Source organism: Parahaliea maris (genome assembly GCF_008064665.1).
GTDB classification, from domain to species: domain Bacteria; phylum Pseudomonadota; class Gammaproteobacteria; order Pseudomonadales; family Halieaceae; genus Parahaliea; species Parahaliea maris.
The window spans coordinates 515,763-631,105 of the sequence record NZ_VRZA01000003.1 but is presented as its reverse complement, the minus strand read 5'-3'; the positions used below and the strand labels follow the sequence as shown (position 1 = coordinate 631,105).

The window sequence follows — 115,343 nt, the reverse complement described above, 5'->3', positions numbered from 1 at the left end:
ACCACTCGGCCTTGCCCTGCAGGAAGTCGGCTTCGACCACGGTGTCCCAGGGCTTGTCCCAGGTGAGGAATTTCTCCGCCTGCTCGGCCCAGAACGCATCGGGCTCGTCGATGGAACGCCGGTACATCTCCCGGTACATCTCGGCGTTGATGTGGGCGTCGCTAAAGCTGGCGGGAACCTTGTGCAGCGGGAACTCAGACATGTTATCGATCCATTATGATTCTCGTCGAACCCACGATGATACTCCTCGGGTCCGACGGGGCAACTCGACCAAAGTCTAATGATGGGGCGACCAAGGTCGCACAGGCGGGATCGGTGAGGGCAGGCAACTGCCGCTTGTGCCCCGGTGCCGGTCTGCCTAACATCGCGCCATGTCCGAGCCAGCAACCAGCGCCCCTCCGCCTCTGCGCAAGATTATCCATATCGATATGGATGCCTTCTTTGCCAGCGTGGAGCAGCGGGACAACCCCGAACTGCGGGGCCGACCGGTGGCGGTGGGCGGCGGCTCCGCCCGCGGCGTTGTCGCCGCCGCGAGTTACGAGGCCAGGGCCTTCGGCGTGCGCTCGGCGATGCCTTCAGTCACCGCCCGCCGGCGCTGCCCGCAGTTGGTGTTCGTCAAGCCCCGGTTCGAGGTCTACAAGGCCGTTTCCCGGCAGATTCATGCCATATTCCGTCGCTATACCGACCTGATCGAGCCCCTTTCCCTGGACGAGGCCTACCTCGACGTCACCGAGGATCGCCGCGGCGTGGGCAGCGCCACGGGCATCGCCCAATTGATCCGCGAACAGATCCGCAGCGAAACCCACCTCACCGCCAGCGCCGGCGTGAGCTACAACAAATTCCTCGCCAAGATCGCCTCGGACCAGAACAAACCCGATGGCATCTGCGTGGTACGCCCGGAACAGGGCGCGGCCTTCGTCGCCGCCCTGCCCGCACGGCGCTTCTACGGGGTCGGCCCCCGCACCGCGGAAAAAATGAGCCGCCTGGGCATCCACACAGGCGCCGACCTGCGCACCTGTGACCTGGACTTCCTGCAACAGCATTTCGGCAAGAGCGCCGACTACCTGTACCGGGCGAGCCGGGGAGAGGACCACCGACCGGTCAAGCCCGACCGGGTGCGCAAGTCGATCGGCGCCGAGCGCACCTACGGCGAGGACCTGCTCACCGAGGAGACGCTGCGGCCGGCCCTGGACGCCATTGCCAGCACCGTCTGGGAGCGGGTGGAAAAACACGGCAGCCGCGGCCGCACGGTCACCCTCAAGGTGAAATTCAATGACTTTCAGCAGATCACCCGCGCCCGCTCTTTAGAACAGCCAGTCGGTGACCGGGACAGCCTGGCCGCCATCGGTCAGGACCTTCTGTCCGGGGAACTGCCGGTGGCGCGGGGCGTCCGCCTGCTGGGACTGACCGTCTCGAGCCTGATCGCGGCAAACACCGTCGCGGATCCGGCCGCCAGCCACGTCGCGGAGCCGGCGCCGCAGCAGGGCAAGCTGCCGTTCTGAACCGGGCGCCCCGGCACCCCGACCCTCGCGCCGGCTGACCCTCGCGCCGGCATGACACCCCCGGCAATCTGGGTTAGCGTGAGCGCTTTGCAAGTTGCAAGGAAGCCCAATGCGCCACCGCCTGTCCGTACTCCCCCTTGTCCTCTCATGCCTGTTGCTGAGTGTCCCGGCCGGCGCCGGCGAGCGCTACGCCAACCCCCACGCCGATGAACCCATTGGCACAGTGCGAGACGTATACAGCGGGACCCTGTTCCCGGACGTACAGGTCAATACCTTCCGCAATATCGACCGCCTGTTTCCCACCCGGGTAGTCGAGGCAGGCACGACCCCCTATCCCCTGCCGCCTGCGGATCACGCGCTGGAAAACTTCCGTTTCGAATCCCGGGGCAGGACCTACGACCTGTACGATTTTCTCTCGCTCAACCGGATCAGCGGCATCCTGGTACTGAAAAATGGCGAAGTCGCCTTTGAGAAATACCTGCTGGGGAATGGGCCGGATACGCGCTGGATGTCGATGTCCGTGGTCAAGTCCATTACCGCGACCCTGGTGGGCGCGGCGATTGCCGACGGCCATATCGACAGCCTTGAAGACCCGCTGACCCGCTATCTGCCCGTATTCAAAGGCAGTGCATACGACGGCGTGACCATCCGCCAGCTGCTGTTGATGGCCTCCGGCGTAGCCTGGAACGAAGCCTATACCAACCCCGACTCGGACCGTCGCGCCATGCTCGAGGCACAGCTGGCGCAGCAACCCGAGGGCACTCTGAAACTGATGGCGCGGCTGCCCAGAGCGGCCGAACCGGGTACCCGCTGGAACTACAGCACCGGGGAAACCCAGGTGGTGGGCGCGCTGGTGGCTGCAGCCACCGGCAAGCCGGTGGCGCAGTACCTGTCGGAGACCATCTGGCAACCCTTCGGCATGGAGACCGACGCCAGCTGGTGGCTGGAATCAGCGGACGGCCTGGAGATCGGCGGCAGCGGCCTGTCTGCCACGCTGCGGGATTACGCCCGCTTCGGCCTGTTCATGCTCGGCGGTGGCAAGGCCGGCGGCAAACAGGTGCTACCCAACGGCTGGGTCGAGGAGGCAACACGGGATCACGACATCCCCGGGAAGCCGGAGCCCTATGGATTCATGTGGTGGCCGCTGGACCGGGGGGCCTACGCCGCCATTGGCATCTTCGGCCAGTTTATCTACGTCAACCCGACGCAGCAGGTGGTCGTGGCCATGTGGAGTGCCCAGCCAAAACCCGAGGGCAAGGACGCGGTGGATGAATACCTGTTCTTCAACGCCCTGAGCGACGCGCTGGAGTAATCCAGCGCGCCATCAGCGCAGGAGGCCTCAGCAGCCGCTGCTTTCCCGTGCCAACTGTACCCGCAAATGGAACAGTGGGGCCTCATCACCAGCGATCATATCCGGCACTGCAGGTTCTCCGTCGGTGGCTTTGAGCACCTGCTGCAGTACCGCACAGGCAGCCGTCGTGCGGCCTGCTTCGGCGTGGCTCGCGGCCAGCTCCAGCCTCCGTTGCAATACTCCCAACCGCGCCTGGGCAGCCGGCCCCCCGGCTGCGCCAATTCCGCCCTCGGCAATCTCGGCGAGCAGCGCCGCTGGCAGGTCGGTAATTGCCGGGGTCGCCAACGCCAGTTCCAGCCCGACCAGCAGCGGATCGTGGTCGGAGTTGCGGGTGGGCGTGGAGGGGTCGAACCAGCTCGCGTCACGGCCGAAGTCGAGGTTGTAATCGAGGGCGTCGGCCTCGTCCGCGTTGATATGCCAGGTGGCTGCGGCGGCCTGACTGGGGGCCAGCGCAGCGCTCAGCAGGATGTAGTCGAGGGTACCGATCTGGCCATCGAACACGTAGGAATAGGCATCACTCGGCTCAACACTGCTGAAGCCGCCGGCTAGCAAGCGCTGCACGGGATCTTCACTGGCGTAGCTGTTGAGATCACCCAGCAGTACGGTGTTGGCAGTATCGATTCCCGTAGGCGCGCTCACCAGCCAGGTCAACAGGGCCCGGGCTGCTGTATCGCGGCGTGCATTCCAGAACCCGGCACCGTCTCCTACGTCGTAGTTCGGGCTGGCTTCATCCTCAAGACTTGAGGGGCCTTTGGACTTGAAGTGGTTCACCACGGCGGTGAAGGTCTGCAGGGTCTCACGGTGCTCGAAGCTGGTCGCCAGGGGCACCCGGTTGGTCGCTTCGCCCTCGAATACCGGGTCGGCTTCGAAATCGTGGGCGCCAAAGCCCGGCAAGGTCGCCGCAACGCTGTCATCCAGCAGGGCGGGCTGTGAGCCCGGCACGATCCGCAGTACCGCGGGCTTGTAGATCAGGGCAGTAGCGATCGCGTCACCACCGACAAAGGATGATCCGGGGTAGACATAGTCGTAAACGCCAGCCCCCAGGCGGGTGTTCAGCGCGCTCACCAACACCTCGATGGCGGTGGAACCGTCATTCACGGTATCGAAAGCGTTCTCGATTTCCACCAACCCCAGCAGGTCGGCGTCCAGGGATGTGATGGCGGCGACCGTCTTGGCCAGCTGGCGCTGGTATTCCTCGGCGGAATCCGCACCGCGAGGGTCGTGCCCCAGTGCGGTGGTGTTGGAGCCGATGTCCAGGGTGGTGAAGAAGTTGAGCACGTTGAGCGAGGCGATGCTGAGGTTACCCGCCACCCCCGGTGCCGCCAGCGGCCGCACACTGGTGCTGACGAAGGTATTGGCGCCATCGCTGTGGGCCCGCACACGCCAGGTAGCGCCGGAAGCCGAGTTGCCTGCCCACTTGTAGTCGAGCACACCCGTCAAGCCGGTGACGGTGTCTCCCATACGCACGGCCGTCGCCTCGTTGTAGGGCGCGAAGCCATCGAGCTGGTCGATGGCCGCGTTCTGTACGCTGAGCCCATCGTCGTAGGTGATGCGCCGCGCACCCAGGTCCTGCTGGAACTGCTGGTACAGTGCGCTATCCGGCGTGTTGAGCTGGGTAAACTGGTAGGGCCGTTCTCCCGCCACCAGCTTGATCTCGTTGAAGCGGTCCAGCTGGTATTGCTCGGTAACCTGGAGAATGCCCGGGAAGCGGACCAGCATCCCCTCGTAGGCTTCCAGGTCGGGCTGGAAGCTTCCGTCCTGGGCGGTACTGGTGGCGGCTGCCGGCAGCGTAATATCGGCCACTGTGACCTGGTCGAGCAGGCCGCTGGCCACGACGACCACCTCGCTGAGGTCCGCCAGCTGGGTCTCGCCAAAATACTGGGTCACGGTGCCCGTTACCTGCACCCGGTCACCGAGACTGACATCCACCCCGAAGCCCGTATCGTAGACGAACAGCCCCTCGGAGGAGGCCGGATCCCCATCTTCATCGGCGCTCTCCTCCTGCAGGAAGAAGCCGCGAAGTTCGCGCCCGCTATCGACGTCACCGTCCTGGAAGTCTCCCACGACGATCGCGTCCACCTGTACCTGCTGCTCTATCAGCGGGCTCACGTCGGTATCGCCGAACCGGTTGCTACCCTGGGTGTCGGGTGTGCCCTGAATCGCCGAGATCAACTGCAGGGGAGCCGGTTCCGGCTCCGGTTCCGACCCGGGCTCGCCACTTGCCCCGGCCACCGGCACCGAGTTCGCTGCAGCCAGGTTATCGCTGAAGTCGTCCAGGGCATTGGGCCCGCTGAACTGCCACTGGCTGATATCAAATGTTGCCGAGGGCCCCAGCGCGCCGTCCCTGGCGGCCCAGCCATCCAGGTATTCCCAGGGCTGACCGCTGCCATCGACATTGATATCGCCAAACAGGTCGACGACCACACCGTTGTGGAACAACTCGATGGCGTCGTCACCATTGATCGACATGGCACCCGACGTGTAATCGGGCGCAAAGCCAAAGAAAGCGGCAAAACCATCCGTCTCCGTCGCCACGTAGAGGTACTCACCGGCGGCAACGCTTACCGCGGGAAAGGTGAACTCCTCGCCGTCCGTGCCGCCACCGTTGTTGGCTGACCCCAGGCCATAGGCGCTGAGATCGGCGATATCGGCCGTCACATACAGCTCCACTCCCTTCGGAATACCGCCCGTCAGCGGTCCGTCGAACACGGCAGTAATGGTCAGCCCGGCTTCGGCACAGGCGGTGGCGCTGAGAATGGCGCCGGCAATCAGCAGTCTCTTCATGATGGTTACACAGTCCCGGTAGCGTTGGCGGAAGTGACTTCTCACAGCCGTGCACCGCCAAAGGCGATACGGCCGGAACGCGTAAGTGGAACAGTTTTGTATGACAAAGTTGTGCCCTGCTTGTGTCTGGTATAAGACGCTTTTCTTACAATGAACTGCTTTTGCCCCAACATCATAAAGCCTGGGGTGGGCATCGAGCACAGAACCGGTGATTTCACGCCCGCCTGCTCGCGAGGCAATTGTCTTTCCTCGTCGCCAGGCCCTTGGTAGCAGGGCCTGTGGGACGGTAAGCTAGACACTGACACCACGATTCGCCCCACCCGGGCGAAGAGGAGACCTGCACGCCCCCATGGCACCACACCGCCTGCCCCCGCTGGCCATTACCCTGGCCCTCACACTGGCCTCCATGCCGGCCAGCGCTACCGACGAAACCACCATTGTGGAGCAGGTCCAGCCCACTCTGCAGGCGGCGAGCACCGCAACCGTGAATGCGGAGACACCGGACAACCCCGGTGCCGAAGAGGAGGAGGCGGAGCCGGTCAGCCGCGCACGCCACGTCAACCTGGACGAGCCCATCAGCAATGCCGAAGCCAGCCAGAGTGCCAGTGAGCCGGAGCCGGAGCCTGAGCCGGCCCCTCCAGCCACCGCACCGGCGGAGCAGCCAGGCCACGAGCCGCCCCCGGCGCAGTCGGACACCAGCGATGAGCAAGCGCCAGCCGGGCCCGCCCCGGCCACTGAAACCAGGGCAGATGCGCCACTGGCAGATGAGCAAAGCGTAACGACCGGGACTGGGGCCGCCGAACCTGCCGGGGAGTCGCAGACGGCTGAGCCCTCCGAGGAAACCGCACCCCCACCCTTCATCCTGCTCGGCAGCGAGGTGCCTGCCGCGACGTCGACCCGGCTGGCCTGGGCTCCGAGCCAGTCCTTTGAAGGCATCTACAGCGCCACCCCCGTTCTGGTAGTCAATGGCGCACAACCCGGTCCAGTGCTGTGCCTGACCGCCGCGGTGCACGGCGACGAACTCAACGGTGTGGAGACCGTGCGCCGGGTCCTTTACAACCTGGACCCGGAAAAGCTGCGCGGCACGGTCGTCGGCGTTCCCATCGTCAACCTGCAGGGCTTCCACCGCGGCTCCCGCTACCTCAGTGACCGCCGCGACCTCAACCGCTACTTTCCCGGCGACCCCGGAGGCAGCTCGGCATCGCGGATCGCCTATTCCTTCTTCCACGAGATCATCCAGCACTGCAGCGCGGTGGTGGACCTGCACACCGGCTCTTTCTATCGCACCAACCTGCCCCAGCTGCGCGGCGACCTGGGTAATCCGAAGGTCGTCAAATTGACCGAGGGCTTTGGCTCCACCGTGGTCCTGCACAGCGACGGCGCCCAAGGCACCCTGCGCCGGGCTGCGGTGGAGGCCGGCATTCCCGCCGTCACCCTGGAGGCGGGGGCGCCGATGGTGCTCAGCGAAGACAACGTGGCCCACAGCGTCAAGGGCGTGCGCACCCTGCTCAACCACCTGGATATGCTGAGCAAATTCCGGCTCTGGGGCGACCCGGAACCGATTTACTACAACTCCACCTGGCAGCGCGCACCGGAGGGCGGAATCGTGTTCAGCAAGGTCCTCCTGGGCCAGACCGTGCGCAAGGGCGATCTGCTGGGCACCGTGACCAACCCGATCACCAATGTGCGCACCGAGATTCGCTCCAGCTACAACGGGCGCATCATCGGCATGGCCCTCAACCAGGTGGTACAACCCGGCTTTGCCACCCACCACATCGGGATCGAGGCGCCGGAAGAGCAGATCAGCCCGCCGGAGGATGTAGAGATCCCTGCGGAAGAGGCTGCTTCCGATCCCGCCCCAGAGCAGGCCGCCGACAGCGTTGCCACTGCACCTGACCCCAACAGCCCTCGATCCCAACCTGCGGCCCTTCCAGATAGCCCTCCGCCCGGGCCGCAGAGTGGAAATGGTGGAACCACCAGCAACGTGCAACCCGCCGCAAACCGCAAAGAGCCCACCACCGAAGAGGACAATCCGCCCCTGCAGAATGCGGAGGACGAGGATTTCGAGGCCAGTCCGCAACCGCTCGACGGCAATGAGGACGACATGGCCGAGGCCACCTGATTCGTCCAGGTAATACCTGACTGTTGCCTGGGGTTTTATAGTCGACTAAAATAGTCGGGTATGAAACCTATGAAATCACAGTCCGCACCCCGGAGTGCGCTCTTGCCATGCGCCTGACGACTCGCGGCCGCTATGCGGTGACATCCATGCTGGACCTGGCGCTGCACCAGGGTGAAGGCCCGATACCCCTGGCCGGCATTTCCGCGCGCCAGGATATCTCCCTGTCCTACCTGGAGCAGCTGTTTTCCCAGCTTCGGCGCGGCGGTCTGGTACGCAGCGTTCGGGGTCCCGGGGGCGGTTACCACCTCGGAAAATCCGCCGGTGAAATCAGCGTCGCGGAGGTCATCGAGGCGGTCAACGAGAGCACCGATGCGACTCGCTGCCAGGGCAAGGGGGACTGCCAGAAGGGCACCACCTGCCTCACCCACCACCTGTGGATGAACCTCAGCGACCAGATACACGAGTTCCTCGAGGGTATTTCTCTCCTGGACCTGGTGGATCGCCAGGAAATACGGGTCATCGCACTGGAGCAGGAGGCCCGCGTAACCCCCTCCGACACCAACGAAGCGGACACTCGCTCCGATTTGCAACAGGCCTAGCCCCCGCCGCGCGGGCTGGCAAGCACACTGACAGGTCACACACTATGTCGCAGCAACAGATCGATCGCGCCATCTCGAAAGAGTATGCCGCGGGTTTCACGACCAATATTGAGTCGGACACCCTGCCCCCCGGCCTCAACGAGGACGTGATCCGCTTTATTTCCCAGCGCAAGGACGAGCCCGAGTGGCTGCTCGAGTGGCGCCTGGAAGCCTACCGGGACTGGCTGGAAATGGAGGAGCCCAGCTGGGCCCACGTCAACTACCCGCCGGTGAAGTTTGACGAGATTTCCTATTTCTCCTCGCCCAAGGATCACAAGGACCGCCCCAAGAGCCTGGACGAGGTCGACCCGGAGCTTATCGCGACCTACAACAAGCTGGGCATTCCCCTGCACGAGCAGGAAGCACTGGCCGGGGTCGCCGTCGACGTGGTGTTCGATTCCGTGTCCGTTACCACCACCTTCCGGGAAAAACTGGCCGAGGCCGGGGTACTGTTCTGCTCCATCTCCGAGGCGGTGAAAGAGTACCCGGACCTGGTGCGCAAGTACCTCGGCAGTGTGGTGCCGCGCAAGGACAACTACTACGCCGCACTCAACAGCGCGGTGTTCAGCGACGGCTCATTCGTGTACATCCCCAAGGGTGTGCGCTGCCCGATGGAGCTGTCCACCTACTTCCGCATCAACGAGCAGAACACCGGCCAGTTCGAGCGCACCCTGATCCTCGCCGACGAGGGCAGCCACGTGAGCTACCTCGAGGGCTGCACCGCGCCGATGCGCGACGAGAACCAGCTGCACGCGGCGGTGGTGGAACTGGTGGCCCTGGACGGCGCCGAGATCAAATACTCCACCGTTCAGAACTGGTACCCCGGCGACGCCGAGGGCAAGGGCGGCATCTATAACTTCGTCACAAAGCGCGGCGTAGCCCACCGGGATGCCAAGATCTCCTGGACCCAGGTCGAAACCGGCTCCGCCATCACCTGGAAGTACCCCAGCTGCATCCTCCGTGGCGATAACAGCGTGGGCGAGTTCTACTCGGTCGCACTGACCAACAATGCCCAGCAGGCCGACACCGGCACCAAAATGATTCACCTGGGCAAGAACACCCGCTCCACCATCATTTCCAAGGGCATCTCCGCCGGCAAGAGCTCCAACGCCTACCGCGGCCTGGTGCGCATGAGCCCGCGGGCCGAGGGTGCGCGCAACTACACCCAGTGCGATTCCCTGCTGATCGGCGACCAGTGCGCCGCCCACACTTTCCCCTATATCGAGAGCCGCAACCCCAGCGCGGTGGTGGAACACGAAGCCACCACCTCCAAGGTCAGCGACGACCAGCTCTACCTGTGTCAGCAGCGGGGCCTGGACGCGGAGAAGGCCGTGTCGATGATCGTGAACGGCTTCTGCAAGGAAGTGTTCCGCGAGCTGCCCATGGAGTTCGCCATGGAAGCGGGCAAATTGCTGGAAGTGAGCCTGGAAGGCTCTGTGGGCTAAGGCCCCTGTCACCGAATACTGAGAGAGAACGACTGATGCTGAAAATCGACAACCTCCACGCCCGCGTGGACGACAAGGACATCCTCAAGGGCCTCAACCTGGAAGTGAAACCCGGTGAAGTGCACGCCATCATGGGCCCGAACGGCTCCGGCAAGAGCACCCTGGGTCACGTGCTGGCCGGCCGCCCCGGCTACCAGGTCACCGCCGGCAGCGCCAGCCTGCTGGGCCAGGATATCCTGGCAATGGAGACTGAAGAACGCGCCCACCTGGGCCTGTTCCTGGCCTACCAGTACCCGGTGGAAATTCCCGGCGTGAGTAACATGGAATTCCTGAAGGCCTCTGTGGACGCCGTGCGCGAAGCCCGCGGCCTGGAGGCGATCAGCAGCGTGGACTTCATGAAAAAGGCGCGCGAGTGCTGCAAGGCCGTGGACCTCGACCAGAGCTTCCTCAAGCGCGGGGTGAACGAGGGTTTCTCCGGTGGTGAGAAGAAGCGCAACGAGCTTATGCAGATGATGCTGCTGGAACCGAAGCTGTGCATCATGGACGAAACCGACTCCGGGCTCGACATCGACGCCCTCCAGGTCGTGGCCAAGGGCGTGAACGCCATGCGCGACGCGGAACGCTCCTTCATCCTGGTAACCCACTACCAGCGCCTGCTCAACTACATCGAACCTGACTACGTGCACGTACTGGCCGGCGGCCGCATCATCAAGTCCGGCGACAAGTCACTGGCCCTGGAGCTGGAAGCGAAAGGCTATGCGTGGCTGGAGGACGCCGCCTGATGAGCGACTTCATGCAACAACCCCTGGCAGCCGCGGCGAAACTGGCGCCGGTGTGGCTGGCGGCGGTGCAGGAGCGTGGCCGGGAACAGTGGCAGGCCACCACCCTGCCAACCCGCAAGACCGAGGCCTGGAAGTACAACAATCTGCAGGCATTGCAGCAGCGCTTCACCGCGGTCGACCGCGAAGCGGCCCCCAGACTCGGCAAGCTCAACTATCCGCAGCTGGCGGGCAGCACCCTGGTGTTTGCCGACGGCCAGTTCCGGGAAGAACTGTCCCGGGTGGAACTGCCCGCAGGCGCCCGCCTGGTGCGTTTCAGCGAAGCCGACGAGGCCGCCGCCGAAACCATCGCCAGCCAGCTGGGCTCTGCCGTCAATACCGCCAACCACCGCTTCGCGGCCCTCAACGACGCCACCATTGCCGACGGTGTATTCCTGCAGATCGATGCCAATACCGTGCTCGACCAGCCCATCCACCTGGTGTGGCTGACCAGTGGCCAGGTCGACGCCCTCAGCGTGAACCAGCGCCTGCTGGTGCAACTGGGCGCCAACAGCCAGGCCAGCGTGGTGGAGAGCTTCGCCAATACCGATACTGGGGGCACCGCCTTCACTAACGGCATTACCGAACTGCTGCTGGGCGATGGCGCGCAACTCAATCACTACCGCCTGCAGCTGGAGCAGGGAGAAGCGGTTCATATTGGCGGTGTGCACGCCGCACTGGCCGCCAATAGCACCCTCAACAGCTTCCACCTGGCCCTGGGCAGCCGTCTCAAGCGCGTCGACCTGGTGGCCGAGCACCGGGGCCAGGGTGCCCACTGTGAACTCAACGGCATCTACCTGCCCCGCGGCGAGGAACAGGTGGACTACCATACCTGCATCGAACACGCGGTACCGCACTGCACCAGCAGCGAGACCTTCCGCGGCATTATCGGCGACGAAGCCACAGCTATTTTCAACGGGCGCATCCACATTCACCCGGATGCCCAGAAAACCCGCGCCGAACTGTCCAACAAGAACCTGCTCACCAGCAACCGCGCCGAGGTCAACACCAAGCCGGAGCTGGAGATCTACGCCGACGACGTGCAGTGCGCCCACGGCGCCACCGTGGCGCAGATGGACCCGGCCAGCCTGCACTACCTGCGCACCCGTGGGGTACCGAAGGATGAGGCAGAAGTCATGCTGAGCTACGGCTTCATCAACGAACTGGTGGACGGCATTCGCTGTGAAGACCTGCGCAACTTCCTGAAACCGATGCTGGCCCGGCGCTTCGCCCGCAATGAGAAGCTCACAAGGCATATTTTGGAAGAAGAAAGCCTGGAGTCCGGCGATGAGTAAGGTCGAGACGATTACCCCGCGTACTTTCGATGCCGCCGCCCTGCGCCGGGACTTTCCCATTCTGCAGCAGGAAGTGAACGGCCACCCGCTGGTCTATCTGGACAACGCGGCCACGACCCAGAAGCCCGAGGCCGTGATCGAGGCGATCGCCCACTACTATCGCCACGACAACGCCAATGTTCACCGCGGCGCCCACGCCCTGTCGGATCGCGCCACCGCTGCCTTCGAACAGGCCAGGGAAACCGTGTCCCGCTTTATCAACAGCCCGGAAGCCTGCCAGGTGATCTGGGTGCGCGGCACCACCGAGGCCATCAACCTGGTGGCCCACAGCTGGGGACGCAGCAACCTTGGGCCCGGTGACAAGGTGCTGGTGTCCTGGCTGGAGCATCACTCGGACATCGTACCCTGGCAGCTGGTGTGCGCCGCCACCGGCGCGGAAGTGGTGCCCATCCCCATCACCCCGGAGGGTGATATCGACATGGCAGCCCTGGACACCCTGCTCGACGAGCGCGTCAAGCTGGTGGCGGTGAACCACGTGTCCAACGCCCTCGGTACGGTCAATCCGGTGCAGGAAATCGCCGCCAAAGCCCACGCCGTCGGCGCCCGCATCCTGGTGGACGGCGCCCAGGCCACGGCCCACTGCCCGGTCGACGTGCAGGCACTGGACTGCGACTTTTACGCCTTTTCCGGCCACAAGCTCTACGGCCCGACCGGCATCGGCGCCCTGTGGGGTCGCCGGGAACTGCTGGACGCCATGCCGCCCTTCCTCGGCGGCGGGGAGATGATAGAAACCGTAAGTTTCGAGGGCACCACCTTCAACACCCTGCCCTTTAAATTCGAGGCGGGCACCCCCAACATTGCCGATGCTATCGGTCTCGCTACAGCCATCGACTACCTTGGCGGCATCGATATGACCGCCGCAGCGGAGCACGAACTGGGCCTGCTGGCACAGTCCCTGGAATTGGCCAAGGGTGTCGAGGGACTGCGTCGCATTGGCGCCCCGAAGGAATCCGTGGGCATCTTCAGCTTTGTGCTGGACGGCGTGCACCCCTCGGACCTCGGCATGCTGCTGGACCAGCAGGGCATCGCGGTGCGCACCGGGCACCACTGCACCCAGCCGCTGATGGCCCACTACCAGGTACCGGGTACCGTGCGCGCTTCCTATGCGCTGTACAACACCGCAGACGATGTCGAGCGCCTGTTTGCCGGAATCCACAAAGCCGTGCGGCTTTTTCGCTAGGAGTTTTACATGTCGGTAGAAAGTTTTGACGTGACCCGCGACGCCATCCACGTATCGGAGGCGGCAGCGATACACCTCAAGAAACAGCTGGAAAAACACGGCGGTCGCGGTGTGCGCATCAGCGTCAAGGAGAGCGGTTGCACCGGCTACATGTACGTGATGGACGAGGTCGAACACAGCGAAACCGGCGACCTGGTGATGAACCTGGATAACGGCCTGGAAGTGTACATCGACCCCGCGTCGTTGCCGGTGCTGCAGGGCACCGAAATTGCCTACGAGAAAGAAGGCATCAACCGCACCATCAAGTTCCACAACCCCAATGTCACTGCCGCCTGTGGCTGCGGTGAAAGCTTCACTGTCAACTGAGGTCTGTCGTCCGATGAGCGCCCAGGAACGCACCATGCTCACCACCCGCCGGGACTGCCCCGGACGGCTGGTTCCCGTCGGCGACCCGGTCACCATACCGGCCCACACCTTCGTCACCCTCACCCAGTCACTGGGCGGCAACTACACGGTGATCTTCAACGGCAATATGGTCCGGGTCGACGGTACCGATGCTGACGCCCTGGGCCTGGAGCCCCTGAAACTGGCCTTCGAGTCCCCGGCCGACGGCAAGATCAGTGAAGCCCAGGTATGGGAAGCGCTGCACACGGTCTACGATCCCGAAGTGCCCGTCGACCTGGTCAACCTCGGCCTGATCTACGAATTGAACATCGACCAGGCCAGCGGCCGGGTTACCATTCACATGACCCTCACCGCGCCCGGTTGTGGCATGGGGCCGGTACTGGTGGGTGACGTGAAATACCGTGTGTCCCAAGTTCCCCACGTGAAGGACGTGGCGGTTGAACTGGTGTTCGACCCACCCTGGAGCCGCGAGATGATGTCCGAGGAAGCCCAGCTCGAGACCGGAATGTTTTGATGAGTGACAACCCCTTCGGCAACAGCATCACCGCAGACGACATCGTCGACACCCTGTCCTTCTTTGACGACTGGGAAGAGCGCTACAAGTACATCATCGACCTGGGCAAGGAATTGCCGCCGATGGCCGAGAATCTGCATACGGAAGAGCGCAAAATCAAAGGCTGCCAGAGCCAGGTATGGATCGACACCCGGCTGGAAGACGGCCGCCTGCAACTCGACGTGGACTCCGACGCGTTTATCGTCAAGGGGCTACTGGGCGTGGTGCTCGCCGCCTACAACAACAAGGCCCCGGCAGAGATACTGTCCTTCGACATCGACGGCTACTTCAATCAGCTGGACCTGCTGAACCACCTCTCCCCGACCCGCGGTAACGGCCTGCGGGCCATGGTGGCGCGGATTCGTGACATCGCCACCGCCGCTGCCTGATCCCGTCCTCGGGCACTACAGCGCAAAGCGGTCCTCTCCGTAATCCGGGCACTCGGGCACCGGCGCCGGATGGTGCAGGCTGACCCGGCTGTCGACCTCCCAGCAGGCATCGAAAATCGAGCAGTAGCAGAAGCGCACCGCACTCTCCGGGTTCGCCACCAATTGCTGTAACTTGCGCGCCAGCGCCGCGTCGTGCGTACTCAAGGCCTCAATCGTCTCACCGGGGCTGACCACCCGGTAGCTGATGTAGTTACGCGACAGGCTGGCCAACTCACCCCCGCCCGCGGCTTCGATCAAACCTTCAAGGTCGGCTATCGGCTCACCGGCGGCCAATAGCTGCAACTGCGCCACCCGTGCCGGCCCCACGCCGACATTGGCAAACTGAAAGGCAAAGCTCGCGCTCTCGGCAGAGTCGTGGTCCTGGATAGAGAATTGCAGGAAGGGCCACACCGACGCCGCGGTCTGCTGCCTGACAGCGGCGGACTCCGTGATGGCTGCATAGAGCGCAATAACACCCACCACGATACCCACCAGGGCCAACACGTTCTGCCACAGGGCCATGCGGACAAAGGAGCGTTCCACCGAGGTCATGCGGCTGGTGTCAATAGGGACGTCGGAATCCGCCTCTGGCGATGAAGGGTCGGCCAAAACAACTCTCCTGGTCTATGCGCGAGAACCACAGTCTACCCCAGCTTGTCCGCACCGGGCCCCGCACATTGACGATAGCTCGGCGCCTCCCTATTATTAATGCGACCTCATTAATAATGAAAACGACCATGGCTACCATGATTGCTGCCCGCATCCACGGACCGGACGATATCCGCCTCGACACCGTTACCACCCCCGAGGTGGGGCCCTGTGACGTGCTCGTCCGCGTCGTAAACTGTGGCATCTGCGGTTCCGACCTGAGCTATGCCCGGCTGGGGGGGCTGCCCGGCGCCCATTCCCCCTTTGCCTTCGGCCATGAATTCTCCGGTGTTATCGAGGCTGTGGGTGAACAGGTTGTCCATCTGCAGGCTGGGGACCGGGTAGTGGTCAATCCGGAGGCCGACGGCAACGGTATCGGTAGCGATGGTCTACGGGGGGCTTTCGCACCGCTGGTGCAGGTCCGTAATGTCACTCCTGACTCGGGTGCCGTTTTCACACTGCCCGAGCAACTGGACTTCGCGACCGGTGCACTGGTGGAACCCTTGTCGGTAGGCATGCATGCCGCCAACCAGGGCCGCATCACAAGCGGTGACAAGGTGGTGGTGCTGGGGGCGGGACCCGTGGGCCTTGCCGCAGCCATCGGCGCCCGCCATCTCGGCGCTCAGAAGGTGTGCGTGATAGACCGCTCGGACCACCGCCTCGAGGTCGCCCGCCAACTGGGGCTGGAGGCACTCAGGGCCAATGACGATCCCTCAGCTCTCGCCCGACACCTCCAGGGCCTTCATGGCACGGTCATCAACGATCCGCGCCTCGGTGAGCAACCGGGTACGGATGTTTACATCGAGGCCACCGGTGCAGGGCCGGTCTTCAGGCAGATCTGCAGTACCGCCCGCAAGGGGGCGCGCATTGTGGTGGTCGGTGTGCACTTCGTGCCCGTGGAACTGGATATGGTCAACCTGTTGATGCGCGAACTACAGATCACCGCAGCCATGGAATACCCGGTGGAGTTCCCGCAGGTGATCGACATGCTGAGTTCGGGCGAAGTCGATGTGCGCCCCCTGGTCAGCCACCATTTTCCACTGTCGCAATTCACCAACGCCTTTGCCCAGGCCCAGCGCCCCGATGAAGCCGTAAAAGTTCTGGTGGACTGCCAGGACTGAATTGAACCCGCCAAGGACTTAGCGATGCGCAATCCAATCTATAAATCCCGCCCTGTAGCTCCCGCTGCGGCCACCTTCGACCAGCGCTGCCGCCGTATCAACGACTTCATCGTGTTGGCGGAGGCCTGCTCCAACGTATACCTGATCGAAACACCTGCAGGGAACATCCTGGTCAACAGCGGCATGGGCTTCGAAGCACCGGTGATTGACCACAACCTCAAGCGGCACAGCCACGGCGACATCAAATACCTGATTACCACCCAGGGCCATGTCGACCACGTAGGCGGGGTACAGTACTTCCGCGACCGCCACCCGGGCCTTGCGTACATCGCCCAGGCCGGCAACAGCGAGCACCAGGCCTACGATGCACGCCTGCAACCCTTCCGGGCCGCCCGCTCAGCCTTTCGCTTCCAGGCCGAGTTTGCCGAGCTGTTCAGGGGTTACGCCGCCGCGGGCTACACCGACATCAACCCCCAGGACCACCCCACTCCGGATCAGGCATTTGAGCAGCGCTTGGCGCTGGAACTCGGCGGACTAAAGCTGGAGCTGATCGCGGTGCCCGGCGCAGAGACCAATGACTCACTCGTCGTCTGGCTACCCGAACAGCGTATTGTCCTCACCGGCAATCTGTTCGGCTGTCCCTTCGGCCACTTTCCCAACCTGGTAACCATCCGGGGTGACCGCTACCGGGATGCGCTGGTTTGCGCAGACTCCGCACAGGTGGTGATGGACCTGGAACCAGAGACCATTCTCTACGGCCACCACGACCCTATCATCGGCTCAGAGGTGATCCTGACCGAACTCACCGCCTACCGCGACGCCATCCTCCATGTCCACGATGCCGTGGTGGAAGGGATGAATGCCGGCAGGCCCCTGCACCAGCTACAGCAGGAAATCACCTTGCCTGCGGCGTGTGAAGTGGGAGAAGGCTACGGCAAGGTGAGCTGGAGCGTGCGCGCCATCTGGGAGCATTACGCCGGCTGGTTCAAGCACGAGTCCACTACCGAGCTGTACAGCGTCCCCGCATCGGAAATCCATACTGACCTGCTCGAACTGGCCGGCAGCACCGCCCTGGTAGCCCGCGCGAGAGAGCGCTTCAACCGCGGCGAACCAGAAGCCGCCCTGCACCTGCTGGACATTGTGCTGGGGGCGGAGCCGGAACACCCCGAAGCGGTAGAACTCTCGATACACATTCACCAGCGCCTGCTCGAAACCGCCCAGGGATTTCGCACTACCGGCAACTTCTGGCTGGAGGGCTGGCTGGAAAATCGCATCAAGCTGTTACAGGGCGGCAGCACGCCGGCACTGGAAAATGTCTGAACAGAAATCGCGGACGACTCAGGCCAACTGGTAACAGGGCCGGTAGTCGCTCTCACACTCACCGAGCTTCATCCGCTGCTCGCGCACCATCATGCGCAGCAACGAGTCCATCGAACGCAGCAGCCCGGGTTCGCCATGCAACCGGTAGGGGCCGTGACGGCGCACCTGCTCGATCCCGAAAGCCTTTACGTTGCCCGCCACCAGCCCGGAGAACGCCCGGCGCAGCTGGCTGGAGAGCTCTGCCGGTGGCAGCCCGGAAGACAGGTTGAGGCCAGCCATGTTCTGGTGGGTGGGTACAAAGGGCACTTGCAGTGACGGATCTATCACCAGGTCCCAATTGTAGTAATAGGCCTGGCCAGACTCGCGGCGCCGGTTGTGCACCTCTGCTATCGACTCCTTCACTGCGCGCCCCACGCCAGCGGCGTCACCAATAATCAGCTGGTAGTAATCCCGCACCCCCTCGCCCAGGCAATCGACCAGGAAGCCGTCCAGTTGCTCGAAATAACCGCGGCAGGTTTCCGGACCGGCGAACACCAGGGGTACCGCGCCGCGATTGTCCTCGTGCATCAGGATGCTCAACAGGTAGAGCACCTCTTCCACGGTACCGACGCCACCCGGGAAAACGATAATGGTGTGGGCGAGACGCACAAAGGCTTCCAACCGCTTTTCGATATCCGGCATGATCACCAGTTCGTTGACGATCGCATTAGGCGACTCTGAAGCAATGATGCCCGGTTCGCTGATACCGATGTAGCGCCCATCCTTGATCTGCTGCTTGGCATGCCCTACCGCCGCTCCTTTCATGGGCCCCTTCATGGCGCCAATGCCACAGCCGGTGACGATGTCCAGGCCACGCAGGCCCAATTCGTAACCCACCTCCTTGGCATAATCGTACTCTTCCCGGGGAATCGAGTGACCGCCCCAGCACACCACCAGCTTGGGGTGGATATCCGGTTGCACGATGCGGGCGTTGCGCAGGATCCGAAACACCATATTGGTGGTGTCGGCCGGGAGCGGCGGCGACTCCTGGGTCGCCAGAATCTTGAAATCGGTATAGACGATATCCCGCAGGGCCGAGAACAGGTGCTCCTGTATCCCCCGAATCATGCGGCCATCGACAAAGGCCTGGGCGGGCGCATTGGCCAGCTCCAGGCGCAGCCCCCTGGGCTGGGGCACCACCCGGATGTCGAAATCGGAATAGTCAGCGTAAATTTCGGCGGCGTCGTCCTTGGCGCTGTCGGTATTGAGAATGGCCAGCGCACAGCTGCGAAACAATTTGTACAACTCTCCCCGGCTGCCGGTAAGCCCCTCGATCTCTGCCCGGGACAGCAGGTTGAGTGACTTCAGGGGGTTGATAACAGCACTGGGGATTTTTTCCATGGGGCACACCCGAATGACAACCGAGGAGCCCTCACTTTAACACCTGAATATGTCGCCGCGCAGTCCATCGAAAACAGTGGAAATACTTTACTCTAACTGCCACAAACAGGTTGTACCGTGCTTCAGGCAGCCGCTCCGGCAGCGGAGTCGGGACCAGGTTGAACCCACAGCTCTGTGGGCCCGCGTACCACTGCCTGGCGGATTTCCACGTTATGCCCCGGCATGAGGCGCATGCCCGGGAAGCGCGAAAACAGCACCTTGAGCGAAGTTTCCAACTCCCGCCTGGCGAGGTGGGAGCCGAGACAGAAATGGACTCCGTGTCCAAACGCAAGGTTCTTGTTTTTTCGATCCGGGTCGAAGGTGCGGGGATTATCGAACACCTCCGGGTCGCTGTTACCGGCGGTAATGCCGAACAGCACCCAATCACCGGCTTTCATGTCCACACCCCCGAAGTGCACCTCCTTGCTGCACATCCTCGGCAACAACGCAGCGGGCGGCTCGATCCGGAGCCCCTCCTGAACGATGCTTTCGCGGTCGGCATCGCTGCCGCGCGCCCGCTCCACCAGCGCCCGATCATTCAGGACGTAGGTCAGCAGGCTGCCGAGGTTTTTATACGTGGTATCCGAGCCGGCGGGAAACAGTAATCGGCAAAATCCGAGGATCTCCTCATTGTCCAGCCGCTTGCCCTCGAACTCGGCGGTCGCCAGTATCGACAGTACATCATCTTCGGGATGGTGCCTGCGCGCGTCAATGATCGGGGCCATGTACTCGCTGAATTCGGCGCGCGCCTTCAACGCCCCTTCCGGATCCCAGGGGAAGTCGATCAGCTTGAGCGCCCACTCCAGGAATTTTGCCTCGTCGTGGGTGGGAATTCCCAGCATTCGGGTAATGATGGAGTACGGATAAGGCCGCGCGTAGGACTGCACCAGATCTACCGATTCCCGCCCCGAAATCCGATCGGCAAAACGATGCGCCTCAGGCTCCAGCAGCGATTCAACCACCGCCCGCACCTGCTTCGGGAAGAAAGGGTTGGAGACCAGCGTGCGGTTGACCCGATGCTCGTTGCCACTCATGGTCTGAATGGTCTTGCCCATCGCCGGTTCGGAGTGAATCCGGTAGGCCACCTCCGCCTGGAAGTGCTCTTCATCGGAAAACGCCTGGCGCAACTCGGCGTTGCGCAGGATCAGCCAGACCGGCTCGCCGTGGTACTTCACCCGGACCACCGGCCCGTGACAGCGCAGACTGTCGAGAACTCGGTGCAGGTCCGGCAGGGCATCGTGGGCAAAGTCAATGTGGGACAGCAATACATCCTCGCCTGTCATAACAGGGCCTCCAGCCATTGAAGTTGGGCGAATTATGCCCGCACACTGCCACCCCCTCAGCTACCATATGGTGGCAATCTGTTGAGCACGGCGGGAGTATAAAATGGGCGTGTCGCTGGTCGATCAGGCACTGCTGGAAGACATTTACGAAGGACCGCTCGAGGAGCTGCCCTGGCAGGGACTGGTCGCTCGCATACGGCAGCGCTTTAACGTGGTGGGGTGCAGTCTCTACCTCAGCCTGCCCGGCCCCGGCGAGTGCGGCCTGGATGTCTCGGATAACGACTGGGATGTGGAGGTGCTACGAGAGCACAACGCCAGGCATTACTACCGCGACAACCCTTTCGACTACAAAGAAATGCAGCCGGGAACCGTCTACCGCTGGACCGACTTCATCAGCCGGGAACAGTTTGTCGAAACACCCTACTACCGCGAGTTCTGCCAACCCGTCGGCTTTGACTTTGCCCTGTGCCTGGGCATCGACGAACCTGGCGGGATGGCAATCTGGCTGTCGGTGGTGCGCAATGAGGCGCAGGGGGACTTCAGCCGGGAAGAAGCGCAGGCCTTTCAGGCACTCTATGCACCCATGCGCCGTGCGCTGCGTCTGCTGGCCCGTATCCAGCACTCCGAAACCGAGCGCCAGGTCTATCAAACCGCGCTGGAACAGATGGCGATCGGCGCGCTGGTGCTCGACACACAGGCCCGCGTCGTCAGCTGCAACGCGACAGCGCAAGCCTTGATCGCAGACTGCGATGAAATCTCGATCATCGGCAACCGCATCAAACTGCAGGATGTGGCACTGCAACAGGTGCTTGCCGGGCATTTCGAGGCGGTAATGGCAAAGGCAGATCCCACGTGTGAAGTGATGGCCATCCCCCGCAACAGTGAACCTGCGCTCGGCTTGCTGATGCGCGGCCTGCGGGGAATATCGACACTGTCCGGCCCACAACAACCTGCCCTGGTCGTTTATCTTTCCGATCCGGCGCGCCACCAGCTGGCGCCCCGCAACCTGGTCGCGCAGCTGTTCGGCCTGACCCCCACCGAGGCAACCCTGGCCACCATGCTGGCGGACGGACTCAGCCTCGCGGAGGCAGCCTCGGCCATGCATGTATCGGAAAACAGTGTGCGCAGCTACTGCAAACGCATCTACTCCAAGACGGGGCTCAGTCGGCAGGGGGAAGTGGTCAAGCTGGTTCTGCAAAGTGTGGCGGGGCTTGCGCGCTCACCAAGTAGTCTGCACTCGCAGGATCCAGCTCCCGCAGGACCGCGCACTGTGGCTCGCAGGTGATGGCGCGTGGGACCTTCTCTTGAAATACCGGGATTTCTAATTTTTGAACTTGTGGTATGCTCGCTGGACAGCGACGAATTCTTCACCTCGCGAAATCGGGTGACCCGCAGTAACAGGAGAAGTAAGCGCGGGGAGCGGAGGGTACTTGAAACCGGTTCACCCGGGCCGCGAGCGGGTCAATGAGGCACAGCTATGCACCAATTAACCGGGCTCGACGCGTCCTTTCTGTATCTGGAAACGCCGAATGCGCCCATGCACATCTCCGGGCTGGCGATTTACGATCAATCAACCTCGCCCGGAGGCAAGGTCCGGTTCAAGGACGTTATCCAGAACTACAGCCAGCGCTTGCAGCCTATCCCCGCGATGACGCGGAAGCTGGTCGAAGTCCCCCTGAACCTCGATCACCCCTACTGGGTGGCCGACGGCTTCTACGATCCCGAATTCCACATTCGTCACATTGCGCTGCCCAAGCCAGGCGACTGGCGCCAGCTGTGTATTCTGATCTCACGCCTGCATGCCCGGCCGCTGGACCGCAACCGGCCCCTGTGGGAGGTGTACGTGATTGAGGGCCTGGACAAGGTCGAAGGCGCACCCAGGAACAGTTTCGCGGTATTTACCAAGACTCACCACGCCGCCATCGACGGCACTTCAGGCATGGAAATCACCGCCGCAATTCACGACCTCTCACCGGACTACAAAGCCTCCCGCGAACCCGCCATCGTTGAGGTGGACCGCCAGCCCAGCAGCCTTGGACTGCTGGTCAAGGCGCAGATCAACGGCGTGAGGAAACCCTTCCGCTTCCTGAGTGTCGCCCGCAACACCGTGCCGGGCTTTGCCCGCGCCTACAACGCGACCCGCCAGGGCAAGTTGCGCACCGCCGGTAAAGTGCCGCGCACGCGCTTTAGTGGCAAGGTGTCGCCGCACCGGATCTTCCAGGCTGTCAGTGTGGACCTGGACGATATCAAGGCGGTCAAGAACGCGCTGCCCGGCGCCACGGTGAACGACGTGGCACTGGCCATTGTCGGGGGGGCCCTGCGCAAATATCTCAGCGCGCACGATGAACTGCCCGCCGACTCACTGGTAGCCATGGCGCCAGTTAACGTACGCTCCGACGATGACAAAACCGGCGGCAATATCATATCGGCCCTCACGGTTGCCCTGCATTCCGATGTAGAGGCGCCTCTGGAGCGGCTCAAGGCGGTGCGCGACAGCACCCGGGACGCCAAGGAACTGGTCAATGCCATTGGTGCCAAGGCCATGACAGACTACAGCCAGTTCATACCGTCCATGCTCACAGCCCAGGCCGCCCGACTGGCCAGCCGCTGGGGCCTGATAAGCCGTATGAAGCCGACCTTCAACTGTGTGGTCACCAATGTGCCGGGGCCCGCAATCCCCCTGTACAGTACGGGCGCCCGAATGATCGCCAACTACGGCACCGGCCCGGTACAGGATGGGCTCGGCCTGTTTCACGTCATCAGCAGCTATTGCGGCCAGTTTGTCGTCTCGGCCACCGCCTGCCGCGACATGATGCCCGACCCGGGGTTCTACAGGGACTGCCTGCAAAGTGCGATCGATGAACTCATAGCCGCCGCCAGACCCGCTCGCCGCAGCAACAAAAAGGGAAAATAAATGCGCCCGCCACACTGGTCTCTTGCACTGAGTGAAGCGCCCCGCGTAATGGTCGAGGCCGCCACACTACGGCTCACCAAACCGCTTTTGAGGCGGGGCCCCAAGGGTGATGGTCACGCCGTCATGGTGCTCCCCGGCTTTATGAGTGACGACCCCTACAATCGCTCCCTGCTCAAGTTCCTCGGCGAACTCGGCTACCGTGCCCACGGCTGGAACCTCGGCCGCAACCTGGGACCGGGCAATATTTCACTTCGGGAGATCGCCGCAGCAGTGCGCCGCCTCGAGCGCCAGAGTGGCGGCAAGGTATCGCTGATAGGGCATAGCCTGGGCGGCATTTACGCCAGGGAAATCGCGCGCGAGAATCCGGGGGTTGTTCGCCAGGTGATAACGCTGGGCTCCCCATTCGGTGCTGGTCGGGACCGGGGCTCCAACGTGCACCACCTGTTCAAGCGACTCAACCCCGGGCGGGAAGCCGACCCCGAGCATCTGGCGAGGCAGGAGAAACTGGCGGTCGCGCCGCCCGTACCGACGACCTCCATCTATACCCGCGGTGACGGTATCGTGAACTGGCGCACAAGCATCCAGAAAAAGGATCACCCGGAAACCCAGAATATCGAGGTACCCGGCAGCCACTGTGGGCTGACGCATAACCCCACCGTGTGGTACCTGATTGCCGACCGCCTGCGGCAGCCAGAGGATCTATGGCAGCCCTTCAACTCCAGGGTGTTTCGCCACCACTGATTCCTGTGCTACGCAATGGCCCCCTCAGGCTTTACGTGACCCTGATCGCCGCGAAGTTGTAGACGCCTGTACGAACAATTTCGGTGCGCGCCCCCTAGTACAGTACATTTCCCGACCGATGTTGGTGCAACGGGAGAGACGGGCGTGACCTGGCAACACCGAATCGTGGCGCTTACTCGTGCGCTGAGATTAAAACGCGCCTGCTCAGTCTCCAGAATCGATTTATGGCGGCCCTTTTGCATGTGAGTTCCCGTGAGCCTGTCGAACCCACAAACTGTGTTACCCGGGTTTCCGTCAAAGGGTGAAGGAATGAAATATCTGATAAAGGCAGCCGAGGTCTGGCAGCCAGACCTGACCGGTCGCGCACTGGTATTGAGTTCTGCGCATTTCGGGAGCAACTATGGCGAGAATTTGCAGGAATTTCAGAAAGCAAGCCAGGCCATGCAGTTTGGCGTCAATGAAGGTCTGCCGGGAATTACCTGGGCCGCGCGCCGCCCCCTGATCTGGACCGACCTCAATTCCGCCCATTTCAAACGCAGGGACCTGGCGGAGAATGCCGGCCTGGAATGCGGCCTGTCGATCCCGGTATTTGCAGGCGAATTCTTACTGGGCGTGGTGGTGCTGTTCTTCGCCGCTGATGACCAGGTTTCCGGGGCCGTGGAGGTGTGGCACAACCACGACTACTACGACAAGGAATTGCGTCTCAATGACGGCTACTACGGCGCCATGGAGAAACTCGCGTTCGTCTCCCAGCGACTGAGCATCATGTACGGGCGCGGCCTGCCCGGCACCGCGTGGCAACAGGCTACCCCCGTCATCATGAACAATCTCGCCGAATCCACGGGTTTTCTACGTGCGCGGAATGCCGCCGAGTACGGCATTTCGACGGGAATTGCCGTGCCGTTTTTCTACACCGACCGGGATGTCCAGGTCGTGGCGCTACTGTCGACCGACGACACTCCCGTGGCCCGCCGATTTGAGGTGTGGCGTCCCGATGAATCGCGCCGCTATCTGTTATTCAGTGAAGGGTATTGCGCAGAGGGGAACGATCTGCAAGCCGAATACCGAGGCATTGCCTTTGATCGCAATGAATCAATCATGGGTGAGGTCTGGCTGAACGGCCGGCCGGTTGCCTGCCCATCGGCAGAGCCGGGCAGCACGGGGGCTGTCTACATTCCTGTCGTCATCAACGGGTTACTGGACGCGGTCGTAAAGTTCGAGTTTTGACTGCGCCGCCGTACCACACATCCGTCACACAGGTGCCGGTAAAGATTCCATCACGTCAGAGCTACCCCGCGTAAACCCCGTTTACTGCAGGGTAAAGCTCACACTGACAGCCACAGCATCCCAGGCATAGTCACTGAGTGAGACATCGGTGACTGTGGCGGTATAGCTGCCCGCAGCAGAGCCGCCCCTTCCTTTCCTGTCAGGTGCCTGTGTCTGCCAGCTGAGTTCGAAGCCACCTGAAGAATCAACCGGATTCGACTCCAGGCTGGCGACGACTGCACTGCCGTCACTGATACTCACACGCACGACCGCCCCAGCAGGTACGGCTTCCCCACTCTCAGCGACACCCTGGATTATTACGGCATCGCCGGCGACGAAAGTGTCGGTGATTTCAAAGGTCGTCTGCGCATTTTTTCCCTTGCCGCTGGTAACCCAACGGCCGGTTTGCAGGGTATCGAGCACGCCGATAATCGCCTGGCCCGAAGCGCCCGGGGTGGCGCAGATAATGTTGCTGAAGCCGGACTGTGCGCTGCAACCGTCAACCAGCGTCACTTCCACATTCAACTTGTAGCAATACTGCTGGCCGTTACTCAGGCCGGTGTCGGTATAGCTGCCGCTATCCCAGGGCTGAGATGCGATTGCCTGGGCCTTGCCAGCCTGGTCGTAGTAAAGGCCGAACTGGTAATCAGCGTACTCCGGTGGCAGTTGCGCCAGTGACTGCCAGGCGAGAACCACTTGCTTGTTGCCCCCCGCCGCGGCATCCAGCACCGGCACCGGTGCATCGCAGGTCGCCGGCACCTCCCCCCAACTGGCTGAGGCCATGACGTGTGGTTGAGCCATCCGCGTGGTGGCGTCGCCCGCGTTAAGCCAGGCGTCCAGCAGATTCAGGCCCTCGTCGGCAAGGAATGCATTGCTGCCTTCGTTGGCGTGGGCAAGAAACTGGATGTACTCCCAGCTGGTAGGTTGGTAGAGCAGGTCGATCACGGCGGAGCTGGCCCCGACCGCCGCGGCCATCGCGCCAATATCAAGATCGTCCCAGTACTCGTAGATGCCTCCGGGCACACCGCCGTACCGGGTATCAGGCACCGGCAGGGCGTTGCGCTTGCGCGCCTCATCGTATCTGAACCCGTAAGGCGGTATCCGGTTGTCCTTGACCACAACGTTGTTGAGCACGAAGTGGAAGCTCTCCTCAGCCTCCCCGGCCGCCCGCGCCGCCAGCTGCCCCAGGGTCTCGAGCGGCGCACCGGTAATGCGGTCGTACGCAAGCACCAGGCCGCTGTCGTAGCCGTGGCCGATGAGCTGCGAGGCCCAGCCCTGGGTCAAGCCGTAGTGGGATTCGTAAATGCGGTTGCGCGGATCATCGAGATCGAGGATGGAGTGAATGGTCTCGCCGTCCACCAGCGGATCACTCACCGAGATCGGACCGTACTCGCCGATCTCGTCCACCAGCGTCCCGCCAGCATCATAGAATTTGATGTTGAGCCACATCCTGCGGCCTTCAGGGTAACCGGAGATCAGCTTGTGCCCGGTGTGGTTAATTACTTTCAGTGTATTACCCTGCAGCTGCAGGGTGGCCGCCAGGTCGAGCTGTTCCCGCGCGCGCAGGGCGCCGTCGTGCATGGCGTCCAGGCTCGCCTGCGCCATGTTCCCGCCGAGCCGCAGCTGCCCTCGAGCGTTGAGGTAATCGATCACTACCGGCATCCAGTAATTGCCGCCGGTCATATCGTGCAGCGGCATATCCGTACGCAGCGGGATACCGCGCTTGTTGGCGCCCGTGCCGGTGACCGGGCGCACATGGCAACTCTGGCAGGTGTAGTAGCGCGGTGTGCCGTCCTCGTAATCGATAGTGCCGGCCGCGGCCGCTGCGGCATAGGCCGCCTCCAGCGCGCCCCCGCGCAGGTCCGCGGGCAGCGAGGGATAATCCTTCACCAGGGTGGTCGAGACCTGCCCCGAACGGTATTCGCTGAAGGTGCGCTCCACCACACCGTATTTGTAGGGCGGGTTGTTGAAGGCCGCCTTGCCCTCCACGGAACCGCCCAGCTCCCCCGAGGCGACCACGGGGTCGGCGGTGGGCTGAGCGCCCTGGTTATGCGCGAGGTCGCCGACCACCGGGTTGGACACGTCGTGGCAAGTGCCGCAAAAGTCGGCGCTGCGGTGGAACTGCGACATCATGAACTGGTGTTTGGGTTCGGCATCGGCGAAGGGGCCGAGTTTCTCGTTGCCGCCCCACATCGAACTCATGCCAGAGCCGTAGTAGCCCTCGGACTCATCATTGGCGACAAAGGGCGGATTCATCACGCCCATGTGTTCCGAGTTGTCCGGGTTGGTCACCTTGTGGCAGTAGTCGCACTCAACGCCGTCCGAGTCACCGCTGGCCAGACCCGAACCGTCGGTGGGCGTGGAGCGCCCCGCCAGCCAACCGCCAGTGCTGTGGCAGCGCAGGCAGAGATCCCCGGCGCCATCGAAATCCTGTTCCGCCACGGCGAGGGTGGCCCAGAAAATCGGGTCGCGCCCCGCGTGCGCCATCATTGAACCGCGCCAGTTATGGGCCGGCTCCACCGCGGAGTTGTAGCCGCCGTGGCAGTTGTCGCATTTATCGGGAGACTCCAGGTTAGCTACTTCGCCCGGCTGGGTGCCAGGCTGCTGTACGTCAGTGGGGACGGTAACTGCGGCTCGAACGCCGATCCCCAGCAGCAACATACACAATGCAAAAACTCGAAACAGGTCGCGAGCCCGCATAATCGGCCACCTCTGGTGCACCTAATCGTAAGTACAGGGTGACAGGAATTACACAGACTGCATTGACGGTGCTCAATATTTAATCAATTAGATTCCCTGAGGGGGGCTGGGAAGTGGAGGGGCGACGACCATCCGGCAGAGTGGATTGATTGGGGACAGGCATCTTACGCATCCTGTTGCCTCAGGTTCTCTCATCCAGTGGCTTTCACCACCAGCTTGCCCATAAGAGCCCCAATCGACCCCGCCACTTGCATATTTAATAAGCATGCTTATAATAAGCGACGCCTTATGTAAGGAAAGTTACAAATGAACGCCAAAGACCACTCCGCAACGATGAGCTTCGAGCTGCACAGCTCGGCCCGTCTGTTGCGGCGGAACTTTGACCGCCGCGCCAAGGAGCATGGCCTGAGCCGTTCGCGCTGGCAGGTGCTGTGGCACCTGGCTCAGGAAGAGGGCATGAAGCAGGCCGAACTCGCCGAGCGCATGGACGTTGCCCCGATCAGCCTCACCCGCCAGCTCGACAACCTGGAACAGGAAGGCCTGGTAGAGCGCCAGCGTGACGAGCAGGACCGCCGTTGCTTCCGCATTTACCTGACCGAGGCGGCGCAGCCAGCACTGGCGGTACTGCGTGAACTGGCGCAGGAAACCCGGGAACAGGCCATGCACGGCCTCAGTGAGCAGGAAGTTAACCAGTTACAGTATTTATTGAGCCGGGTTCGCCAGAACCTGAGCTGCGAGGAGAAGTAGTACCGTGAGCAAATCATCCAGAGCCGCTCTACGCCGTTTCGGACTGAGCGCCGGCGTTGTCACCGCCGCCGCTGTCGCCGCCTGGCTGACCTTTGGCGGGCGCGGTAGCGTGCACACGGAGAACGCCTATATCAAGGCGGACATTCTGTCGCTGGCCACCGACGTCGGCGGCATTGTTGCGGAGGTGCCCGTCGAGGCGAACCAGCGCGTAGCGCGCGGGCAGCTCCTGGCGCGGCTGGAAGACACGCCCTTCCGCCTGGCTGTCGCAGAGGCCGAAGCGCACCTGCACCAGGTCCGGAATGAATTACTGTCGCGCCGTGCAGACTACGCCGAGGCTGAAGCGGCCCTGCAGCAGGCGCAACGCGACGCCGACTATTACCAGCGACAGCTCGGCCGCAACGAGAAAATGGGCCCCATTGCCATCTCCGAGGCACAGCTTGACGAAGCGCGCCAGCAACTGGCGCGCGCCCACTCCCAGATCGCCATCAATCGCGAGAAGCTGTCCAGCCTCGCCGCCGAACTGGGTGGCGACAACACCACGCCGCTGGAAGACCAGGCCGACCTGAAAGTCGCCCAGGCCCAGCTCGACAACGCACGCTACAAGCTGTCCCGCACCGAGATCTACGCACCGGTAGATGGCCTGATCGCCAACGAAGTTCCCAAGGTCGGTGAGATGGCGCCCTCGGGACTCACCCTCATCAACATGCTCAGCACCGAGGATACCTGGGTAGAAGCCAACCTGAAGGAAACCCAGCTCGCGGGTGTAGCAGCCGGCCAGAAGGCCACCGTGACGATCGACGCCTATCCCGGCGTAAAGTGGGAGGCGACCGTTGACAGCGTAAGCCCGGCCAGTGGTTCAGAATTCGCGCTGATTCCGGCCCAGAACGCCAGCGGCAACTGGGTCAAAGTGGTACAGCGGGTGCCGGTGCGCCTGCGCCTGACGGCGCCCGATGGTGAGCAGCTGCCGCTGCGCGCCGGAATGAGTGCCGAAGTACGCATCGACATTGGCTCACCCGGAGAGCGTCCTGGTGCGGCACTCGCCAGCACGACATCACAGGTTGTGCTCAGCCAGTGACCGAACGTCGCGGCAATGTCCTGATGATCACCGCCAGCACCATGCTGGCGACTATCATTCAGGTACTGGACACCACCATCGCCAACGTGGCGCTACCGCACATGCGGGGCAGTCTTGGCGCGGGTGTCGACCAGATCACCTGGGTACTGACCTCCTACATTGTCGCCACGGCCATCATGACCCTGCCGGTGGGCTACCTGGCCCAACGCTTCGGACGTCGCAATGTCTTTCTCTGGTCGGTAGGCGGCTTCACCATCACCTCCATGCTCTGCGGCCAGGCCAGTTCACTGAACGAAATGGTGTTCTGGCGGATGCTGCAGGGCGTGTTCGGCGCATCCCTGGTGCCCCTTTCCCAGGCCACCCTGCTGGACATTTTCCCCAAGGAGAAACTCGCCTCCGCCATGGGCATCTGGAGCGTCGGGGTGATGGTGGGCCCGATCCTCGGCCCGACCCTGGGCGGCTGGCTCACCGACTCCTACTCCTGGCGCTGGGTGTTCTACATCAACGTGCCCCTGGGGGTGCTCTCCATGATCGGCATTTACCTGTCGATGCCAGATTCCGACACCAGCAGGAAACGCTTCGATTACTGGGGTTTTGCCTATCTCGCCCTCGCCGTGGCGACCCTGCAGTTGCTGCTGGACCGGGGCGAGCACGTGGACTGGTTCGAGTCGCTGGAAGTCCAGCTCTACGCGCTGATGGCGGGACTCGGGTTGTACCTGTTTGTAGTCCATAGCGCGACCAGCGAGAACAAGTTCCTGTCTCCGGCCCTGTTCCGCGACCGCAACCTGGTCGCCGGGCTGCTGTTTATTTTTGTGATGGGTATTGTGCTGCTGGCCACCATGGCCCTGCTGCCGCCCTTCCTGCAGCAGTGGAAGGGTTACACGGCCGTTGGCGCCGGCATGCTGATGATGCCGCGCGGCATCGGCACCATGATCTCCAGCCTGCTGGTCGCGCGCTTCCTGCGCTACTTCGACGCCCGGGTGGTGATGCTGGCAGGCATCAGCCTGGTGACCTACGCCCTGTACTACATGTCCGGTTTCACGATGGAAGTGAGCGAGCGGGACATCATCATCACCGGCCTGCTACAGGGCCTGGGCCTGGGCCTGGTCATGGTGCCCACCTCTACGCTGGCTTTCGCCACACTCAGCCCGGCCCTGCGCAACGAGGCCAGCGGCCTGTTCAGCCTGGCGCGCAACCTCGGCAGCAGTATCGGTGTATCCATCGTGATGGCCGTACTTTCGCGCAGCCTGTGGATCAACCAGCAGGAACTGGGCGCCAGGATCCAGCCGTCCCCTGACCTGGCGGCTGCCCTGCACAGCGCAGACAGCCTGCTCGCCATGCCGGCCGCCATTACCCACGAACTGAGCCGGCAGGCGGCGGAGATCGCGTACGTGAATGATTTCTACATGCTGATGCTGATCAACCTGCTCGCCATGCCACTGGTCCTGCTGCTCTCCAATCCCGACCGCAAGGCGGCCAAAGCCCTCAAGCGCGCGTCTCGATCAGCTGCACCCAGTAGTCCAGCACGTTGAGTTGCTGGGCTGCCAGCTTCAGGCAGACCAGCAACGGCACCGCCAGCAATACGCCCGCCGCCCCCCAGAGCCAGCCCCAGACAATCAACCAGAGCACCAGCAGCAAGGGATTCAGGCGCATGTTGTGCCCCAGCACGAGGGGTGTCACAAACTGCGCCTCCACCAGGTTGATGCAGAAATAGCTGACCATGGGAATCAGGGCCGCCCACTCCAGCCCGTATTGCACCAGCCCCGCCAGCGACAGCACGCACACTGACACCAGGGGTCCGACATACGGCGCAAAGTTGAGCAGCCCGACCAGGGCCCCCCACAACAGGGCATCTTCCACCCCCAGCAGCCAGAGCACCGCGGCGGTGACAATGCCCAGCCCGGTATTGATCAGGCTCACGGTAACAATGTAGCGCGACAACTCACGCTGGACCCTGGCCACCACCAGGCCGGCCTGGCGCTTGTCACGCACCCGGGGAAACAGTTCGATGGCACGCTGCCACACTCGCGGCCCGAAACTCAGCAGGAACAATACCAGGATGATAAAGGTCAGCAATTGCACCAGCACCAGTGGCGCAGCGCTGACGAAGGACACCACCAGTTCCAGCCCACCCTGCAGCAACCGCTCGGTCACCGCGCCCTGTGCGGGCTGGGGCGCCACGGACTGGGGAGCCGGTTCGGCCTTCGGCTCATCCTCATCGGAAAACCAGCCGAAAAAATTGAAACCCTGCTCTTCCTCCTGCGCCGCCGGAGCGGGTGCTGATACATCCTCCTTTTTGGGCGCCAGGGATTCGGTCAGGGAGTCCAGCTCTTCCGTCAACTCCAGGCCCAGCTCCGGCAGGCGCTTGGCCCACTTTTGCGCCGGCTCGGCGAGCTCGACCCCCAGCAGGCCAATGGGGCCACCGATACAGGTCAGGAGAACGATGGCGGATATACTGCGGGGAATGTGAAAGCGCTTTAGTGCCTGTACCAATGGGCTGAGTAACAGGGAAAACAGCAGCGCTACTACCACCGGAATCAGCAGACTGCGGGCAAAGTACAGGGTGTACATGACTGCCAGCGCCAACAGGCAGTAGAGAGCAATGGTACCGGGCGGCCTCACCCGTAAGGGAGAAGGCGGATTCGCCAGACGCGGTTCCTGTTTACCCAAGTTTCGCGCCTCCTGCGATCAGTGCACCGTCAATCCGAACCAGCCTAGCTCAAGAGCCAATCGGGGCCAAGGGTGCATTGCGGAGGTGTCTGCCAGAACCGGCTCAAACTGCCCCGGCAGTTGTTACCAGGGCGAGCCGGGTTGTCGGGCGCAGGGCAGCAAGCGCAAACGCCACCCCTGCAAGCAGGGTGCTGAGGTTGACCCACAGGGCAGCCCCACCCAACGCATCCAGACCATAACGAGCCACGTGCCCGGCCACCAACACCAGCATGACCGACGCGCCGGCCCACAACAGGTTGCGACGGGCGCGGAGGTCTTCGTCGACGATTCGTGCGTAAATGCAGGCCGCAACCAACGCCAGCCAGAACACTGCCGTGGCCGGCAGCGCCAGCCCCAGGATGAGGTTGGCCACTTTCACGAGCATGCCACCAAAGTGACCGAAATGGATTCGGTAGACGGAGAAGATGGCCTGCTTGCCGGCCTCGGCCGTCCAGGCCCACAGGGAGGCAGCAACCATGAGCCAGCCGGCGGCAACCACCTGGGGGCCTGACAGCGACAGCTTGCGCCAGGAGCTGTAAAGCCCGGCGACACCCGCGACACCGAGGGCCAGCCCTATCCATCCGAACACAGAGAGATCCCCATTAATCATCAACGACACACGAAGCGATGGTGCCACGCGCCAAGCACTTAATGATAATGAGTTTTATTTGCAATAACAACGAAAGCGGTTGCGACCAGCCTTGTTGGCCGCCCTGGCAGGCCGTCCGCTATGGCCCCGCTGAACCATGGGGAGCGAACCCGGGCTGTCGACGGGCTCACTCTCCAGAGATCTACGATCAGTATTCGTAAATCACATCAACACCGTAGGTACGCGGCTCACCAAACATGGCGGTGGGCACGCCCGCATTGAAATGGGCGATGTAGTAAGTCTTGTCCTCCAGGTTTTTCCCCCACAGGGCAACGCGCAGTTCGCCACTGGGTACCGGCAGGGCGGACAGTGTCAGCCTTGCATTCAGCAAACCGTAATCACCCACAATGTATTCGCCGGAATCGGCGGTGCTACTGGTGTACTTGTCGTCCTGCCAGGCGTAGTTGAGGTTGGCCCGCAGTTCGCCGAAGGGCAGCGGCGGCAGGGTGTAGTCAAGGTCTGCGGTGACAGAATGGCGCGGGCTCTGGGTAAAGCGGAACTGGTCACTGAGATCGGCGCCGGTGGCGTCTGTGATCTTGTCGTACTCGGCGTCGAGATAGCCGTAGCGCAGGTTGACGCTCAGGCTCCCGGTTAGCAACGCGGTGGCATCCAGTTCAAACCCGCTAATGGTCGCCTCACCCGCGTTCAGCACGTCAGTCACGCTGATATCCTCGGGATCGGACTGCACGTTGATCTGGATATCGTCGTAATCCGCCTGGAATGCCGCCATGTTCAGGCGCAGTCGGCTCTCCCACAACTCCATCTTGGCGCCCAGTTCCCAGGACACCAGGGTCTCTTCACCGAAACCGCGTTCAAAGGCCTCAATGCTACTGGAGCGGGTATTGAATCCGCCGGTTTTATAGCCCTCCACCATCTTGGCATACACGTTCACGTTATCGCTGAGGTCGTACGCGAGCACCAGCGACGGGCTGGTATTGGTGAAGGTGTTGTCACCGGCCCCCTCTCCGCGCGGGATAACCAGATCGACGCCGATGGGCTGGATCGCCTCCGACTTGCTGGCCTCACGCTGATCCTCTGACCAGCGCAGGCCCAGGGTCAGGTGCAGGCGTTGGTCCAGCACATTCGGGGTCCAGGTAGCCTGGCCAAACGCGGCCACTGCCTCGTTGCCAATCTCCCCCACATTGAGGCTGTGGATCCCACTCACCGGCACCAGGGTGTCGCTGTCGTAGCTGCCCTCTTCGTCAAAGTAATAGAGGCCAACAATGTACTGCAGCCCGCCGTCGCCGGTTTCACCGAGCAACTGCAGCTCCTGGCTCCACTGCTCCTGTTCGATATTGGAACTGGTACGAAAGATCGGGAACGGGCCAAACACACCGGTGTGGTAATCCATGTTCTGGAAGTTATCCAGCGAGCGCCAGGCAGTGATCGACTTCAGCGTGGCATGGGCACCCACGTCCCAGGTCGCTATCAAACTGTGGCCTTCTGCAGTCACGTCGTTCGCCTCGAGGTTCTGCAGGGCGGGATTGCCTTGCGCTGGGCGCGCCGCGGTTTCGGGGTAGAGAGGCACCGCCGCAGTATAGACGGGCGTATCGCCGATATTGGAGCGATCAAAAGCGTAGCGCAGCTCCAGGTGATCGGCCGCCTGCCACAGCACATCAGCCCGCAGGGCATCGCGATCGCGGTCGCCGAAGCGGTCCTCGCCAGTACCGGCGTTGTCGATAAAACCCTCCTGCTGCGAGGTCACGTAACCGAAGCGTGCCGCCACCGTGTCACCCAGCGGGACATTGACGGTGGTTTTGCTGCGGAACAGATCGCGCCGGCCAAGGGTGAACTGCTGGCGGAAGCCCCAGTCCCCCACCCAGGGGGTCTCGGTGATGTAGTTGATGGCGCCGCCGGTGGCGTTCCTGCCATACAGCGTACCCTGCGGTCCGCGCAGCACCTCGATACGGGCGATATCGGCGGCCTCCATCGCCAACCCCTGGGTGCGAGCCAGGTAGACCCCGTCCATATAGACGGCAACGCTCGGGTCCTGGGTAATCTGGTCGTCACTGTTGCCGATGCCGCGGACGTAGATGCGGGCAGTGGCGGCGCTGTTGGGGTGGGGTGTCAGCTGCAGGTTTGGCACCACGCTGCGCAGGTCGGTGAGATCCTCGATTCCACGGGTCTCCAGCTCATCGCTGCCGAGGGCGGCGAGTGATATGGGCGTATCCTGCAGCGACTCTTCGCGCTTCTGGGCGGTGACGACGATCTCTTCCAGCATCGGCTGAGCGAGCACAGCCACCGGGGCGCTCAGGGGCCCCGCCAGCAGGCAGGCACAGGCGATGGGTTTCAGCGACGCGACAGGGGGCAGCTTGCGGGCTGTGTTCATGTGATGACCTCTCTAAATGGAGTTTGGGCGGGCGGCTTGGCCTTGGGTGCCGCGGGTGAACCCGGATTCTGGGGCCTGCATTTTTATCTACCTTCGCGCAGGTAGATAAAAACTACCTGCAGGCAGGTAGATTAACAAGCCAGCAAACGTTACAGTTTTGTCCAACTAGCGGGACGCAATCGTGTCGCGCGCGACGAATGTGACAGGAACAGCGATCATGCAGGCCAAAACCAGCCGCCGGGGAGAGCAGACACGGGAGCGAATCCTCGATGCCGCCGAACAGGTATTCGCGGAAAAGGATTACTCCGCTGCCCGGCTGGAAGATGTGGCCCAGGCGGTGGGGATCAAGCGCGCGTCCATCGTCTACTACTATGCCGGCAAACAGGAACTGTACGACGCGGTAGAGGAGCGCATATTTACGGCGATGTCGAGCCATACCCAGGGCACCCAGCGGCCGGGGGAGAACGCCATAAACCAGCTACTGGACCTGCTCGATGGCTGGCTGGACTTTCTGGTGGCGCGGCCAACGGCTGCCCGTATCCTGCTGCGCACCAGCTCCAACAGTTACAGCGACAGCCGCGCGCCCATCCGCAACTCGGCGGGAGCGCTCACCGCATGGGAAGAAATCATCCGCCGGGGGCAGGCCAGCGGGGAGTTTGCCGAGGCCAGTCCGATGCACCTGCTGCACCTGCTGGGCGCGGGCTTTATCTATTACACCGCAACCGCACAATTGCTGGGTGATGAGCGTAACTACGATCCGGCCAACCCGGTGGAGCTGGAGGCCTTCCGGACCTTGATGCACCGCAGCGCGAAAGCCCTACTCACGCCCTGAACCCGCGGTAGCAACGCAGGATCAGTTGGCGCCGCCGCGCAGGTGGGCCGCCAGTTCGGGCAGGGCCTGGCGAATTTCCTGCACGGCGATCCCGGCCATGATACGCGCCCCCTCGGGAGAGAAGTGGGTATTGTCGTCCAGGCCATCCGGGTAATTGGGGAATACCCCCGGAGCCAGGATGAGAAACAGGGACCTCGACGCCTCGGAGCCTCGCTCCAGCAACAGCGCGCCACTGTCACGGTGCATGTCCAGCAGGGGCACCGTCGCCTCGGACGCCAGGGTTCGCACCAACCCGGGATAGGGCCCATGGGTATCGAAAAAGCTGCCGCGCTCGTCGTAGCGCCGGCGCATCACCGGCGTCATCAGTACCGGATTTCCCCCGGCGTCCCGCACCTCCCGCACAAAGCGGACCAGGTTCGCGCGGTAGTCCGCTGGCGGTGTATAGCGATCGGTCTTGTGTTCGCTGCCGTCGTTGTGACCGAACTGGATGAACACGTAGTCACCGGGTGACAGCGCCTCGACGATGGCCTGCCAGCGCCCCTCCTCAATGAACGTGCGGGTGCTGCGGCCGTTGCGGGCGTGGTTTTCCACTCGCACGGCGCCCTCATCGAACCAAGCCTGCAAGGCCTCGCCCCACCCGGTTTCCGGCCGTTTCTCCGCCACTTTAGGCGCCATGGTGGAATCCCCCGCGAGATAGAGGGTAAGCGCCTCGGCCCGCAGGTCCGGTGCCAGGCTCTGCAGCAGCCCCGCGCACAACAGGGCACCCAGTAAGCGAATTGATCTCACAGTCTCTCCTTTTATTATCCCGTCGTTGCACGAACCCGACATTGCCACCGGTGGCAGCATAAAAGCCAATGCGGAGAGATGCAAGTCGCCCGGCCTGTCCGCCGGGCCCGGGATGCCCAACGCCGCTCAGGCCCCGCCGAACACCATCCGCAGCAAGCCGGCCAGGCTGACTACCAGCAGGCCGCCGCCAAGCACCCGAAAGAACACCCCGGTATCGGCGCGCAGCGTATAGCTGTGGAAGCGCAGCCCCAACAGGTGGCCAAAGCCGGCGAAGGGCAGCAGGGCCAGGGTCGCACGCCACTGCAGGTCGACCCCGGTCCAGGCAAAGGCCGCCAGTTTGATAGCCACCAGCACAAACCAGAGGACAAACAGGGTGTCTCGCAGTTCGTGCTTGCGCACCCTGCTGGCGGCCACGGGCACCACCAGCGGCGCGGCGACCAGCGAGGTTCCACTGACATAGCCGCCCAGCACCATGAACAGGGTGTCCACAGTGCGACTGTGGCTCTTGAAGGGCTTCTCGAGCAGGTAACTCACGGCGTACACCGACACCACGACGAAGATGAAACCGCTGACCACGTTGGTCGGCAAGGTCAGCACCCCGGCCACACCAATCAGCTTGGGCACAATCATCAGTGCCAGGGCGTAGCGCAAAAATGGCCAGTTGACCGTGCTTTCCGCCCGCCCGTCCCGGGCCCGAACATGCGCGGTGGCAATGGTGAGAAATGAAAAGAACAAAAGGTGCATCGCGATGATCGGCAGAAACACCAGGGGCGCGTTGTACACCATCAACAGGAAAGGCAGGGTCAGCACCGCGCCGCCAAACCCGAGGCCCGAGCGGACAAAACCACTCCAGACGAAGAGCAGCGCCACCGCCGCGTACTGCCAGAATTCGAGATCGCTCACTGCGCTGCTCCCCGGGCCAATGCCCGGTAGGGTTGCAGCGCCCCTTCCAGGCGGTCGAAGCCCTTGTACTGCTGCAACACCAGCGGATTGCTCTCGATTGCCTGGAACAGTTTTGGCAGCGCGGGGCCCATCGCCTGCAACTGGAGCAGCGGATGCAGGTACACCCGGATGGTGAAGATCACGGCACCGGTATCGGGTAACCGGCGCAGGGACTGCCGCTCCACCCGGTAGTAGAGTTCAGCGTCCGCCGCTTGCGCCGCGTCGTCGTTGCGCTGGTTGAGACGCCCTCCCCGTTGCAGGCTCCAGTTGAAGCGCACGACCGGATGCTCGACCCGCAGGTGGCGAAAGAATCGCTCCACCCGAGGCAACAGGGTGGCGTTGAAGCCTGGAATCACCGCGTGAATATCGCCCAGTGTGCCTCCGATCTTGTCTTCCAGGCGCCAGTGGCTGGCGGCGCAGAGGCTGGCCGCCGTCAGGCAATGGGTATCCCCCCTGGGTTCCATGATCACCAGGTCATCCGCTACCCACAGGGAGGCTGTCCACAGGGGCTCGGCACTGGTCACCGGCGCCCTGAAACCACCGGGCAGGCAATACAGCCGCGCCCCCTCACGACGGTAGCAGTCCCCGTGCTCCCGCAGCAGATAGGGCAACAGACACTCCGCCAGCTCCCGTTGCGCAGGCAGTGATTCGGGCAGTGCATTGTAGACCCTGTCGCCGTAACGCCGGCGCTGGGCCAGCTTGTTGAGGTGATAGCGTCCCGCTTCACCATCGGGCTCGATCCAGCCATTACTACCCAGGGGTGACAGGCCCATCAGCAGGATATCGGTGTGATCGAGGTGTGGCAGGTGACGCGGCCGGCGATGATCAAATTTCATGGGAGGAAACAACACGGAACAGGCTCCACACCTTACCGGAAAGTCACCAGCGGGCAAATACGGACCCGCTTCACAGTCGCGCGAGTGCAACCCAATGGCATTCCAGCTGTCTGCTAACCTATAGGCACTTTTTATGACGGGGAGACTTTATGCGCCGGGTTCTACTTTTCCTCCTGCTCGCACCACTGCTGCTGGTGCTGGCGGCAGCACTGCTGATTCCACTGTTGGTCGACGAGGAGCAGTTGCTCGATCTCGCAGCTGAGGCACTGGAGAAAAAGACCGGGGCCACCTTGCAGGTCAATGGCGAGGCGAAACTGCAACTGCTGCCCCGTATCGCCCTCGCCATGGAGCAGGTTGAACTCACCTTGCCCGGGGAGGCCCAACCGGACCTCAGCGCCGGCAAGCTGGAACTCGGGGTGCAATTACTCCCCCTGTTCTCGGGCGAAGTACAGATACAACGACTGGCCCTAGAGAGGCTGCTGGTCACCCTGCCGGCGGCACCGGAACAGGAGGCCATCGACACCAGCCAGCTCAGTGACGCCCAGCTCGACGCCTGGTACGCCGCCCGCCGCGACATTCTGAGCGAAGCGGGCAAGGGCGCGGGACTGGCCCTGGCAGCCCCTATGGCGCTGGAGGTGGCCGAACTCAGCCTGCGCGACTCGCGGGTGGTGCAGATGCGCGCCAAGGGCGAACCGCCACAGATCATCGAAATCAACTCGCTGCAGGCCCGGGACCTCAATCTGGCGGGCCACCCGGCACCGCTGTCGCTGTCGGTGGCGGTGCCATCGCTGCAGGAGGGTGAGCCACCCGTGACCCTGGCACTGGAAACCACCTTCACCGTGGATGAGGGAACCCAGCGGGTCGGCCTCGAGGCGCTGGACGCGGAAGTCCAGGGGGCCACTGCGGAGCCGGTCAAATTCTCGGCTTCCGGCAACCTCGACCTCAACCGGGTGGTAGCCGACCTGACCCTGGAGCTTGCCAGCGGCGACACCCGTGGCACGGGAAAACTGCGCTTTGCCAGCTTCGAAAGCCCACAGATCGACGCCGACCTGCACCTGACCACCTTCACCCCGGCCCTGTTGGCCCTGGCGGGTACCGACGCCGCAGGTGATGTCGCAGGGGATGAATCCAGCGCCGGCGCTGACAGCGGTGACGCGCCGCTACCCCTGGCTGCCCTGCGCAATATCGACACCCGCGCCAAACTGGTCATCGACAGTGCGCGCTTTGACGGCCACGAGATCACCGACCTGCGCACCCAACTGCGGGTGGTGGATGGTGTCGCCCGGATCAACCGACTTAGTGGGCAGGTGCACGGCGGTACGCTCAATGCCACCGCCACCCTCAATGCGGCCTACAACGAAGCCCGGCTCACGACCCGCGGCAGCCTCGAAAAAGTGGACCTGCCGCAATTGCTCGCGGCGCTGGAAGCCGAACCACGGCTCACCGGCCAGGCTTCACTCACCTGGGACCTGAACAGCAAGGGTCGCAGCAGCAACGCCTTGCGCGACGCGCTCACCGGTCCAGTGAAGATTCACACTGAGGATCTCGTCCTCGAGGGGATGGGTATCGAACGCATGCTGTGCGAGACCGTGGCCCTGGCAAATCGCGAGTCACTGGCGGCCGAGCTACCCGAAGACAGCGCGTTCGAAGCCTTTACGGTGGACGTACAACTGGGTGACGGCAAGGCGCGACTGGCCCCGCTCCACGCGGAGCTGGCCAACCTCCAACTCAATGGCAAGGGATCAGCGCAGCTCGACAGCCTCGACTTCAGGGCCGACTTCAACGCCCGGCTGGAGCCGGGGCTGGCCGAGCTGGACCCGGCCTGTCGTGTCAACGAGCGCTTCACTGCCATCGACTGGCCCGTGGAATGCAAAGGCAACCTCAACGGCGACCCTGGCGAGTGGTGCGGCGTAGACAGCGGTGAAATCGTGGAGGAACTCACCAGGAACGAGGTACAGCGCAAGGTCGAAAAAGAAGCCGGGCGCCTGTTCGACAAGCTGCTGAAAAAAGACTAGTTGATCAGGCGGGGCCCTGCCCTTAAAAGCGCGCCCTTGCAAGAGCTCGCCCGCCGCGAACGGCGGGCGGCCGGCGCTCAACTCAGGCTGAGCGCAGCGATCTCGATACGGGCCGCTGCCCCGTAGAGCAGGGAAGCATCCGCCTCAACGGTTTCCGGCGGCATGACCGAAGGCCAGGCGTTGGCATCGAACAGGCCCTGGATGATGCCGTTCACCTTCGCCAGGGTCTCCCCCAGTTCGGCGTTGTCACCGGCATCCATGTTGGCCACCAACGAACGCGCGGTCTGGGTAAAACCGAATGCATCCTGGTACTCGTGACCGTTGACGACCACGCCGTCGACCACACCCAGCCCGTACTCCTCGCCCGCCGTGCGGATAAGCTTGACCGCGACCTGCAGCCGGGCGACAGGGGACAGGGTTCCCACCCTGGCTTCCGCCGCGCTGATACCCTGCAGCACCGCATTGTAAGCGGATTCCACCGCCTCCGGTTCACTGCCATCCGCTTCCACCGCAGTCGCCAGCGCCGTCAGCTGCTCGGCAAAACCAGCGCTGCCACGGGCCTCGAAGGCCGGTACCAGGTCGGCGTAGAGTTCGCTCTTGGGGTGTTTCATGTGCATCCGCGCATGCTCGATGTGGCCTTCACGGTAGAGCTCCAGCCCCACCAGCAGGTGGCCGCGCATCAGCCCCAACTGGGAGAGGTAGGCAACGTCGTTGGTGGCCGGGTCCACGTTCTGCGCCAGGCCTTCACCTTCGCCTTCGCTGCCTTCACCTTCGCTGCCGCTGGCGATGCTCTGGCCGGTCTCCACCGCAGCCGCAAGCTCAGCGTCGGCGGCAACGCCCAGGGCGGAACCTCCAACCAGTGCCGCCAGGCTTAGGCTGGACCACAATTTGGTGCGTTTATGCATGCTCTCGGTTTCCTTGTGTCATCATGATGCCGGCCAGTTATAGCAAAGCGGGGGCTTTTTGAAAATGATTCTTATTAAGGAATCCACTGCAAGGAGGCTGTCACACCCGTGCTGACCTGCATCGAAAGCGTCATCGACGCCCCCACCCTGGAAGCCGTCCGCGAGCAGGTGATCGAGAGCGCCAGCTTCTCTCCCGGACATCATACCGCTGCGGGGCGCGCCCGGGAGGTAAAACACAACCTGCAGGGCATCGCTACCGACAGCACCATCAAGGGTGTCACGCGACTGCTGGAAAAAGCCCTGCTGGCCCACCCGGTCTTTCGCGCCGCGGCCCGCCCCCGCAAGCTGGCTCGCATGCTGATCAGCCGCTACGAGGAGGGCATGGGCTATGGCTCGCACATCGACGCCCCGGCCATCGACGGGGTGCGCACCGACGTCTCCTTCACCCTGTTCCTGTCGGCGCCCGACGAGTATGAGGGCGGCGAGCTGGTGATTGAATCCGGCGCCGGCGAGGATGCCATCAAGCTGCCGGCGGGTGCGCTGGTGTGCTACCCCTCGAGTTTCCTGCACCGGGTGGATCCGGTTCGCCAGGGCACCCGGCTGGTGGCCGTGGGCTGGCTGCAGAGCGAGGTTCGCTCCGTGGAGCAGCGCAGCCTGCTGTTCGCCATGGACACCGCCCTGGCCCGGCTGCGGGAGGCTCCCGACGACCGCCGGGCCCTGGACGAACTGGCCAATGTCCGCGCCAACCTGCAACGTATGTGGATGGAATAGGAATGACCGCTCAAGAGATGGGGCGCGCGCTGCCACCCGGTTACAAACTCCACTGGTATGTCATTCAGTCAGTGCTCGGGCAGGGCGGCTTCGGCATCACCTACCTGGCGCACGACACCAACCTCGACAAAGCCGTGGCCATCAAGGAGTACCTGCCACAGCAGTTCGCGCGGCGTTTGCAGGACAGCCGGGTGGAAGCGCTCTCCGAGGACACCCGGGGCCAGTACCAGTGGGGCCTGGACCGGTTCATCAGCGAGGCGCGGACCCTGTCCCGCTTTGAGCACCCCAATATCGTCCGGGTCCACGCGGTGTTCGAGGAGAACGGCACCGGCTACATGGTCATGTCCTACGAACAGGGCGAAGGGCTGCAAGACATCCTGAAACGGCAGGGCAAGCTGGATGAGGCCACCCTGCTGGGCATTCTCAGGCCCCTGCTGGAAGGCCTCGAACTGGTCCACCGACAGAACTTCATTCATCGCGACATCAAGCCCGACAATATCTATATTCGCGGTGACGGCAGCCCCGTGCTGCTCGACTTCGGCTCCGCCAGGCAGTCCATCGAAGACCAGCCCCAGGCCATGACGGTGATGGTGACGCCGGGCTACGCCCCCTTCGAGCAATACTCATCCGACAGTAACGACCAAGGGCCCTGGACCGACATTTACGGCCTGGGCGCCACCTCCTACAAAGCCATCACCGGCCGTCTGCTGACCAATGCTGTCGAGCGCAGCAAAACCGAAATGGGCGGTGGCCCGGGGCCGGTCGCCGGTGAATTACTGAAATCCACCGAAGACGGTTATTCCGAAGCCCTGCTGCGGGCGGTCAATCACGCCATTGCCTTCGACCCGAAGAAGCGCCCGCAAACGGTACGGGAATGGCTGGCGGAACTGCCCACCCCCTCGCAACTTGCCGACACCGTGGTCGATGTGCCGCCGGCGCCGCCGATCAAACCACGGGCCCAACAGGCCGGATCGCGCCGGGGCATTTACCTGGCTGTGGCGGCCGTGTTGCTGGTGGCCGCAGGTGCCGGCGCCTACTTTCTACAACAGGGCGCGGCCAGGCCCGCCGCGGCTGAACCGGTGCCAACACAGGCAGCGCTACCAGCAGACACGCCACCTGCCGAACCGGCAACGCCCCCGCAGCAGTCCGGTGACCAGACAGCTGCAGCCCCCATTGAGGAGGAGTCCAGGGCGGCGCCCGTCGCGATGGTATCTCCACCCGCAGCGGAGGCACCAGCGGACGATCCGCAAGCCGAGGCGGAGCGCCGTGAGCAGGAGCGGCTCGAAGCGGCGCGCCTGGAACAGGAGCGCGAGGCCGCGCAGCGACAGGAGGAGGAACGCCAGGAACGCGAACGCCTGGCCCGGCAACAACTGGAAAACGAACGCAGGGCCCTGGAGGCGGAAAAAGCCGCCCTCGCCCTGGAACGGGAAAAGGCCCTGGCCGAGCAGCAACGCCAGGCCGCCATCAACAGCAGGATACAGGCGTCAGAGAAAGACTTCGTTGCCCGTCGTGCCGCGGCCCCAGACACCTTTGAATACGACTCCAACGACAACCCCCAGCCCCTGGAAACCTTTCCCGCCAACACCGTCACGCTGCAGGCCTTCGCCAATGCCAGCCGCTGGCAGGGCACGGGGCTGGCGATAGAGCGGGGGCGCAGCTACCGCATCAAGGCCGGTGGGAGCTGGAAAATGGGTACGCTGTGTAATCCCACCGACGCCACCGGCAAGGGCATGTACGCCCTGTTGTGCCAGAACCTTGGGGGCCAGACGGTGGCCGGTTACGATCACGGCGCGCTGATCGGCAAGATCGGCCGCGGTTCGCTGGCGTTCTACATCGGGCCGGAATTCACCTTCACGGCAGGGGATGAGGGCGAGTTATTCCTGATGGGTAACGACGCTGCCCCCTACATCGTGGACAACTCCGGCAGCCTGTCTGTGACCATCACCAGCACTGGCCAGTAAGCGGGCCGCGCTCAGTGAGCGCTGAAAGCCTGAACACAGTAGCCCTTGGCCAGGGCCTCCTGGACTTTCGGGTCCTGCGCCAGGCCACCCTGGCCCTCGCTCAATGTCCGGTTGTCGACGTGTTTACGCTTTTCAATTTTCACGTCGCGAAAACCTTCGCGCATGACAAACACCTTGGCCAACTGCTCGGCGCCAAACAGGTCGGCAAAATCGATATAGACAATAAAGGGAACCTCCTCACCCTCCCGGAAATCGGCGTTGCTGGTTTTGGAGACGGCATTGAGTGAGAACAGATACATGAAGCTTTCCTTCGAGCCTGGGAGCAGGCCAACTGATTGACGATCGCCGGCTCCGGGCCGGCAAAGGCACCTATTGTCCCTGAATTCGCCCCGCCTGGCATACCCAGGCGGCAAACGTTCAGGCGCCCTCTTCCAGCGATATTCGTGTCGCCAACCGGTGGCATTCCCCGGGAGCGAGGCGAACGGGGTCGAGCACGGTATTGGCCGCCTCGATGCAGAGAAAGTCCTTCTGCTGCTCCATTCCCACATCCACCAGGTCCGCCGCCCCGGCACCGGGATTCCAGACCACTGTGGATCCACTGCCGGCTTTGCCGATCTGCAGGCGGCGCCCCCAATCGGGGTCTATCGCCTCGACAGCGGTGTTGTGGTCATAAATGCGGTCCAGGGCACCCGACAGGCGTAACTCACCCGCCTGACTGGCACGGGCCCCCGCCCTCAGCTTGTCGAGGTACTCGCACCCTTCCAGACCCTGCACACGCACAAGGTTAACATCGGAAACCACAAGGTAGGTGTGCAGGGCCTGGCTTATCTCCAGGGACTCCCCCCCGCTATTGCGGGTCTCGAGACTGATCTCCAGTGCCCCTCTATCCGCCGTGATCCAGACCACCGGATCGAGACCCGGCCACAGGTCAACCGCCGGAACTGCGCGCAGCGAGCACCCGTCCGCGCGCTCACCGGTTACAGTCAACTGCCAGCGCCCCGTCCGGGCCACGCCGTGAGCGGGACCGGAGGGAGCGTCACCGAACCAGGGCCAGCACAGCGGGATACCCCCACGAATCGCCGCCGGGGCGGGTTTCAGGTTGTCGCTGAGCCACAGCAGCGGACACTGGCCCGCAGGCCGGAAATGCAGAACCTGCGCCCCCTGCTCCGCAACGACCAGTTCGCCCCAGGCCGCCTTCAGCAACAGCAGTTTGAAACCCTGCTGTTCCCGCTCGTGGATGCCGTCCGGCAATGCCTCGAGCATCGCCAATACCGCCTGCCTCATAGTTTCCCCCGTACCCTGCTAGCATATACCCCAGGTCCAGCCCTGACCCCAACCAGAAGGATCCCCTGATGTTTTTCAAAGCGCCCGACGACTCGACTGCCCAGGTAACGTTCCTGACGGCTCTGAGACACCTGGTCTTCTTCCAGGTCAAACTCGGCGCCGACGCCATCAGGGACCTGGTTTTCAGTCCGGTCAGTATTGTGGTCTTTCTGCTGGATGTCATTCGCAAACCTGCCATTGAAGACAGTCTGTACATCAAACTGATGTGGCTCGGACGCAAATCCGATCGTCACATCAATCTGTTTGACGAATACAAGGAGAAGGGGCACTACACCGTGGACGAGGCGATCGAGTCACTGGGGCGCCGGGCATTCGGTGAACTGGGAGACAACGCAACCCGCTCCGGAACCGACCGGGAGCGGGCTGAGTAAACCACCGGCAGGGCATTGCCGGCCGAGGAAGCTCAGATTGCCGCGCTGAGCTTGCGGATCGTGCGATTGAGAATCTCGTCGTTCTCGGAGTAATCCACCGGGCAATCCACCAGGTGCACGCCTTCGGTATTCAGGCAGCGCTCCAGCACCTCACCCAGTTCCGCAGTGCTTTCCACCCGGTGCCCTTGGGCCCCGTAGGACTCGGCGTACTTCACGAAGTCCGGGTTGCCGTATTCCAGGCCCCAGTCGTGGAAGCCCATGTTGGCCTGTTTCCAGCGGATCATGCCGTAGGAGGAGTCGTTGAGGATCAGGCACACCACGTTCATCCCCAGGCGCACCGCGGTCTCCAGTTCCTGGCTGTTCATCATGAAGCCGCCGTCACCGCAGATGGCCATTACCTTGCGCTTGGGGTGGACCAGGTGGGCCGCCATTGCCGAGGGCAGGCCGGCGCCCATGGTCGCCAGGGCGTTGTCCAGCAGCACCGTGTTGGAGCCATAGGCCCGGTAGTTGCGGGCGAACCAGATTTTGTAGACCCCGTTGTCCAGGCAGATGATGCCGTCGTCGGGCATGGCCTTGCGCACCTCCGCCACCAGGCGCTGGGGATAGACCGGGAAACGGCCGTCGTCCGAGCCCTCGGAGATGTTGGCATCGTGGTGCTCCTTCACCGTCATCATCCGCGAGAAGTCCCAGGCGGGTAGTTCGCGCTCGGCCAGGCCGTTGTTCATCTGCCAGATGGCGTTGGCGATGTCGCCAATGACCTCCAACTGCGGGAAGTACACCGGGTCCACTTCCGCCGAACGGAAGGACACATGAATCACCTGGGTGCCGGTGGACACCTCCACCGGATTGGTCTCGTGGTGATCGGACCCCTCCGCCATATGGCCGTGCTGCATGAAGAAGGGCGGCTTCTCGATCACATCGTGGCCCACGTTGATGATCAGGTCCGCCGCCTCAATGGCGCGATGGACAAAGTCTCCAGCAGACAGGGCGGCACAGCCCAGGTAGAGGGGGTGGCGCTCGTCGATCACCCCCTTGCCGAGCTGGGTGGTCACAAAGGGAATACCGTAGCTGTCCACCATCTGGGTGAGCATCTTGCTGGTGAGCTTGCGGTTGGCCCCGGCGCCGATCACCAGCAGGGGCGAGCGAGCGGCGACGATGCGGTCCACTGCAAAGCGGATGGCCTTCTCCTCCGCCACTGGCCGGCGCACAGTGGAGGCCGCGATGGGGTACTGTTCTGTATCCTCATCGGCAATGTCTTCCGGCAATTCCAGGTGCACTGCGCCGGGTTTTTCCTCTTCCGCGAGGCGCAGGGCCTCGCGCACCCGGCTGGGGATGTTGTCCGCCGACACCAGCTGGTGGGCGTACTTGGTGATGGGTTTCATCATCTCCACCACGTCGAGGATCTGGAAACGCCCCTGCTTGGATTTTTTCACCGGTTTCTGGCCGGTAATCATCATCATGGGCATGCCGCCCAGCTGGGCGTAGGCCGCGGCGGTGGTGAAATTGGTGGCCCCGGGCCCCAGGGTCGAGAGGCACACGCCGGTCTTGCCGGTAAAGCGGCCATAGGTTGCCGCCATGAAGCCCGCCGCCTGTTCGTGACGGGTCAGAATGAGCTGGATCTTCTCGGAGCGCGAGAGGGAGTCCAGAAAATCCAGGTTCTCCTCACCCGGTATGCCAAATACGTAGCGAACGCCTTCCTGCTCTAATGCCTGTACAAACAGGTCTGATGCTTTTGTCACTGCACTCTCCCCAAATCCATGGTTGGTTAAAAGATGCTAGCACAGGCTGGGGAAATGACACGCCGGGCGGCATGGTTCATCTATTTGGAGGATGTGCCTGCCGCACCGGGCCGCCATCATCGCCACACTCGCAGTTCACCGCCGGCTGTGGGATAAGAAACCCTATAAGAATTTGATCGCCATTCGATCGACCAAGGAGCACCGCATGCTCGAGCACCTGAAGGCCTCGGTAGAGCCCATTACCGAGAGCGCAGACACCATCGCCCAGTCACTGTGGGAACTGAATGTACCGTCCCTGCTGATGACCCTGGTCCACCTGACCGGCGACACCAGCGTGCTGCAGCGCTACCGCTCGCCGCGCATGATCAGCGTCGTCGAGGCGGGCGCCAGCGGCGAACAACTGATGGAAGGTGGCTACACCCGGGAAGAGGCGGCTCAGGTCCACGAGGAACTCCTGGACGCCATTGCCGCCTACCGGGCGCGGGGCGGCAGCCTGCCGCAACTGGATGACAGCGTGGTAAGCGCACTCTACCGCTTCTTGTGCGGCCACGAACTGGACGAGCGCTACGAGGCGTTCATCCGCGAGGAGATCGCCCTCGACGGCGTCGACCAGCGCGGCCTGAACCTGGAGACCGCGGCCCTCAAGGAAGCCGGCCGGAATTTCCCGGTGGTCATTATCGGTGCCGGCATGGGCGGTGTGCTGGCAGGAATCCGCCTCGGGGAGGCGGGCATTCCCTACACTATCATCGAGAAGAATCCCGGGGTCGGCGGCACCTGGTTCGAGAACCACTACCCGGGCTGTCGGGTGGATGTTCACGGCCATAGCTACAGCTACTCCTTCGAGCCAAATCACGACTGGAGCAGCCACTTCCCGTTGGCGGACGAAATTCGCGCCTACTTTGACCGCTGCGCAGAGGACTACCGCGTCAAACCGAACATTCGCTTCAATACCGAGGTGACAGCCGCGCGCTGGGATGAGGCAGCGGGCAGCTGGCTGGTGGAAGTCGCCGATGCCAAAGGGCATTCACAAACACTGACCGCCCGCGCCCTGATCAGCGCCGTAGGCCAGCTCAACCGCCCCCGCCTGCCGGACATCGCGGGCATCGAGACCTTCGCTGGCCCCCTGTTCCACTCCGGCGCCTGGCCGGAAGGGCTGGACCTGGCCGGCAAGCGGGTGGCAGTGATCGGTTCCGGGGCCAGCGCCTTCCAGATCATTCCGGAACTGGCCGGGACCGCGGGGGAACTCACCGTATTCCAGCGCTCTCCGGCGTGGATGTTCCCCAACCCCGGCTACCACACCGCGGTGGGCAAGGGGCAGCAGTGGGCCCTGAAAAAACTGCCCTACTACAGCAAGTGGTACCGATTCTGGCTGTTCTATACCTCGGTCGAAGGCGTCTACGACAAGACGCTGGTGGACCCTGCGTGGCATGACGCGCACTCGGTCAGCGCCGCCAACGACGAGATGCGCGAGGGCCTGACGGCATGGATCGAATCCCAGGTGCACGACCCGGCCCTGCTGCAAAAGGTCCTGCCCACCTACCCGCCCTTTGGTAAACGCATCCTGCAGGACAACGGCACCTACCTGGCCGCCCTGCAGAAAGACAACGTGTCGCTGGTAACCGAAGGCATCGAAGCCATAGAGCCGTCGGGGGTGCGTACAGTGGACGGCACCCTGCACGCCGTGGATGCCATTGCCTGCGCCACGGGCTTTTACGCCGACCGCTTCCTGTTTCCGATGCAGATTACCGGCCGCGACGGGATCGGGCTCAGCGAGCAGTGGTCCGAAACCAATGGCCGGGCCTACCTGGGGATTACCGTGCCCAATTTTCCCAACCTGTTCTGCATCTACGGCCCCAACACCAACCTGGTGGTCGCAGGCAGCATCGCCCACAATGCCGAGTCCCAGGTGAATTACATCCTGCGCAGTATTCGCCTGCTGCTGGAGCAGGGGCACCGCGCCATGGAGGTGAAGCAGGAAGTCCACGACGCCTACAACAACAAAGTCGACCGCATCAACGCGGGAACGGCCTGGGGCTGGGAGGGCGTCAACAACTGGTACAAGAACGAGGCCGGCCGGGTCACCGCCAACCTGCCCTTTCGCATTATCGACTACTGGCAGATGACCAAGCAGCCCGATCCAGCGGACTACCGCTTCAGCTGACTATCGTTTCAACTGAGTACGCGCTGTAACAGGCGCGGGCCTTCGTGGTAGTTTGGTCCGGCGGCAACCGTCCTGCGGGGCCAATACGGTTGCAGGCGCCCCGCTGCAGAAAACGGACCCGAAACCGCCATGAACCTGTCACTGGACACCTATAACAGCCTGCTGGAAGCCCTGTATAACGGTGCCCGCGAAACCTCACCCTGGACGGATTTCCTGCGCCAGTTGAGCGGCCTGACCGATGCCCGGCTCACGGTGCTGAACCTCGCCCGACCGCAACCGGGTGACCCCGGTGTCCTGTTCATGAGCGACGACCTGTTCGACAGTGAACACCAGCTTCAGTACGCCAACGACTTCTCGGCGCTGGACCCCTTCGTCAACCTGCCTCCCGGAGAGGCCATCACCCTGGAGGAGGTGGTGCCCCTGGGCGAACTGAGACAGACACCCTACTACCGCGAGTTCATGCAGCCCTCGGACCTGGTGCAAATACTGGGCATCGACGTGCCCAGGGAGCACGGGCCGGGCATTTTCCTGCGTGCCCTGCGCGGCGAGGGAAAGCCAGCGTTCGGTGACACGGACCGGAAACTGTTCAACCTGCTGGGCCCGCACCTCAGGCAATTGCAAAGCTGGCTCGACCAGACCCGGCGCCAGGGTTTCGAACTGGGTATCTACGACAGCGTCGCCAGCCGCCTGGAACTGGCCACCGTCTTGCTGGACCGCGAAGGCCGTATCCTGCAATGCAATCCGGTGGCCCGGGCCCTGCTGAGCAGCAGCAGGCTGATCGGTGATCGCAAGGGCAAGCTGACAGCCCTCCGCCGGGGAGACCAGGGCCGCCTGCAGGCCCTGTTGCAGGAGAGCGGACAGGGCCGCAGCACCCCCTCCCTGGCCCCGGCTCTGCGCCTGGGGGATGAAGACCCGGCTCAGGACCTCTACCTGGTCATCAAGCCACTGGCCGCTGACAAGGGCGCTGGTGTGCACCCGGAAGAAGGCGGCCCCCACCTGGCGGTTTACATCAGCACGCCCGAGATCCTGAGCCCGGAACAACAGGGCCTGTTGCAACAGCTGTTCGATTTCACTCCCAGCGAAGCCCAGCTTGCCATCGCCCTGGCCAATGGCATGAGCCTCGACCAGATCGCCGAGGAACGCTGCGTCACCCGCAATACCCTGCGCACCCACCTGCGCGGCACCTTCCAGAAAACCGGGGTCAACCAGCAGTCCGCCCTGGTGAGCCTGGTGCTGCGCAGCGTCGCCGGGCTGGGCTAAGGATTCGACCGCTCGGATATCAGCCTGGGTGAGGCCGGCAGCCTGACCGCCACCCTCTGGGGCAAGAACCTGCCCGACGAGTTCTACCGCCAGAGCGGCATCGGGGCCTTCGAAGGGATTAGTTTTGCCGGCATGGTCTACAATCCTCCGCGGATGTACGGCTTCAACCTGGACTACCGCTTATGAGGCGGCAGGCGCTTGCGGCGGATCAGGCCCCGGCTTCCGCCGCTTTTTGCGCCGCAACCAGTTCGCGCACGTCCTCCAGCAGCTTGTCCTTGTCGAACACAATGCCGTCCCGAATCACGTAGCGAATGCCCTCGGTGCGTTCCAGGGTGTGGCTCTGCTCGTCGAGCTTCAGGTGCCCGGTGCCATAGAGCACCTTGAAGTTGGCCACCGGGTTCTCGTTCACGATCACCAGGTCCGCCCGTTTGCCGATCTCCACGCTGCCGATTTCATCCTCCATGCCCAGCAGTTCGGCGCCGTTGAGGGTCGCCGACTTCAGCACCTCCAGCGGGTGAAAGCCCGCCTCCTGCAGCAGCTCCAGCTCGCGCACATAGGCAAAGCCGTAAATCTTGTAGATGAAGCCCGCATCCGAGCCCACGGTAACCCGGCCACCGGCGTTCTTGTAGTCGTTCACGAAAGTCATCCAGCGCTGGTAGTTGCGCTTCCAGGCCACCTCGTCGGCCGTGGTCCAGTCAAAGAAGAAGGAACCGTGCACCTCGGGGCTCGGCTCAAAGGCACGGGCGATGTAGGGCATGGTGTACTCGTCGTGCCAGGGCGCATGGCGCGCGCGCATGACATCCCGGGCGGCCTCGTAAATGGTGAAGGTAGGATCGAGGGTAAAGTCCAGCGAGATCAGTTCATCGATCGTCGCCTGCCAGCGCTCGGAGCCAGGAGGCGCGGCCTGCAACCACAGGCGACCCGCCTGGCCGAAGCGATCCTGCTCATTGCTGTAGTTGTAGTCGTAGGGGTAATCCTGGATGACACGCTCCTCGAACATGGCCTCGGGTAAACCGTACCAGTGCTCCATGCTGTCCAGGCCCATCCGTGCGCTGTCCAGCACATTGGTGCCCGTGACTGACAGTTGGGAGTGGTGGTAGGCCGTCTTCATACCGAGCTCGCGCGCCTCGTCCATGGCCGCCTCGATCAGGTCCGGCGCGGCGCCGAGGAATTTGATGCCATCGGCGCCGCGCTTGCGCACGGCGCGCACCCACTTGCGTGCTGCATCGGGCGATTCCATGGCCTCGGGGAACATGGAGTGCACCACCATGCGCGGCGCGCTGATTTCCCCGCTGGCACTGCGCTTCTTGTGGTCGAGGGTCCAGCCGAGACCCATCATGGCGCCGACGTCACGCACTGTGGTGACACCGTGGGCCAGCCACAGTTTGAGCACGTACTCGGGATCGGTGAGCGACCCCGCCGGCGCGTGAGAGGGCGTACCGAGATGGGCGTGGGCATCGATCAGTCCCGGCAGGACATACTGGCCACTGGCATCGATGACCCGGCTACCAGGCCCCCAGTCGTTGCTTCCCCCGTGAATGCCTGCCGTGCCGCCCCCCTTGATATCGGCGATACGATCGCCCTCGATGACAATGTTGACCGGCCCCCGCGGAGGCGCGCCGGTGCCGTCGACCAGGAAGGCGTTCTCTATCACCAGACGCTCGAAAGGCCCTTCGCTTTCATCACCACGCGGTGGTGCCGTGCGCGGCGCGGCAACGCCGCGGGCGAGCACGCTGGTTATCGCTTCCTCTCCCGGTGTGACCTCTTCCGCCCCAGCCTGGGAGGACAGAACGGCGGCGCAAGCGGCGGCAAGAGCGAGAACGCGCAGGGGCGCGGTAGCGTGTTTCATGGGATCATTCCATTGTTGCGGTGCGCAGACTATAGCACTGCCGCTCGCGGTCAACGCAAGGAGTGCCTATGCTAGGGACTCATGCCAGCCACCTGAACGGAAACGGGGACAATGCGCAAAACAATGACCAACCTGGCCCTGGCCGCCACCATCGGCCTGACCGCCGTTGCCACCAGCGCCACGGAACCAACGCCGGAGGCCACCCGGGTTATCAAGGAGCATCAGCTGCGCGAGACGGCATTGCCTTTAAGGGAGCACAAGGGCTGGCGGCCGCGCAAAGTGGTTGTCTCCCTGCCCGCAGGCTTCACTGGCAATACGCCTGACGTGGAGCTGCAACTGAAGCGCGCAGCGGGGAGTATCGAATTGGTCATCGACCGCTCAGGCAACTGGGGGGTGGACCCGGAGCTGCTCCAGGGTGCCGACGCTGTCATTGGTATCTGTTCTGAGCGACTGCTTAAGGCAGCAGACTCCCTGTTCTGGCTGCACAGCTACCCGGTTGGGGTCGACGGCTGTTCCGGCGCCGATGAGCGCCTGTTCGAGGGCAAGGTGTTCAGTAACAGCCAGCGTCTGTCGGGCCCGACCATCGCCGAACACACCATTGGCATGCTGATGAGCATTGCCCGCGCCCTCCCCGCCTACCACCGGGCCCAGCTGGACAACGACTGGAACCGTGGCATCGCCGGCCAGGAGCGCTTTGGTGAGGTCGCAGGGAAAACCATGCTGGTGGTGGGTCTCGGTGGCATCGGCACAGAAGTCGCCCAGCGCGCCCACGGCCTTGGCATGCGGATCATTGCCACCCGCAACTCGTCCCGCGAGGGTCCGGACTTCGTCGATTACGTGGGACTGGCGGATGAACTCGGCGAGCTGTCAAAGCAGGCCCATGTGATCGTCAACGCCCTGCCCCTGACCGACGAAACCCGCGGCCTGTTCGACAAGGACTTCTTTGCCGAAGCGCGGCCAGGGGCGATTTTCATCAGCGTTGGTCGCGGTGGCAGCACAGTCACCGACGACCTCGTTGCGGCCCTGCGCTCCGGGCAGGTGTACGGAGCGGGCCTGGACGTGACCGACCCGGAACCGCTCCCGGACGACCACCCATTGTGGCAGATGGACCGGGTCATCATCACACCCCACGTTGCCGCCAGCGGCGGTGACGCGCGCCTGCGCACCATGATCATCGCCCTGGAAAACCTGCGCCGCTACGTGGCCGGGGAAAAGCTCCTCAGCCCTGTGGATATGGTGCGCGGCTACTAAGGCGAACCCCGACGCATTTCAGAATACGCGGAAGCGGCGCTGTACGTGCCGCTGCCGCAGTGCAATCGCCGCCCGCCGCTGTGCGGGACTCACCTCCGGCGTGTCCGTGGGGAAGCAGTCGCGTACCCCGGACAGTTTGACGACCCGCGCGCTGATGGTCGGCCATTGATCTTCGGGAGGTAGCGTACTGTAGGCCCAGCGATGCGACAGGTAACCCCGCGGCAGTCCGGTGGTATCCACCCAGTTGGGCACGCCAGGGTCGCGATGGGCCACCACCCAGCGCTGCACCCCACCCTCACCCATGTGCATCTGGAAGCCATTGAGACTGCTCTGGTGGTTGGCGTAATCCGGTGACTCGCCCCACAGGTTGCCCAGGTGCATGCCGGTGTACACGGGCTCGCCGTGGTAGCGGGCCTCGATATACAGGGCCTCATCCTCGGCCAGGTCGAATATTCCGCCCGCATAGATATTGGTGCTCATGCCACCACCGGTATCGCCGGAGGCGGCATTGGGTGAGTTGTAGCTGTTGACCGGCATGAAATAACGCCCGTCACCTTCGTGGGTGCCATTGCAGTTGAGTACCCGGTCGTAGAAGGCGAGCCAGAAGCGCATCTGTCCCTGCACCACGTCGCCGAGTTTTGTCAGCGATGCTGCCGCCCGCGCGGGGTCGAGGGCCGGCGGGTGCTCGCCTTCGGTATCCAGGCAGGTAATGGTCAGCGGGACCGCCTCCTCGCGCTCCCAGTCGTAGAACAGCTGCCGCCCGCTGATATAGGTGGCGTAGCGATCGCCGCCCCCGGGGTCCTTTGAAGCCGGCGGTTTGCGCGTGCAGATAAAATTGCCCTGGTAACCGGCAGGCAGCTCCGGCCCCAGCAGGATTTCCAGTTCACCGTTTTCGCCCACCAGCAACTGCGAGGTATCGAGCGTGCCGAAACCGGTGCGGGAACCGGGCATCAGCTCCCGCAGGTCACCGGTATCGCCGGCGAGCTGACCATTCTGGGTCTCGAAAATCAGGTACTGCGGCGCCAGCGGCCCGCGAGCCGCCCGGGGTTCGCCGCGCCAGTGGCGATGGTCCGGCAGGGCCGCGTGCACCCGGTAGCGTTTACGACCATCGATCGCGGCATAGAAGTAGATGGCGTCGGCATTGTCGATAGTGGACTTGTTGTACACCGACAGCGCATTGCGAAAGGCGGGGTAATCCGGGTCTTCAAAGAAGCTGCGCTCGATGGCGTGATGCATAAAGCCGGCGAGGTAGCGATAACCCTCGGCGAGATTGCGATCCGAAGGCGGCGGGGGAAAACACGCCGGATCATCAATCACATCCCGAGCGGCCTGCAAACCTGTCAACATCTGTTCCCAGGCGGCGTGCAGTTGCTGACGGGCCTCAGTATTATTGTCTGTCATGCTATCTGCTCCCTATTGCCAGTCGCTGTCGATATCCGCGGGCAGGAAGGCGTCTCCCAGCTCGGTCACACCATCCAGGCCGTAGACCTTGCGGCCCAGGGCATGCAACAGCTGGCGGCTGTACGCCACCTGACCAATGTGGCGTTCACTGCACAGTGCCAATGCTGCCTCCGCCATGGTCTCCACGGGCTCGGCCCAGTCGGGGTGGCGGCGGGCGATATCCCGCACCTGTTCTGCCCCGGGGGTCAACACAATGCTTTCCGGAGCCAGTGAATTGACGCAGACACCGTCGGCTGCAACCTCGTGGGCCAGGCCTTCCGAGTAACGATTGAGTGCTGCCTTGGTCGCCCCGTAGGCGGCGATCACCTGGGCGGCGATGGCAGAGTCTCGATAGGGCACCTTGGGCTGCTCGCAGGTCGCGGAGCTGATGTTCAGAATCCAGCCGTGGCCGCGCTCGCGCATGCCGGGCAGGACTTGCTGGGCGAGGTCAATCGGCGCGTTGAGGTTGAGGTCGTACATCATGTTGCGCTGCTCCAGCGTCACCGCGCTGGGCAGTGCCATCTTCCCCGCCGCGGCATTGTTCACGAGGATATCCAGCGGCCCCAGCGCCTCCTCGGCCCGGGCGACCAGTTCTGCCCGGGCGGCGATATCGCTCAGGTCGCAGACCAGGGGAACGGCCCTGCCACCGGCAGCGGTTATCGCGGCCACCGCCTCCTCGAGCGTGCCCGGCAGGCTACCGTGGCTTCCCAGGCGGGAGGCACAGAGTGCTACGCTCGCTCCCTCTGCGGCAAAGCGGCGGGCGATCGCCAGACCAATGCCGCGACTGGCGCCGGTAATCAGTGCGGTTTTTCCCTGTAATCGATTCATGCTGTGGCTCCTTGTTGTTGTTCTGCCTGTTCTTTCATCGCATGCCGCGGCCAGCCATAGCGTTCGAACTCCTCGCCCAGCTCCGACTCGATACGCGACGGTGAAAGTTCGTAGTCATCGATACTGTATTCAAAGCGTGTGCTGTGGGCGCGCTCCCTGTCTTCCTGGGCCAGCAACCAGGCATCGAAGCTATCGCTATAGGGTAGTTCCAGGGCGCGGTAGATGGCCTGTACCGTCGCCCGGGGCCGGGAGGTGAGTTCACGGTAATCGACAAACAGGTGCGGGGTATCCGGATGCGCCGCCAGCACCGCCCGCGGATTGCGGAAGGAATCAAAGGAAATTTCGGTCATGACCCTCAGGGAGTCCGCGTACTGTTCCGGCGTCCAACCCTTGCCGCGCCAGGACACCTCCAGCAGCTTGAGCGTGCTGGGAATGCATTGGTGGGGGTTGCGTACCAGCACCGCGATGCGGGCGTCGGGGAAGGCTTCGATTAGCGCCCCCACCCAGCCGCACATCACCGGGTTCTTGCTGAGGTGAATACGGTTGCCGCCGTTCAGCAGCAACTGGCGTTTTACGCACTCACGGTAGTGGTGCAGCCAGCGACGCCGCTTGCGGGCCGGCATCTGGTCGACATGGAACTGGTCAATCCTGTGCATCAGCGGTACGTCCAGTGCCCACTGCTGGGTGACGAAAGCGGCGCGCATGACAAACTGGTCTTCCTCGGCGTTCCACAGGCTCATATCGTGAATGTGGCGGTACTTGCCAAAGGTGCGCTCGTCCCAGGCCTTGAGGCGGCGCAGGCAGGGCCCGCCCAGCCAGGCGTCCACGCGCCCCAGGGCGCGAATGAGCTTCTTCTGCAACAGCGAGGGAAAGAACAGCTCCCAGTACAGGAAGTAACTGAACGTATCGCCGTCTCCCGCTAACAGGCGGTGGGCCAGGGTCGTGCCGGAGCGGGCGTGCCCCACAATGAACACGGGCCGCTCGACCTGTTGGCGCCACAGGCGGGGGAACAGGAGGTAATCCAGCAGGAAGCAGAGTGAATGGAACAGGGTCGCCAGCGGTACCAGCACCAGCAGGCGCAACAGCATCCGCGGCCGTCCCGACCAGTCCTTGAGGGACCAGACATGGCGGAGAACCCGCCCGTAATACTGCAGATCAAAATACACGACGACCCATCCTTCGTTCACCTTTGGAGTACCGGCAGACTAGGGCTCGGGGAAAGCGTGAACAACTGGCATTCCAGCATCGGGACAACGCACGCAAGCCACTGAAAATGCACTGGTTTTAGAGACACGCAACGGGCACACTGGCCTTCACTTACATTTTTAATAACAACATCGCCGCGACAGACTGCCATGAGCGAGAAACAACCACCCCGCGCCCGCAAGCGCCCCCGCCAGAGCCGCTCGCTGCACACCATGCGCGCCATCCAGGAAGCCTGCCTGAAAATCCTCGATACCGAGGGCGCCGACCGCCTCACCACGGCGCGTATCGCCGAGGTAGCCGGGGTGAATATCGCCTCCCTGTACCAGTACTTTCCCAACAAGGAGGCCATCCTCTCCGACGTCTACGAAGCGCGCATGGCGGAATTGCTGACCCAGGCAGCCGAGCGCTTCCAGACACTGCAGGCCATGGCCGACCACTCGGTGGCAGACACCCTCGCCGCCATCATCGACATGGAGTGTGACCAGTTACTGGCCTTGCAACAGCTCGACCCAGCCTTCTTCCGCGAATACCAGCACAGCTTTGACATCCACCAACGGGTGGACGAACTCACCCAGTCGCTGGACAACCCCTCCTTCGAGGAATGGCTGGAATGGTGGCTGCGGGACAAGGGAGTGGCGGGCGACCCCGCCTATCGCGCGCTGCTGTTGCGCCAGACCCTGCGCGGCAACCTGTCCCAGGCGATGCGGGAACAGCCCGCGTTGCTGGATGATCCGGCCTATCGCCGGGAACTGGTGCAACTCATGCTCAGCTACCTGAGGGCGTGAGGGCTGTCCGAAGTGTCCGCTCACTGTCCGCTCACCACCGGATAAAGTGTCCGCCGCGGCCTGTGTCCGCCGGAGCCACCTCCGGGCAGCCCCTAACACACAAAGCCCACAGCAACCTAACCCCCTGTTTTTATTGATTTTATAAATAAAAACCAGGAACTCATCAGCGCGCAGCAAGACGCTGGCACGGCTCCTGCTATACCCGGTGACACACAGTAGAGGTCACCATGATCAAAGACACCACCGCACAGGACACACGCATCACCCGGCCGGCCTTTCCCTGGCTGCGGGCAGCGAGCATCAGCCTGGTACTGCTGGTGGGAGCGGGCACCGCGATCACGGTCGCGGCGCGCTGGCTCAGTGGTGAGGTCGTGGTAAAGAATGAACGCCTGCGCATTGCCGAAGTCCGGGCGGGGGACCTGCTGCGGGACGTCTCGGTGTCCTCCCGGGTGGTGGCCGGTGTCAGCCCGACCCTCTACGCACCCAACGCCGGCACGGTGACTTTTCACGTACGCCCCGGTGACCACGTGGACCAGGGCGCTGTGCTGGCCAACATCGACAGTCCCCAGCTCACCAGCCAGCTGGCCCAGGAACAGGCCAAGCTGCAGCGCCTGGACATCGACGTCAAACGCCAGGCTATCCAGAACCAGAAGAACGACCTGGTAGCGCGCAAGGATCTGCAGCAGGCGGCGGTCGCGCTGGCAGCAGCGGAGCGCGAACACCAGCGCAACAAGCTGGCCTGGGACCGGGGCGCTATCAACGAAGTCGACCTGCGTCGCGCAGAGGACGAGCTCAGCAGCGCGCGAATCGCGCACGACCACGCGGTGGAAGAGGCCAAACTCAACCGCGCATCCAGGGAATTCGAACAGCGCACCCGGGAACTGGAATTACGGCAACAGGCCCTGCTGGTGGAAGAACTGGAGCGCCTGGTGTCCGGGCTGAAAATCCGCGCGCCCATTGCCGGGATGGTCGCCAGCCTGTTGGTGGCCGACAAGACCTCGGTGGCGGACAACAGCGCCCTGCTCAGTGTGGTGGATCTCAGCCAGCTGGAAGTAGAAGCACAGGTGCCGGAAATCTATGCCGACACCCTCGGCCTTGGCCTGTCCGCCCAGGTGAAGGTGGGGCCCGCCGAGTACCCGGGCACCGTCACCAGTATTTCTCCGGAAATCGTCCAGGGACAGGTGGCCGCACGCATTCGTTTCGAAGGCGACCTCCCGGAAGGGTTGCGCCAGAACCAGCGATTGCAGACCCGGCTGCTGCTGGATGAGCACCGCGACACCCTGGTGCTGACCCGCGGCCCCTTCGTCCAGGACGGTGGCGGGCGCATCGCCTACGTGGTCCGCGATGGTTACGCCGAGCGCAGCAGTATCGAAACCGGCCTTACCAACAGCAGTGATGTCGAAATAGTGTCCGGCCTGAACCCGGGTGACCAGGTGGTGATTTCCAGCCTCGAGCCCTTCCGCAATGCCGAGCGGGTACGCCTGGACTGACACAGTACCGAGACTTTACCAACACCCATGCATTCAAACCCCACAGACTCAAAGGACCAGCCCATGCTGAGCATGCAAGACCTGAGCAAGGTATACCGCACCCACCTGGTGGAAACCCACGCCCTGCGCGAGTTCAGTATCCACGTCGAGGAAGGGGAATTTGTCGCTGTTACCGGTCCCTCTGGCTCCGGCAAGACCACCTTCATGAACATTGCCGGGCTACTGGAAGAACACAGCGGCGGCCGCTACCAGCTCGACGGGGTCGAGGTATCCGGCCTGTCGGACCGGGAGCGCTCTGCCATGCGCAATGAAAAACTCGGCTTCATTTTTCAGGGTTTCAACCTGATTCCCGACCTCAACCTGTTCGACAACGTGGATGTGCCCCTGCGCTACCGCGGCTTTGGGGCGAAGGAGCGCAAGTTGCGAATCGAGCGGGCCCTGGAGCAGGTGGGCCTGGGTTCCCGGGCTCGCCACTACCCGGCGGAGCTGTCCGGCGGTCAGCAGCAGCGGGTCGCCATCGCCCGGGCCCTCGCCGGCGAACCCCGCATCCTGCTGGCAGACGAGCCCACCGGTAACCTGGACAGCGCCATGGCCCGGGCGGTGATGGAAATCCTGGAGGGCATCAACGCCGCCGGCACCACCATTATCATGGTCACCCACGACCCCGAGCTGGCGGCGCGCGCCCGGCGCAACGTGCACATCATCGACGGCCAGGTGACTGACCTGCAGAGCAGCTTTGCCGACAGCGCTCTCGGCGTGTCAGCTCCCCGGGAGAGTGCCGCATGACCCGCTACTACTTCTGGCTGGCCGCCAGGAACCTGAAGAACAGCCCCTGGCTGAGCGGCCTGATGGTGCTCGCGATCGCCCTCGGCATCGGCGCCTTCATGACCTCCTACGCCATCTTCCACGCCATGTCGGGAGACCCCATACCCCACAAGAGCCATCAGCTGTTCTCGGTGCGGCTGGACAACTGGGATCCGGAGGACGCGTATTCCGAGCCCAACGAGCCGCCGACCCAGATGACCTACCGCGATGCCCGCTACCTGGCGGAGGCCGGCAAGGCCCGCTACCAGACGGCCATGTTTCGCGTCGGCATGGCGGTGCAACCGGGCAACCCCGATATCAAGCCGCTGCTGTCCCACGGCCGCATGACCTACAGCGACTTTTTCGCCATGTTCGAGCCACCCTTTCTCTATGGCATGCCCTGGACGCGGGCGGAAGACGGCGCGCGCAGTACCGTAGTGGTACTGTCGCGGGCAATGAACGAGCGAGTCTTTGGCGGAGAAAACAGCGTTGGGCGGCAGCTCCGGATGGACGACGGTGAATACACCGTGGTCGGTGTACTGGACACCTTCGACCCGCTGCCGCGCTACTACGACCTGATCAATACCGATCCTTTCGGTGACGGCGATGACTTCTACCTGCCCTTCACCCTCAACGACACGCTGAAGAAGCGACCCAACGGCAACAACAGCTGTTACATCGACCCACCGGAGGATAGCTACCAGGGCTACCTCGACTCCGAGTGCGTGTGGGTGGCCCTGTGGGTGCAGCTGGACTCCGAAGCCGAGCGCCGGGATTACCAGACCTTCATCGACAACTACGTGATGGAGCAGAAACGCCACGGTCGCTTTCCACGCCCCCTGAACAACCGACTCGACGACGTCATGGACTGGCTCGATAACCAGGGCGTAGTGGACGAGGACACCCGGATCCAGGTGGGCCTGTCCTTTGCCTTCCTGCTGGTCTGCCTCCTCAACACGGTGGGACTCATGCTGGCCCGGTTCCTGCGTCGCGCCGGGGAAGTCAGTGTGCGCCGCGCTCTTGGAGCCAGCCGCCGGCAGATATTCCAACAGTACCTGACCGAGTCGGCCGTTCTGGGCATCGCCGGAGCGCTGGTGGGCCTGGTGTTCGCCGCGCTGGGACTGGCGGTGGTGCGGGGCCTGGCACCGCATATCGCCGCGGTAACCCACCTCGATCCGTCCCTCGGCCTGTTCGCCCTGACCGTGTCAGTCTGCGCTGCACTGCTGGCCGGCATTTACCCCACCTGGCGCGCGTGTCGCATCGCTCCCGCCGCGCAACTGAAAACCCAGTAGGAAGCCACCATGGAAATTCGCCCCATATTCTCCACCATTCTTCGCAATCCGGTCGGCCTGGTGCTGATCGGCCTGCAGGTGGCCCTGACCCTGGCGATTGTGGTCAATGCGCTGCACATCATTGGTACTCGCCTGGACAACATGCGGGCCAGTGCCGGCATCGATGAAAACAATGTCCTGATGATCAGTAGTACTGCGTTCAGCGTCGACGACAAACCACTGGATATTGCCCGCACCGATCTCGACTACCTGCGCTCACTGCCTGGGGTGGTGAATGCCATGGCGGTGAACACCCTGCCCATGACCGGGAGTGGCTGGTCCACCCAGGTGGAAGCCGCAGAAGACCCGGACAGTCATGACATCGCGACGGCGATCTATTTCGCCGACGAGACCCTGGTAGAGACACTGGGCCTCGACCTGATCGCCGGACGCCCCTTCCGCGCCGGGGAGGTCACTCCCTTCAGCATGGACGACAACCTGCGTCCCCCCGTAGTCATAGCCAGCGCAGCGGCGGTGCTCGACCTGTTTCCTGACCTGGAGCGACCCGAGGACGCCCTCGGACGACTGATCTGGAACGGTGACGAGAACGATCGTGCAGCCAGTGAAATCATAGGAATCGTCGACGGCATCAAGGCGCCCTGGCGCGGCTTTTCCGTGAAAATCTTCGACCACGTTACCTTCGTCCCCCACATCCCGACATTTGATAAATCCGCGCGTTACGCCATCCGCAGCGAGGCCGGCCAGCTGGACAAACTGGCGGGGAACGTGCGGGAGCAGCTGGCCGCTCAAAATCTGCGCCGGGTCGTCGGCGAGCCCAGGACCTTCCCGGAAGTTCGCGAGCGCTTCCTGCGCGGCGACAAATCCATGGCTGTGATGCTGATTGCCGTGGTCGTGCTATTGCTGCTGGTGAACGTACTGGGTATCGTCGGGCTGGTAAGTTTCTGGGTGACACAGCGCACCAAGCAAATCGGCACACGACGCGCCCTGGGCGCCACGCGAGGCAACATTCTGAGATACTTCCTGATCGAGAACGCCCTGATCACCAGCGTCGGCGTGTTGCTGGGCGCCGTGCTGGCCATGGCCCTGTCCAACTGGCTGGCCAGTGAATTCTCGGTACACAGGCTGCCCTGGTATTACCTGGCCTACGGTGCTGCGTTGCTGAACGCCCTGGGCCTGTTCGCTACCTGCCTGCCCGCCCTGCGTGCCGCGGGGATCGCCCCGGCCATCGCCACCCGCAGCGTGTAACGGGCCATGGCGAAATCCATCCTGGTCATCGACGATAACGCAGCGGTCTGCCAGGCCCTGGAGCTGCTGTTCGAGCTCGAGGGCTGGACTACCGTGAGCGCCGCCAGTCCCGAAGCGGGACTGGCACTGCTGGAGGAGCGCGATGTCGACCTGGTAGTGCAGGATATGAATTTCCACGACGACACCACTTCCGGCGAGGAGGGCGTGCGGCTGTTCCACGACCTCCGCTCACGCCAACCGGACACGCCGGTCATCCTGCTGACCGCGTGGACCCATCTCGAATCGGCTGTGGAGCTGGTTCGCGCCGGCGCCGCCGACTACCTGGGCAAGCCCTGGGACGACCGCAAGCTGGTCACCAGCGTGCGTAACCTGCTGGAACTCGGCGATGCCCGTCACCAGCTGCGCGCACTCTCCGACCGCCAGCGTTCGGCGCGGCAGGCGCTGGCTGACGAGTTCGACCTCGGCGATCTCGTGTTCGCCGACAGCGCCAGCGAGAACCTGGTGCGGCTGGCCTGCCAGGTGGCCCGCTCTGACGTGCCGGTACTGATCACCGGCCCCAATGGCGCCGGCAAGGAGCGTATCGCCCAACTGGTACACGCCAACTCGCGGGTCGCCGCAGGCCCCTTTGTCTCGGTCAACTGCGGGGCGCTGCCGAAAGACCTGATGGAAGCCGAACTGTTTGGTGCGGAAGCGGGCGCCTACACCGGGGCTACCCGGGCCCGTGTGGGCCGGTTCGAGGCGGCTGACGGCGGTACACTGTTCCTGGACGAAATCGGCAACCTGTCGCTGGAAGGCCAGATGAAATTGCTGCGGGTACTGGAAACCGGTCAGTTCGAGCGCCTGGGCTCCAACCGCACCCGGCAGGTCACCGTGCGCGTCGTGTCTGCCACCAATGCCGACCTGCCCTCGATGATTGCCAGCGGGGATTTTCGCGAAGACATTTACTACCGCCTGAACGTGATCGAACTGGCCCTGCCACCCCTGGCGGCCCGGCCCGACGATATCCTGCCCCTGGCCAATGCCTTTCTCGGCGCGGACAAACGCTTCAGTCCCGCGGCCGTAACCGCCCTGCGCGAGCACAACTGGCCAGGCAATGTGCGAGAGCTACGCAATGCAGTCACCCGCGCCAAGTTGCTGTGCGAGGGACCGGTGGTAGACGCGAGGGATCTCGGCCTCTCGGCACCCCCTGCCGCACACCGGACCGACGTCACCCTGGCCAGCACCCGCGCCGAGCCCACGCGGGAGGAGATCGAGCAGGCCCTGTTGACCACCGGCGGCGTGGTCGCCCAGGCAGCCCAGCAACTCGGGCTGTCACGTCAGGCACTGTACCGGCGTATGGAGCGCTATGGCCTGCATTGACTTCGGCGCTCCACCGTGAAACGCCTGTTGCTCTGGCTGGGCTTGCTGGCGGGCGCCCTCGCCGTGCACGCCCTGCTCGGCCTGTGGCTCACCGGGCTGCCGCTGTGGCTCGCCACGGCCGTGACGCTGCTACCGTTCGCCCTGCTGGCACGCAGGCTGGAGGCCACGCCCTACCGCCAACAACTGCGGGCCCTGTCGAGCATGATCGCCGGCTGGCGCGACAGTGACTTTGCCCTGTCCATCAGCGCCCCCGATTCTCCCGAGCTCGACCACCTCACCCGGGAACTGAACGCCGTGGGCACCCTGTTGCGGCGGGAGCGACACAGCCTCGTCCAGCGCGAGCTGCTGCTGCAGACCGTGATCCAGTCAAGCCCGATGGCGGTGATGCTGTGCGACAGTGACGGCCATATCGTGTTGGCGAACGTCAAGGCGCGACAGTGGTTTGGCCGTCAGGGCCAACTGGAGGGCCATACCCTTGCAGAGGCCTCCAGCGCCCTGCCACCCAGCCTGCAGTCTGCCCTGGAAAAAGACGGTGAGAGCATGTGTACCCTCGGGCAGGAGCCGGACCTCGATACCTTCCACGTCTCCCGCACCCGCTTCGAGCTCAATGGCCAGGCGCACTACCTGATTCTGGTGCGGCCCATGACCCGTGAGCTGAACCGGCGCGAGGCAGCGGTGTGGAAGAAGGTGATCCGCCTGATGAGTCACGAAATCAACAACTCGCTGGCACCGATCAGCTCCCTGGCACACTCCGGCCGCACCCTCGCCAACCAGCACGGCGTGCCCAGCCTCGACCGGGTTTTCGACACCATCGAGAGTCGGGCGCGACACCTCAACGACTTCATCGCCGGCTACGCCCGCTTCGCCAAACTGCCACCGCCACAGCCGGAAGCCGTGGACCTGCGGAGTTTCCTGACACCGCTGTGCGGCGCCCTCGATTGCCAACTGGACATGCCGGCAGCCGGCCAGCACGGCTGGTTCGACCCGGCGCAACTGGAGCAGGTGCTCATCAACCTGGTGAAGAACGCCCTGGAGGCGGGTTCAGAGTCCGGCGATATCAGCGTACACTGGCTGTCCGACCCGGCCGGAGATGTCCTGGAAGTACGCGACCGCGGCCAGGGCATGGCAGCCGACTCCATGGAGCGGGCTCTGCTGCCCTTCTATTCCACCAAGCGCAGTGGCTCCGGACTTGGGCTCGCCCTGGCCCGGGAAATCATGGAGGCCCATGAAGGGTATATCGACATCCGTCCGCGAGAAGGTGGCGGCACCGTGGTCTCGCTCTGTTTTGAGCGCGCCAACCCCGACAACGCATCAGCCATCAACCGGTAGAGACATTCAGCCCCATGCGCGACATTGAATTCAGCACAGTCCAGAAAGAGCGAATGGTCAGCAAGGTCAAAGCCTATTTTGACAGCGAACTGCAGCAGGACATCGGCAGTTTCGAGGCGGAATTCCTGATCGATTTCTTCGTCCGCGAGATCGGCCCCTACTGTTACAACCGAGGGCTATTTGACGCCCAGCAGTTATTCAACGAGCGGGCGGAGGAACTGGGCTACCTGCTACAGGAGCTGGAGCAGCCGGAGGAGTGAATAATGGGGTCAATAATGGGGACCCCGACTAATTCTTAAGCCGCCCGCAGAGCGCGGCCCAGGGTCTGCCTGCCGAGGTCCTCACCCAGCGTCCCGTCCCGCCACACCACCTCACCGCGAATCAGCACGCAGGGGACCACCCCCTCGGGGCGATTGACCATCTGTTCGTGCTCGAAGATGTCACGGTACACCAGCTCACGGGTGTCGTTGGTATCCCAGACCGCCAACTGTTCCGGATCGATCAGGGTGATGTCGGCCTGGGCGCCCGGCTCGATCGTACCGACGTCGAGACCGAAGAAGGCCGCGGGCTCCCGCGTAAGCCGGCGTACGATCGCACTCACGGTATCCAGACCCTTGCGCTGGGCGAGCTTCAGTGACATCAGGTTGGAGTCGTAGAACGCCATATTGGTGATGTGGGCGCCGGAATCATTGAAACCGGGCAAGGCCTGGGGATGCAGGAGGAAATCCAGCGTGGCGCGATTGCCGGCATTGCTGACATCGATCCAGTAGCGGAAATGGCGATCGTACTGGCGCAGCAGTCCGAGCATGAAATCGGCATCATCGGCCACCGGCTCGCTGAAACCGGCAAATACATCACGCTCGGCATCCGAGCGCGCTTCGCCTGTGGCCCCTTGCTGAAAACGACACAGGCGCTCGAACACCGCCTGCAGTGTTTCCCCTTCCCACTCGGGTACCGGCGCGCCGTCAAAGACCATCCGCTCGAGGTCCCGTATCACCAGATTGTCGGGCATGCCCGCTTTCGCTTTCAGGTGGGCAAAGTTGCGACCGCGGCGACCGTGGTGCCAGTCGTGCCGGAACTGCGCCACCCAGGCCGGATCGTTAAGCAGGGCGCGCCGGCCCTCCACATCGTCGTATTCCTTTGCAATCAACTGGCAGGTGGATTCGAGCTCTTCATAGAGAGGGCTGACGATGCCGTCGGACCACACCCGGAAGTTGGTACCCAGGGCCTGAAAGTGAATATTGCCCTTGAACAGGCGGCTGTTCATCAGCCGGGCGAAGCCGAGAAAGGCGTTCGACGCCTTGGGTGCCAGCACAAACTCCATGACGGACAGGGCGGAGGTCTTGAGCGTCTTGCCGAACAGGCGGCCGCTGGTGAGGGCGAAATACCCGAACGCCTTGAGCCGGTTTTCGATAATGGGCGTGGTCTGCCATACCCGGTCGTACTGGCGCACCACCGCCAGCAGGCGCTTCATCTCGCGAAAGGAGGCAAACTGGGTGGGTATGCGCTTGTCCGTGTTGGGCGCGTTGGCCAGGTAGTGGAACGGCAGACCGTCGGTGGACAGGCCCAGGTAGCCCTGTTGCAGCGCTCGCTCGAGCAGCTGCTCCATCTGTTGCAGTTCACCCTCGGTGGGTTCCCGGCTGACGCTGGCCTCCAGGCCCATCACCTCGACCCGCAACATCGAGTGGGGCACAAAGGCAGCCACGTTCGGCCCCAGCGGAATGTCCTCGAAGTGATCCATGTAGTCGCCGGTATTGTCCCAGGTGACTGCATCGACGCTCTTGGCGAGGACTTTCTTGGGAATGTTTTCCACCCGGGTAAAGCAGTCGACTATCGGGTTCTGCTCCCCTTCCAGTTGCTTGCCGAAGCAATTACCCAGGCTGCAGTTACCGAACAGGACGGTGGTGGTGCCGTGGCGGACCACCTCGGGCAGCCCCGGTTCGAGGTCAACCTCGAGGTCGAGATGGGTGTGGATGTCCAGCAGGCCGGGCATCAGCCATTGGCCGCTGGCGTCGATCACCTGCGCCGCCTGCCCCTGTGGCAGGTTGATCCCGCGGGCTGCAACCTTGCCACCGGCAATCGCGATGTCTTCCTGCCGCGGCTCGCTGCCACTGCCGTCAAAAACCAGTGCTCCGGTGATCAGGGTATCCCAGGCCGTGCTCATACCGCGTCCTCTTACTGTTGTTATGGCACGCAGTGTAGAGGAGGTCGCGCATGTACTCCACCCGGACCGGCGTCAACCTTCTGCTACTGGCGGGACTGACTCGTCTGTTGCAACTGGACTGAACCACCCCCGGGTCCGATTGGCAAAGGCCACCAGCGACAGCATCACCGGCACTTCGACCAGGACGCCGACCACCGTGGCCAGGGCCGCACCCGAGTGCAGGCCGAACAGGGAGATGGCCACGGCCACCGCCAGTTCGAAAAAGTTCGAGGTACCAATCATGCAGGCAGGTGCCGCGACTGCGTGCGGCAGCTTCATCCGCAATGCCATGGTGTAGGCGATGGCGAAGATGCCATAGGTCTGTATCAACAGGGGAATGGCAATCAACACAATGGCCATGGGATTGGCGAGGATAGTCTGGGCCTGAAAACCGAACAGCAGCACCACCGTGGCCAGCAGTCCGAGAATCGACCAGGGCTTCATCCGCGCCAGGAAGGCGTTCAGGCGACTGTGGTCATCGGCCCGATCCAGCTTGTGCCGGGTCCATGCACCGGCCAACAGGGGTACCAGGACATAGAGCAGGACCGACAGCAGCAGGGTATCCCAGGGCACATGGATGTCGCTGATACCCAGCAGCAGGCCCGCGATGGGAGCGAAGGCGAAGATCATGATCACGTCGTTGATCGACACCTGCACCAGGGTGTAGTTGGCATCACCCCGGGTGAGCTGGCTCCACACAAACACCATGGCGGTACAGGGCGCCACCCCCAGCAGGATCATCCCGGCGATATATTCACTGGCCGTTTGCGGGTCGACCATGTCGGCGAAGATGACGCGAAAGAACAGCCAGCCCAGCAGAGCCATGGTGAAGGGCTTGATGAGCCAGTTGATTACCAGGGTCAGAACCAGTCCACGCGGGTTGCGTCCCACATCGCGTATGGAACTGAAATCCACCTGCACCATCATCGGGTAAATCATCAGCCAGATCAGCAGGGCCACCGCGAGGTTGACGTGGGCAAACTCCCAGGCGGCAACCATTGCGAACACACCCGGCACCAGCGAACCCGCCGCAATACCGGCGATTATTGCCAGCCCCACCCAGACACTGAGATAACGTTCGAAAATTCCCATGTTCTGCTCCGGTTGGCGTTCAGATCGAGCGCTGGTTGACGCGCTGACTCAGTTGCTCGGCACTTTCCACCCGCTCCGAGTAGCGGTCAACCAGATAGTCCCTGTTACCCCTGACCAGCAGAGTGAACTTCACCAGTTCCTCCACCACATCGACGATACGGTTGTAGTAGGGCGAGGGCTTCATCCGACCGTCGTCGGCGAACTCCAGGAACGCCTTGGCCACCGATGACTGGTTGGGAATGGTAAACATGCGCATCCAGCGCCCGAGCACGCGCATCTGGTTCACGGCATTGAAGGACTGGGAACCACCGCTGACCTGCATCACTGCCAGTGTTTTGCCCTGGGTTGGCCGCACGCCACCGATATTCAGGGGCACCCAGTCGATCTGGCTCTTGAGTATTCCGGTCATGGCCCCGTGTCGTTCGGGAGAACACCAGACCTGCCCTTCAGACCACATCATCAATTCGCGCAGCTTCTGCACCTTGGGGTGCTGATCGTCGCCGCTATCCGGCTGCGGCAAGCCCCGGGGGTCAAATATGCGCGCTTCGGCACCCATGGCGACCAGCAGGCGGGCGGCCTCCTCGACCACCTTGCGACTGTAGGAGACCTCCCTCAGCGACCCGTAGAGCAGCAGAATCCGTGGCGGGTCGGTATCGTCGACAGCCACGAAATCCGCTGTAGCGGGCTTGTGGAATTGCCCCGAATCCACATTGGGCAGGGTTACATCAGCGACACTCATCCTGTTGCTCCTTCCTGTTCGAGGGCCTCTCGCAGTGCTGCGCCCCCGACGCCGTCGCGGGCAAGCCGGGCCAGTATCGCCACGCGGCCTTCGACCTGTTCAATACAGTGGTTAAAGGCCGCCGCCTGGGCCGCGGTATCGCCTTCAATTTTCGACGGGTCACTCAGCCCCCAGTGCATCTTGAGGGCGCCTCCCAGGTACAGGGGGCAGGCCTCCCCGGCGGCGGCGTCGCACACCGTGATTACCAGATCGGGAGCGAACCCGGCAAAATCCTCCCAGGACTGGCTTTGCAGGCCTGCGGTCGAATAACCGGCCTCCGCCAGGTACTTCAGGGTCAGCGGGTGCACCTCCCTCGCTGGCTGGCTACCGGCACTGCGCGCTTCGATGACATCCCCCGCACGCTGCTGCGCAATGGCCTCGGAGAGGATGCTGCGGCAGCGGTTGTGGGTACAGACAAACAGTATTTTCATAAATGTACTCTGAGGTTAATTGCAGGCCGGCACGCTGTCGCTTTGGGCCAGTCGCTCGCGCGCTCCCACCAGGTAGTCCGTGCACGCTGCCGCCGTCCCCTCCAGTACCTGCCGGGACCAGTCCGGCAATTCAGGATGCAGGCGGTAATAGACCCAGCGCCCCCTGCGTTCCCCTTCCACCAGGTCGCAATCGCGCAGTTCCGCCAGGTGGCGGGATACCTTGGGCTGACTGAGATCCAGCGCCACCATCAGTTCACAGACACAAAGCGGCCGGCAATCCGTCAACAGGAGCAGGGACTTCAGACGCGTGTCATCAGACAGGCACTTGTAGAAGGCCAGAGGGGACATCAATTACATGCGATATTTCATATATATGGTTATCCAAATATATAGCAGTCCGAACCTGCCCACCAGCGGCCGCAGAAAAAATCTCACCGGTTGGCGAAGCTCCGATCACCCGGCCACCTCACTTGATATTGCTCAATGTCCATCCCCCCTGCCGCTGCCATACTGGTCACGAGTATCGGACCAAAGTGACAGCGACGGCAGACGGTTTACTGAACCGACATTGGAATTAACATGAGCAGAGATCACATCGAGTTTGTACAGGCCCAGGACCTGGCGTGGGAATCCGACCCCGCCTTTGACGGCCTGCAACGCAAGCTGCTCAGTATCGACCATGAATCCGGAGCCAGGACCCAACTCCAGCGCTGCCCTGAAGACTACCAGCGCGACGACCACCACACCCTTGCCTGTAATGAAGAGTTCTACGTGCTACAGGGCTGCTTCTACCTGAACCACTTTGTTTACTCTCCCGGCTGCTACGGCTTCTTCCCAGCGGGTTTCGAGCGCAGCAAGCTCTACGTCCCGGAAGAGACTGTACTGCTGCGATTTTTTGATCACGAGCCTGCACCCTACGCGGCTGATTCCGAGGCAGCCGACCAGCGCGCTCACGGTCTCGAGGCCATTCCATGCCTGGACACCTACCGTATGTCCTGGGATACCAGCGTCCATGACGTCAAGCTGACTCACCTTGGCCTGGCGCGCAAAAACCTGCGCATCGACCCTGTGACGGGCCAGCGCACCTTCCTGTTCATGACTTCGCCACAATCCCACCCCATCAATTTTCGCGGACACCAGGAGTCCCACCCCACCCCGGAGGAGGCCTACCAGTTGCACGGTGATCTCACCGGGCAGTCGGGAACGATGTACCCCGGGGCCTACTTCTGGCGCCCGGAGTATATACCCCACGGCCCGTTTGGTACCCGGGGAGGAAGCCTCTCCCTGATTCGCTTTGTCGGGGGAGAGCACGTCAATCTGTGGAGTGACGAACAACACGCGTTCAACTACAACGAACCCTACCAACCGGAATTGCCTGACTGGATGGAACGCAAAGGTCGCTTCACACCGGTCCCCAACTATTGAGCGCAGTTCCATTTTCCCGCAGTAACATGCCATCGGGCTTTTATTGACCGAATCACCAGCAGGCACCCTCCCGCACAACACCGCTCTTGCGGCATTCCGATACGCCTACCTGTAGCCAACACGACTTCGAGCTCCCTGCTGACAAGCCTCCTTGCGGCAAGCCCCCACTGATCGAGTACGCGAGGGTACGGAACACGCAAACCCCAAAAAAAATCCAGATTCTCTGGGCAACAAGGCGTAAGGCTCTCGCTTAGGACATGAAAGCGCTCGTTAGCGGTCACTCAGGATGCAAAGTAATCGCTAGCGATGGATCGCTTTCACGCAAATTACCGGGACGTGTTCCATCAAGGAGGAACCATCATGTTAAGAAGCATAATTATCGGATCTGCACTGGCCATATCGGTGAATGCTATGGCCTTGCCCAAGGGCAAACCTTTTCAGGAGATTGCCGCGGAACTGACAGCACTGGAATCGGAGATGGCCGCTCTCAGGGAACGCCTCGACGAAGGGGACAAGGAATTACGCACAGCGATCGATTACCTGGCCAAGATGATCACATTGAACGCATACGCGATCTCGAGTGTCGAGGACGTTCTCGTCATACTACAGACCCAGACCAAGGACCTGGCCAGCGCGCTCAACATCAGCAACAAAGCCCTGGCTGCGTTGGCGCTGGAACTGGCGCAACAGGTGGCAGAGCTGCAAGCCGCAGACGAGGCGTTGGCCGCCCGGCTCGAGGTGCTGGAAGCGATTGACCATGCGAGGGTGACCGGGCAGTGTCCGGATGGATCAGCGGTGGTCGCCATATCGGAATTTTCCCTGACCTGCGAAGCGATAGAGGTAACGGGAAATCCCAATATCTATCGGAAAAACGTCGTGGAATCTGCTGCCACACCGAGGGATATCATTGTCGGCGTCTCCTGCGACAACGCCTCGGACAAGGCCTATAACGCCGGTTTTCTGGCCAGTCCACCGACCGCATCAGTCAGCGAGAATTTCGAGATATTCCACACTTTCACAGATACGCCGAGGCGCCAGGTACGCGCCACCAACGCGACGCGCCTGGTGGCCTACGTCGACTGCGAGTTGGCCAACCCCTGATAGCGGGGCCGGCCCGGCCTCGGGCACCGATCACTGGGGCGACGGCAACACCTGCCCCAGCGCCTGGTAGGCCTTCTTGAGCCAGATGCGAGCGCGTTGGCGCTCCATCAGGCTCAGGTGATCGGCATTGTCATCCTTGACGTTCTGCGCCGCCCAGAAACTGAAACTCAGGTCGTCTATCCGGCGCATGGTCTCCGGGTGCAGGCCGGGCAGGCTGACTTCGCTGGCCGGGGTTTCACCGCCCTGAACAAGGGCATCCACGGCCGTAAAGTTTTTCCCGCAGCCGTGGTTTTTCACCACCACGCAGTCCATCTGTCCGGCGTAGCGGTCGAGGAAGCGCTGCAGCAGGCGCGCTGAGTCCACCCCGTCGTCCACGACATACCAGTAACTGAAGCGGGTACCGGTTTCCTCGCACAACTCCAGCACACCGCTCTCCTCGAGCCAGCGCTCGAGGAAGCGCTCGCTCTGCGCCGGCAGGTCGACCACGATCTGCAACTCGTCCTCCAGCGCCGACTCCATGATCTGGTCAGTGCTTTCAAAGGAGTCCAGCACGATGGAGCGGGTAAATTCAGGGTAGAAGCGGGCCAGGGTGCTGTGGGACTGGTCCGCGTCGAGGCCCCGATAGGTCTGCGCCGTATCGAGGAAGTACTGGGAGAGAAGTCTGGAGAACACGGACTTGCCAACACCGCCTTTTTCTCCACCCACGAAATGAATACTGCTCATAGCATCAACCACTTTTCAGAAGTCAGTCAGGAAAAACGTTATCGCACATATTGTCTGCGGTATTGTGACAGCTTTCACCTCCTGACGACCGCAAACAATTCTGCATTGACCGAAGAAGCGCTGAATCCCGCCCACACCACAGAATCTCTTGCCTCCGCGGCTAATGCAATACCAGCAGCAGCGTGTACGGTGCGACAGTGATTGGCGCTTTTAACTGGTCACGTCTCCCACCCAGATCGGGCGCATTTTCTTCGCCGGGTCGCGCATTATCTCGATCTCACTACCCACTGGATATCGCGCTTTCCGGGCCTCGGACAGGTTGAGCGTCTGCCCTGTAGCACCCTCTCCGTCTTCCCATAGCAGTCGATAGGCCTTCTCACGCGATCCCGAAACATCCTTGACCCCGGTGACCCGGGCTGCGACGCGCTCGCCAGACTGGAGCATGCGGATCGCACCACCAGCATATGACCAGACACCCCGAATAAGATAAGCACCCAGAGCGAGTATCGCCAAACCACCATATCGCAGCCAGCTGAACCATTCCTTGGACGAGTAGTGCTCGATCCAGATCGTTTCAGGCGACTCTGGCAGGTAGGAAATGGGCAAGGTATCCCCCTCCATCAACTGATCGAAGAAAGTACGGGACACGCTCTCACTGCCGGAATAACTTTGCCCTTCAACCGTATAGTTCACGTACACTGCCCACGACTTATCTCTTTTTTTGATGCCCGTCCTGTGTTCAAGCTCCATCAATCTGGAGACCGTAGCCTGGGTGTCAACCGCCCCTTCCTGACTGCCCTCGACAAGCAGCGCAGCCATGAATGATGCGAGAAAGAGCAATAGACCCACTGCAGAGACCAGCACGCCAAACCACCCATTGTTTCGCCTGAACAGTGAAAAGCGTGTAGGTGTCTGGCCGGACATCATAAGCAATCCTCTCTCGGGGTCATTCGAATGGCGCTGCCTGATAACAGGGTCGCCCAGGCAATGTCCGATTGCAAATTTACGCTCGGCCGCAGCCCCGGGTACAGCCATTCTGTAACCGGATTTCGGCTATTCAACCAGCCAGTAACTCCGCTCCAACTCGCCGCTGTCCACGGCCTCTCCCATATGAATCGCCGGACGGAAATGGGTTTCCCGCAGGAGCCGCCGGATCCGGAAGCCGGTATCTTCCGGGCCCGATACCAGTGTGACCTTTCTGGCCTGCCCGCTCGCCGACACTGAAAAGCTCAGGGTCACTGCAGCGTCCCCCTGTTCGGGAGGAATGACCTCCCCCATCGCTCCGTTGGCCGGCAGCTCTGCCGGCTCTTCCAGCCAGTCCGGGCGTTCCGCTTCAGGGGCGGCCAGAATCGCACGCTCGACCGATTCATAGGCCTTGCGCGCATTGCGCCGCTGGTCGTTCCACTGGTACCAGTCGCCCTGCTCCAGCCTGATGGCCGCCAGCCAGAGCGGAGGCAGGGTTGGCCAACGTTCGATGTAGTCCTCGAGTATCCGGGCACCGTAGCCCACAGAGCGGCGCTGCCAGCTGTCCAGGATATTGCGCTCCGAGCCTGGCTGGACCGCCGTGGTCGTAGCCTCCGCGATCGGGTCCATGCCCTGGAGCAAGTAGAGGTTGAACAACTGGCTCATCACCAGTTGCCGGTGCGCGTCCGGGTCCGGTTCGGGGGAAGCCAGGTAGCTCTCGAGCAGGCGGCGGTTGGTATCAAGAAGTTCCAGCAGCCGGCCGCCTACCGCCTCGTCGGGAATCTGCTGCAGTACCTGCCGCTGCCAGCTCAGGTAGCGGTCTGCCGCCTGCAGTCGCTCCGGCGTATACGGTGGGAGCCCGCTGCCCGCCACCCGAAACAGCTGGCGATGCACCCGATCGAGCCCTGCGACGTCTCCCTGCTTACCGTAGAGCGCCATTTGCGCCTCCAACAGCGGGACCAACGCCTCACTCTCGAAGCCGCTGTTGATGCGCTCGACATACACTGCCCGCTCATACAGGCGCAGGGCCTCGTCGTCCTCACCCTGCTCTTCGCGCAGACGCGCCAGCGAGACCAGGGGCTCGGTCAGCGTTGCAGAATAGGGGCCTGTACCCAGTTCGCCCTCGCGGAGGGCCTCGCGATAGGGTCGCGATGCCTCACTGGCATGCAGGGGATTGGCAGCAGGCACGTCCGGTGTACTTACCGGTGCGCTTTGCCCCTGCACCCGCACAAATTCCCGTCCATAGGCCGCTGGCAAGTGCGCCAGCGAGCACTGCGGATACCACAGTCCCAACCAAAGCAGTGGCCACAACAGCGCGTACCGCCGCAGGCTATCTGCCATCATGAGGAGTCCGGTGAATAACAAGGGAGTTTCTGATCATCGCGTTACCGAGAGAGGTCATCGCCTGGGATACAGGTGCCACCTTCCCGTCACCAGCCTGAGAATCAGGTGCAATGCAAAGTAGGCGAGAAAGCCGAGGGCGAGAATGAAAAGCCACTCCGGTTCAACATGTACGGTTCCACCCCAGGCACCGCTCCACTGCCACATCCAGATATTAAATGCTGTCCACAGGACCAGCCCTAGCAGGCTGAGCAAGGAAAGGAGCCTTGAGGCTGTTGCAGAGGCCATCCCTCTTCTCCCTGTTCTCTTCCGGCTTCTGGCTTCGACCCCCATACACTGTAGGAAAAACGCGGACTGCGCAATGACTCCACAGGGTGTATCGCGCCAAGCCCGGCTGACCCGACGGCACGCGAACCGGCCAGGGTCGCGATCAGTTCGCGACCTGGTGGCCTATCTCACGCCTGCGCCACAGCCAGTAGATCACCGGCAGAATCAGCAGGGTCAGTACCACCGAGCTGACCATTCCTCCCACCATGGGCGCCGCCAGCCGGCTCATCACTTCCGAGCCGGTGCCGCTGCCGTACAGGATGGGTACCAGGCCAACAATGGTTGCCGCAGCCGTCATCACCACCGGGCGCACCCGCAGTACCGCGCCGTGCAGCACCGCCTCGCGCAACGCTTCATCGCTGGGCGTTGCATTGTCCCGCTGCAGTTCGGCAAAGGCCTGGTCCAGGTAAACCAGCATGATCACCCCGGTTTCCACCGCGATACCGGCCAGCGCAATCACCCCCACCCCTACCGCGATGGAGAAGTTGAAGCCGAGCAGGTACATCAGCCAGACGCTACCCACCAGAGCCAGTGGCAGGGTGCCCATCAGGATCGCCACCTGGGTGAAGTTGCTGAAGTTCATGTACAGCAACACCACGATGATGGCCAGGGTCAGGGGGATGACGTACATCAACCGCGCCTTCGCGCGCTCCATGTACTCGTACTGGCCAGCCCAGGTCACCGAATAACCCGGCGGCAGTTCCAGTTCCTGCGCCACCACTTCCCGGGCTGCCGTCACGTAGCTGCCGATATCCACACCGTCGATGTCGACAAAGGTCCAGCCATTGATCCGGGCATTCTCGCTCTTGATCCCGGGTGGACCGTCCTCCACCCGCACCTCGGCCACGTCGGCCAGTGCGATGCGCTGACCGGCGGGCGTCACAATGGGCAGCAGGGCCAGTTGCTCTGGCGAGTCGCGATAGGCCTGGGGATAGCGCAGATTCACCGGGTAGCGCTCCAGCCCTTCCACTGTCTGGGTGACATTGGTGCCGCCAACCGCCGTGGCAATTACCTGCTGCACCTGGGAAATTCCCAGACCATAGCGCGCCGCCTGCTCACGGTTGATGTCGACGTTGATATAACGACCGCCGGCCACCCGCTCGGAATAGACGGAAGCCGTACCCGGCACCCCGGCCAGCACCTGTTCCAGCTGTTTGCCGATTTCCTGGATGGTATCGAGGTCCGGCCCGGCGACCTTCACCCCCACCGGGGTCTTGATGCCGGTGGCCAGCATGTCGATACGGGTCTTGATGGGCATCACCCAGGCGTTGGTCACGCCGGGCAGTTTCACCAGGGCATCCAGCTCCTGCTTGAGTTTCTCGGTGGTCATACCGTCGCGCCATTCATCCCGCGGCCTGAGCTGGATAAAGGTCTCGATCATGGTCAATGGCGCCGGGTCGGTGGCCGTTTCGGCGCGGCCGATCTTGCCGAATACGGTGGCCACCTCGGGCACCGTGCGAATCAGCTTGTCGGTGTGTTGCAGCAGGCGGCGCGCCTCGCCGATGGAAATGCCCGGGTAGGTGGTGGGCATGTACATGAGGTCGCCCTCATCCAGAGGCGGAATGAACTCGCTGCCGATGTGTTGCAGTGGCCACAGGGCGCTCAGGGTGAGCAGGGCCGCCAGCGCCAGGGCTGTTTTCGGGCGCCCCAGCGCGGCCTTCAGCGCCGGCAGGTAGGCGCGCATCAGTACCCGGTTGACGGGGTTCTTCGCCTCGGGAATCACCTTGCCGCGAATGAAATAACCCATCAGTACCGGCACCAGGGTAATGGCCAGCGCCGCCGCAGCACCCATGGCGTAGGTCTTGGTGAACGCCAGGGGCGAGAACATACGCCCCTCCTGCGCCTCCAGGGTAAACACCGGGATGAAACTGACCGTGATGATCAGCAGGCTGAAGAACAGCGCCGGCCCCACTTCCACAGCACTTTCGGCCACCACCTGCCAGCGGTTCTTTGCCGTCAACGGGGTCCGCTCCATGTGTTTGTGCATGTTTTCGATCATCACGATGGCGCCGTCGATCATGGCACCGATGGCGATGGCGATCCCGCCCAGGGACATGATGTTGGCATTCAGGCCCTGCAGGTACATCACCACAAAGGCCGCGAGAATGCCGACAGGGAGGCTGATCACCGCCACCAGCGACGAGCGCAGGTGGAACAGGAACAGGGCGCACACCAGCGCCACCATCAGCAGTTCCTCGCCCAGCTTGTACCACAGGTTTTCCACCGCCCGGTCGATCAGACCCGAGCGGTCGTAGACCGTGACCAGTTCCACGCCCTCGGGCAGACTGCCCTTGAGGCTCTCGAGCTTCGCCCTTACACCGTCGATGGTGGCGCTGGCATTCTCGCCGAAGCGCATGACAACGATGCCGCCGGCCACCTCCCCGTCGCCGTTCAGTTCCGCCACCCCGCGGCGCATCTGTGGCCCGAGCACAATGTCGGCAACATCCTTCAGTAGCAGGGGTGTGCCATTTTCGTTGGTGCCAAGGGGCACATTGCCAATATCCTCGGCGCTCTGCAGGTAGCCGGAAGCCCGTACCATGTACTCGGCCTCGGCCATCTCCACTACCGACGCTCCCACTTCCTGGTTGGCCTCGCGGATCGCGGTCTGGATCAGGGACAGGGGAATGCCGAAGGCCCGCAGCTTGTCCGGGTTCACCTGCACCTGGTACTGCTTGACCATGCCGCCTACCGTGGCCACTTCGGAGACACCGGGCACAGTTTGCAGCTCATAGCGCAGGAACCAGTCCTGCAGGCTGCGCAACTCGCTGATATCGTGCTGGCCGGTGCGGTCCACCAACGCATAGAGATAGACCCAGCCCACGCCGGTGGCGTCCGGGCCCAGCTGTGGCCGCGCATTCTCCGGCAGCGACGGCGCCACCTGGCTCAGGTATTCCAGTACCCGGGAACGGGCCCAGTAGAGATCGGTGTCCTCATCGAAGATGACGTAGACGTAGGAGTCCCCGAAGAAGGAGTAACCACGCACGGTCACCGCCCCGGGCACCGACAGCATGGCGGTGGTCAGCGGATAGGTCACCTGGTCCTGCACCACCTGGGGCGCCTGACCGGGGTAGCTGGTCTTGATGATGACCTGTACGTCGGAGAGATCGGGAATGGCGTCCACTGGCGTATTGCGCACAGCGAACAGGCCCATGCCCACCAGAATGGCGGTGGCAAGCAACACGAAGAAGCGGTTGCCGACTGACCAGCGAATGACCGACTCAATCATTGCGCTGCTCTCCATCGACCGAAGCATCATTCATGGTCGAGTGATCCATGCTGCCGTGGTCCATATCGCCGTGATTCATGGTCGAGTGATCCATGCTGCCGTCACCCATATCACCGTGATCCATGGTCGAGTGATCCATGTTGCCGTCGTCCATATTGCCGTGATCCATGGTCGAGTGATCCATTGCCGCCATCGGCTGCATGCGCTGGAAGTCGGAATTCTTGCTGGATTCCGAGTCGAGCAGGAACTGGGCCGACACCACCACTTCGTCGCCTTCAGTGAGGCCCTCGAGAATCTCCACCGACTGCTCATCGAAACGACCGGGGCGAACTGCCACCGACTTGAAGCAGCCGTCACCCAGGGCCAATACCACCCGGTCCTGCCTGCCCGTGCGGATCAGGGCTTCCCGCGGCACCACCAGGGCTTCGCCTCCAGACTCACCGCGGATACTGATCTGGGCGAACATGTTGGGCCGCAACTGGCCGTCCTCGTTGGCAAAGCGCAACCTCGCGCGCACGGTGCGCAACTCGGGATCGAGATCCGGATAGACGTAATCCACTTCGCCCTCCCACTCCCGGCCCGGCAGGTAATCGAGGCGCATGGTCACCGGCAGGCCGGCCTTCAGGCCCGCCACCTGCCGCTCGAAGACTTCCGCCTCCACCCACACCTCGTCCAACTGGCCGATAGAGAGCATCGTGGTGCCCGGCTGCACGTAGAAACCCTCGCGAATGGCCAGCTCATCCACCACACCCCCCTGCACCGCGTAAAAGGTCACGGTCTGTACCGCAGTGCCGCGCCGGCGCAGCTGCTGGATGAATTCCTCGCTCAGGTGCAGGGCACGCAGGCGCGCGGCAGCCGCGTCGATCAGGGCGCTGTTGTTGCGCTTGAGGGCAATCAGCAACTCTTCCTGCGCGTTAACCAGCTCGGGGGAATACAGCGCGTAGAGTGGCTGCCCCTGTTCCACGGGGTCACCGGCGGCCTTCACATACAGCCGCTCCACCCAGCCCGACACCCGCGGGTGAATATGCACCAGGCGGTCTTCGTCGTAGTCCACATAACCCACGGTCTGGATCTCGGTCTGCCAGCTCTGGTGCCGGGCCGGCGCTGTCCGCACCCCGAGATTGTTGACGACCTCCGGTGAGATGCGCACCGTACCGGGGCCGGCATCGCTACCGCCCTCCTCGTACACCGGGATCAGGTCCATGCCCATCGGCGATTTTCCGGGCTGGTCACGGCGGTAATTGGGATCCATGGGCGCGACCCAGTACAGGGGCTTGCGCTCGGCGGACGATTCATCGTTCACACTTTGGGCAGTTCCGCCCGACAGCAGCAACGCCGAGGCACCGGCCCCGACCAGGGCACTTGCAATGACAGTCAACAGGGTTTTCACGGTGCTTTCTCCTCTGCGGCGTCGAGGCCAGCCAGGTAATAGTTGAGGCGGGCAATGGCGCGCTGGCGCTCCACCCGGATACCCAGGGCTTCTACCCGGGTGTTGAGTTCATCGATGCGCGCACGCACCACTTCGGCAAAGTCGCCGTCGACGCTGGTATAAGCACTGAGCGCAGCCTCGGACTGTTCGTGCATCTGCGCCAGCAAGCGGTCGCTGTACAGTGATTCGCGCGCCTCCAGCTGGGTCAGGCTGGCGCGCTCCGCTTCAAATCCGGCCCGCAGGCGACGCAGCGCCAGGGCCCGATCGGTGCGGCTGGCTTCGGCCTGGGCCGCGGCCGATTGCAGCTCCCGGTCCTGGCGATTGGAGGTAAACAGCGGCAGGTCAAAACTCACCCCCACCGAGAAGAAGTCCGCCCGGTCCATGCCGTCCGGAGCGTCGTCACGGTAGCCGTAGCTGGCGTTCACACCCCACTGGGGGCGGAACTTCTGCCGCGCCAGCTCCACATCCACCTCGCTGGCGGCAATGGTTTGCTCGACACTGGCCACCACGGGGTGAGCCGAGAGCACCTGTCCCAGCCAGGCGGCGTCCACCGGGCCGGCCGCCCTGACCCGCTCCGGCGCCCGCAGGGCCAGCTCGGGCAGCGCCCCACCCACGCCAACCCCGGCGCCCAGCCACTGGGCGAGCTGGCCGACGGCGGTATCGTGCTGCTGGCGCAGGCGGGCAATGCGGTCATCCAGGCGGGTGAGTTCGAGCTGGGCGCGAATCACATCCTGCTGGCGGGTCTGGCCGAGGGCATTGGAATAGCTGTTCTGCGCCACTTCGAACAGGTATTCGAACAGCGACCGGTCCCCTTCAATCAGGCGGGCACTTTCCTGCGCCAGCCAGGCGTCAAGCCACAACCCCGCCACGCTCACAGCGAGCTGTTCGCGGCGGTCCGACCTGAGGTGCGACTGCTGCTCACCCAGCAGGGCAAAGCGCTGCTGGCCGAGCTCGAGGCTGTCGCCCCGGGGCAAGGCCTGGCTCACCCCGACCTTGAACTGGGTCATGGGTTCCTGGTTGAAATTGAAGGTATCAATCGGCAGGTTGGCGGCGCCGAGGCTGATCATCGGGTCCGGCAGGCTGCCGGCGGCCACTTCACTGGCCGCCAGCGCCTCCTGACGCAGGCGGCTGCCTTCCAGCCAGGGGTCTTGCTCTCGCGCCAGCGCGATGGCGTCTTCCAGAGACAAGGGTCCCTGGGCCAGTACAGGCGAGCTCAGACTACATAACACCACCACCAGGCTGGCGATACGGACAAAGGGTACGGCGAACATTGTGATTTCCCCATCTCGGGAGCTGGCGAACCAGCGCTGACACAAACCTCCGGTGCACTACACCGCAGGGTCAAAACGCGTCGGACAGGCGTAGCTGTCCTGTGTCAGGCAAAGATCGGGGGACGTTCGAAACGGGAACAGGCGGGAGAGGTATTGCGCACCGGAGCAGGTGGCAACAGGGCCGCCGAAGGCGGTAATTGCAGCACGTCGACCGTGCACGGCAGCGCCGCACCGGTGAAGCAGGCCTGCATCGGACAGTGTTCGCTGTCATCGCAGCAGTCACCACTACCGGGCAGGTTGGCACCGGGCATATCAGTGTCGGGCATCTCCATGCCGGACATTTCCATGCCAGGCACACTCATATCCATATGAGCGGCGTGGGCCGGGCCATCAACGCTGCCGGCACCCGGACACGCACCCGCCCCCACCGACTGGAATGCGAGGCCCAGCAGGAGGAAAACGGTGATCAACAATGTGTTCAGTCGCGACAGCATGGGCGGATTATAGTCGGGACCGGGTTGTGGATAAAGTGTCCAGATTACCGCCAACTGGCACCGGGTGCCTTCCCCCGGCAGGGGTGATACAGTCGGAAATTCACCCCAACAGCCTGCCAGCGCCCACACCGCCATGACGTCTCCCTCCCACTGGCCCTTCGACAACAGCTACGCCAACTTGCCCGGGCAGTTTTACAGCCGCCTCGAGCCCTCGCCCGTCACCCGGCCCGGCCCGATCCGGATCAACCGGGAACTGGCCGCCGAACTGGGCCTGGACGCAGACTGGCTGGCCTCCGGTGCCGGCACCCGGGTGCTCGCCGGCAACGCCCTGCCGGCGGGCGCCGAACCGCTGGCGGCCGTCTATGCGGGACACCAGTTCGGCGGTTTCAATCCTCAACTGGGGGACGGGCGCGCCATCCTGCTGGGCGAGGTCGTGAGCCCGAGCGGTGAGCGTTTCGATATCCAGCTCAAGGGCTCCGGGCGCACGCCCTATTCCCGGGGTGGCGACGGCCGCTCTCCCCTGGGGCCGGTATTGCGGGAATATATCGTCAGCGAAGCCATGCACGTTCTGGGGGTTCCCACCAGCCGGGCCCTGGCGGCAGTAACCACGGGCGATACTGTCTACCGCGACAGGGCCCTGCCAGGCGCGGTCCTGACCCGGGTGGCCCGCAGCCATATCCGGATCGGGAGTTTTGAATTTTTTGCCGCCCGCCGCGATACCGGGGCGCTGCAACAGCTGGCCGACCATGTCATCGCGCGCCACTACCCGGAGGCGGCGAGCGCCGCGAACCCGGCGCTCGCCCTGCTGGAAGGTGTTATCCGGCGCCAGGCGGCGCTGGTGTCCCGGTGGCAGCTACTGGGCTTCATCCACGGGGTCATGAATACCGACAATATGCTGCTGTCCGGCGAGACCATCGACTACGGCCCCTGCGCATTCATGGACGACTTCCACCCGGAGACGGTGTTCTCGTCCATCGATCACAACGGTCGCTATGCCTGGTGCAACCAGCCCTCCATCGCCCACTGGAACCTGTCGGTGCTGGCCCAGTGCCTGTTGCCGCTGCTGCACCAGGACGAGCAGGAGGGGGTCAAGCTGGCACAGGCGGCGGTGGACCGCTTCCCGGAGCAGTTCCTGGCGGCCCACCAGGCGGGAGTCAACCGGAAACTGGGCTGGCAACAGTCCCGCGATGGGGACCGGGAGCTGGTGGAGGAACTGTTCGAGCTGATGGCGGCCGAGCGCGTGGACTTCACCCTGTTTTTCCGCCGGCTGGCAGATTTTGCCGCGCCGGCCAGCGCCGCGCCCAAGGTAGAGGAACTGATGCCCTTGCCGGCGCGGTTCCTGCCCTGGATGCAACGCTGGCAGGCCCGCTGCGACGCCGAAGGCGGCAATCCGGAACAACGACAGGCCGCGATGTACCAGGCAAACCCTGCCTTTATTCCCCGCAACCACCTGGTGGAGGCCGCGATTGCCGCGGCGGTCGAGAGGGAGGATTTTCAGCCCTTCCACAGTTTGGTCAAGCGACTGCGCAATCCCTTTGACTACGAGCTCGCTGACCGCCGCTACGCCCTGCCCCCGCAACCGTCAGAGGTGGTCCACCAGACCTTCTGCGGGACCTAGGTAGAGGCTGGGCGGTACCTGCCTGCCTCTCCGGCACCCTGTCGCAAGTGCGAGCTTGCGGACTTTGCGACCCCCACTTACTCTCGGGGCGTAATGCTCCATACCAATAACAAGGTGTCCTCCAGATGACTGATTCCTATGCCAAAGGCCCCTCCGAACCACCGATTCGCGACGTGACCGTCGGCGAACTGCTGGCCGAGGCCGCGCGTGACAATCCCGATCGGCTGGCCCTGATCGCCGGGGTTCCCGATCCGGCGGCGCGCCGCCAGTGGACCTACGCGGAACTCTACGACGACGCCCAGGCCCTCGCCCGGGTACTGGCGGAGGAGTTCGAACAGGGGGAGCGGGTGGCGGTGTGGGCCGGCAACGTGCCCGAGTGGGTCATCGTGGAATTTGCCGCCGCCCTGGCCGGGGTCATCCTGGTTACCGTCAACCCCTCCTTCCAGGCCAGGGAATTGCAGTACATCCTGACCCAGTCCCGGGCCAGCGGCCTGCTGGTGCAGAACAACTGCCGCGGGAACCCCCTGCTGCAGCACGCCGAACAGGTGCGCGGCGAGTGCCCGGAACTGCGCTGGATGGCCTGCCTGGACGACATGGATTCGCTGCTGGCCCGGGGCCGGGAAAGTCAGCAAGCCCTGCCCTCGGTGCGCCCCGGCGACCCGGTGATGATCCAGTACACCTCCGGCACCACCGGCTTTCCCAAGGGCGCGCTGCTGCACCACCGCGGCCTGATCAACGTGGCCCTGTTCAGCATGGCATTGCAGGGAGCCGGAGACGCCGGCGTGCTGGTGAACCCCATGCCGCTGTTTCACACCGCCGGTTGCGGCCTGGCCGTGCTGGGCGCCGTGGGCAGCCAGTCCACCTTTGTGCTGCCGGAAATGTTCGAGCCAGGGCTGATACTCGAGCTGATCGAGACCTACGGTGCCCGCAACCTCGTCGGCGTACCGACCATGCTGGTGGCCCTGTTGGAGCACCCGGATTTCGGCAAACGCGACCTGTCCTCCGTCCGCTTCATTGGCTCCGGGGCCGCCACGGTGCCGACAACTTTGGTGCGGCGGCTGGAAGAGACCCTGAATGCCCCCTTCTCCATCGCCTTCGGCCAGACCGAGTGTTCCCCCACCGCCACCCTCACCCTGCCCTCGGACAGCGTCGAGGACAAGGCCAGTTCCGTGGGCCGCGCCATGCCCCATACCGAAGCCAAGATCGTCGACCCGGAGACCGGGGAAATTGCGCCAGTGGGCACGCTCGGCGAGTTCTGCACCCGCGGCTACCACGTGATGCTGGAATATTTCGATATGCCGCAGGCCACCGAGAAGACCATCGACGCCGATGGCTGGCTGCACACGGGCGACCTCTGCACCATGGACAAACGGGGTTACTTCACCGTTGAGGGTCGCCTCAAGGACATGATCATCCGCGGCGGGGAAAACATCTATCCGCGGGAGATCGAGGAAGCCCTGTTCCGCCACCCCAGCGTGGCCGAAGTCGCCGTGGTGGGCCTGCCCCACGACCGCTGGGGCGAGGAAGTCGGCTGCTTCCTGCGCCCCACGCCGGGCCAGGAACTGGATCAGGAAGCCCTGTTCAGCTACCTGCGGGAGAACCTGTCTCCCCAGAAAACCCCGCGCCTGTGGTTCGAGGTGGAGAACTTCCCGCTGACCGGTTCCGGCAAGATCCAGAAGTTCAAATTGCGGGAACTATGGCAGAACGGCGAATTCAGCCCCATGGAATGAGCCCCGGCACTTAGACTCCCCCCGGGCCAGGCAGTATAATTGCCGCCAGCCCGGGAGCCAGCACGCGCCGGGGCACCCGTCCAACCAGACCCCGACCGAGCAGCGCTTTGACTATCGAATTTTTCGGCAAGACCCTGTCCGGCCCCTTCACCGTGCCCTCCGGCATCGTGACCACGGCCGTGCCCATCATCCAGTACGTCTTCGACAACATGCCCGAAGTGGGCGTGTTGACCACCAAGAGCATTGGCCTGGAGCCACGCCTGGGCTACCGCGAGCCGGTGCTGAGCCAGTATGCCCCGGGCTGCTTTGTCAACGCAGTGGGGCTGACCAACCCCGGCGCCCATAAATCCGCCGAACTGATGGCCCAGTTGCAGGTCCCGGCGGACCGCTTCCTGCTGACCTCCATTTTCGGCGGCAGCGTGGAGGAGTTTGTCGAGGTTGCGAAGATCCTGGCGCCGGTGTCCGACGGGCTCGAGCTCAACCTCTCCTGCCCCCACGCCAAGGGCTATGGCATGGCCATGGGCCAGGACCCGGACATGGTGCGGGAGATCGTCAGCGCGGTGAAGGCCGTGGTCGACATCCCGGTGATTCCCAAGCTGACTCCCAATGCACCCAACATCGGCGAAATCGCCAAAGCCGCGGCCGAAGGCGGCGCCGACGGTTTCTGTGCCATCAACACGGTGGGACCCGGTTACACCTCGGCCCACGGCCATCCGGTGCTGTCCAACGGCGCCGGCGGCATGTCCGGCAAGGGTGTACTGCCGATCGGCCTGAAGTGCGTGCGCGAGGTGGCCGCGGCCACCGGGCTGCCGATTATCGGCTGCGGCGGTGTCAGCAGCGCCGACGACGTACGCGCCTTCCTTGACGCCGGCGCCACCGTGGTCGGCGTGGGCTCGGCCCTGATCGGCCTCACCACCGACGAGATCGCCGACTACTTCCGCACCCTCGCCGACGACCTCGAATCCGGCCGCAACCAGGCCGAGGGCAACGTTCACTACGACATCGACATGAGCTTCCGCCCGGTCACCCTGGTGGAGAACCAGCGGGTCTGCGACGACATCTGCGTGCTCACCTTCGACCGCAAGGTCAACGTGCAGGCCGGTGAATTCATTTTCCTGTGGATTCCGGGCCTCGGCGAGAAACCCTTCTCCGCCCTGACCGATGACCCCTTCTCCCTGGCGGTTATCGACGTGGGAGAATTCACCCACGCCCTGATGGACCTGGCCCCGGGTACCGAGGCCTATGTACGCGGCCCTCACGGCATCCCCGTCGCCCCGCCGGAAGACGGCAGCATCGTCGCGGTGGCCGGCGGAACCGGTCTGGCGGCGGTGTACCAGCTTGCCCGCGACTTCGGCAACGCGAAAGTTTTCACCGGTGCCCGCAGCGCCGAGCGGCTGTATTTTGTCGAAGAGTGCGCACAGATCGCCGAGGTCCACGTGGCCACCGATGACGGTAGTGCCGGTTATCACGGTGTGGTCACCGAACTGCTGCGCGAACACCTGCAGGCCATGACGCCCGAGGAACTGGCAAAACTCGTGTTCTATAACTGTGGCCCGGCGCCGATGGTGCACGCCGCGGTGAAAGTGCAACGCGAGTACTGCAAGGACGAGCAGATTTTCAGCTCCATCGACTACCTGACCAAGTGCGGCGTGGGGATTTGCGGTGCTTGCGCCTCCCCCGACGGCCGTCGCCTGTGCGTGGATGGGCCGTTTTTGAGCACAGTTTAGGCCCGATTAACCCACCCGGACTGCTATCCTAGGGGCTCACATTCCCCGAAGTGATCGAGCTATGTCCGACGGAATTCACCACGCCCCCTGGGAAAAGGCCTTCGACCGGCTGCTGACGCCGCTGGAAGAATTCATCCACCGCCAGACCACCAGCGGCATCCTGCTGATGGCCTGCGCGGTCATCGCCCTGGTGGTCGCCAACAGCCCGCTGCTGCACGGTTACGAGCACTTCCTGCACACCCCGATCAGCCTGGGCTTTGGCGAGGGCGTGTTCTCCCTGTCGATTCATCACTGGATCAACGAACTGCTGATGGCCTTCTTCTTCCTGGTCATGGGCCTGGAACTGAAGCGGGAGCTGCTGGTGGGAGAACTGTCCTCCCTGAGCCAGGCGCTGCTGCCGATTTTCGCAGCGGTCGGCGGCATGTTGATACCGGCGCTGGGTTACTGGATCTTCAACACCTCGGGCCCGGGCGCGGCGGGCTGGGGCATACCCATGGCGACCGACATCGCCTTTGCCATCGGCGCCCTGAGCCTGCTGGGAGCGCGGGTACCGAAAAACCTGGTCACCTTCCTGATCGCCCTGGCCATCGTCGACGACCTCGGCGCGGTACTGGTGATTGCCCTGTTCTACACCAGCGACCTCAACCTGACAGCACTGCTGTACGCCGCCCTGTGCACCGGCCTGCTGGTTTGCCTCAACGCCATCGGCGTGCGCCGCACCCTGCCCTATGCGGTGGCGGGCACCCTGCTGTGGATGGCCATGCTGGCCAGTGGTATTCACGCCACCATTGCCGGAGTGGTCATCGCCTTTACCATTCCCATCCGCCCCAAGTTCAAGCCGGAGGTGTTCATCGACAGGGTAGAGGACTCCTCGAAGAAAATGCGCAAGGCGGTGTGGGACAACCCCGATATCATCCACAACAACCGTTTTCGCTCGCTGGTCACCGCGCTGGAAGACGGGGTGCACCTGGTACAGGCCCCGGCCCAGCGCGCCGAGCACGCCCTGCACCTGCCGGTGGCCTACCTGGTGATACCGGTATTCGCCCTGGCCAATGCCGGTATTCCCATTGACCTCGCCGAGGTTAGCAGCACCCTCTCCAACCCGATTACCCTCGGGGTCATCTGCGGGCTGTTACTGGGCAAGCCCCTGGGGATCGCCGGGTTTACCCTGCTGGCACTGAAACTGAAGGTGGCGCGCCTCCCTGAGGGGTTGGGCATGGGCCATATCGTGGGCGTGGGATTGCTGGGGGGCATTGGCTTCACCATGTCGATCTTCATCGCCGATCTCGGCTTTGCCGATAGCCCCGCGGACCTGCTGATGGCCAAGACCGGGATCCTGCTGGCCTCCCTGGTCGCGGGCCTCAGTGGCTTCTTCCTGCTGCGCGGGCTGGGAAGGCCGGCAGCCTGAGCGCGCGCTGCACTCAGGACGCACTTAAGCGGCCGCTCTCCTTGCGCTGGTCCACCAGTGCCATCGGGTCCTCCCGCAGTTCCTCCCACAGGGCCAGGGCCCGCTGGTACAGGGCATCGGCGCGGCTGCCGGGGGGAATGTCCTGCTGCTCACCGGCGCCGTAGCGCTTGCGCAGGTGGCGCATCAGGTTGTAGCAGGTGGTCATTTCACCGGCACTCACCAGGATATCCATCTCACCGTAGCCGCGCCAGGTAACGTGAGGGTTCAGCCACAGGGCGGTCTTGGTGTGGGTTGCCATATCGACGATCTCGCACATTTCCTCGGTGGGTGCGGGCACCCCCGTCAGGCGCTTGTCGTCATCCAGCAGGGTGGAAATTTCGTTGGTCATGATGCGCCCGGACAGGGAGTGCTCGTCCAGGCTGGCGGAATACACCGTGCTGTAGCTGAGCTGGCGAATCCGGTTCATGTAGACCTTGGAGGTCAGGGCCACGGTAGAGCCGACCCGCAGGCTGATCATGCTGATAGCCTCACCCAGCTTCAGCTTCTTCAGGTAGTGCCACGGCTTGTGGCGGAAGGGTGGCATGACCTTTTCCATTTCCCGGTTCAACTGGACGATGGTGAGCCGGGTCTTCAGCACGACGGCCGCCAGCAAGAACATGATGGTCGTGGGAAATATGAAGGAGAAGAATTTGCGGAAGGTCCCTCCTTCCATGCCGATATGGTCCCGGTAGGTCCACAAGTCCCAGAGGCCGTCGCCAGCGCTGAGCACCATGAGTCCGGTCAGCACCCAGATGAAGGCGTCGTACTGGCCCAGCTTGCGGCGGGTGAAAAAGTTGGAGTCGCTTTTCGGCAGGGGCTTGCTGGGGTAGAAGGTTTCGCTGCGTACCGGGGTGTCTGAGATGATGAACAGGCGCAGGTGACTGAGATCAATGCCGTCGTCGCAGGCATCCGCATTCATCCGGGCCTTTGACGCCCGGGAGAAGCGGTCCAGCCAGTCCCCCCAACCCTCGACCGAGGTGGGCTCGGTGACGCTGGCGGTATCGTCCTCCAGGCAACCGGCCTGTTGCTGGCGAGCCCGGTCACGGCGCATCATGGCCAGCAGGATACTGGTCACCCCCTGGTTGTCGTACACGCCTCCATCCATCAGGGCAATCTTGCGGTTCGCACCGCCGGTCTGGCGCTCGATCTCGTCGGCGACGGCCGTGCACACGGGCCGCCCGGGTTCGTCGTCCCGGGGCCAGTGGAAATCATCCGGGAAAAACAGGGGTTCCATACCCGCCGGGATACAGGCCGAGGCGGCCATGACATCCGCCATGCGCATGACCCGGGCATGCGCCTCGTCCACACTGACATTGCCATTACCGATCTTGCAGGGGAACTGGCTCTTCTGGAAACGGAAGGCGATACCGGTCTTGAACTCGGTGGCGTTGAACATGACCTCCGTCAGGTGCGCATCGGTACTGTCCCAGAACTGGCCAAAGGTGTGCGTCTCGTAGAAGCGGGAGAAGTACTGCTCGTGCAGTACGTTGGCCATGGAAGTGATCAGGTCGCGCCGCCCGGAGGGATAGAGCGAATCCTGGTTCTGCCGGACCTTGCGGAAGATTTCTTCCATGGTGTTGAGCCCCGGCAGGAACTCATAGAGGTTGTCGAAACACTCCTGGTAGCCCTTGCCCTCCGCCTGGCACAGGGCATAACTGGTACCCGCCAGGCTGCCACCGGATACCGACGACAGGATGTTGATGTTGCGCAGCAGGTCGACCCGGTCGAGCATGTCCAGCGCCCCCAGGTGAAAGCCGGTCGCCCGCAGGCCACCGCCAGACAGTGAAATCGCAATGTGCGACAACAATCGTTCGTCGTTGGGATCGTCACAGCAGTCGTCTACCTGTTCGACAGGCGTGTGATCGTGGACGTGGTCGTGAACTTCCATATTCAACCTCCAGGTCAGGAATGCAGGGCCAGGTCCGCGCGGCGCAGGCGCTGGTCGTCGATACGTTGCACCTCCCACACCAGGCCCAGCGTTTCAAAAAGACAGATCACCCCGTAGAACAGATCGGGTTGCCACCAGTACAGGCCGGCACGGGCGGAGCGGGGGAAGCGATGGTGGTTGTTGTGCCAGCCCTCACCATAGGTGAGCAGTGCGACCAGCAGGTTATTGGTGGACTGGTCCCGGGTGGCAAATGCCCGCTGGCCCCGGCAGTGACAAAAATAGTTCACCGCCGAACTCTGGTGCAGCAGGAGTACCCCCGGCAGGCAGCCACCGATTACCATCATGTTGAAACCACCAATCAGAAACAGCACGACGCAAACGGTCAATGCCGGCAGCGACCCGTGGCGGTAGAGAAAGGACAGTTCCGGGAAGTCGAACCAGTGAGCGGCCTCGCGGCGAATTTTCGGCTCACTGTAGCCGCAGTCGATCAGGCTGCCGAACCAGCACTGCCACCAGCCCTGGTGGGGGGCGTGAACATCCCCCTCGGCATCGGAGTGGCGGTGGTGCAGGCGGTGTTTGCCGGCAAAGTGCACGGCGTTGCCAAAGGACAGCGCGGCCATCAGGGCCAGCGCAAACTGGAAGACCCGGCTGGTACGGAAGGCGCGATGGGCGAAATAGCGATGCATCGCCACACCCACACCGATCGCCGCCAATGGATAGACGACGGCAAAGGCCAGCCAGTCGGCCGTGTCAGTGCCGCGCCACAGGGCCACCAGCACCAGCGCGTGCAGCAGGGCAATCCCGATTCCCCGATACCCCTGTTGCCAGTTCTTCATCGCAGTTGTACCACCTCGGCAGTAGTCTGGCGGCGGGCCGGGGGCAGCACGTCATCGGCAACTGCGGGGTTCACCTCGCCACCCCAGTTCACCAGGTTGGTGGGCAGGAAATAATGGCGGTACTGCTCCGCCACGGGCAGGCAGGGCGTATAAACCCCGTCCAGGACCTCGGTGGTGGAAACATGGGTTCGCTGTACCTTGCGCCGCAGGGCAGCCCCCGGCCCCAGCACCGCGGTCGGCGCCATGATAGCCGCGGTGGCAATACTCGACAGCAACATCTGGTCGCGATTCAGGCTGTGACGATAGCGGCGCAGGAACCGGGCCTGATGCTGCAGGAAGCGCTTGCGATAGCCGGCAAAGCGCCGGCCCGCGCGGATAAAATCGATCACCTCCTGCTGCGGGTCCAGGGTCGGCTTCAGGCAGAGCGTGGACCCCTCCATGTGCCGCATGTGGGTGTTGGGCAACAGCAGGCCCTGGTCCAGACTGTCCTGGAAGAAGGGCGTACCGGGAAAGGGGATGGCGGTAAAAATGAAATTGGGTGGGGGAATTTCCGGGTTGTCGCAGATGATCTCCAGCTCCCGGTTCATCTGCGCCAGGCTGTGACGGGTCGGGTCATACACCAGCCCGTACTGCACCAGCACCCCGCCGTCACAGGCCCTGCGTAACAGCTCCGCCTGGTTGTAACGGCTGTTCTGCTTCTTGTTCTGCTCCCCGAGCCACTGCTCGTCATCGAATGACTCGACGCCCACAAACACCGAGATACAGCCTGTTTCCCGGGCGAAGTCGATGTTCTCGTCCTCCCAGAAGAAGGTATCGGTGACAAAGCCGCTCCAGTACTTGAACTGTCCCGCGGCCCGCCGCGCCTGGAAGCGCTGTAGCCGTTCGCGAAAACTTTCCGGGCCCGAACCCATGATCTGGTTGTCCTGGAAGAAGAAGATCGGCCGCTTGCCCAGCGCCTCCATCTGCGCGTCGAGGTAATCCATGGGCGGCACCTCGTATTTGCGCCCTACCCCGGTCAGGCTGCAGAACCCGCACTGGAAGTTGCAGTTGCGGGAGGATTCCGCGTAACCCAGCCGATTGATCCAGTAGGCCAGGTCATAACGCGGATTGAAGCGCTCGGCGAGATAGTCGGCCCCCAGTGCCTCGCGGATGACTTCGGCTATCTCCTCCACGTCCCCAAGGCAGGTGTAATCGAAAAAGGCCCGGGAGTAGGTTGGCAGGGCGCGCACACCGTGCCCGCCCGCGGCGACAACCACGTCGGGGTTGGCGGTTTTGGCATAGGCGGTGAGGTGCAGCAGGCGGTCGAAGGATCCGGTGAGGCCGGTCAATACCAGCATGTCCGGCCAGCCGATCAACTCCGGCTGGAAGACCTCCAGGAAGCCGCTGTTGACCTCGTTGTAAAGTCGGACATCACAGGTGGCGGGATTGAAGTAGCCGGCCAGCAGGGCCGGCGCCACCGCATTGGGAACCTGGTTGGAGCGCTTGATGGCCATGCGCTCATCGGGGAAAAAGACATTGACGATCAGAATCTTCTTACGCTGTCGCATACTGCAAGTTCCCTCTTCTGTACTGAAGCCGGTTACAACTTCCGTTGTGTCATCCCTGACCCCTGCGAACTCGTCATCCAACCCGCCGGGCAAAGCCAAAAGCTTATAGGGAAACCCTTCTCGCCAACAGACCGCGTTTCGTGGCCTCGTTCACAATTGCCAGGGCCTGCTGGTAATCCTCGCTAGTATCCTCGCCGGCGTAACACGCGAGCACCTCGTCCAGCAGTTGCAGGGCCTGGCCTTCATGCCCCGGCAGGGCGTGCAGGTTCAGCGCACAGGACAGGGCAAACGGCAGATTATGTACCTCCCGCGCCTGTTCGATAGCCTGCAACAGAACGCACGCTGCGCGCCCGGCATCACCGTCTTTCCTGTATGCCAGGAGAGCCTGTAGGCGCAGGTTCTCACTGCCATAAAGCCACTCGCCCTGGGCCTCGATATAGCCGGCATTTTCCCGGGCGAGGTCTTCCGCTTTGTCCAACTCACCGAGCCCGATGAGCTCACCCACTACCAGTGCCCTGAGGTAGCCGCTGCCAGAGCGGGCCCCAGCCGCCAGCACGATGGCAAAGGCCTGCTGCATCGCCTCGACCCGCTCCTGTGGATCCTCGAGGGCGCTGGCACGGAAGAACATGCCAAGCGGGACAAAAAATGAAAAGCCCCGTTCCTGGCAAATATCGATCATTTCGCCAGCATGGGTCGCAGCCTGCTCCCGCTTACCGCGCATACGCTGCAACCAGGTCGAGAAGAACAAAACCCATGCCAGGCCGTAGGGCTGGCCGTGGTCTCTCGCCATGGCCAGGGACTTCTGCATTGCCGAATCTGCCCCCTCGGGATCGCCGTGAAACCACAACGCCAGGGCATACATACACAAGAGGTGCGGTCGGGTGTCGTCCCGGCTGGGCGTCTGCCGGCTGAAGTCGGCATCGCTGTCTATATAGTCGAGTGCACGCTGGAAGTACTCCAGCGTGCCGGGAATATCGCCGCGATAGTAACGGGAATAGCCCGCACAGTAGTTTGCCTGGAGCTGCTCCGGCGCTTCGTCGATGGCCTCGGCCAGCCGCAGCAGCTGGTCGGACAGTTCCAGCGCGCGGTCGTACTCGCCCCGTATCAGGTAGTACATCCAGAGCCCGACGATCATCTTGAACAGGGCCGGGCTCTGCTCCACCTTGTCGCTCAGTTCCAGGGCACGCTCGAAAGCCACCCTGACCTCGGGGTTGGTGTAGCCCCGGGTAGCCAGACGGATCATCCCCATCAGGTTTTGCAGGGTGATCTCGAACTGGTTGCGCTGCTCCGGGTCCTGCACATCCTTCAGTGATGCCAGGCCGCGCTGGACCTGCGCCATTGCCTCCTGGTTGGCGAACCGCGCCTGGAATAACTGGGCGGCGCCAACCCAGTACTCGATTGCCTTGGGCGCATTGCCCGCACGACTGAAATGATGCGCCACCTGGGTGGGACGGGTCTGGCCGATTTCCGGGAATTGGGATTCCAGCTTGTCGGCTATCACCTGGTGCAGGCGCTGCCGGGTTCGACGCAACAGGGACTGGCTGGCCACCTCCATGATCAGGCGGTGCTTGAACTTGAATGTCGCCTCGGGAAAGGCGCCTTTCTGGTAGATCAATCCGGCGTTGACGATCGAGCCCAGTACCTGGCGCAGCAGTTTTTCCTTGCTGTCTTCACAGACCGCCCTCAGCAGTTCGTAGCTGAACTCGAAGCCCAGCACCGAACACAGCTGCAGCAGAGGCTTGGCCGGGCCGAGGTGATCGATCCGCGCGGCGAGGGATGCCTTGAGAGTGGAGGGAATGGTGATCTCTTCGCCCTGTGCACCCAGTTGGCGGCTTTCCAGCAGGCTACGGGTCAATTGTTCGATGTAGAGCGGGATGCCACCGGCATGGTCAATGATCTGCTGCACCACTTCCGGCGCCAGCCGGTCGTCCCCCGCCTGCTCGCGCACCACCTCCGCCGCAATCCGGGCCGGCAGCTTGTTGAGATTGATTTCAATGACATCCGGCAGGTTGGCCCAGGCCGGTTCAAATTCCGGCCGGGCGGTAAACAGCCCGAGGATCGGTGTAGAGGGATCGTAAGCGAGCAGGCTTTCGATCAGGTCCCGGGTGGAGGGGTCCGCCCAGTGCAGGTCTTCCACCGCCAGCACCAGGGGCTTGCGCGCCGAAAAGCGCTCCATCAGGGTGACCAGCAGCGCCAGGGTTTTCTCGCGGACCTGTTTGCTGCTGCGGTTGGTCGATACCAGGACCTCGTCGTCTCCCGTATTGGATACCAGGGCGGCCAGCAGGGGAACCGCCTCTTCGTCGCCCTCCTCCAGCACTCCGCCAACGAATTCCTGCAAGCGCTGGAAACGCTCCGCCGGAGTAAGACGCTTGCCCTCGAACACTCTGCGCTCGAAAAAATTGATCAGGGGCCGGAACGGCGACTCGCGGTAGTAGGGCTCGCAACTGAGCAGCATCAACTGCGCTTCACCGCCAGCCACCAGCTCCTTGACCGCATTGAACAGCAGGCTGGTCTTGCCCATGCCCGGTTCACCCTTGATGAGCACGTACTCCGATTCGCCCTCCAGCACGGTCCGCCATTGCTCCATCAACAGCGAGTGCTCGTGGTCGCGGCCGAAGATTTCCGAGTGCTCGGCCATGACGTTGGCCAGGTCGCCGGTCAACTCCTTGCCGAGCTGGTAGACCGCCACCCCCTGGCCAAGACGTGGGTGAGACTGACGCGCCACCTCCTCGAGCATGAAACCGGAACGCAACAGGAGGCGGGTCTCTTCACTGAGGGCTGTCTCCCCTTCGGCCACTTCGGCCTGGAGAAATCCGGCGACTCCGACGGTATCACCCAGCAGTGACATCACATCAGCGTCACCGGCCCCCTCGTCGATAATAATGGTGGCTGAATGCAGGCCGGCCCGACTGATGACCCGGGTGTCGGGGCCGTCGGCGATATCGTGAGCCCGGATACATTCCAGCAGCTCCCGGGAAAGGCGCGCGGCCCGGCGGGCGTCATCCTCATGGGCCTGGGGAAAACCGAAAGCCACCACGATCTCGTTGCGACCGCTGGGCATGCGTGTGCCTTCGTAGCGACTGATCGCCTGGTCGATGTCGTCCTCGATACCGGCGAGGAAACCGAGCAGCGTCTCGGGATCCTCTCGCCCCCGCAACAGGCCTTGCAGGGAACACACCATGGTGGTCACCTGGCGTGATTCCGAAAGGTCCATGGGCACCGCCAGGCTGGCGGACTTGAGGCGCAGGATGTCGCCGGCTTCCTCGACCGGATCCGGACGCTTGTGGAAAGCCACGGGGGTCGGCGGTTCCGCGAGGCCAACCAGGCTGGGGAGGCGCGTCAGGCGCGCGAGGATGACGACTACCGGCAGCCCCGCCACCAGCGTGGCAATGAGGGTCTGCATGATCCAGGCAGGGGCGTCGAAGCTGGGAAGAATGATCTCGCCCATCTGCATCAGCAGCCACGCGGTGACACAATACGCACCCGCCACCCGGATCACCGGGTGGTTGCGCAACTCCTGCCGCCACTTGCCCGCGGCCGGCTCAGCCTTCTGCGGGTCCCCCATTGCAGACGTCCCTACCCAATATTTTCGGACTTGTTGTTCTAGCGATCGCCAGTTTAGCAAACATGGGAGATGGCGGCGCGGAGGATTGGGGGTTTTGGGGAGATTGGGGGGACAATCGCGGGAGTGGTGGTTGCGGGTGGCAGATGAATCGTTGCAGCCTTTGGGCTGCAACGACCCCGATGGGGCTTCGGCGCTGGCGCGCCTCGTTGCAAACTCTCCCGGGGGGAGAGTTTGTCGAAGGCAGTTCTCATCTTGCGGATACTCCCTCCAAACAAAAATGCCCCCGCGGTTGCGGGGGCATTTTTGTTTGGTAGGACTACCCAGATTCGAACTGGGGACCTCTACCATGTCAAGGTAGCGCTCTAACCAACTGAGCTATAGTCCTGTAAAGAGGGGGGCGATTATAAGGAGGAATTGCGCGATCCTCAACCGCCTTTTTACCCGAATTTGACCCCGGCGCAGCGGCGCCTTCCGGTGGTCAATATGGGCGCTCGGGCGGGCCGACGCCGGGACAGCTCCATAAAAACAGCGGCCTGGTGGCCGCTGAAGGGGTATTGCCTGACAACCGTCCCGTCAATCAGGCCCTATGGTGCCCCGGTGAATGCTCTGGCCATCGCGCTCCAGGCGCAGATGGACTTGCGGTGTGGGGGGAGTACCCTGCGCTGAACCACCGTCCCTGGTGTACGGCTCAAGCATGAGCCGGTAGCGCTGCTCTCCTGCCACAGCCAGTCGCAACACGCTCTCGTCGCTACCACTGGCCTGTTGCATCTCGCTGGCTCCGGCGGCGTCCTGCCGCCAGCGCCATTGTTCTCCGTCCAGGCTCAGGACCAGTTCGGCCGCGGTTTGTGCGTCCAGTTCCAGTTCCAGCGCCAGTTCGCTGTTGTCGCGGACCAGCAGTGCACGGGCATCCATACCCGGCCACTGCCAGTGCTGCTGCGCCTCGGGCGCAGCCGCGTCAAAAAGGGTGCCGGTCATCCTTGACCGCAGCTGGCTGTCCATGCCCAGCTCTGACACACCCCAAAACTGCACCCCGATCCCCACAGCCATGACCAGACTCGCGGCCAGGGCCAGCCCCCCGACCAGGGGGCGTAGCGGACGTCGGCGGGCGGCAAAATCCACGTGCCGCACAGTGCTTTCCTTGCGTTCCGACCTTTCCTTAATAGCCGCCTCGGGAATACGGACCTTGATCGCCGCTGCCAGATCCTTTGGCACCGGCACCTCAGGCACCGCATCCAGGGTGCTTCGCAGGTGCGCGAGTTCCGCCAGCCAGGCCTGGGCCTCAGCGTTACCACGGAACTCCTCCTGCACCCGACGCCACTCCGTTGGCGTCAATTCTCCATCGAAGCCGGCCTGCAGGCGCTGCTTGTCGCTATCGCCCAGCATGGTCAGCCTCTTTTGCGAGCAGTCCGGCCAGCATGCGACGGCCCTCGAACAGGCGGGATTTCACGGTTTTCTCCGGCAGGGCCAGGATTTCACCGATCTCGCTGTAGGAGCACTCTGAATAATGTCGCAACACAACCACCGCCCTCTGTTCGTCACTCAGGCGCATCAGTGCGGCCTGGATTTGTTCCTGAAGCTGACCGTGCCGGGCAACCAGCTCCGGACCAGGGCCCTGATCTGGTAGCGACTCGTCAAGGCACTCGCCGCCTTGCCTTCGTCGCTGGAAGTCGAGTGCTTCATTGACTCCAATCCGGTAGATCCAGCTGAAGAACTTGAATTCCGGGCGATAGCTGTGCAGGTTTTCGAATGCACTGAGAAATGTTGACTGTGTAACATCTGCCGCGTCCTCGCTGCTTCCCAATATCCGGTAAGCCAGCCGGTAAACGGCGCCGTGGTAGTGGTCTACCAATTCGTTCAGCGCCTGCCTATCACCCTGTTGGCCCCTCAGGACCAGTTGGCCATCCCTGGCCTTTTCCAGCTCCTTACCCATAAGTACTGAGGAGCGGGAAAAAAGTTGGGAAAATTTTTAAAAAAGTTTGGCAGGGCATGGCAGACGCCCGGCGTCAGGCGGGATCGCTGGCCGGAACAACCTCGAAAAGCATGTCGAAACCGGAGAAATGCAGGATTTCGGCAATGTGGGGACTGACCTCGACAAGCCGCAGGCCGGCGCCACTGGCCGCCAGCCGCTTGTGGGCCTTGAGCAGCACGCCGAGGCCGGCACTCGAAATGTACTCCAGGGCCGCCATATTCACCTCGGCCGCCCCGGACAGGGCTTCAAAATGAGGCTCGGCGGAAGCCGCAGCAGCAGCGTCAAAGCGACCGGACAAGTGCAACCCCCCGGCCGCGGGACTGATTTCAAACATGCGCCGCCTCCTTGCGGGCCAGGAATGACAGGGTGGTGCGGTCGTCGCGGCGTTCGCAGTGCACCGCACCCACCAGCTGGCGCACCAGGTGCAGGCCGAGCCCGCCTACAGCGCGCTCTTCCAGCGGTGTGGCGATATCCGCCGGGGCGGCGGACGCCGGGTCGAAGGCTGTGATCTCACGATCGGTAAGCCGCACCGAGATGCCGTTATCCACCGCTTCGAACTCGAGGATAATTTTCTCGCGGGCCTGATTATTGTGCCGGATCATATTTACAAACAGTTCTTCGGTTGCCAGGTCCACCGTATAGGCCAGGGAACCGGGCAGGTTGTGTTTGGCAAAATAGGCCCGTCGGGCGGCCACGATGCGCTCGATTTCACTCAGCTCTCTGTTCAGGGACAGCTTCATACTGTGTGTTTACCCCTGCGGGCTCCCCGCCGAGTGTAGAACAGCACCCGGCAAAGCAAAAGGCAGCGTTGCTCAGAGGGCCTGGCGTTTGACCAACACAATGGTGAGGTCGTCCTGCTGTTCCAGCGCACCGGCAAAGGCTTCCAGGGATCGCAGCAGGCTGGCGGCCAGCTCACTCATGGGGCCGTGCTGCAGGTCGCGAACCATGTTCGCGACGCGCTCCCGCCCGAACAGGCCTCCCTCGCCCTCGCACTCGTACACGCCGTCCGACAGCACCGCCAAAATATCACCAGGCTCCAGCGCCAGGTTGCGGATGGGGGCGGCTTTTTCCACCGCGACCGTGCCCAGCGGAAAGGTGGTTGGCCCGTACCAGTCGCAACTGTCGGCGTCGGCCCGGTAGTGCAGGATAGGGCCCTGCCCGGCGGAAAAATAGCTGACTTCGTGGCGCTCGCGGTCGAGGAAGCCGGCGAAGGCGGTGACGAAACGGTCGTCGGGCAGGTCCTCGTCCAGCTGGTTGTTGACGTGGATGTAGGCCTCACCCAACTCCGCGCCCACGCGAAAAGCCACCCGGAACATGGCCTGCATCTGGGTGGCGCACAGGGCCGGGCCGAAACCGTGCCCGGTGGCATCTCCCAGCAGCAGGAATACGCCCTGGTCAAGTTGCACCAGGTCGAACATATCGCCACCGGTTTCCGCCGCGGGCAGCAGGCGGCCACAGAATTCGTAGCCCGGGACCACCGGCATTTCCGGCGGCAGGATACTCATCTGGATATCCCGGGCGGCCGCGATATCGTCGGCGCGCAGGCCCTCGGCGCCTGTCAGGGCCGCTTCAGGAGTCATGTTGGTCCTGCGCCTGCCGCCGGAAACACCCGCTTGCCGGCCACATAGGTAGCGCGCACGGGAATCTGCCACAGCGCGGCCTCGGGCAGGGCGAAGTAATCGCCGTCAATCAGGATAAAATCTGCAAAATAGCCCGGCTGCAGCTGCCCCAGAACCTGCTCCTGATGGGCAGCGTAGGCAGCGCCCCGGGTGAAGAGCTCCAGCGCCGCCTTACGGCTCATCTTCTGTTGCGGCAGCCAGCCTCCGGGTGGCTGCCCGGCATGGTCCTGGCGGGTAATGGCGGAGTAAAGTCCGAAGAAAGGGTTGGCTGCCTCCACCGGAAAGTCCGAACCGCCGGCCATATGGGCACCGCTCTCCAGCAGCGACTCCCAGGCGTAGGCGCCGCGCAGGCGCTCCGCCCCGAGACGGTCACCGGCCATGTTCATGTCACTGGTGGCGTGGGTGGGCTGAACGGAGGCAATGACATTGAGGGCGGGAAAGCGGGCGATGTCCTCGGGGCGCAGGATCTGGGCGTGCTCTACCCGATGGCGCAGCGCAGCACTGTCCGGGTCGCTGTTGAGGGTTTCATAAAGATCCAGCACCAGGGCATTGGCCCGGTCGCCTATCGCGTGGGTGTTGACCTGGTAGCCCGCCGCCACCGCCCGATGCATGTTGTTTGCCAGCTCCTCCCGGGTCTGCAGCAACAGCCCACGATTGCCGGGGTCGTCACTGTAATCGGCAAACAGGGCAGCGCCGCGGGACCCGAGGGCACCATCGGAGACAATTTTCACGCTGCGTATATCGAGTTGATGCGCGGGATCAACCAACGGCCCCTGCTCCAGGTAGCGATCGTTGCCGGGGTCGGTCACGTCCAGCATGGCGTAAACCCGGATCGGCAGCCGCCCCTCTGCCCGCAACTGCTGGTATGCGGCTGCCTCGCGGGCGGAGATACCCGCGTCGTGCACAGCGGTCAGGCCATAGCGCGCCAGGTCTTCGAGCGCGGTATGTTGCAGTGCGGCAAACTCTGCCACCCCGTCGGCGGGCATCACGCCGTAGACGAGGTTCATGGCATTGTCGATGAGCACGCCAGTGGGCTCGCCATCGGCATCGCGAAGGATCTGTCCGCCGTCAGGGTCCGGGGTGGCCGCACTGATACCGGCCAGCGCCAGCGCCCGGGAATTCACCCAGATGGCATGCCCATCGACCCGCGCCAGAACGACCGCCTGGTCCGGCGCCACCGCGTCCAGGGCTGCGCGCCCGGGAAAGTCCTTGCCGGGCCACAGCACCTGGTTCCAGCCCCGCCCCTGCACCCAGTCGGTGTCGGGATGCTCCGCGAGGTAGGCCGCCACGCGCCCGGCGGCGTCGCCCTCGCTGGCGCTGCCGATCAGGTCGACAGTGGCGAGGGCACGCCCCCAGGAACTGACGTGACCGTGGGCATCGATCAGACCCGGCAGCAGGGTTGCGCCCTTGCCGTCGATGCGCTCCCCCGCCCTGCTGGCCAGGGCGGCCTCGGCTTCTCGATACAGGCGGGTTACCTTGCCGTCATCGAACTCCAGGGCCACAAATTGTTCGAGCTCACTGCCGTTCAGGGTGTATCCATTGACGTTATGTACCAGGGTGGCGGCCTGGGCAACACCACCCAGGCAGAGCGCCAGAGCCACCAGCAGGTTTTTTTTCATAAGGGAGATTCCAGGTAGCTTCGGGCCACTGCGGCAATTTCATCGACATCATATAGCCTGCATCCACGAGCGTAAAAGTGCTGCAGCGCGGTGTCGTCGGGAAAGCTGTAGTAATTGCCGCCGCTGGGCTGCGGCCAGGTTTCCAGCGTTTCACCCGCGGCGAGGGAAGCCACAGCCTGCAACATCAGTTCGCAGCCTCCCGGATACAGGGCCAGCACATTGGCCAGATAGCTGCTGCGGTAATCGACCGGACGGGTACTGGTGGCAACAATATCGCCGGTGTCGATACCGGCATCGCGGATGTAATGCAGCGTAGTGCCAATGGTATCGACGCCATCATCCATGGCGCGAAAGGTAGCCATCACCCCGCGATAGTCGGGCAACAGTCCGGAGTGCAGGTTGAGCACCCCCAGCCGGGGCACGGCGATGGCGGCATCCCGCAGGATCCCGCCATAGCGAATGCTCAGTACCAGGTCGGGAGCCGCCCCCCTGAGGGTTTCCAGCCCCGGCTCCGAGTTGATCCGGTCGAGGGGCGCCAGCCCCGCCCCGAGGTCGGCACAGAGGCGGGAAAAACCCGCATAGCGGGCCCGGCCCTCGCCCACACCGTCGCCAAGGGCGGGAAACAGCAACTCGGTGAACAGGGTCTGCTCGAGAAACTTCAACATGGCCAGATCCGGGTGGCTCGGCCCGCTGCCACCGACCCGGCCGGACAGGAAAACCTGCACCCGGTGGTCCGCCGTCAACGCCGGCAGCAACTGGTTCAGGGCCAGGTTGCTGGCCAGGTCATTGTTGGTCAGGATCGTGATATTCATGGCGAATGCTCCCGCGGGCCTCAGCGCAGGTATCTTGAGGGAAACTGGCTGAGACAGTCAGCGAGTGCCTGCGCCGCTGCGGCCTCGTCTCCCAGTTGTCTGTGCGATGCGGTCAGCAGGTTGCAGGCACCCCACAGGTAGGGGGCGTCCTCGAGTACGCCCTCGGCAATCCCCACCGCTGCCGTGTAATTACCCAGCAGAAACTGGCGCCAGCCCTCGCTGAGCCGCGACCATTCGGTCGCTGGCCCCAGGTCCAGGGTCCGGGGCAGCGCAACACCCGGCCGCGCCAGCAGAATCGCCGACCCGGTGCGAAACACCGGTTGCCAGCGCCGCTGCTGGACCAGGTCGCGTATCTTGTGCCGGGCATTACCGCGATCCGAGGGCCAGAGGAAGTAGTCGGCCCCGGACTGCTCGACAATATCCATCCACCCGGGATCACCGCGCAGCACGCTGACGTAATTGAGATAGGTCTGGTCGTCGTAGAGGGTGTTGGCCCGGCCGTCGATGTATACCGACACGGCACCATCGGTGCGCAGGTGCAGGTAGCCGCCCCAGTTGTAGTAGGCAAACACTTTGCCCCTGATACCGCTGCGCTGCATTACCTCGACCATGAAATGGGGAAAGCTGTACTCCGCCGTGAGATAGTGAAAGGCCGGCGCCGCCTGCAGTGGGTAGGGCGCCAGGCGATAGAGGCCCAGCACCAGGGCCGCCAGCCACAATCCCCAGCGCCAGTACCCGCGCAGAAGGCCCAGCAGAGCACCGCAGGCCGGGGCCATGAAGACTGCCAGGGCGATGCCGAACAGGGGGATAAAACGCCGGCTGGTCAGGGCCATGGCCAGGGTCAGCAGGGCAACACCCAGTGACCACCAGGGGAAGGTTGTCGACCGCCGCACCACCGGCAGCAGCCAGCACAGCAGGCTCAGGGGCAACAGCGGCAGGACCCAGAAAAACAGCGGCGACTGGATACCGCCCGGGGTCCATGGAGGCAGCCACTCGGCAATCGAGCGGAACGGGGACTCCGCCTGCAGGGCATAGGTCAAGGGGTAGATCACGACCTTTACCCCATCGGGGTTCAACACACACACGGCGACACAGCCGAGCTCCCATTTCGCTACCTTCCACACGGCATCCCAGCTCGGCGCGTTGAAGGGGAACAGCAGGAAAGGCAGCACCAGCAGGCCGAGCATGAATCCGCCGTGGAGGTTCACCCACACCAGGAACAACAGGGCGAATTGCCAGAAGGGCGCCCGCCTCACCCCCAGGTGTAACAGCAGCACGAAGGCCAGCAGGCTGTAGAGATGGGGCCGTATGTCGATAAAGGGTGCACCGACCGCCAGGGCCATGACGGTCAGTAGCAGTGCCGCCGCGTGAGAACCACAGAGCCGGTACAGCAGGGACTGGAGCAGGCCGTAGCAGAGCACCACGACCAGCAGCTTCCAGTACAACAGGGCCTTGAGGCCAAACAGGGAGTACCAGCCGTAATAGACCAGGTCCGCCAGCCACTCGTGATTGCGCCAGCGTTCACCCGCCGCGCTGTAGGACCAGGTATCCCGGAGCCAGAGAGTTCCCTGGTCCAGTATTTCCCTGCCTCCGGCGAGGTGCCACCAGAGGTCCGCACCCGCCATCTCGGTAAATCCAAAGCCCAGGAACAACAGGGCGCCCAACAGGTACCAGGCGGCGCCTTCAGCCAGTGACGGCGTCGGCGCCGTTGCGGTTTTCACATCAACCATCCTGTTCGCTCTCCCGGCGCGGATGCAGGCCGCGGAGATAATAAAGTTGTCTCTGTTTGCTTTCCACGTAGGTCCGGCCCAGGTACTCGCCGATGATGCCGAGGCAGATCAACTGGACGCCGCCAAGGAACAGCATCACCACGATCAGGGAGGGATAGCCGGGTACCGGGTTGCCGAACAGGAGAGTACGTAACAGGAAAAACACGCCGTACAGAAAAGCCGCTCCCGCGGTGACAACCCCCAGCAGGGTGGCGAGCTTCAGGGGCACGGTGGAGAACGACGTAATGCCTTCCAGTGCCAGGCTCCACAGGCGCCAGTAATTCCACTTGGTCCGCCCTGCGTGGCGCGGGTGGCGGTGGTAGGGCAGGGCCTTCTGGGGAAAGCCGATCCAGGCGTAGAGCCCGGACATGTAGCGGTGTTTCTCCCGCAATCCCTTGACGGCCTCCACCGCACGCCGGCTGAGCAGGCGGAAGTCGCCGGCATCGGCGGGGATCGGCACGTCGCTCAGCAGGTTGATCACCCGGTAGTACCAGTGAGAGGTCCTGATTTTCAGCCAGGTCTCACCCTCGCGGCTGAGGCGCTGCCCGTAGACGATGTCGTAGCCCTCCTGCCAGGCGGCCAGGAAGTCGGGGATCAGCTCCGGCGGGTCCTGGAGGTCAGCGTCCAGCAACATCACGGCGTCGCCACTGGCGTGGTCGAGCCCGGCCGATACCGCGATTTCCTTGCCGAAGTTGCGGCTCAGCTCAATCACCGCCACCCGCGGATCGCGCTCCCGCAGGGCCAACAGCCACTCGGCGCTACCGTCACTGGAACCGTCGTCGACAAAGAGGAACTCGAAGTCCTCTGCCCGGGCCTCGGCAACATCGTGGAGACGACGACAGCATTCCGGCAGCACGTCCATCTCGTTGTAGACGGGCACCAGTACGGTGACGGTAATGCCGGCGGTACCGGCTTTCGGGGTGGGCTCAGACCTTGGCGCGCCCGCCGCCACTGGAGTGGTCAAATGCTGTTCCTGCATCAGGTTATCGATGTTGCCTGCAAGTATGGTGAGCAGCGCAAGTGCTTGTCCAATCTACCTTCCAGCCACCCGGAAAATATGAAGGTCGCCAACAAAGAGCTGGAAGGTGCCGTACCAGCGCTTGTGCAGCAGTAGTTCCGGCATGAAATTTTCCACCGCGATCACCCGTTCGGGGGCCAGGTAGTCGATTTCGCCCGCCAGCGCGCGACGATAGAAATCCGCGTTGAAGGGTGAGGTCTTGACCAGCCGCTGCAAGTCGTGGGTGAGGGGGCCGTTCAACTCATTGGCGAAGGCGGTGTCGTACCAGTTTTCGCTGAGCAGCAGATACTGGGCCTGCCTCAGCACACCGCCATCGGCGCGGGCATAACTCTCGCGGAACAGGCCCTGGGCGACGCCCTGCAGGCGCGGCGGCTGCACGTAGTAACTGAACAACAGGCGCTGGGGCCGGGCCGATTGATACCACTGGCGCAGCTCGATGCGTGGATCATTGTGATAGTCGGACTCCACATCCCAGGCCAGTAGCGCAGGCCATAGCAGGAAGGGCAGCAGCCAGCGCCGGCCGCGTTCACCCAGCCAGGACCAGTACCCCATCGCCGCCAGCAGGGCCGCGGCAGGAATCAGGGCGAGGTAGTGCCGGTAGTAGGTCACAGGTGCCGGCACCAGCATGAACAACAGGAAAACCACCACCGGCAACAGGCACAACCAGGGTCGCCAGGGCCCACCCTGGCGCAGCAGGGCGCGGATGCCGGCGGGGATGCACAGCGCTGCTGGCAAGCCGAGGCCGACCATGATCACCAGCGGTACATTCAGGGCATTGCGCGGCCACTTGTGCCAGCCAATGGCCCCGTAGCTGGAACCAAAGCGGCCTTCGAGGTCGCCCATGGTGTAACCGGCAACCCAGCCGGACTGCAACAACAGCAACCCCAGCCAGGGTCCGAGCATCCACAGCGGGATCATGCCCGGGGCGATGCGGCGCCAGGGTACGGTGAGGTAACAGAGGGCCAGCAGCGGCGTCCAGGAACGTGGGAAATCGGTATTGCTGAGGCAGCCAAAGGCCACCACCAGCGCCAGCACCGCAGCGCAGAAACGCCCCTTGCCCCAACCGCGGGTAACCGTCTCCCCGAGCCGGGCGGGCAGGGCCGCCGCCAGGGCAAACGCCGCGAATACCCAGTACTTGGCCCACACTGCTGCCACCAGTAGCGGCGGTGCCGCCCACAGCCAGCGCGGCCTCCGGGTGCAGGCGGCGATCGCCACTGTAATGAACAGGTAAATGAAAAACACTGATGGCGCATCCACAGTACCGCTGTGGGATTCGCTGATGTGGAAGCCGGACAGGGCCAGCAGGGCAGCGGCGGTGAGCCCAACGGCCGGCCGTCCCGGTAGCAGGCAGAAGGCTGCGAGGGCCAGCAACACCGGGGTCAGGGCGCCGGTAATCGCGGAGTACACCCGCGCCACGCGGATGTGTTCCGGGCTGTGGCAGTATCCCCTCACTGCCATCTCGTCACCGGCGACACCGGCCGGGGGGCCGGCACCCAGCAGGTCGGCAATGGCGATGGTCTGGCGGCCGACAAAGGTGGAGTAGTCGAAGCCCTCCAGTGCCGCCCGGCAGGAGCCTCCCTCGTCAAAATTCACCAGGTTGAAGGTCCCCGGCCCGTCCCACCCCCAACCCACCAGGAGTGCGCTGTAGAGCCTGGGCCCCAACCCGACCAGAAAAACAGCCAGTAGCAATGCAACGGTGGCCCTCCCGCCCCGCCACGCGTTGAATGTCATAGCGCCCCCTATCAAAGAACGCGAAGTATCCCCTACCAGGCGGTCTATTGAAACCGCAGGTATATTCACAACCCGCTATAAGAGACATCCCATTTACTGCTAAATAGTCTTACAAGCGCCCCCAGAAGCCGTATTCAAGGATTGCGCCGGCCATATCTGGCCACTTATGACCAAGCTGTTAGTTGTTTTTACACTAACAAACCAACGCTATAAGCCCAGGAGTTGTAAGGCACTGTACCGGGACGGGTGCCCCCTCTGGTGGCGCAGAACGCCGGTGCTATACTCGGTGAAAACGTCGTGCCAAATCGCTGCCGACGCTTTATCCGACAGCTGCGGCCCGACGGTGGTTGAACACCCGGGCCCGGGTTTTGCTGTCTCCCCTCCCCCGCGGTGTCCAACCCCTGGATTCCATAGGGAGGCTACATATGAAACGCCACTACTTCATCAGCAATGACCTTGACGATCTCGAGCTGGTCGAACACGACCTGCAGGAAGCCGGACTGGTCAAACCCCAGATTCACGTGCTCAGCGAAGACGACGCCGGGGTCGAGATGCACCACTTGCACGAAGTGGAGGCCGTGCTCAAGAAAGACGTGGTCCACGGGACTGAACTCGGTGCGGTGGTGGGTATTATCGGCGCCGCCGCCGTACTGGCCATATTCTGGTTCACCGGCATCACCGAAACCTACACCTGGGTGCCAGCCATTTTTCTCGCCGTCGTGGTGCTCGGGTTCTGCACCTGGGAGGGAGGGCTCATTGGCATCGGTGAAACTCACACCGATTTCCGTCGTTTCGAGGATGACCTGCGCGCCGGCCGCCACGTACTGTTCGTCGACGTCGACGCCAACCAGGAGGACGCCCTGCAGGCGGTGGTCAAACGCCATCCGGACCTGAAACCCGCCGGCGATGGCAGTTCGACCCCGGGCTGGGTGGTCAGCCTGCAGCAGAAGTGGGCCAACTTCATGAGCACGGCCCCCTGAGTCAGCAACACCGTTTCCAAAAGGCCGCCTGACCCGCGCAAGGGGTCGGCCGCCAACCGGAGCAACACACCGGTAAATTCACAGGCGACACCGGGGAAGCCACAACAATAATCACCGGTCGGAGTTGCTATGAAGCTGGTCATCGCATTGGTGGTACTGGTCGTGGGCTCACTGTTGTTCCACGTCCTGAGTCCCTGGTGGTTTACCCCACTGGCCTCCAACTGGCACACCGTCGACACCACCGTCGACATCACCCTGTACATCACCGGCGCCGTCTTCGTGGCCGTCAACCTGTTCATGGCCTGGGCGGTCTATCGCTACCGGCACCGGCCGGACCAGCGCGCCCACTACGAGCCGGAGAACAAACGCCTGGAAACCTGGCTCACCGTGATTACCGCGGTCGGCGTCGCCGCGATGCTCGCTCCCGGGCTGGTGGTGTGGGCCGACTTCACCCAGGTGCCCGAGGAGGCGACCCCGGTAGAGGTGGTCGGCGAGCAGTGGCAGTGGAGCTACCGCTTCCCGGGGGCAGACGGCGTACTCGGGGAGGTCGCTTCCCGGTATGTCGGCCCCGACAACCCCTTCGGCATGAGTCCCGCCGATCCCGCGGGGGCCGATGACATCCTGGTCTCGAGCAACGAGCTGCACCTGCCACTGGATCGCCCGGTGAAGCTGCTGCTGCGCTCCAAGGATGTGCTACACGATTTCGCGGTTCCCCAATTCCGGGTGAAGATGGACCTGGTTCCCGGCTCGGTGAGTTTCGTCTGGTTTACCCCCACCCGCACCGGGCGCTTCGACGTACTGTGCATGGAGCTGTGCGGGATCGCCCACTACGCCATGCGCGGGCAGGTGGTGGTGGACACCCAGGATGACTTCGACACCTGGCTTGGCTCCCAGTCCACCTGGGCGGATATCAGCAGCCAGCCCGCCGGTGACCCCGACGCCGGGCGCCTGGCCTACGCCACCTGCAGCGCCTGCCATGGTCCCGAGGGTGAAGGCAATCCCGCCATGAATGCACCGGCCCTCGCCGGGCTGGAAACCTGGTATCTCGAACGCCAGCTGCGCTATTACCAGCAGGGGGTACGCGGTGCCCACGAGCAGGACAACCTTGGCGCACAGATGGCGGCGATGGCCGCAACGGTGGCCGCCGGCAGCGCCATGCGCAACCTCACTGCCTATATCGCCAGCCTGCCCGCCGCCGATAGCGACGCCACTGTCGAGGGTGACCCCCACCGCGGCGCCGCCCACTTCAACACCTGCGGCGCCTGCCACGGCCGCCTCGGGCAGGGCAACCATGCCCTGCAGGCTCCGCGTCTCGCGGGCCAGCAGGACTGGTACCTGAAACGGCAGCTGGAGAACTTCCGCCGCGGCATTCGCGGCACCCACGGCGACGACAACTTTGGGCACCAGATGGTATTGATGGCGCGTTCACTGCAAAACGAACAGTCCATCGACGACCTGCTGGCTTACGTGAATACCCTGTAGGAAGGAAAGGCTTATGCAACATACCGCGCTGGCCGACCAGACCCTGGAACTGCACGACCCGCACAGTTTTGTCACCAAGTACATCTGGAGCCAGGACCACAAGGTGATCGCCATCCAATATGGCCTGACCGCGGTGTTTGTCGGGCTGGTGGCCCTGGTGCTGTCAGGCCTGATGCGCTTGCAGCTTGGCTTTCCCGACACCTTCGATTTCATTACCCCGAGCAGTTACCTGCAGTTTGTCACCATGCACGGCATGATCATGGTGATTTACCTGCTCACCGCCCTGCTGCTGGGAGGCTTCGGCAATTACCTGATTCCGCTCATGGTCGGTGCCCGGGACATGGTCTTCCCCTACATGAACATGCTGAGCTACTGGATGTACCTGCTGTCGGTGATCATCCTGATGGCCAGTTTCTTTGTGCCCGGCGGGCCGACCGGCGCCGGCTGGACGCTGTACCCGCCACAGGCCATCTTGCAGGGCACCCCGGGTTACGACTGGGGCATTATCCTGATGCTGGTGTCGCTGGCGGTATTCATCGTGGCTTTCACCATGGGCGGCCTGAACTACGTTACCACCGTGCTGCAGGCCCGTACCCGCGGCATGACCCTGATGCGCATGCCGCTGACCATCTGGGGCATTTTCACCGCTACGGTGCTCGGCCTGCTGGCCTTCCCGGCCCTGTTGGTCAGCGCCATCATGATGCTGCTGGACAAGATCGTCGGCACCAGCTTCTTCATGCCGGCGCTGGTCTCACTGGGTGAAAACCTCGACTACACCGGCGGCAGCCCGGTCCTGTTCCAGCACCTGTTCTGGTTCTTCGGCCACCCGGAGGTCTACATTGTCGCCCTGCCCGCCTTCGGCATGGTGTCGGACGTGCTGGCCTGCCACGCCCGCAAGAACATCTTCGGCTACCGCATGATGGTCTGGGCCATTGTCGCCATCGGCGGCCTCAGCTTTGTGGTGTGGGCGCACCACATGTACGTCAGCGGCATGCACCCGGCTTTCGGCTTCTTTTTCGCCACCACCACACTGATTATCGCCGTGCCTACGGCGATCAAGGTCTACAACTGGGTGCTCACCCTGTGGCGCGGCAACATCCACCTGCGGGTGCCCATGCTGTTTGCCATCGGCTTTATCTTCACCTTCATTCACGGTGGGCTGACGGGGCTGTTCCTCGGCAACGTGACCATTGACCTGCCCCTGTCCGACACCTACTTCGTGGTGGCCCACTTTCACATGGTGATGGGGGTCTCCCCCATCATGGTGCTGTTCGCCGCCATCTATCACTGGTACCCGCTGATGACCGGGCGGATGCTCAACGACGCCCTGGGCAAGGCCCACTTCTGGCTCACTTTCCTCGGCACTTACGCCATCTACCTGCCCATGCACTACCTGGGCTTCCTCGGCGTGCCGCGGCGTTATTTCGCCATGGGCAGCACCGACTTCATCCCTGAATCGGCCCTGTCGCTGAACGCCTCGATTACCGTTTCGGCGCTGATCGTCGGCGCCAGTCAGCTGATCTTCCTGTTCAATGTTTTCTGGAGCCTGCGTCACGGGGAAAAGGCGGGACACAATCCCTGGGGCGCGACGAGCCTGGAATGGCAGACCCCCGACGTACCGCCCCACCACGGCAACTGGGGGCCGGAACTGCCCACCGTGTACCGCTGGGCTTACGACTTCAGCGTACCCGGCGCCAGCCATGACTTTATTCCCCAGAATGAACCACCGGACGCGGCGCACCCGACCAGCGATGAACACGATGAGCGAGGAGGTGCGATATGAGCCTTTTCAGCACCCTGCGCGAAAAGCCCTGGGAGCCACAACCACAGCCTGCAGTGCCCGGCCCGGCGGTGGCTGCCGACCCGATGTCCACGGCCCGCACCGCCCTGCGCTTTATCATGGCCATTGTCAGCGTCCTGTTTTTCCTGTTCATCATTACCTTCCTGTCGCGCTCCCAGTACCCGGACTTCCAGGCCCTGGCCGGGCAACCCTGGCAGCCCTTCACCGACACCAGTCGACTCTGGTTCAACACGGCACTGCTGGGTGGCAGCAGCCTGGCGATGCATTGGGCGGTCATGTCGGCGCGGCGGGAGCAGCTCAACCATGCGGTGCTGGGCGTCAGCCTGGGCGTGTTCTTCGCTATCGCCTTCCTGCTGGCCCAGCTCGATCTGTGGCAGCGCCTCAGCGCGCTTGGCTACTACGTCAACAGCAACCCGGCGAACAGCTATTTCTACCTGCTGACCGCAGTGCACGGCCTGCACCTGCTGGGTGGCATGGTGGTGCTGGCAAACATCCTGTTCCGGGTGTGGTATGACGACAGCCTCGCAAGCCTGAGCGGGCCGCTGTCACTGTGTGCACAGTACTGGCACTTCCTGCTGGCGGTGTGGCTGGTGCTGTTCGCCCTGCTGGCCAGTTCACCGGGAACGATCAATGCGCTGGCGGCGCTGTGCGGATTCTGATTATGGATACTTCCAAACCCGACAACAGCGGCTACACCGAACCCGGCGTCAGTGGCATGGTGGCCGACTGGGCCGCCGACAAGCAGGCCTTCGACATGCCCTGGGGCAAGTTGATGATGTGGATTTTCCTGCTGTCTGACACCTTCATCTTCAGCATATTCCTGACCGGTTACATGAACGTGCGGCTGTCGGCTACCGACAACTGGCCGAATCCCAGCGAAGTCTTTGCCCTGGAGATGTTCGGCCATCACCTGCCGCTGATACTGATCGCCATCATGACCTTCGTGCTCATCACCAGCAGCGGCACCATGGCCATGGCGGTCAATTTCGCCTACCGGCGGGACCGGCGCAAAACCGTATTGCTGATGGCCGCTACCGCGGTGCTGGGAGCCTCGTTCGTGGGCATGCAGGCTTTCGAGTGGACCAAACTGATCGTTGACGAAGGGGTCCGCCCCTGGAGTAACCCCATGGGCGCAGCCCAGTTTGGTTCGACCTTTTTCATGATCACCGGCTTTCACGGCATGCACGTCACCGCCGGGGTCATCTACCTGTCGATTGTCGCCCGCCGGGTTGCCCGGGGTGACTATGAACAAAAGGGTTACGCCATCGTCGAGATCGCCGGCCTGTACTGGCACTTCGTCGACCTGGTGTGGGTCTTTATCTTTGCCTTCTTCTATCTGTGGTGAGGTGTCCCCATGAGTGAAGCCGCCACTGGCCAGCAGCACCCGATCGGTATCTACCTGAAGATCTGGGCACTGCTGTTTGTGCTATCGACCTTCTCTTACCTGGTGGATTTTTACCACCTGCAGGGCTTCTGGCGCTGGTCGCTGATCCTGTTATTCATGTTTCTCAAGGCGGGCTTTATCGTGGCCATCTTCATGCACCTGAGCTGGGAGCGCCTTTCCCTGAAGTACGTACTGATGCTGCCACTGATCGCCATCCTCGTGCTGATCAGCCTGATGGCCATTGAGGGGGATCACACCTATTTCACCCGGGAACTGTTTTTCGACAATTGAGGTAGCCCGGTGTCTCTGTCTCCCAAGGCCCGCATGCTTGTCGGGATTCTCGCCGCCAACGCTGCACTGCTGTGTGCCGCCGCCTGGGCCATCTACCAACGGCCGCCGGCACCTCCCCACATCCAGGGGGTCTATCTCGACAACAGCCGCGCACTGCCGGACTTCACTGTCCTCGACCAGCACGGTCAGCCCTTTGGTAATAGAGACCTGCTCGGCGCCTGGCATCTGTTGAGCTACGGCTTTACGACCTGCCCCGACATCTGCCCAACCACCCTCAACCAGTTGGTGTCCTTCACCGAGGCGCTGACCGGGGCTGAGGACACCGCAGCACCCCGGATCCTGTTCTACAGCATCGACTACCGACGCGACACGCCGCAACAACTGGCGGCCTATCTACCCTACTTTGACAAGGACTTTATCGGCCTCACCCACGAGGACGATCCGGATAACCCTCACCTTGGCCTCGAACAGGGGCTGGGCCTGCTGGCACAACTGGAACCCCTGAGCGACAGCGAAGATGCGATTGCGAGCAACGACTACCGGGTGAGTCACGGAGTGGCGCTCTACCTGCTGAACCCGGCGGGGGAACTACAGGCCGTTTTCAAACCGGTACAGACTGGAGCGGGGCTGCCGGGTTTTGCACCCGAGACCCTGGTCCGGGATTACCGGGCGGTTCGACAGTACGTTGCAGCCGGTAATTGACATCCCGCCACCTGAACCGCCTGACTGCCGTCACCTTCCCACCGCCTTTCGGCGTCATGGCGATTGCGCCCCCGGCAGGCGCTCGCGCAGCGCAGGCTTGCGCGATGCGCGGCACTGGGCCAACCTTGGTGCACCCTCTGGCAACCGGATATCTCAGTATGGCTTTACGTTTACCACGCAGCGCCGGGTTGGCGACCCCTTTCAGCGCCCTGGCCCTGGCTGCCCTCCTCAATGCGGCGCCCGCCCTGGCGGTGGACAGTGAGGCCCTGCAGGCCGCCGTCAGCGCACGCAGCGACGAGGACAAACAGCGCGACAGCGCCCGCCACCCCCTGCAGACACTGACATTTTTTCGTGTGGAGCCCGGCATGACCGTGGCCGAAGCGCTGCCCGGCGGCGGCTGGTACACCCGCATCCTGGTGCCCTACCTCGGCAGTGAAGGGACCCTCTACGGACTCAACTACGTGGACCGCATGTGGCCCATGTTTGGCTACGGTGATGACTGGGTGAAAGCCCGCAAGGCCTCTACCCGCGACTTCGCCGGTCAGGCCAAAGGCTATGGCGCGGAGGGCATCACCGCCCGGGGCTTCACCTTTGGCACCGTACCGCCCGAGGCCCAGGGGCAGGTGGACCGGGTGTTGATGATCCGTGCCCTGCACAACCTGTTCCGCTTCGAGGACAGCGCAGGCACCCTGTCCCAGGCG

At 63.2% G+C, this 115,343-nt stretch carries 96 protein-coding genes and 1 tRNA gene (2 of these 97 cut by a window edge); 50 read left to right on the top strand and 47 right to left on the bottom strand.

Going from position 1 to position 115,343, the window contains the following annotated elements:
• A protein-coding gene (gene acs / locus FV139_RS11175) for an acetate--CoA ligase (protein WP_148068497.1) crosses the window boundary here: on the bottom strand, positions 1–202 show its 5' portion. It extends 1,730 nt beyond the left edge of the window; only the first 202 of its 1,932 coding nucleotides appear in the window; the start codon lies at positions 200–202; its stop codon lies off the left edge, out of view.
• Between the two features lie 169 nt (positions 203–371).
• On the opposite strand from acs, the gene dinB reads away from it, so the two are divergent.
• Together dinB and FV139_RS11165 are read left to right on the top strand one after the other, a co-directional pair.
• On the top strand, positions 372–1,502 hold the full coding sequence (gene dinB / locus FV139_RS11170; protein ID WP_148068496.1) for a DNA polymerase IV: 1,131 nt from the start codon (positions 372–374) through the stop codon (positions 1,500–1,502).
• A gap of 109 nt (positions 1,503–1,611) precedes the next feature.
• Entirely contained in the window at positions 1,612–2,814 is a 1,203-nt protein-coding gene (locus tag FV139_RS11165; RefSeq protein ID WP_148068495.1) for a serine hydrolase domain-containing protein, read from the top strand.
• 27 nt (positions 2,815–2,841) lie between these two features.
• On the opposite strand, the gene FV139_RS11160 is transcribed toward FV139_RS11165, so the two are convergent.
• The gene (locus tag FV139_RS11160; protein ID WP_148068494.1) at positions 2,842–5,637 is read right to left on the bottom strand and encodes an ExeM/NucH family extracellular endonuclease; all 2,796 of its coding nucleotides are present in this window, start codon (positions 5,635–5,637) and stop codon (positions 2,842–2,844) included.
• Positions 5,638–5,986: 349 nt separating this feature from the next.
• Here FV139_RS11160 and FV139_RS21235 point away from each other — a divergent pair, with 349 nt between their 5' ends.
• The 9 genes from FV139_RS21235 to FV139_RS11115 all read left to right on the top strand — a co-directional run bounded on the left by FV139_RS21235 (position 5,987) and on the right by FV139_RS11115 (position 14,542).
• The gene (locus FV139_RS21235; RefSeq protein ID WP_235898625.1) at positions 5,987–7,759 is read left to right on the top strand and encodes a succinylglutamate desuccinylase/aspartoacylase family protein; all 1,773 of its coding nucleotides are present in this window, start codon (positions 5,987–5,989) and stop codon (positions 7,757–7,759) included.
• 107 nt (positions 7,760–7,866) lie between these two features.
• A complete protein-coding gene (locus FV139_RS11150) occupies positions 7,867–8,358 on the top strand; it encodes a Fe-S cluster assembly transcription factor (protein ID WP_148068493.1) in 492 nt (163 codons plus the stop codon).
• A 44-nt stretch (positions 8,359–8,402) separates the two neighbouring features.
• Positions 8,403–9,842: a Fe-S cluster assembly protein SufB gene (sufB, locus tag FV139_RS11145; protein ID WP_148068492.1), complete on the top strand. Its 1,440-nt coding sequence runs from the start codon at positions 8,403–8,405 to the stop codon at positions 9,840–9,842.
• 35 nt (positions 9,843–9,877) lie between these two features.
• Complete coding sequence (sufC, locus tag FV139_RS11140) at positions 9,878–10,624, top strand: Fe-S cluster assembly ATPase SufC (protein ID WP_148068491.1); 747 nt, start codon at positions 9,878–9,880, stop codon at positions 10,622–10,624.
• Entirely contained in the window at positions 10,624–11,955 is a 1,332-nt protein-coding gene (gene sufD / locus FV139_RS11135; RefSeq protein ID WP_148068490.1) for a Fe-S cluster assembly protein SufD, read from the top strand. Before sufC ends, sufD begins: the two co-directional genes overlap by 1 nt.
• On the top strand, positions 11,948–13,195 hold the full coding sequence (locus FV139_RS11130) for an aminotransferase class V-fold PLP-dependent enzyme (protein ID WP_148068489.1): 1,248 nt from the start codon (positions 11,948–11,950) through the stop codon (positions 13,193–13,195). Before sufD ends, FV139_RS11130 begins: the two co-directional genes overlap by 8 nt.
• A 9-nt stretch (positions 13,196–13,204) precedes the next feature.
• Positions 13,205–13,561 carry a HesB/IscA family protein gene (locus FV139_RS11125; RefSeq protein WP_148068488.1) on the top strand — a complete coding sequence of 119 codons (357 nt, stop codon included), beginning with the start codon at positions 13,205–13,207 and terminating at the stop codon, positions 13,559–13,561.
• A gap of 13 nt (positions 13,562–13,574) precedes the next feature.
• Complete coding sequence (sufT, locus tag FV139_RS11120; protein WP_148068487.1) at positions 13,575–14,114, top strand: putative Fe-S cluster assembly protein SufT; 540 nt, start codon at positions 13,575–13,577, stop codon at positions 14,112–14,114.
• Positions 14,114–14,542: a SufE family protein gene (locus FV139_RS11115; RefSeq protein ID WP_148068486.1), complete on the top strand. Its 429-nt coding sequence runs from the start codon at positions 14,114–14,116 to the stop codon at positions 14,540–14,542. The genes sufT and FV139_RS11115 overlap by 1 nt, the downstream gene beginning before the upstream one ends.
• A gap of 15 nt (positions 14,543–14,557) precedes the next feature.
• Here FV139_RS11115 and FV139_RS11110 read toward each other — a convergent pair whose 3' ends face one another.
• A complete protein-coding gene (locus FV139_RS11110) occupies positions 14,558–15,190 on the bottom strand; it encodes a hypothetical protein (RefSeq protein WP_148068485.1) in 633 nt (210 codons plus the stop codon).
• A gap of 128 nt (positions 15,191–15,318) precedes the next feature.
• Between FV139_RS11110 and FV139_RS11105 the strand changes: the two genes are divergently transcribed.
• Both FV139_RS11105 and FV139_RS11100 read left to right on the top strand, forming a co-directional pair.
• The gene (locus FV139_RS11105; protein WP_187276488.1) at positions 15,319–16,350 is read left to right on the top strand and encodes a zinc-dependent alcohol dehydrogenase; all 1,032 of its coding nucleotides are present in this window, start codon (positions 15,319–15,321) and stop codon (positions 16,348–16,350) included.
• A gap of 24 nt (positions 16,351–16,374) precedes the next feature.
• On the top strand, positions 16,375–17,670 hold the full coding sequence (locus FV139_RS11100; RefSeq protein ID WP_148068483.1) for an alkyl sulfatase dimerization domain-containing protein: 1,296 nt from the start codon (positions 16,375–16,377) through the stop codon (positions 17,668–17,670).
• Between the two features lie 18 nt (positions 17,671–17,688).
• On the opposite strand, the gene ppnN is transcribed toward FV139_RS11100, so the two are convergent.
• Together ppnN and FV139_RS11090 are read right to left on the bottom strand one after the other, a co-directional pair.
• Positions 17,689–19,050 (bottom strand): nucleotide 5'-monophosphate nucleosidase PpnN, encoded by a 1,362-nt coding sequence (ppnN, locus tag FV139_RS11095; protein WP_148068482.1) that lies wholly within the window; start codon positions 19,048–19,050, stop codon positions 17,689–17,691.
• A gap of 122 nt (positions 19,051–19,172) precedes the next feature.
• Positions 19,173–20,372 (bottom strand): cytochrome P450, encoded by a 1,200-nt coding sequence (locus tag FV139_RS11090; RefSeq protein ID WP_187276487.1) that lies wholly within the window; start codon positions 20,370–20,372, stop codon positions 19,173–19,175.
• Between the two features lie 103 nt (positions 20,373–20,475).
• Between FV139_RS11090 and FV139_RS11085 the strand changes: the two genes are divergently transcribed.
• The 4 genes from FV139_RS11085 (at position 20,476) to FV139_RS11070 (ending at position 25,254) form a co-directional block, all read left to right on the top strand.
• The gene (locus FV139_RS11085; RefSeq protein ID WP_148068480.1) at positions 20,476–21,657 is read left to right on the top strand and encodes a helix-turn-helix transcriptional regulator; all 1,182 of its coding nucleotides are present in this window, start codon (positions 20,476–20,478) and stop codon (positions 21,655–21,657) included.
• 192 nt (positions 21,658–21,849) lie between these two features.
• The gene (locus FV139_RS11080; protein WP_148068479.1) at positions 21,850–23,286 is read left to right on the top strand and encodes a WS/DGAT/MGAT family O-acyltransferase; all 1,437 of its coding nucleotides are present in this window, start codon (positions 21,850–21,852) and stop codon (positions 23,284–23,286) included.
• A gap of 141 nt (positions 23,287–23,427) precedes the next feature.
• Entirely contained in the window at positions 23,428–24,027 is a 600-nt protein-coding gene (locus tag FV139_RS11075; RefSeq protein ID WP_213004086.1) for an alpha/beta fold hydrolase, read from the top strand.
• Between the two features lie 309 nt (positions 24,028–24,336).
• Positions 24,337–25,254, top strand: a complete 918-nt coding sequence (locus tag FV139_RS11070) for a GAF domain-containing protein (protein WP_148068478.1) — start codon at positions 24,337–24,339, stop codon at positions 25,252–25,254.
• A gap of 81 nt (positions 25,255–25,335) precedes the next feature.
• Here FV139_RS11070 and FV139_RS11065 read toward each other — a convergent pair whose 3' ends face one another.
• The gene (locus FV139_RS11065) at positions 25,336–27,993 is read right to left on the bottom strand and encodes a hypothetical protein (protein WP_148068477.1); all 2,658 of its coding nucleotides are present in this window, start codon (positions 27,991–27,993) and stop codon (positions 25,336–25,338) included.
• A gap of 306 nt (positions 27,994–28,299) precedes the next feature.
• Here FV139_RS11065 and FV139_RS11060 point away from each other — a divergent pair, with 306 nt between their 5' ends.
• From FV139_RS11060 to FV139_RS11050, 3 genes are read left to right on the top strand one after another with little or no spacing between them, the layout of a single operon-like run.
• Positions 28,300–28,740 (top strand): MarR family winged helix-turn-helix transcriptional regulator, encoded by a 441-nt coding sequence (locus tag FV139_RS11060; protein WP_148068476.1) that lies wholly within the window; start codon positions 28,300–28,302, stop codon positions 28,738–28,740.
• Between the two features lie 4 nt (positions 28,741–28,744).
• A complete protein-coding gene (locus tag FV139_RS11055; protein ID WP_213004085.1) occupies positions 28,745–29,815 on the top strand; it encodes an HlyD family secretion protein in 1,071 nt (356 codons plus the stop codon).
• Positions 29,812–31,347 (top strand): DHA2 family efflux MFS transporter permease subunit, encoded by a 1,536-nt coding sequence (locus tag FV139_RS11050; protein ID WP_235898624.1) that lies wholly within the window; start codon positions 29,812–29,814, stop codon positions 31,345–31,347. The genes FV139_RS11055 and FV139_RS11050 overlap by 4 nt, the downstream gene beginning before the upstream one ends.
• Here FV139_RS11050 and FV139_RS11045 read toward each other — a convergent pair.
• The 3 genes from FV139_RS11045 to FV139_RS11035 form a co-directional block, all read right to left on the bottom strand.
• Positions 31,301–32,485 carry an AI-2E family transporter gene (locus tag FV139_RS11045; protein WP_235898623.1) on the bottom strand — a complete coding sequence of 395 codons (1,185 nt, stop codon included), beginning with the start codon at positions 32,483–32,485 and terminating at the stop codon, positions 31,301–31,303. The two genes, FV139_RS11050 and FV139_RS11045, sit on opposite strands and share 47 nt — an antisense overlap.
• 103 nt (positions 32,486–32,588) lie before the next feature.
• Complete coding sequence (locus tag FV139_RS11040; protein WP_148068475.1) at positions 32,589–33,113, bottom strand: hypothetical protein; 525 nt, start codon at positions 33,111–33,113, stop codon at positions 32,589–32,591.
• 208 nt (positions 33,114–33,321) lie between these two features.
• A complete protein-coding gene (locus FV139_RS11035) occupies positions 33,322–35,502 on the bottom strand; it encodes a TonB-dependent receptor (protein ID WP_213004084.1) in 2,181 nt (726 codons plus the stop codon).
• 217 nt (positions 35,503–35,719) lie between these two features.
• On the opposite strand from FV139_RS11035, the gene FV139_RS11030 reads away from it, so the two are divergent.
• Positions 35,720–36,334 (top strand): TetR/AcrR family transcriptional regulator, encoded by a 615-nt coding sequence (locus FV139_RS11030; RefSeq protein ID WP_148068474.1) that lies wholly within the window; start codon positions 35,720–35,722, stop codon positions 36,332–36,334.
• Positions 36,335–36,355: 21 nt separating this feature from the next.
• Here FV139_RS11030 and FV139_RS11025 read toward each other — a convergent pair whose 3' ends face one another.
• The 3 genes from FV139_RS11025 to FV139_RS11015 form a co-directional block, all read right to left on the bottom strand.
• Complete coding sequence (locus FV139_RS11025) at positions 36,356–37,120, bottom strand: rhamnogalacturonan acetylesterase (RefSeq protein ID WP_213004083.1); 765 nt, start codon at positions 37,118–37,120, stop codon at positions 36,356–36,358.
• A gap of 126 nt (positions 37,121–37,246) precedes the next feature.
• Positions 37,247–38,023 (bottom strand): TSUP family transporter, encoded by a 777-nt coding sequence (locus FV139_RS11020; protein ID WP_148068472.1) that lies wholly within the window; start codon positions 38,021–38,023, stop codon positions 37,247–37,249.
• The gene (locus FV139_RS11015; RefSeq protein WP_148068471.1) at positions 38,020–38,913 is read right to left on the bottom strand and encodes a heme-dependent oxidative N-demethylase family protein; all 894 of its coding nucleotides are present in this window, start codon (positions 38,911–38,913) and stop codon (positions 38,020–38,022) included. The genes FV139_RS11020 and FV139_RS11015 overlap by 4 nt, the downstream gene beginning before the upstream one ends.
• A gap of 134 nt (positions 38,914–39,047) precedes the next feature.
• On the opposite strand from FV139_RS11015, the gene FV139_RS11010 reads away from it, so the two are divergent.
• On the top strand, positions 39,048–40,913 hold the full coding sequence (locus FV139_RS11010; protein ID WP_148068470.1) for an AsmA family protein: 1,866 nt from the start codon (positions 39,048–39,050) through the stop codon (positions 40,911–40,913).
• Between the two features lie 77 nt (positions 40,914–40,990).
• Here the strand turns inward: FV139_RS11010 and FV139_RS11005 are convergent, their stop codons facing one another.
• The gene (locus FV139_RS11005; protein WP_148068469.1) at positions 40,991–41,818 is read right to left on the bottom strand and encodes a hypothetical protein; all 828 of its coding nucleotides are present in this window, start codon (positions 41,816–41,818) and stop codon (positions 40,991–40,993) included.
• Positions 41,819–41,926: 108 nt separating this feature from the next.
• Here FV139_RS11005 and FV139_RS11000 point away from each other — a divergent pair, with 108 nt between their 5' ends.
• Both FV139_RS11000 and FV139_RS10995 read left to right on the top strand, forming a co-directional pair.
• On the top strand, positions 41,927–42,589 hold the full coding sequence (locus tag FV139_RS11000; RefSeq protein ID WP_187276485.1) for a Fe2+-dependent dioxygenase: 663 nt from the start codon (positions 41,927–41,929) through the stop codon (positions 42,587–42,589).
• A 2-nt stretch (positions 42,590–42,591) separates the two neighbouring features.
• Positions 42,592–44,550, top strand: a complete 1,959-nt coding sequence (locus FV139_RS10995) for a serine/threonine protein kinase (RefSeq protein ID WP_148068468.1) — start codon at positions 42,592–42,594, stop codon at positions 44,548–44,550.
• A gap of 11 nt (positions 44,551–44,561) precedes the next feature.
• On the opposite strand, the gene FV139_RS10990 is transcribed toward FV139_RS10995, so the two are convergent.
• On the bottom strand, positions 44,562–44,849 hold the full coding sequence (locus FV139_RS10990; protein WP_148068467.1) for a hypothetical protein: 288 nt from the start codon (positions 44,847–44,849) through the stop codon (positions 44,562–44,564).
• 118 nt (positions 44,850–44,967) lie between these two features.
• Complete coding sequence (locus FV139_RS10985) at positions 44,968–45,834, bottom strand: D-hexose-6-phosphate mutarotase (protein WP_148068466.1); 867 nt, start codon at positions 45,832–45,834, stop codon at positions 44,968–44,970.
• 68 nt (positions 45,835–45,902) lie between these two features.
• On the opposite strand from FV139_RS10985, the gene FV139_RS10980 reads away from it, so the two are divergent.
• A complete protein-coding gene (locus tag FV139_RS10980; protein ID WP_148068465.1) occupies positions 45,903–46,265 on the top strand; it encodes a hypothetical protein in 363 nt (120 codons plus the stop codon).
• Positions 46,266–46,297: 32 nt separating this feature from the next.
• Here FV139_RS10980 and FV139_RS10975 read toward each other — a convergent pair whose 3' ends face one another.
• On the bottom strand, positions 46,298–48,004 hold the full coding sequence (locus tag FV139_RS10975) for an acetolactate synthase large subunit (RefSeq protein ID WP_148068464.1): 1,707 nt from the start codon (positions 48,002–48,004) through the stop codon (positions 46,298–46,300).
• 205 nt (positions 48,005–48,209) lie between these two features.
• On the opposite strand from FV139_RS10975, the gene FV139_RS10970 reads away from it, so the two are divergent.
• Positions 48,210–50,165 (top strand): flavin-containing monooxygenase, encoded by a 1,956-nt coding sequence (locus tag FV139_RS10970; protein ID WP_148068463.1) that lies wholly within the window; start codon positions 48,210–48,212, stop codon positions 50,163–50,165.
• A gap of 129 nt (positions 50,166–50,294) precedes the next feature.
• Complete coding sequence (locus FV139_RS10965) at positions 50,295–51,425, top strand: helix-turn-helix transcriptional regulator (RefSeq protein ID WP_148068462.1); 1,131 nt, start codon at positions 50,295–50,297, stop codon at positions 51,423–51,425.
• A 208-nt stretch (positions 51,426–51,633) separates the two neighbouring features.
• Here FV139_RS10965 and FV139_RS10960 read toward each other — a convergent pair whose 3' ends face one another.
• Positions 51,634–53,274: an amidohydrolase family protein gene (locus tag FV139_RS10960; RefSeq protein WP_148068461.1), complete on the bottom strand. Its 1,641-nt coding sequence runs from the start codon at positions 53,272–53,274 to the stop codon at positions 51,634–51,636.
• Positions 53,275–53,385: 111 nt separating this feature from the next.
• Between FV139_RS10960 and FV139_RS10955 the strand changes: the two genes are divergently transcribed.
• Complete coding sequence (locus FV139_RS10955) at positions 53,386–54,525, top strand: D-2-hydroxyacid dehydrogenase (RefSeq protein WP_148068460.1); 1,140 nt, start codon at positions 53,386–53,388, stop codon at positions 54,523–54,525.
• An 18-nt stretch (positions 54,526–54,543) separates the two neighbouring features.
• Here the strand turns inward: FV139_RS10955 and FV139_RS10950 are convergent, their stop codons facing one another.
• The 3 genes from FV139_RS10950 to FV139_RS10940 are packed head-to-tail and all read right to left on the bottom strand — an operon-like array spanning position 54,544 to position 57,980.
• Positions 54,544–55,926, bottom strand: a complete 1,383-nt coding sequence (locus FV139_RS10950; protein ID WP_148068459.1) for a hypothetical protein — start codon at positions 55,924–55,926, stop codon at positions 54,544–54,546.
• Positions 55,927–55,938: 12 nt separating this feature from the next.
• Entirely contained in the window at positions 55,939–56,793 is an 855-nt protein-coding gene (locus FV139_RS10945) for an SDR family NAD(P)-dependent oxidoreductase (RefSeq protein WP_148068458.1), read from the bottom strand.
• Entirely contained in the window at positions 56,790–57,980 is a 1,191-nt protein-coding gene (locus FV139_RS10940) for a sulfotransferase family protein (protein WP_235898622.1), read from the bottom strand. The genes FV139_RS10945 and FV139_RS10940 overlap by 4 nt, the downstream gene beginning before the upstream one ends.
• Positions 57,981–58,148: 168 nt before the next feature.
• On the opposite strand from FV139_RS10940, the gene FV139_RS10935 reads away from it, so the two are divergent.
• The 8 genes from FV139_RS10935 to FV139_RS10900 all read left to right on the top strand — a co-directional run bounded on the left by FV139_RS10935 (position 58,149) and on the right by FV139_RS10900 (position 66,563).
• Entirely contained in the window at positions 58,149–58,784 is a 636-nt protein-coding gene (locus tag FV139_RS10935) for a TetR/AcrR family transcriptional regulator (RefSeq protein WP_148068457.1), read from the top strand.
• A 227-nt stretch (positions 58,785–59,011) separates the two neighbouring features.
• Entirely contained in the window at positions 59,012–60,274 is a 1,263-nt protein-coding gene (locus FV139_RS10930) for an efflux RND transporter periplasmic adaptor subunit (protein WP_148068456.1), read from the top strand.
• Positions 60,275–60,337: 63 nt separating this feature from the next.
• Entirely contained in the window at positions 60,338–61,060 is a 723-nt protein-coding gene (locus FV139_RS10925) for an ABC transporter ATP-binding protein (RefSeq protein WP_148068455.1), read from the top strand.
• The gene (locus FV139_RS10920; protein ID WP_148068454.1) at positions 61,057–62,370 is read left to right on the top strand and encodes an ABC transporter permease; all 1,314 of its coding nucleotides are present in this window, start codon (positions 61,057–61,059) and stop codon (positions 62,368–62,370) included. The genes FV139_RS10925 and FV139_RS10920 overlap by 4 nt, the downstream gene beginning before the upstream one ends.
• Positions 62,371–62,379: 9 nt before the next feature.
• Positions 62,380–63,615 (top strand): FtsX-like permease family protein, encoded by a 1,236-nt coding sequence (locus tag FV139_RS10915; protein WP_148068453.1) that lies wholly within the window; start codon positions 62,380–62,382, stop codon positions 63,613–63,615.
• A 6-nt stretch (positions 63,616–63,621) separates the two neighbouring features.
• A complete protein-coding gene (locus FV139_RS10910) occupies positions 63,622–64,974 on the top strand; it encodes a sigma-54-dependent transcriptional regulator (RefSeq protein WP_148068452.1) in 1,353 nt (450 codons plus the stop codon).
• Between the two features lie 15 nt (positions 64,975–64,989).
• The gene (locus FV139_RS10905) at positions 64,990–66,303 is read left to right on the top strand and encodes a sensor histidine kinase (protein WP_148068451.1); all 1,314 of its coding nucleotides are present in this window, start codon (positions 64,990–64,992) and stop codon (positions 66,301–66,303) included.
• 14 nt (positions 66,304–66,317) lie between these two features.
• Complete coding sequence (locus FV139_RS10900; RefSeq protein ID WP_148068450.1) at positions 66,318–66,563, top strand: DUF2164 domain-containing protein; 246 nt, start codon at positions 66,318–66,320, stop codon at positions 66,561–66,563.
• Positions 66,564–66,598: 35 nt separating this feature from the next.
• On the opposite strand, the gene FV139_RS10895 is transcribed toward FV139_RS10900, so the two are convergent.
• From FV139_RS10895 to FV139_RS10875, 5 genes are all read right to left on the bottom strand, one after another.
• Positions 66,599–68,467 (bottom strand): N-acyl-D-amino-acid deacylase family protein, encoded by a 1,869-nt coding sequence (locus tag FV139_RS10895; protein ID WP_148068449.1) that lies wholly within the window; start codon positions 68,465–68,467, stop codon positions 66,599–66,601.
• 72 nt (positions 68,468–68,539) lie between these two features.
• Positions 68,540–69,598: an ACR3 family arsenite efflux transporter gene (gene arsB, locus FV139_RS10890; RefSeq protein WP_148068448.1), complete on the bottom strand. Its 1,059-nt coding sequence runs from the start codon at positions 69,596–69,598 to the stop codon at positions 68,540–68,542.
• Between the two features lie 19 nt (positions 69,599–69,617).
• A complete protein-coding gene (arsH, locus tag FV139_RS10885; protein ID WP_148068447.1) occupies positions 69,618–70,337 on the bottom strand; it encodes an arsenical resistance protein ArsH in 720 nt (239 codons plus the stop codon).
• Complete coding sequence (locus FV139_RS10880; protein WP_148068446.1) at positions 70,334–70,807, bottom strand: arsenate reductase ArsC; 474 nt, start codon at positions 70,805–70,807, stop codon at positions 70,334–70,336. Before FV139_RS10880 ends, arsH begins: the two co-directional genes overlap by 4 nt.
• A gap of 15 nt (positions 70,808–70,822) precedes the next feature.
• Entirely contained in the window at positions 70,823–71,155 is a 333-nt protein-coding gene (locus FV139_RS10875) for an ArsR/SmtB family transcription factor (protein ID WP_148068445.1), read from the bottom strand.
• A gap of 231 nt (positions 71,156–71,386) precedes the next feature.
• On the opposite strand from FV139_RS10875, the gene FV139_RS10870 reads away from it, so the two are divergent.
• Entirely contained in the window at positions 71,387–72,232 is an 846-nt protein-coding gene (locus FV139_RS10870) for a cupin domain-containing protein (protein WP_148068444.1), read from the top strand.
• Positions 72,233–72,592: 360 nt separating this feature from the next.
• Positions 72,593–73,333, top strand: coding sequence for a hypothetical protein (locus FV139_RS10865; protein WP_148068443.1), 741 nt, complete (start codon positions 72,593–72,595; stop codon positions 73,331–73,333).
• A gap of 30 nt (positions 73,334–73,363) precedes the next feature.
• Here FV139_RS10865 and FV139_RS10860 read toward each other — a convergent pair whose 3' ends face one another.
• From FV139_RS10860 to FV139_RS10830, 7 genes are all read right to left on the bottom strand, one after another.
• On the bottom strand, positions 73,364–74,056 hold the full coding sequence (locus FV139_RS10860) for a P-loop NTPase family protein (RefSeq protein WP_148068442.1): 693 nt from the start codon (positions 74,054–74,056) through the stop codon (positions 73,364–73,366).
• A gap of 210 nt (positions 74,057–74,266) precedes the next feature.
• On the bottom strand, positions 74,267–74,983 hold the full coding sequence (locus FV139_RS10855) for a DUF3592 domain-containing protein (protein ID WP_148068441.1): 717 nt from the start codon (positions 74,981–74,983) through the stop codon (positions 74,267–74,269).
• A gap of 126 nt (positions 74,984–75,109) precedes the next feature.
• A complete protein-coding gene (locus FV139_RS10850; RefSeq protein ID WP_148068440.1) occupies positions 75,110–76,363 on the bottom strand; it encodes an energy transducer TonB in 1,254 nt (417 codons plus the stop codon).
• 427 nt (positions 76,364–76,790) lie between these two features.
• On the bottom strand, positions 76,791–79,913 hold the full coding sequence (locus FV139_RS10845) for an efflux RND transporter permease subunit (protein WP_148068439.1): 3,123 nt from the start codon (positions 79,911–79,913) through the stop codon (positions 76,791–76,793).
• Complete coding sequence (locus FV139_RS10840; RefSeq protein WP_148068438.1) at positions 79,906–81,303, bottom strand: efflux RND transporter periplasmic adaptor subunit; 1,398 nt, start codon at positions 81,301–81,303, stop codon at positions 79,906–79,908. Before FV139_RS10840 ends, FV139_RS10845 begins: the two co-directional genes overlap by 8 nt.
• Positions 81,300–82,613 (bottom strand): TolC family protein, encoded by a 1,314-nt coding sequence (locus tag FV139_RS10835; protein ID WP_148068437.1) that lies wholly within the window; start codon positions 82,611–82,613, stop codon positions 81,300–81,302. The genes FV139_RS10840 and FV139_RS10835 overlap by 4 nt, the downstream gene beginning before the upstream one ends.
• 104 nt (positions 82,614–82,717) lie before the next feature.
• The gene (locus tag FV139_RS10830) at positions 82,718–83,107 is read right to left on the bottom strand and encodes a hypothetical protein (protein ID WP_148068436.1); all 390 of its coding nucleotides are present in this window, start codon (positions 83,105–83,107) and stop codon (positions 82,718–82,720) included.
• 133 nt (positions 83,108–83,240) lie between these two features.
• Here FV139_RS10830 and FV139_RS10825 point away from each other — a divergent pair, with 133 nt between their 5' ends.
• The 4 genes from FV139_RS10825 to nhaA all read left to right on the top strand — a co-directional run bounded on the left by FV139_RS10825 (position 83,241) and on the right by nhaA (position 89,590).
• Positions 83,241–84,725, top strand: coding sequence for a protein adenylyltransferase SelO (locus tag FV139_RS10825; RefSeq protein WP_148068435.1), 1,485 nt, complete (start codon positions 83,241–83,243; stop codon positions 84,723–84,725).
• A gap of 125 nt (positions 84,726–84,850) precedes the next feature.
• Positions 84,851–86,455, top strand: coding sequence for an AMP-binding protein (locus FV139_RS10820; RefSeq protein ID WP_148068434.1), 1,605 nt, complete (start codon positions 84,851–84,853; stop codon positions 86,453–86,455).
• Positions 86,456–86,562: 107 nt separating this feature from the next.
• Positions 86,563–88,182 (top strand): tRNA-dihydrouridine synthase, encoded by a 1,620-nt coding sequence (locus FV139_RS10815; protein ID WP_148068433.1) that lies wholly within the window; start codon positions 86,563–86,565, stop codon positions 88,180–88,182.
• Between the two features lie 61 nt (positions 88,183–88,243).
• Complete coding sequence (gene nhaA / locus FV139_RS10810) at positions 88,244–89,590, top strand: Na+/H+ antiporter NhaA (RefSeq protein ID WP_148068432.1); 1,347 nt, start codon at positions 88,244–88,246, stop codon at positions 89,588–89,590.
• A 13-nt stretch (positions 89,591–89,603) separates the two neighbouring features.
• Here nhaA and FV139_RS10805 read toward each other — a convergent pair whose 3' ends face one another.
• The 15 genes from FV139_RS10805 to FV139_RS10730 form a co-directional block, all read right to left on the bottom strand.
• Positions 89,604–91,517 (bottom strand): patatin-like phospholipase family protein, encoded by a 1,914-nt coding sequence (locus FV139_RS10805; protein ID WP_148068431.1) that lies wholly within the window; start codon positions 91,515–91,517, stop codon positions 89,604–89,606.
• A 14-nt stretch (positions 91,518–91,531) separates the two neighbouring features.
• The gene (locus FV139_RS10800; RefSeq protein WP_148068430.1) at positions 91,532–92,353 is read right to left on the bottom strand and encodes an acyl-CoA desaturase; all 822 of its coding nucleotides are present in this window, start codon (positions 92,351–92,353) and stop codon (positions 91,532–91,534) included.
• Positions 92,350–93,900 (bottom strand): B12-binding domain-containing radical SAM protein, encoded by a 1,551-nt coding sequence (locus tag FV139_RS10795; protein ID WP_148068429.1) that lies wholly within the window; start codon positions 93,898–93,900, stop codon positions 92,350–92,352. Before FV139_RS10795 ends, FV139_RS10800 begins: the two co-directional genes overlap by 4 nt.
• A 103-nt stretch (positions 93,901–94,003) precedes the next feature.
• Positions 94,004–97,465 carry an AAA family ATPase gene (locus FV139_RS10790; RefSeq protein ID WP_187276484.1) on the bottom strand — a complete coding sequence of 1,154 codons (3,462 nt, stop codon included), beginning with the start codon at positions 97,463–97,465 and terminating at the stop codon, positions 94,004–94,006.
• Between the two features lie 308 nt (positions 97,466–97,773).
• Positions 97,774–97,850 (bottom strand) — tRNA-Val (locus FV139_RS10780).
• A gap of 188 nt (positions 97,851–98,038) precedes the next feature.
• The gene (locus FV139_RS10775) at positions 98,039–98,848 is read right to left on the bottom strand and encodes a hypothetical protein (protein ID WP_148068427.1); all 810 of its coding nucleotides are present in this window, start codon (positions 98,846–98,848) and stop codon (positions 98,039–98,041) included.
• Positions 98,835–99,395, bottom strand: coding sequence for an RNA polymerase sigma factor (locus FV139_RS10770; RefSeq protein WP_148068426.1), 561 nt, complete (start codon positions 99,393–99,395; stop codon positions 98,835–98,837). Before FV139_RS10770 ends, FV139_RS10775 begins: the two co-directional genes overlap by 14 nt.
• Before the next feature lie 73 nt (positions 99,396–99,468).
• Entirely contained in the window at positions 99,469–99,768 is a 300-nt protein-coding gene (locus FV139_RS10765; protein ID WP_148068425.1) for an STAS domain-containing protein, read from the bottom strand.
• Entirely contained in the window at positions 99,761–100,174 is a 414-nt protein-coding gene (locus FV139_RS10760) for an ATP-binding protein (protein ID WP_148068424.1), read from the bottom strand. The genes FV139_RS10765 and FV139_RS10760 overlap by 8 nt, the downstream gene beginning before the upstream one ends.
• A 72-nt stretch (positions 100,175–100,246) precedes the next feature.
• A complete protein-coding gene (locus tag FV139_RS10755) occupies positions 100,247–101,014 on the bottom strand; it encodes a PP2C family protein-serine/threonine phosphatase (protein ID WP_148068423.1) in 768 nt (255 codons plus the stop codon).
• Positions 101,011–102,672, bottom strand: a complete 1,662-nt coding sequence (locus FV139_RS10750; RefSeq protein ID WP_148068422.1) for an amidohydrolase — start codon at positions 102,670–102,672, stop codon at positions 101,011–101,013. Before FV139_RS10750 ends, FV139_RS10755 begins: the two co-directional genes overlap by 4 nt.
• A complete protein-coding gene (locus tag FV139_RS10745; protein ID WP_148068421.1) occupies positions 102,669–103,484 on the bottom strand; it encodes a formyl transferase in 816 nt (271 codons plus the stop codon). Before FV139_RS10745 ends, FV139_RS10750 begins: the two co-directional genes overlap by 4 nt.
• A gap of 20 nt (positions 103,485–103,504) precedes the next feature.
• Positions 103,505–105,205, bottom strand: coding sequence for a hypothetical protein (locus FV139_RS10740; protein ID WP_148068420.1), 1,701 nt, complete (start codon positions 105,203–105,205; stop codon positions 103,505–103,507).
• A gap of 1 nt (position 105,206) precedes the next feature.
• Complete coding sequence (locus FV139_RS10735) at positions 105,207–106,217, bottom strand: glycosyltransferase family 2 protein (RefSeq protein ID WP_235898621.1); 1,011 nt, start codon at positions 106,215–106,217, stop codon at positions 105,207–105,209.
• Positions 106,218–106,286: 69 nt separating this feature from the next.
• Entirely contained in the window at positions 106,287–108,002 is a 1,716-nt protein-coding gene (locus tag FV139_RS10730) for a hypothetical protein (RefSeq protein WP_148068419.1), read from the bottom strand.
• Between the two features lie 425 nt (positions 108,003–108,427).
• On the opposite strand from FV139_RS10730, the gene FV139_RS10725 reads away from it, so the two are divergent.
• From FV139_RS10725 to FV139_RS10690, 8 genes are all read left to right on the top strand, one after another.
• Entirely contained in the window at positions 108,428–108,982 is a 555-nt protein-coding gene (locus FV139_RS10725; RefSeq protein WP_148068418.1) for an NAD/FAD-utilizing enzyme, read from the top strand.
• A 129-nt stretch (positions 108,983–109,111) separates the two neighbouring features.
• A complete protein-coding gene (locus FV139_RS10720; protein WP_148068417.1) occupies positions 109,112–110,464 on the top strand; it encodes a c-type cytochrome in 1,353 nt (450 codons plus the stop codon).
• Positions 110,465–110,477: 13 nt separating this feature from the next.
• Positions 110,478–112,247: a cytochrome c oxidase subunit I gene (locus tag FV139_RS10715; RefSeq protein ID WP_148068416.1), complete on the top strand. Its 1,770-nt coding sequence runs from the start codon at positions 110,478–110,480 to the stop codon at positions 112,245–112,247.
• Entirely contained in the window at positions 112,244–112,924 is a 681-nt protein-coding gene (locus tag FV139_RS10710; protein WP_148068415.1) for a cytochrome c oxidase subunit 3, read from the top strand. Before FV139_RS10715 ends, FV139_RS10710 begins: the two co-directional genes overlap by 4 nt.
• A 2-nt stretch (positions 112,925–112,926) precedes the next feature.
• Positions 112,927–113,610, top strand: a complete 684-nt coding sequence (locus tag FV139_RS10705; RefSeq protein WP_148068414.1) for a heme-copper oxidase subunit III family protein — start codon at positions 112,927–112,929, stop codon at positions 113,608–113,610.
• A gap of 9 nt (positions 113,611–113,619) precedes the next feature.
• On the top strand, positions 113,620–113,940 hold the full coding sequence (locus FV139_RS10700) for a cytochrome C oxidase subunit IV family protein (protein ID WP_148068413.1): 321 nt from the start codon (positions 113,620–113,622) through the stop codon (positions 113,938–113,940).
• 9 nt (positions 113,941–113,949) lie between these two features.
• Positions 113,950–114,642, top strand: coding sequence for an SCO family protein (locus tag FV139_RS10695; RefSeq protein WP_148068412.1), 693 nt, complete (start codon positions 113,950–113,952; stop codon positions 114,640–114,642).
• Between the two features lie 158 nt (positions 114,643–114,800).
• Positions 114,801–115,343 carry the 5' portion of a class I SAM-dependent methyltransferase gene (locus FV139_RS10690; protein ID WP_148068411.1) on the top strand. Its footprint extends 342 nt past the window's final position, so only the first 543 of its 885 coding nucleotides appear in the window; it begins with the start codon at positions 114,801–114,803; its stop codon lies off the right edge, out of view.

Coding starts and splice junctions, on each gene's coding strand:
- dinB (WP_148068496.1), top strand. CDS start 372: ATGTCCGAGCCAGCAACCAGCGCCCCTCCGCCTCTGCGCAAGATTATC.
- FV139_RS11165 (WP_148068495.1), top strand. CDS start 1,612: ATGCGCCACCGCCTGTCCGTACTCCCCCTTGTCCTCTCATGCCTGTTG.
- FV139_RS11160 (WP_148068494.1), bottom strand. CDS start 5,637: ATGAAGAGACTGCTGATTGCCGGCGCCATTCTCAGCGCCACCGCCTGT.
- FV139_RS21235 (WP_235898625.1), top strand. CDS start 5,987: ATGGCACCACACCGCCTGCCCCCGCTGGCCATTACCCTGGCCCTCACA.
- FV139_RS11150 (WP_148068493.1), top strand. CDS start 7,867: ATGCGCCTGACGACTCGCGGCCGCTATGCGGTGACATCCATGCTGGAC.
- sufB (WP_148068492.1), top strand. CDS start 8,403: ATGTCGCAGCAACAGATCGATCGCGCCATCTCGAAAGAGTATGCCGCG.
- sufC (WP_148068491.1), top strand. CDS start 9,878: ATGCTGAAAATCGACAACCTCCACGCCCGCGTGGACGACAAGGACATC.
- sufD (WP_148068490.1), top strand. CDS start 10,624: ATGAGCGACTTCATGCAACAACCCCTGGCAGCCGCGGCGAAACTGGCG.
- FV139_RS11130 (WP_148068489.1), top strand. CDS start 11,948: ATGAGTAAGGTCGAGACGATTACCCCGCGTACTTTCGATGCCGCCGCC.
- FV139_RS11125 (WP_148068488.1), top strand. CDS start 13,205: ATGTCGGTAGAAAGTTTTGACGTGACCCGCGACGCCATCCACGTATCG.
- sufT (WP_148068487.1), top strand. CDS start 13,575: ATGAGCGCCCAGGAACGCACCATGCTCACCACCCGCCGGGACTGCCCC.
- FV139_RS11115 (WP_148068486.1), top strand. CDS start 14,114: ATGAGTGACAACCCCTTCGGCAACAGCATCACCGCAGACGACATCGTC.
- FV139_RS11105 (WP_187276488.1), top strand. CDS start 15,319: ATGGCTACCATGATTGCTGCCCGCATCCACGGACCGGACGATATCCGC.
- FV139_RS11100 (WP_148068483.1), top strand. CDS start 16,375: ATGCGCAATCCAATCTATAAATCCCGCCCTGTAGCTCCCGCTGCGGCC.
- ppnN (WP_148068482.1), bottom strand. CDS start 19,050: ATGGAAAAAATCCCCAGTGCTGTTATCAACCCCCTGAAGTCACTCAAC.
- FV139_RS11090 (WP_187276487.1), bottom strand. CDS start 20,372: ATGACAGGCGAGGATGTATTGCTGTCCCACATTGACTTTGCCCACGAT.
- FV139_RS11085 (WP_148068480.1), top strand. CDS start 20,476: ATGGGCGTGTCGCTGGTCGATCAGGCACTGCTGGAAGACATTTACGAA.
- FV139_RS11080 (WP_148068479.1), top strand. CDS start 21,850: ATGCACCAATTAACCGGGCTCGACGCGTCCTTTCTGTATCTGGAAACG.
- FV139_RS11075 (WP_213004086.1), top strand. CDS start 23,428: ATGAGTGACGACCCCTACAATCGCTCCCTGCTCAAGTTCCTCGGCGAA.
- FV139_RS11070 (WP_148068478.1), top strand. CDS start 24,337: ATGAAATATCTGATAAAGGCAGCCGAGGTCTGGCAGCCAGACCTGACC.
- FV139_RS11065 (WP_148068477.1), bottom strand. CDS start 27,993: ATGCGGGCTCGCGACCTGTTTCGAGTTTTTGCATTGTGTATGTTGCTG.
- FV139_RS11060 (WP_148068476.1), top strand. CDS start 28,300: ATGAACGCCAAAGACCACTCCGCAACGATGAGCTTCGAGCTGCACAGC.
- FV139_RS11035 (WP_213004084.1), bottom strand. CDS start 35,502: ATGAACACAGCCCGCAAGCTGCCCCCTGTCGCGTCGCTGAAACCCATC.
- FV139_RS11030 (WP_148068474.1), top strand. CDS start 35,720: ATGCAGGCCAAAACCAGCCGCCGGGGAGAGCAGACACGGGAGCGAATC.
- FV139_RS11010 (WP_148068470.1), top strand. CDS start 39,048: ATGCGCCGGGTTCTACTTTTCCTCCTGCTCGCACCACTGCTGCTGGTG.
- FV139_RS11005 (WP_148068469.1), bottom strand. CDS start 41,818: ATGCATAAACGCACCAAATTGTGGTCCAGCCTAAGCCTGGCGGCACTG.
- FV139_RS10995 (WP_148068468.1), top strand. CDS start 42,592: ATGACCGCTCAAGAGATGGGGCGCGCGCTGCCACCCGGTTACAAACTC.
- FV139_RS10990 (WP_148068467.1), bottom strand. CDS start 44,849: ATGTATCTGTTCTCACTCAATGCCGTCTCCAAAACCAGCAACGCCGAT.
- FV139_RS10985 (WP_148068466.1), bottom strand. CDS start 45,834: ATGAGGCAGGCGGTATTGGCGATGCTCGAGGCATTGCCGGACGGCATC.
- FV139_RS10980 (WP_148068465.1), top strand. CDS start 45,903: ATGTTTTTCAAAGCGCCCGACGACTCGACTGCCCAGGTAACGTTCCTG.
- FV139_RS10970 (WP_148068463.1), top strand. CDS start 48,210: ATGCTCGAGCACCTGAAGGCCTCGGTAGAGCCCATTACCGAGAGCGCA.
- FV139_RS10965 (WP_148068462.1), top strand. CDS start 50,295: ATGAACCTGTCACTGGACACCTATAACAGCCTGCTGGAAGCCCTGTAT.
- FV139_RS10960 (WP_148068461.1), bottom strand. CDS start 53,274: ATGAAACACGCTACCGCGCCCCTGCGCGTTCTCGCTCTTGCCGCCGCT.
- FV139_RS10955 (WP_148068460.1), top strand. CDS start 53,386: ATGCGCAAAACAATGACCAACCTGGCCCTGGCCGCCACCATCGGCCTG.
- FV139_RS10950 (WP_148068459.1), bottom strand. CDS start 55,926: ATGACAGACAATAATACTGAGGCCCGTCAGCAACTGCACGCCGCCTGG.
- FV139_RS10945 (WP_148068458.1), bottom strand. CDS start 56,793: ATGAATCGATTACAGGGAAAAACCGCACTGATTACCGGCGCCAGTCGC.
- FV139_RS10935 (WP_148068457.1), top strand. CDS start 58,149: ATGAGCGAGAAACAACCACCCCGCGCCCGCAAGCGCCCCCGCCAGAGC.
- FV139_RS10930 (WP_148068456.1), top strand. CDS start 59,012: ATGATCAAAGACACCACCGCACAGGACACACGCATCACCCGGCCGGCC.
- FV139_RS10925 (WP_148068455.1), top strand. CDS start 60,338: ATGCTGAGCATGCAAGACCTGAGCAAGGTATACCGCACCCACCTGGTG.
- FV139_RS10920 (WP_148068454.1), top strand. CDS start 61,057: ATGACCCGCTACTACTTCTGGCTGGCCGCCAGGAACCTGAAGAACAGC.
- FV139_RS10915 (WP_148068453.1), top strand. CDS start 62,380: ATGGAAATTCGCCCCATATTCTCCACCATTCTTCGCAATCCGGTCGGC.
- FV139_RS10910 (WP_148068452.1), top strand. CDS start 63,622: ATGGCGAAATCCATCCTGGTCATCGACGATAACGCAGCGGTCTGCCAG.
- FV139_RS10900 (WP_148068450.1), top strand. CDS start 66,318: ATGCGCGACATTGAATTCAGCACAGTCCAGAAAGAGCGAATGGTCAGC.
- FV139_RS10895 (WP_148068449.1), bottom strand. CDS start 68,467: ATGAGCACGGCCTGGGATACCCTGATCACCGGAGCACTGGTTTTTGAC.
- arsB (WP_148068448.1), bottom strand. CDS start 69,598: ATGGGAATTTTCGAACGTTATCTCAGTGTCTGGGTGGGGCTGGCAATA.
- arsH (WP_148068447.1), bottom strand. CDS start 70,337: ATGAGTGTCGCTGATGTAACCCTGCCCAATGTGGATTCGGGGCAATTC.
- FV139_RS10880 (WP_148068446.1), bottom strand. CDS start 70,807: ATGAAAATACTGTTTGTCTGTACCCACAACCGCTGCCGCAGCATCCTC.
- FV139_RS10875 (WP_148068445.1), bottom strand. CDS start 71,155: ATGTCCCCTCTGGCCTTCTACAAGTGCCTGTCTGATGACACGCGTCTG.
- FV139_RS10870 (WP_148068444.1), top strand. CDS start 71,387: ATGAGCAGAGATCACATCGAGTTTGTACAGGCCCAGGACCTGGCGTGG.
- FV139_RS10865 (WP_148068443.1), top strand. CDS start 72,593: ATGTTAAGAAGCATAATTATCGGATCTGCACTGGCCATATCGGTGAAT.
- FV139_RS10860 (WP_148068442.1), bottom strand. CDS start 74,056: ATGAGCAGTATTCATTTCGTGGGTGGAGAAAAAGGCGGTGTTGGCAAG.
- FV139_RS10855 (WP_148068441.1), bottom strand. CDS start 74,983: ATGATGTCCGGCCAGACACCTACACGCTTTTCACTGTTCAGGCGAAAC.
- FV139_RS10850 (WP_148068440.1), bottom strand. CDS start 76,363: ATGATGGCAGATAGCCTGCGGCGGTACGCGCTGTTGTGGCCACTGCTT.
- FV139_RS10845 (WP_148068439.1), bottom strand. CDS start 79,913: ATGATTGAGTCGGTCATTCGCTGGTCAGTCGGCAACCGCTTCTTCGTG.
- FV139_RS10835 (WP_148068437.1), bottom strand. CDS start 82,613: ATGTTCGCCGTACCCTTTGTCCGTATCGCCAGCCTGGTGGTGGTGTTA.
- FV139_RS10830 (WP_148068436.1), bottom strand. CDS start 83,107: ATGCTGTCGCGACTGAACACATTGTTGATCACCGTTTTCCTCCTGCTG.
- FV139_RS10825 (WP_148068435.1), top strand. CDS start 83,241: ATGACGTCTCCCTCCCACTGGCCCTTCGACAACAGCTACGCCAACTTG.
- FV139_RS10820 (WP_148068434.1), top strand. CDS start 84,851: ATGACTGATTCCTATGCCAAAGGCCCCTCCGAACCACCGATTCGCGAC.
- nhaA (WP_148068432.1), top strand. CDS start 88,244: ATGTCCGACGGAATTCACCACGCCCCCTGGGAAAAGGCCTTCGACCGG.
- FV139_RS10805 (WP_148068431.1), bottom strand. CDS start 91,517: ATGGAAGTTCACGACCACGTCCACGATCACACGCCTGTCGAACAGGTA.
- FV139_RS10800 (WP_148068430.1), bottom strand. CDS start 92,353: ATGAAGAACTGGCAACAGGGGTATCGGGGAATCGGGATTGCCCTGCTG.
- FV139_RS10795 (WP_148068429.1), bottom strand. CDS start 93,900: ATGCGACAGCGTAAGAAGATTCTGATCGTCAATGTCTTTTTCCCCGAT.
- FV139_RS10790 (WP_187276484.1), bottom strand. CDS start 97,465: ATGGGGGACCCGCAGAAGGCTGAGCCGGCCGCGGGCAAGTGGCGGCAG.
- FV139_RS10775 (WP_148068427.1), bottom strand. CDS start 98,848: ATGCTGGGCGATAGCGACAAGCAGCGCCTGCAGGCCGGCTTCGATGGA.
- FV139_RS10770 (WP_148068426.1), bottom strand. CDS start 99,395: ATGGGTAAGGAGCTGGAAAAGGCCAGGGATGGCCAACTGGTCCTGAGG.
- FV139_RS10765 (WP_148068425.1), bottom strand. CDS start 99,768: ATGTTTGAAATCAGTCCCGCGGCCGGGGGGTTGCACTTGTCCGGTCGC.
- FV139_RS10760 (WP_148068424.1), bottom strand. CDS start 100,174: ATGAAGCTGTCCCTGAACAGAGAGCTGAGTGAAATCGAGCGCATCGTG.
- FV139_RS10755 (WP_148068423.1), bottom strand. CDS start 101,014: ATGACTCCTGAAGCGGCCCTGACAGGCGCCGAGGGCCTGCGCGCCGAC.
- FV139_RS10750 (WP_148068422.1), bottom strand. CDS start 102,672: ATGAAAAAAAACCTGCTGGTGGCTCTGGCGCTCTGCCTGGGTGGTGTT.
- FV139_RS10745 (WP_148068421.1), bottom strand. CDS start 103,484: ATGAATATCACGATCCTGACCAACAATGACCTGGCCAGCAACCTGGCC.
- FV139_RS10730 (WP_148068419.1), bottom strand. CDS start 108,002: ATGACATTCAACGCGTGGCGGGGCGGGAGGGCCACCGTTGCATTGCTA.
- FV139_RS10725 (WP_148068418.1), top strand. CDS start 108,428: ATGAAACGCCACTACTTCATCAGCAATGACCTTGACGATCTCGAGCTG.
- FV139_RS10720 (WP_148068417.1), top strand. CDS start 109,112: ATGAAGCTGGTCATCGCATTGGTGGTACTGGTCGTGGGCTCACTGTTG.
- FV139_RS10715 (WP_148068416.1), top strand. CDS start 110,478: ATGCAACATACCGCGCTGGCCGACCAGACCCTGGAACTGCACGACCCG.
- FV139_RS10710 (WP_148068415.1), top strand. CDS start 112,244: ATGAGCCTTTTCAGCACCCTGCGCGAAAAGCCCTGGGAGCCACAACCA.
- FV139_RS10705 (WP_148068414.1), top strand. CDS start 112,927: ATGGATACTTCCAAACCCGACAACAGCGGCTACACCGAACCCGGCGTC.
- FV139_RS10700 (WP_148068413.1), top strand. CDS start 113,620: ATGAGTGAAGCCGCCACTGGCCAGCAGCACCCGATCGGTATCTACCTG.